A 113,769-nucleotide genomic window follows, 5' to 3' on the forward strand; every position below is an offset into this window, starting at 1 on the left:
ACGCCCCGGAAGGGGTGGAGGGGGCCGCGCCCCGGAGGAGTGCGGGGCAGCGCCCCGGAAGGGTGCGGTGAACCGCGCGGCCACGCGACGGCGGACCCCCGCCCGGCGGGATGCGGGCACCGCCGGCGGCGCGCCCCCGCGAAAAACGGGCCGCACCCCTCAGGGTGCGGCCCGTACATCCCGCTGAACCCGCGGAGCGTCTAGCGGACTTCCGTGATCTCCGGTCCCCGCTGGAGCTGTCCCATGCCGCCGGAGAAGCGCGAGCCCTCCTCCTGCTGGACGCCCTCGGGGACCATCTGCGCGTCGTTCGGCAGCTTGAGGACGATCGGGTCGCGCGGGGCCATCGGGCCCTCGCCGCGCACCACGACCGTCTCGCGGAAGATCTGCTCCAGCAGGCCGGCGGCCTGCGGCTGCACCGCGCCCTGGCCGGAGATCACTCCGCGCAGGAACCAGCGCGGGCCGTCCACGCCGACGAAGCGGACCACCTGGAAGCCGCCGGTGCCGTCCGGCAGCTGCACCGGCACCTGGGCGCGCAGCTCCCAGCCGAGCGGGCCCTCGACCTCGTCGATGATGCCACCCTGCTGGGTGATGCCGGACGCGATCTCCTCGCGTACCTCACCCCAGATGCCCTCGCGCTTGGGCGCGGCGAACGCCTGGAGCTGGATGGCGCTGTCGCGCAGTACGACCGTCGCGGCGACGATCGCGTCCCCGGCGACCTCCACGCGCAGTTCCATGCCGTCGACGCCCGGCACGAACAGACCACCGAGGTCGACGCGGCCCTCGGCCGGGTCGCGGACCTCGCTGCTGTCCCACGGCCCGTCCGGCCGCGGCCCGGGCTCCAGCCGGACGCGCTCGCGCTCGGCCTCCTCCGTCTCGTCCGCCTCGGTGTCGACGCTGTCGACGACCTGCTCGGCCTCGCCGGCCGCGTCCTCGGCGGCACCCTTCTTCTTGCGACGTCCGAACACGTCACTGTCCTTCCCGGTCGGATACGACCGAAGCGTATCGATTCCCACCCGTCGGACCGCCCTCGGCGGCCTGACCGCTTGTGCCGCTCTCGCCGCCCACCGCGGCATGGCCACCGGTGGACCCGAAGCCCCCTTCGGCCCGCGCCGAGCCGGGAAGTTCCGCGACCTCCCGGAAGCGGACCCTCTCGACTTGCTGGACGACCAGTTGGGCAATCCGGTCGAAGCGCTCGAACCGCACGCTCGCGCGCGGATCGAGATTCACCACGATCACCTTGATCTCCCCACGGTACCCGGCGTCAACCGTCCCGGGGGCATTCACGAGGGCGACGCCGCAGCGGGCGGCGAGGCCGGAACGCGGATGCACGAACGCCGCGTACCCCTCCGGGAGGGCGATCGACACACCCGTGGGCAGAACGGCCCGCTCGCCCGGCGCCAGCTCGCACGGCTCGGTGGTGCGCAGGTCGGCACCGGCGTCGCCCGGGTGCTCGTACGCCGGCAGCGGGACGTCGGGGTCGACCCGCCGGATCTGTACGTCGAGAGGGCCTCGGCTCACGGGTTCACCTCGAAGGCTCGGGCACGACGCAACTGGTCCGGGTCGTTCATGGCGGCCTGGATCTCCTCGCCGCGGCCGTGGTCGATGAAGTGGTCCACCTTCACCTCGACGAAGAGGGCGTCGGCGCGGACGGCGACCGGTCCGCCGGGGCCGCCGATGCGCCCGGTGGCGGTGGAGTAGATCTTGCGGCCGGCGACGGCGGTGACCCGGGCCTCCAGGTACAGCGTGGTGCCGACGGGCACGGGCCGTACGAAGTCGGTCTCCAGCCGTCCCGTCACGGCGATGGTCCGCAGCAGCCAGTTCAGCGCGCCCAGGGCCTCGTCCAGGGCCGTGGCGAGCACGCCGCCGTGCGCGAGGCCGGGGGCGCCCTGATGGGCGGGGCGCACGGTGAACTCGGCGGTCAGCGAGACGCCCTCGCCGGCCCGGGCCGCCAGGTGCAGTCCGTGGGACTGTCCGGGGCCGCAGCCGAAACAGTGGGCGTAATGGGCGCCGAGGAGTTCCCCGGGCGCGGGCGCGTCGGGGTGCCGTACCGGCTCCGCCGCGTCGGCGGGAGGCTGAAGAGCTGCGGAACTACCACTCACAGGCGCAGACCTTACCCGGCCTCCCCCCACACGCCACCGCCCTGTTCGACACCGCTCCGCGCCGGCCCCGACCCCTTCCCGTCACCCGCCACGGCCCTTCACGACACCGCCCGGCGCCGGCTCCCCGGCATCGGTGCGCTGCGGATCCCGTGCCAAGCTAGGTTCCATGCAGCTCTCCGCCACCCCCTACGAAGAACGTCTGACGGCTCCCCGCTCGTGGTGGGTGATCAGCCTCCTGGTGGGCGTCTCCTGTGCCCTGATCCTGCTGCCGTTCGGCACCCTGCCGCTGCTCGGCGGTCTGGTCGGCGGTACGGCGGCCGCGGCGGTGGTGGCGAGCGCGTACGGCTCCCCGCGCATCCGGGTGGTGGGGGACTCGCTGATCGCGGGCGAGGCGAAGATCCCGGTGGCGGCGCTGGGCGCGGCCGAGGTCCTGGACGCCGAGGAGGCCCGCGCCTGGCGGACGTACAAGGCCGACACCCGTGCGTTCCTGCTGCTGCGCGCCTACATCCCGACGGCGCTGCGCGTGGAGGTCACGGACCCCGCGGACCCGACGCCGTACCTGTACCTGTCGACGCGGGAGCCGGAGAAGCTGGCCGCGGCGATCGACGCGGCGCGGACGGCGAACGCCTAGCCCTCCGCTATCGGTCCCCGGGCGGCTCGGGCAGGTCCAGCGGATCCGCCGGCTCCTCCAGCGGCGGCAGCTCGCGCAGCTCCTCCCACGGCACCTGGGTCTTGCGCAGGTCGGCCCGGACGCGGGCCGCCAGCTTCTTGGTGTCCCGGCGGTTCACGACCGCGCCGACCGCGGCGCCGACCATGAACGGCATCAGGTGGGGCAGGTCGCGGACCATCCTCTTCATGATCTGCTGGCGCAGTCCGCGCTTCATCCGGCCGCCGAGGGCGGTGTCGTACGTCGACGGTTTCAACACGTCGATGCCGCGGTCCCCCGACCAGGAGGACAGATACGCGGCGCTGCGGGTCTTGCGGCCGCCCGGCGGGCGTGCGCCGTAGACCTCGTGCAGTTCGGCGATCAGCTTCAGTTCGATCGCGGCGACGCCGGTGATCTCCGCGGCCAGTTCGGTCGGCATGGCCGGGGGCACCGGCAGCATCGCCGCCGCCCCGATGCCGGCTCCGACCGTCGAGGTGCCGGCCGCCGCGCCCGCCACCAGCTTGTCGGCCAGTTCCTCGGGCCCTAGGCCGGGGAACTGCCGGCGCAGGGTCGCGAGGTCGCGTACGGGGATACGCGGGGCGATCTCGATGAGGCGGTCCGCGAGGTACGACAGGCCCGCGCGGGCGCGGCTGCCGCCCTTGCGGGCCCCTTCCCGGGCCATCTCCCGGGCCTTGTCCCCGACCACCTTCGCCCGGCGACGGGCGAGAGGCGCGGGGTGGTGCACCGGCGCCGGCAGACCGTCCTGGTCCGCCGCCGGTCCGGGCCGGGCTCCCGCTCCGGGAGAGCCCCGCCCGTCGTCACGCGTGCCGTGCGGGCCGCCGATCGGCCCTTGGTCCGCTTTCCGCAGGGAGAAGCGGCGCTTCCGGGGAGGGGTCGAGCCAGTCACGGCCGACCCGTCCTCAGTCGCAGTCGCGGCAGATCGGCTGGCCGTTCTTCTCCCGGGCCAGCTGGCTGCGGTGGTGCACCAGGAAGCAGCTCATGCAGGTGAACTCGTCCTGCTGCTTGGGCAGCACCCGGACGGCCAGCTCCTCGTTCGAGAGGTCGGCTCCGGGCAGTTCGAGGCCCTCGGCGGCCTCGAACTCGTCGACGTCCACCGACGAGGTGGACTTGTCGTTCCGCCGCGCCTTCAGCTCTTCAAGGCTGTCCGAGTCGACGTCGTCGTCGGTCTTGCGTGGAGTGTCGTAATCGGTTGCCATATCGCTCTCCCCCTCTGGGTGTCTGCGGTGTCTCCAGCGCACGTAACGCGTGAGAGGCCGGACTTGTGCCCGACCTGAGGCGGAGATTTTGCCTCACATCAAGGTCTGTTACTCAATCGACACCCAACCCGACCCCTCAGGAGTGATCGGCTTGGATGGCGGTGTGGACCGTACACGGTTCTGATGCCGCACCTCAAAGGCGCCTCCACGTGTACTTCCCGTGATCAGGAGCCCCGAAAACCCGGACTTTCCCGGCTTTCCACCTTCTCTCATGATCACCCTGCGTACATGACCGGAAATCTGTTCATGTGATCGATCACACAGGGAGACGTCCGTTCGGCGGCTGGAAAATTCCGCGTAGAGCGAACACGGTCCGCGTGTGTCCCGCGCTCGCTCACATCGGCAGTGTGACCCGCATCTCCAGGCCACCTCCCTCACGGGGCCGGGCCTGGATGTGCCCGCCGTGCGCCCGGGCCACCGACCGCACGATGGAGAGGCCGAGGCCCACGCCCTTGTCGCTGCCCGTGCGCTCGGTGCGCAGCCGCCGGAAGGGCTCGAAGAGGTTGTCGATCTCGTACGCCGGCACCACCGGTCCGGTGTTGGTGACCGTGAGCACCGCCTGTCCGTGCCGGACATCGGTGTCCACCTGGACCCAGCCGTCCTCGGACACGTTATAGCGCACCGCGTTCTGGACGAGGTTCAGCGCGATCCGCTCCAGCAGGACGCCGTTGCCCTGCACCACCGCCGGCCGGCGCTCGCCCCGGACGGTCACGCCCTTGGCCTCCGCCTCGGCGTGCACCTGGTCGATGGCCTGGGTGGCGACCTCGGCCAGGTCGACCGGTTTGCGCTCGACGATCTGGTTGTCGCTGCGGGCCAGCAGCAGCAGACCCTCGACCAGTTGTTCGCTGCGCTCGTTGGTGGCGAGCAGCGTCTTGCCGAGCTGCTGGAGCTCCACCGGAGCGTTCGGGTCCGACAGGTGCACCTCCAGGAGGGTGCGGTTGATCGCGAGCGGGGTGCGCAGTTCGTGCGAGGCGTTCCCGACGAAGCGCTGCTGGGCGGTGAAGGCGCGCTGCAGCCGCTCCAGCATGTCGTCGAAGGTGTCCGCCAGCTCCTTCAGCTCGTCGTCCGGGCCGTCCAGCTCGATCCGGCGGGACAGGTCCGAGCCGGCCACCTGACGGGCGGTGCGGGTGATCCGGCCGAGCGGGGACAGCACACGGCCGGCCATCGCGTACCCGAACGCGAAGGCGATCACGGCGAGGCCCAGCAGTGCCAGCAGGGAGCGGCTGAGCAGGTTGTCCAGGGCCGTCTGGCGCTGCTGGTCCACGCAGTGGGCGATCATGTCGTTGAAGTCCGACAGCGGCAGGCTGGTGGTGTTGATCGCGGTGATCGCCGGGCAGTTGTCGCTGGTGACCCGGATCGCCGTACCGCTCACGATCTTGAACAGCGGCTGGTTGCCGGTGCTGATCGCCTGCGCGGCGAGCAGGTAGATGATCGACAGCAGCAGGATGCCGGCGATCAGGAACATGCCGCCGTACAGCAGCGTCAGCCGTATGCGGATGGTCGGACGCAGCCACGGGAAGGGCGGCTGCGGCCTCCTGGGGTCCCAGGTGGGCTTCGGCGGCGCCTGGGGCGGCGCGGGTGTCGCGGCCACGGCGATCAGATCCGGTAGCCGGAGCCGGGGACGGTGACGATGACGGGCGGTTCGCCCAGCTTGCGGCGCAGCGTCATCACCGTCACGCGCACCACGTTGGTGAACGGGTCGGTGTTCTCGTCCCAGGCCTTCTCCAGCAGCTGCTCCGCCGAGACCACGGCGCCCTCGCTGCGCATCAGCACTTCCAGCACCGCGAACTCCTTGGGCGCGAGCTGGACCTCCTTGCCGTCGCGGAAGACCTCGCGGCGGTTGGGGTCCAGCTTGATGCCGGCGCGCTCCAGGACCGGCGGCAGCGGCACGCTGGTGCGCCGGCCGAGGGCGCGGACGCGGGCGATCAGCTCGCTGAAGGCGAACGGCTTGGGCAGGTAGTCGTCGGCGCCGATCTCCAGGCCCTCGACCCGGTCGCTGACGTCGCCGGAGGCGGTGAGCATCAGCACGCGCGTGGGCATGCCCAGCTCGACGATCCTGCGGCAGACGTCGTCGCCGTGCACGAGCGGGAGGTCGCGGTCGAGGACGACCACGTCGTAGTCGTTGACGCCGATGCGCTCCAGGGCGGCCGCACCGTCGTACACGACGTCGACGGCCATGGCCTCCCGGCGCAGTCCGGTGGCCACCGCATCGGCGAGCAGCTGCTCGTCCTCGACGACGAGTACGCGCACGTCGCTTGTCCTTCCTGTGTCCACCCGCGTAGCGCGCCGTGGGCGCGTGCGGGCAGGGGGCTGCGTTGGGGTGTGGCCCCCATCCTGCCCTTTTCGGCCATAAGTCGGCTGTAAGGCGGGGTCGGGGCCGGAGGGATCAAGGTCCGCGGCGGGGAATACGCGAATTTCTCCTCCAGTTGAGGTTTCCGCGAAGGGGAGCGGGGGGAGGACGGCTGTACACCCCGCGATCACGCTCTGCATGTGCCGCGGCACCATGCGGTACCCCGGCATCGGCTTCGCAGAACGGGCGTGGGTGTCCGGCACCGTCGCCGCCCGGCCGGGCAGCGCTGGGCACCCGCGACAGAAGTGATCGCCCCTTCCATACGGCACACCCCCGTGCCACCCGACCCACGACCCAGGACGAGGGGGCGCAGCATGGACGCTTTCACCGCAGGACTTCTGCAGCGCATACAGACGACCGAGTCCGATCTGTCGCGGGCGCGTGACGACGGCGACGACTTCCTCGTCGAGGTGGAGCAGGCGGAGCTGGACGACCTGCGCCGCCTCGCCGCCGAACACGGTGTGGAGGTCGGCGTGTCACACGTCTGATCGACAGCGCACGCGGAGGGGCCCCGGCGAATCCAGCGCCGGGGCCCCTTCGCGCGCGGCCGGGGGTGACCCGGCGCGACCGGGGTCAGTCGTGCCAGGCGCCGAAGTCCTCCAGCAGCCGCTGGAGCGGCTCGAAGACGCCCGGCGTGCCCGCGACCGCCAGCTCCCGCGACGGCCGCTCACCGGGCCGTCCACCGGTCAGCGCGCCCGCCTCCCGGGCGATGAGGTCGCCGGCCGCGTAGTCCCACGCGTGCAGGCCCCGCTCGTAATACCCGTCGAGCCGGCCGCAGGCCACGTCGCACAGGTCGACGGCGGCCGAGCCGCCGCGCCGGATGTCCCGCAGCAGCGGGATCAGCCGGGCGGCCACCCCGGCCTGGTGGCCGCGGACCTCGGTGACGTAGTTGAAACCGGTGGAGACCAGCGCCTGGTCCAGCGGGGGCGCGGGCCGGCAGGCGAGCGCCCGCTCGCCCTCCCAGGCGCCGGTGGCCCACGCGCCGCCGCCCCGCACGGCGTGGTACGTCTCGCCGCGCATCGGTGCCGCGACGACCCCGACGACGGTCTCGCCGTCCTGTTCGGCCGCGATGGACACCGCCCAGGTCGGCAGCCCGTACAGGTAGTTCACGGTGCCGTCCAGCGGGTCGATCACCCAGCGGACGCCGCTCGTGCCCTCGGCCGAGGCCCCCTCCTCGCCGAGGAAGCCGTCGTCGGGGCGGCGGCCGGAGATCAGGCCGGTGATCAGCTTCTCGGCCGCGATGTCCATCTCGGTGACGACGTCGATGGGGCTGGACTTGGTCCGGGCCACGGCCAGGTCGGCGGGGCGGCCGTCACGCAGCAGCTCGCCGGCGCGGGAGGCGGCCTCCCGGGCGAGTGCCAGCAGGTCCCGGTGCAGGGCGTCGGTCACGGGTCTCCTCACGCGTAGGGGCTGTCGGCGCCCGCGGCGGCGGGGCGGGGCGTGCGGGCCGGGCAGCAGCCGACCGGGCACACGTCGTGGCTCGGGCCGAGCGCGCCCAGGGCGCATGGGGTGACCCGCTGGCCGCGCTCGGCGGCGGCCCGCTCCAGGATCAGTTCGCGGACGGCCGCGGCGAACCGCGGGTCGGCGCCCACGGTGGCCGAGCGGCGCACCGGCAGGCCCAGCTCCTCGGCCTTGGCCCTGGCCTCGGTGTCGAGGTCGTACAGGACCTCCATGTGGTCGGAGACGAAGCCGATCGGGGCCATCACCACGGCCGGGACGCCGGCCGCGTGCCGCTCCTCGAGGTGGTCGCAGATGTCGGGCTCCAGCCACGGGATGTGCGGGGCACCGGAGCGGGACTGGTAGACGAGCTGCCAGGGGTGGTCGACGCCGGTGCGCTCGCGGACGGCGTCGGCGATCAGCCGGGCCACGTCCAGGTGCTGCGCGACGTAGGCGCCACCGTCGCCGTGGGCCTCCGCGGGGCCGGAGGTGTCGGCGGCGGAGGTCGGGATGGAGTGGGTGGTGAAGGCGATGTGGGCGCCCGCGCGGACGTCCTCGGGGAGGTCCGCCAGGGAGCGGAGCACACCGTCGATCATGGGCTCGACGAAGCCGGGGTGGTTGAAGTAGTGCCGCAGCTTGTCGGTCCTCGGCGGCTCCAGGCCCTCGGCCTCCAGGGCGGCCAGCGCGTCCGCCAGGTTCTCCCGGTACTGCCGGCAGCCCGAGTAGGAGGCGTAGGCGCTGGTGGCGAGGACCAGGATGCGGCGGTGGCCGTCGGCGGCCATCTTCCGCAGGGTGTCCGTCAGGTACGGCGCCCAGTTCCGGTTGCCCCAGTAGACCGGCAGGTCCAGGCCGTGGGCGGCGAAGTCCTCGCGCAGGGCCTCCAGCAGGGCGCGGTTCTGGTCGTTGATGGGGCTGACCCCGCCGAAGAGGAAGTAGTGCTGTCCGACTTCCTTGAGGCGTTCCTTGGGGATGCCGCGCCCGCGGGTGACGTTCTCCAGGAACGGGACCACGTCGTCCGGGCCTTCGGGGCCGCCGAAGGAGAGCAGGAGCAGGGCGTCGTACGGGGTGGCATCGAGCGCGTCTGGCATGTCTCGATCCTGCCACCCGGCTCGGACAGCGGGAAAACGGCGGGGCCGCCCGGGAGCTATTAGGGTTGCCTAACTTGTAAGCTGTATCAGCCGTACTCGCGCCTTACCGAGCCGCTTACCGGAGATCCCGTGCCCAGCCCCTACAGAGCCCTGTTCGCCGCGCCCGGCACCAAGGCCTTCTCCGCCGCGGGTTTCCTCGGCCGGATGCCGCTGTCGATGATGGGCGTCGGCGTGGTCACGATGGTCTCCCGGATCACCGGGCGGTACGGCCTCGCGGGCGCCCTGTCGGCCACCCTCGCGCTGTCCGCCGCCGCGATCGGGCCGCGGATCTCCCGGCTGGTGGACCGGCACGGGCAGCGCCGGGTGCTGCGCCCCGCGACCCTGGTGGCGCTGACCGCGGCGACCGGGCTGCTGCTCGCGGCCCGGTTCCGGTGGCCGGACTGGGTGCTGTTCGTCTGCGCCGCCGGGACCGGCTCGGTGCCGAGCCTGGGCGCGATGATCCGGGCCCGCTGGGCGGTGCTGTACCGGGGCACGCCGAAGCTGCACACCGCCTACTCGTTCGAGTCGGTGGTGGACGAGGTCTGCTTCATCTTCGGGCCGATCATCTCCATCGGCCTGTCCACGGCCTGGTTCCCGGAGGCGGGCCCGCTGCTGGCCGCCTGCTTCCTGGCGGCCGGCGTCCTCTGGCTGACCGCCCAGCGCGCCACCGAGCCGGTGGTGGACCCGGGCGAGCGGCACGGCGGCGGCAGCGCCCTGCGCTCGGTGGGGCTCCGGGTGCTGGTGGCCACCTTCGTGGCGACCGGCGCGATCTTCGGCGCCGTCGACGTGGTCACCGTCGCCTTCGCCGACGAGCGCGGCCACCAGGGCGCCGCGAGCCTGGTCCTGGCGCTGTACGCGGCCGGCTCCTGCGCGGCCGGCGTGGTCTTCGGGCTGCTGCGCCTCGGCGGTTCCCCGGAGCGCCGCTGGCTGCTGGGCGTGGCGGCGATGGGCGTGAGTATGATCCCCCTCCTACTGGTCGGAAACCTGCCGCTTCTGGCCGTGGCGCTGTTCGTTGCGGGACTGTCCATCGCGCCGACGATGATCACCACGATGTCCCTCGTCGAAGAGCACGTACCTCGCGCACGGCTCACCGAGGGCATGACCTGGGTGAGCACCGGCCTCGCGGTCGGCGTCGCGCTCGGCTCCTCCGCGGCCGGCTGGGTGATCGACGCGGCCGGGGCACGGGCCGGGTACGGGGTTCCGGTGGTGTCCGGGGCCGTCGCGGTCGTGGTCGGTTTCCTCGGGTACCGCCGGCTGCGCAGGCCGGCCGCGGGGCGGGGAGGCACCGTTGAGCAGCACGGCGAACGGGAAGAGCGGCACCTGGCGTAACTGGGGCGGCAACGTCTCCGCCCGGCCCGCCCGGCAGGTCGCGCCGGCCTCCGTCGAGGAACTGGCCGCGGCGGTGCGCCGGGCGCGGGAGGACGGCCTGAAGGTGAAGGCGGTCGGGACCGGGCACTCCTTCACCTCGATAGCCGCCACCGACGGCGTATTGATACGCCCTCAACTGTTGACCGGGATACGCGGCATCGACCGGGAATCCATGACGGTCACGGTGGAGGCGGGCACCCCGCTCAAGAGACTCAATGCCGCGCTCGCCCGCGAGGGTCTGTCGCTCACCAACATGGGCGACATCATGGAGCAGACCGTCTCCGGGGCCACCAGCACCGGCACGCACGGCACGGGCCGCACCTCCGCCTCGATCGCCGCGCAGGTCAAGGGCCTGGAACTCGTCACGGCCGACGGTTCGGTCCTCACCTGTTCCGCGCGGGAGAACCCCGACGTCTTCGCCGCGGCCCGGATCGGGCTCGGCGCGCTCGGCGTCGTCACCGCGCTCACCTTCGCCGTGGAACCCCTCTTCCTGCTCACCGCGCGCGAGGAGCCGATGCCCCTCGACCGGGTCCTCGCCGAGTTCGACCGGCTGTGGGCCGAGAACGAGCACTTCGAGTTCTACTGGTTCCCGCACACCGGCAACACCACCACCAAGCGCAACAACCGCAGCGCCGGCCCCGAGCGGCCGGTGGGCCGGCTGGCCGGCTGGTTCGAGGACGAGTTCCTCTCCAACGGGGTGTTCCAGGCGGTCCAGTGGGCCGGCCGCGCCCTCCCGGCCGCGATCCCCGCCATCGCGCGGGCCTCCAGCACGGCCCTGTCCGCGCGGACGTACACCGACATCCCCTACAAGGTGTTCACCTCGCCGCGCCGGGTGCGCTTCGTGGAGATGGAGTACGCCGTCCCGCGCGCGGCGCTGGTGGAGACCCTGCGCGAACTGCGGACCGTGATCGAGCGCTCCGGGCTGCGGATCAGCTTCCCGGTCGAGGTGCGCACCGCCCCGGCCGACGACATCACCCTGTCCACCGCCTCGGGCCGGGACAGCGCCTACATCGCCGTGCACATGTTCCGCGGCACGCCGTACCAGGCGTACTTCACCGCCGCCGAGCGCGTCTTCACCGCGCACGGGGGACGGCCGCACTGGGGCAAGGTGCACACGCGCGACGCGGAGTACCTCTCCCGGGTGTACCCGCGTTTCGGCGAGTTCACCGCGCTGCGGGACCGTCTGGACCCGGAACGCCTGTTCCAGAACGACTACTTGCGGAGGGTTCTGGGAGCGTAGGCGCCGGGACGGGCGTACCGGGCGCGCTGGGCGTGGGGACGGGAGTGGCCGGGGTGGCCGGGCTGCCGCTCGGGGTCCCGGACGACGGTTCCCCGTCCGGCTCCTCCTCCGGCTGCCCGGACGGGGAGCCGCCGGGCGTCGGGGAGTCACCGGAAGCCGTGCCGCCGGGGGCCGGGGTGTGCTCCGGCGACGGGGTGCCGGCGGGAGCGGGGGTCTCGCCGGTCTTCGGTCCGGACGGGTCCCGGCCGGTGACGGCGTGGCCGACCGTCGTGCCCGTACCGCCGCTGAAGCTGTTGCCGGACGCCAGCTCGTACACCGTGATACCCGCCATGGTGACCCCGAAGACCAGGGCGGCGGCGACCAGCGGGCGGCGCCGGCCGCGCGCCCGCGCGCGGTAGACCGTGCCCGCGGTGAACTCGCCCGAGGGTGGCGGGGGTGCCTGGTCCCGCGGCCGGACCGGCACCGTCGTCCTCTCCCGCAACTGCTCCCCGGTGCGCTTGAAGAAGTGCTGGAAGACCGTGCCGCCGCAGGTGGCGACGGCGCTGACGACACCGGCGCCCAGGATCGTGCCGTACACCCCGAAGTACGAAGCCAGTTTGGCCGCCACGACCGCCGCCAGGGCGCTGCCCGCGACCTGGGGGACGCTCAGATCGATCCGCTTGCGCACCGTATCGGGTGTTTCACGCATACCCGGAACTTGCCTGCCTTTCCCGTACTTGATCGACATTGACCGGCCGACTGCACGAGAAGGGGACGTACGGACGAAACCATTAGTTCCGTTTCTGGCGATTGCGTGAACTTCGCCACGTTCATGATCCGCAAAAGCGGTTGCGGACGGTCAAGTCACACGCCTTGCCGCAAGTTGAGCAGCGCGCCCATCCACGCACGTGGTCCGAATGGAGTACTGTTGCCAGCCCTGGGTCCGGTCTCCCGTCAGGGTGCCCGCGACCTTGCCGGACCGCCGGGAGGGGGCTAGTTGCACAGGGTGACCAAGTTGGTCACTCAGCGTTGCCAACAGGTAACCGTGCCATAACGGCGGTTCCGGGCCCGCGCCCGACACGCCGGGCAACTCGGCAAGGTTGTGGCAGGCTGCACCCGGGCAGGCCACACTCGACTAGCGGAAGCAGCGACGCACGTGACGTCGGCAGGCACCACCCGGGAGGTCCCCATGCCCGAACTGCGTGTCGTGGCCGTCTCGAATGACGGCACACGGCTGGTGCTGAAGGCTGCCGACTCCACGGAGTACACACTTCCGATCGACGAGCGGCTGCGCGCCGCCGTGCGCGGCGACCGGCCACGCCTCGGCCAGATCGAGATCGAGGTCGAGAGCCATCTGCGCCCGCGTGACATCCAGGCGCGGATACGTGCCGGTGCCACCGCGGAAGAGGTCGCCCAGCTCGCCGGCATCCCCGTCGACCGGGTGCGGCGCTTCGAGGGGCCCGTGCTGGCCGAGCGCGCCTTCATGGCCGAGCGCGCCCGCAAGACCCCGGTCCGCCGCCCCGGCGAGAACTCCGGGCCGCCGCTCGGCGAGGCCGTGCAGGAGCGGCTGCTGCTGCGTGGCGCCGAGAAGGACACCGTGCAGTGGGACTCCTGGCGCCGTGACGACGGCACCTGGGAGGTGCTGCTGGTCTACCGGGTCGCGGGCGAACCGCACTCGGCGAGCTGGACGTACGACCCGCCCCGGCGGCTCGTCCAGGCCGTCGACGACGAGGCGCGCTCGCTGATCGGGGAGTCCGACGACCTCGCGGTGCCCGAGCCCAGCTTCCCGTTCGTCCCGCGCATCGCCCGGCTGCCGCGCGAGCGTTCGATGGACCGCGCGCTCGAACGGCTGGATCGGGACCGGCCCGGCCTGCCCGCGGCGTCCGCCGAACCGGCCGAGGAGGGCGCGGGCGAGCGCGACTCGCTGACCAGCCTGCTGGAGGCCGTGCCCAGCTTCCGGGGCGACCTGGTGGTCCCGGAGCGCTCGTCGGAGCCGGCGGAGGAGACCGACGACGAGCCCGCCGCCGAGGAGCCGCCGGCGCCCGCCGCCTCGGCCGGCTCCGCCTACGCGGACGTCCTCATGCCGCGCTCCGTGGGCAGCCACCGCGACCGGCTGGTCGGCGCGACCGACCGGCAGGCCGAGGCCGACGGCGTCCGTCCCGGCCGCCGCGCCGCCGTCCCGAGCTGGGACGAGATCGTGTTCGGCACCCGTCGCAAGAAGCAGGAGTAGGCCCTCGCGGCAGCCGGAGAGGGGCACGCGCGCGTGCCCCTCTCCGGCTGTCCCGTCACCCGCGCCCGTCCTTCCGGTCCGGTGCGTTACCGCGGGTCCGCGCCCGTCGCCACCGGCCGGGACGGGTCCGCGGACCACTCCGACCAGGAACCGACGTACAGGGCCGCCGGGATGCCCGCCACGGCCAGCGCGAGCACCTCGTGGGCGGCGGAGACGCCCGAGCCGCAGTACACGCCGACCTCCGTGTCCCCGGACACCCCGAGGGCCTCGAAGCGGTCCTTCAGCTCCGCCGCGGGCAGGAAGCGGCCGTCGGGACCCACGTTCTCCGTCGTCGGCGCCGACACCGCGCCCGGGATGTGCCCGCCGACCCGGTCGACAGGCTCCACCTCGCCGCGGTACCGCTCCCCCGCGCGGGCGTCCAGCAGCACGCCCGTGCGGGCCAGCGCCGCCGCCCCGTCCGCGTCCAGCAGCCCCGCCTCCCGCGGCGCCGGCACGAAGTCGCCCTCCGCCGGGACGGGTGCCTCGGTGGACAGTTCGCCGGTCCAGGACGGCAACCCGCCGTCGAGCACCCGCACGTCCGGGTGACCCGTCCAGCGCAGCAGCCACCAGGCGCGCGCGGCCGCCCAGCCCTGTCCGCCGTCGTACACGACGACCGGGCGGGTGGCCGACACGCCGGCGCGGCGCATCGCGGCGCCGAACTCGGCGAGGTCCGGCAGCGGATGGCGGCCCCGTGCGCCCGGCGCGGCGGCCAGTTCCCGGTCCAGGTCGACGAAGACGGCGCCGGGCAGGTGCCCGGCCGCGTACTCCGCCCGGCCGTCGAAGGCCGGCGCGCCCGCCGCCTTGGCCAGGCTGAGCTGCCAGCGCACGTCCAGCAGCACGGGCGGGTGGCCGCCGGTCAGCTCGGGTGCGAGTTCGGATGCGGTGATGATGGCTGTCATGGCGTCCATCCATACGCCAGGGGTGGCCGCGGCGTCCAGGGACGGCTACTCTGCTCGGCCGGACACGCTCGATCACTACGCGTACCGGATCGAGCACGTGCCGTACAACCGGCGGACATCCGTCGGCCATCGTCAGGAAGCGGTGAAAGACGGCGGATCGGGCATCCTCTCCGGGTACGGCCGGGCGGCGCGGTAACGCCGCGCGGCTCCGCGGGGGGTGCGCGCGCACCGGTACGGGCGCGCGCGCCAGCGCTCTGGACACCCCTTCCGGGCAGCGGAAGCGACACGGCCACCGCGAGGGGCCGGGGAGAGAGTGATCGATGACCGAAGCACGGGATTCAGCCGGTCCGCACGCGCGGCGGGTGCCCGGCGCACCCTGCTGGGTGAGCCTGATGGCGCACGGGCTGGATGCCACGGAGGAGTTCTACGGCGAGCTGTTCGGCTGGCGGTTCCGGCCGGGCCCGCAGCAGCTCGGGCCGTACGTGCGGGCGCTGCTGGACGGGCGCGAGGTGGCGGGCATGGGCCGGCTGCCGTCGGACCGCCGGCTGCCGGTCGCCTGGACGCCGTACCTCGCCACGGACGACGTGGACCGGACCGCCGACGCGATCCGGCTGTGCGGCGGCACGGTGGCCGTCGGCCCGCTGGACGCCGCCGAGGCCGGCCGGATGGCGATCGCCTCCGACCCCGCCGGTGCGGTGTTCGGGATCTGGCAGGGCGTCAGGCACCCCGGCACGGCGCTCGGCGGCACGCCCGGCACGCCCGTCTGGTACGAACTGCGGACCTACGAGACGGAGAGCGTCACGAAGTTCTACAAGAGCCTGTTCCCCTACGAGGAGGAGCCGGCGGCCGGTTCCGGCCGGACGACGCTGCTTCTGGACGGCCGTCCGGTGGCCGGGCTGCACGGCATGGGCCAGGATCTGCCCCGGGAGCGGGGGCCGCACTGGCAGACGTACTTCGAGGTCGCCGACCTGGGCGACACACTGCGCCAGGTGGTGGCGCTGGGCGGCCGGATCCTCGCGCCGGCCCAGGACGGCCCGCACGGGCGGGTGGCGACGGTGGCGGACCCGGAGGGTGCCGAGTTCTCGGTGGTCCAGGACCCGCGCTGAGCCTCCGCGAGGGCGGCTGCGCCCCCCGGGCCGGTCCGGCGGGGTCAGGAGGACGAGACGGGCAGCACGTCCGGGGACAGGGCCGCCGCGCGGGCCGACGCGGCGGTCATCCGGCGCCGGTGGTGGCGGCGGCACAGCACCTCGTAGCCGACCTCGCCCGCGGACTGGTTGACGTCCCCGACGACCACCTGGGCGCCCTCGACCACCATCGCGCCGCCTACCGTGCGGGCGTTGTGCGTGGCGCGGGCGCCGCACCAGCACAGCGCCTCCACCTGGAGCACCTCGATCCGGTCGGCCAGCTCCACCAGCCGCTGCGAGCCCGGGAACAGCTTGGAGCGGAAGTCGGTGGTGATGCCGAACGCGAACACGTCCAGACCGAGATCGTCCACCACGCGCGCGAGCTGGTCGATCTGTTCGGGCGCGAGGAACTGCGCCTCGTCGGCGATCACATAGTCGGCCCGGCCGCCCTGCGAGAGATGGTCCACGAGGTACGCGTACAGATCCTGGCCGTCCGCCACCTCCACCGCGTTGGTGACCAGGCCCAGCCGGGAGGACAGCTTGCCCTCGCCCGCACGGTCGTCCCGGGTGAAGATCATGCCGGCCAGGCCGCGCGCGGAACGGTTGTGCTCGATCTGCAGAGCCAGCGTCGACTTCCCGCAGTCCATCGTTCCGGAGAAGAACACCAGCTCGGGCATGAGGGGTTGAGCACCTTTCGGCAAGGGAGGGCAGGAGGACGGGTCAGGAGCGTACTTCGAGCAGCGGGACGAGCTGCTCCGCCGGGGTCATCGAGCCGTGGTTGCCGGTCAGCGCCGACTCCTTGGGCTCCCGCTCGGAGGCGATGACCAGCACGTCGTCGTGGGCGGCGGCGACCACGTCCCCGATCCGCGGGTAGACGCGCTCGTCGCATGCGCCGGGCGGCCCGAACCAGCCGGCCGCGATCGCCTCGTCCCGGGAGGCCACCCAGAACTGCTCGCCGAGCACCTCGCGCCACACGGTCAGCACGTCGTTCGCGGCGCCCGGGACCGCGTACACGTGCCGGGCCCGGCCCTCGCCGCCCAGCAGGGCCACGCCGGCGCGCAGCTCCCAGTCCTCGTCGAAGTCGATCCGGTGCTGCTCGTCGAACGGGATGTCCACCATGCCGTGATCGGCGGTGACGTAGAGGGCGCTGCGCGGGGGCAGTTGTTCGGCCAGCCGCTGGGCGAGCCGGTCGACGTGCATGAGCTGGCCGCGCCAGGTGTCGGAGGCGACGCCGTAGCGGTGTCCGGAGCCGTCCAGCTCGGCGTAGTACGTGTACACCAGCGCGCGGTCGCCGGCGGCCAGTTGGGCGGCCGCGAGGTCCATGCGGTCCTCGCCGCTGAGCCGCCCGTGGAAGCGGCCGCCGCTGAGCGCGATCTTGGTGAGCGGGGTGTGCTCGAAGGTGGGCGAGGAGACCTGGGCCGCGTGCACCCCGGCCGCGTGGGCCAGCTGGAAGACGGTGGGGTACGGCTGCCAGGCGCGCGGTTCGGTGTACGGCTGCCAGCGGAGCTGGTTCATCAGCTCGCCGGTGGCCGGGTTGCGTACGGTGTACCCGGGCAGGCCGTGGGCGCCGGGCGGCAGGCCGGTGCCTACGGAGGCGAGGGAGGCGGCGGTGGTCGCCGGGTAGCCGGCGGTGAGCGGGCGGCCGGTGCCGCCGCGGGAGCTGCCGAGCAGGGAGGTCAGGAAGGGCGCCTCGTCCGGGTGGGCCTTGAGCTGCTCCCAGCCGAGTCCGTCGACCAGGAAGACGCAGACCCGGTCGGCCGGGGTCAGTTCCCCGATCGTGGCGGTCAGCCCGGGTACGCCCATGCCCGCGGCCAGCGTGGGCAGCAGGTCGGCCAGGGAGCCGGTGCCGTACTCGGGCAGCGGCGCGGTGGCCGGGGAGAGGGGTTCCGGGTGGTCCCAGGCGGAGAGCTGGGACATCAGCGGGTGAGGTCCGCGGTCGCCTCGGAGATGGCCTGCGCGAAGGCGAGCGCCTGGCGCACCGTCTCCGGGCCGTCCCCGGCCTCGCTGACGCGCAGGCTCAGGTCGTCCGCCGTGGAGCTGCCCGTGTAGCCGTGGTCGGCGTCGCAGTTGGGATCGCCGCAGGCGGCGGGCTCCAGGTCGATGCGGTTGACCGCGCCCCAGCCGATGGTCAGCACGACCTCGCGGGGCAGGGTGCCCGGCGTGTACTGCTCCGGGTTCGCGACCACCCGGCTCACCACGACCGACGAGACCCGGTCCAGCTTCACGGACTCGGTGGAGGTGGTGGCGTACGGCGTCGGCGACGTGGTGTCGGCGGCCTGCTCGTCGGTGTGGCTGACGATGAAGCGGTTGCCGGTGAGGACGAGCACGGTGACGTGCCGGCGGACCTCGTTCTGGTCGAACGTCGTCTCCTGGTGGACCAGGTACGACCGGATGGGCTCGCCGCCCACAGCGGCCTCCACCGCCTCGGCCACGAGGGCCGGGTAGTAGCCGCTGCGCTCGATCGCCGCGCGCAGCCCCTGGGTCGTCGTACTGGTCTTGGCCATGACGTCCATCCTAATCCGTGGGCAAGAGCGCTCCGGGCCAGTCGCACGGACGGGGGCGGCGGGTACGCCTTGGCGCGGGGGGCCGCGCAGGGGGCCGGGACGCGCCGCGGGCCGGCGGCGGCGGGCCGGCTGCGGGCCGGCACGGGCCGCCGTGCCGCCGTCGCCTCGACGGCCGGGGGGCCAGCTTCGGTCGGCCGGTGTCCGGCTCCGGGCCCGGTGGCCGTACCGTCCGGCCGGCCGGCCGGGACCCGATCGACAGGCACGCCGTCGGATCACGACGGCCGGGCGCCCGGCGCCGGGCACAGTGGCCGGTACCGCTCGGCTGGCCGGGACCCGCCCACGGTCATGACGGCCGACGCCCCAGCGACGGGCACGCCGTGTTCGACGCCCTCGGATCACGACGGCCGGGGCCCGGCTCCAGGCCCGGTGGCCGCCATCCGCACCGGCGGCCGGGCCCGACTACGGTCGGCCGGGGCCCGACTACGGGCAAGGTGGCCAGTGCCGCCCGGACGGCCGGAGCCCGGCCGCCGTCATGGCGGTCGGCGCCCGATCGACGCCTTTCGGATCGCGACGGCCGGGGCCCGGCTCCGGGCACCGTGTCCGGGGTCCGGCTTCCGTTACGACGGTCCGTGCCGCTCTGGTGGTCGGTGGCCGGCCGCCAGGGCGGCACGGCCGGTGGCCGCACCGGGCGCGGGTTTTCCTGGGCGGAGCGTCGTAGGCGGCGGGCGGTGGTGGCCGCGCGTCCCGCTCCCCCGTTCAGTAGACCGGCATCGTGCGTGGGCCGAGGTCGTCGCGGGCCGGCGGGGGTGCGAGCCGTACCGAGGCGCCGAGGACGCTCACGCCGTGCGGCGCGACGACGACCGGCTCCAGGGTGACCGCGACCACCTCCGGGTGGTCGTCGACCAGCCGGGACACCCGCAGCAGCAGCTCCTCCAGGGCCGGGGTGTCGACGGGTGTGGAGCCGCGCCAGCCGAACAGCAGCGGGGCGGTGCGGATCGAGCGCACCAGCGAGGTCGCCTCCCGGTCGGTGACCGGGATCAGCCGGTGGGCCATGTCGCCGAGCAGTTGGGAGGCCGCACCGGCCAGGCCGAAGGACAGCACCGCACCGGCGGCCGGATCGATCACCGCGCGCACGACGGTGTCGACGCCCCGGGGCGCCATCGCCTGCACCACCGGCCGTACCTCCTCGGGCTGCCCGAACAGCTCGGTCAGCTCGGCGTACGCCCGCAGCAGTTGCTCCTCGTCGGCGAGGTCCAGGCGGACGCCGCCCAGGTCGGCGCGGTGTCTGAGGTGCGGGGCGGTGGCCTTGAGGGCCACCGGGTAGCCGAGCGCGCGGGCGGCTTCGGCGGCGGTGTCCGGGGTGGGCGCGGGCAGTGCGCGGCGCACCGGGATGCCGTAGGCGCCGAGCAGCCGGCCGGTCTGCGCGGCCGAGAGGGTGAGCCCCTGTCCGCGCGCGAGCAGCTCGCCGATCAGCCGGGCGGCGCCCTTCTCGTCGATGTCGTCGAACTCCGGCACCCGGCCGGGATCGGCCGCCTCCCGCCGCCACTGCGCGTACTTCACGGCTTCGGAGAGCGCCCGGACGGCGCGTTCGGCGGCGGGGTAGGCCGGGATGAGGTGGGTGCCCTCGGGCGGGGAGCCGTGAGACGGCCGTACCGCGCCGGTGCCCGCCCCGGTGGCGGGCCGGTCGGGTAGCGCGGTGGACGGCCGGGCGGCGGGCCGGTCAGGCAGCGCGGTGGACGGCCGGGCGGCGGGGCGGAACGGCGGGGTGCCGCTCCCGGTGCCGGGCGCCTTGTCGGCGGCCCCCGGTGCCGTGCTCGTCGCGGCCGACAGCGCTTCCGCCAGCCCGCCCAGCTCCACGTGCACCACCAGCACCGGCTTGCCCGGGACCGCGGCCGCGGCCGACCGCAGCGCCTCCGCCAGCTCCGCGTCCCCCGGCGACCCTTCGCCGATCGCGGGTATCGCCGTCACCACGACGGAGTCGCACGTGTCGTCGGCCAGCGCCGCGGCGAGCGCCCGGTGGAAGTCCTCCGGCGTCGCCCCGGTGGTCAGGTCCACCGGCCGCGCCGGCCGCAGGCCCTCGGCCAGACACCGGTCGTACGTCAGCACGCCCAGCGACTCCGAGTTGCCGAGGATGGCCACCCGCGGCCCCGCCGGCAGCGGCTGCCTGGCGAGCAGCAGGCCCGCGTCGACCAGCTCGGTGATGGTGTCGACCCGGATCACGCCGGCCTGCCGCAGCAGCGCGGACACCGTCGCGTGCGGCAGCCGGGTGGCGCGCACCGCGTGGCCCGGCGGGGCGGTGCCGGTGCCCTGGACGACGACGAGCGGCTTGGCGGCGGCCGTGCGCCGGGCGAGCCGGGTGAACTTGCGGGGGTTGCCGATGGATTCCAGGTACATGAGGACGACGTCGGTGTCCGGGTCGTCGTACCAGTACTGGAGGACGTCGTTGCCGGAGACGTCGGCGCGGTTGCCGGCGGACACGAACGTGGAGACGCCCGTGACCCCGGTCACGCCGCCGCCGCGCCGGTGCAGCCGGGACAGCAGGGCGATGCCGATGGCGCCGGACTGGGCGAAGAGCCCGATGCGGCCGGGCCGGGGCGGCTCGGGGGCGAGCGAGGCGTTCAGCCGGACGCCGGGGGCGGTGTTGATGATCCCGAAGGCGTTCGGGCCGATGATGCGCATGCCGTACGCGCGCGCGGCCCGGACCAGGGCCCGCTGCCGTTCGCGGCCCTCGGGCCCGCTCTCGGCGTACCCGGCGGAGAGCACGACCAGTCCCTGGACGCCGCTCTCGCCGCACTCGGCGACCGCGGCGGGCACGTGCTCGGCCGGTACGGCGACGACGGCGAGGTCCACGTGCCCGTCGATGTCGCGCACCGAGCGGTACGCGGGCACCCCGTCGATCTCTTTGAGGTCCGCGGGGAACGCCTTGTTCACGGCGTGCAGCGGCCCCGGGTAGCCGGCCGCGCGGAGGTTGCCGAGCAGGCTGCGGCCCACGCCGCCCGGGGCGCGGCCGACGCCGACGACCGCGACCGAGCCGGGCGCGAGCAGCCGGCGCACCGAGCGGGCCTCGGCGCGCTGTTCCCGGGCGTGCTGCACGGCGACGGAGCGGTCGGTGGGTTCGAGGTCGAACTCCAGGCGGACGACGCCGTCCTCGAAGCTGCGCTGCTGCGTGTAGCCGGCGTCCGTGAACACCTTGATCATCTTGGTGTTGGCGGGCAGCACCTCGGCGGCGAAGCGGCGGATGCCGCGCTCGCGCGCGACGGCCGCGATGTGCTCCAGGAGGGCGGAGGCGACCCCGCGGCCCTGGTGGGCGTCCTGCACCAGGAAGGCGACCTCGGCCTCGTCGGCGGGCGCCGGGGCGGGCAGGCCGGCGGCGCCGATGCGGTCGTAGCGTACGGTGGCGATGAACTCGCCGCCGATGGTGGCCGCGAGCCCCACCCGGTCCACGAAGTCGTGGTGCGTGAAGCGGTGGACGTCCTTGGCGGAGAGCCGCGGGTACGGCGCGAAGAAGCGGTAGTACTTCGACTCGTCCGAGACCTGCTCGTAGAAGCTGACCAGACGGTCGGCGTCATCGACGGTGATGGGCCTGATGCGCGCGGTGCCGCCGTCGCGCAGCACCACGTCCGCCTCCCAGTGGGCGGGGTAGTGGTGCCGGTCCTGCCGGTCCGCCGAGGTCTGCATGGGCCCCAGAGTACGGCTCGTGTACGACAATGGCGCGAGGCAGTCCGTGGGGGCGGAACGCCGGACCGAGGCCGCGGTCCGGAGCCGCGCCGGGGCGGGACACGGGTCCCCTCCGGGCATGCTTCACGATATGGGAAACTGGTCTAGACAACCTGAACACCGAAGGGCAGCAACACATGGCTGAGCGCCGCGTCAACGTCGGCTGGGCCGAGGGCCTTCACGCCCGCCCCGCCTCCATCTTCGTCCGAGCCGCCACGGCCACAGGCGTCCCGGTGACGATCGCCAAGGCCGGGGGCAACCCCGTCAACGCGGCCTCCATGCTGGCCGTCCTGGGTCTGGGCGCCCAGGGTGGCGAGGAGATCGTCCTGGCCTCCGACGCCGAGGGCGCGGACGCCGCCCTGGACCGTCTGGCCAAGCTGGTCGCCGAGGGCCTGGACGAGCTGCCCGAGACGGTCTGACCGTCCGCGCACCGAGGCCGAGCAATACCGGAAGCCGTGCCGTCCGCACCGGATGGCGCGGCTTCCGCGTTTTCCCGGCCGCATTTCCGCCCGGCGCCCGGACGGCCGGTGCCGAGTAATTCCCGGCACCGGGAAAATGGCAGCGGAAAACAGCCGCCACCGAATAACTCCTCTTTGTATACGGTGCCCGTGTTAAAGCCGCAGACCCGATACGTTTACGGCATGTTGCGAAGTCCTCACCCGGTCCCCGGCACGGGTGGAACGCAGCCGGTGCGCGCCCGTGGCCCGCTCGGCGTGCAGCGCCGTCAGCGCCCGCGCGCGCTCGCCGTCCCCGCGCGCCACGGCGTCCACGATCGCACCGTGCTCCGCCCAGGTCTCCGCCGGGCTCACCGGGGGCTCCACCGTGTACATCCACGCGATCTTGTGCCGCAGCTGGGTCAGCACCGCGGTCAGCGACGGGCTGCCGGACGCCTGCGCCAGGGTCTCGTGGAACCAGCCGCCCAGCGCGCGCAGATCCTCGCTGTGGCCCCTCCTGGCCCGCTCCTGGCCCAGCCGGACCAGGCCTCGTAGCACTTTCAGATGGGCCTCAGTGCGCCGCTGGGCGGCCCGCGCGGCGCCCAGTGGCTCCAACAGCGTCCGCATCTCCAGCACGTCGGCGGCCTCCTGCTCGGTCGGCTCGGCCACGCACGCGCCCGCGTGCCGGCGCGTCACCACGAAGCCCTCGGCCTCCAGGGTGCGCAGCGCCTCGCGGACGGGGACGCGGGAGACGCCGTAGCGGCGGGCCAGGACTTCCTCGGTGAGGCGGCTGCCGCGCTCGTAGACACCGGCGACGATATCGTCCCGGACAGCGGTGCACACCGAGTGCGCCGGAATACGCATGACCGACCTCCGCCTTAATCCCCGTGAAACGCCGACGATGGACGCGTGTTCCGTGACTCTATGACAATGAGCCGGAATTTCCGACGGCGGGTCGTAATTCATGGATATTTTTTGGTCAGCGGGGGTGGCGGACACCACGGAATACGGCGAAAGCCCCGGCTCGGTGAGCCGGGGCTGGGAAGGACCGCGCGGGACGCGTCAGATGTGCACGCCGTGGCCGCGGAGGTAGGCGACGGGGTCGACGTCGGAGCCGTACTCGGGGGTGGTGCGCGCCTCGAAGTGCAGGTGCGGCCCGGTGACGTTGCCGGTGGCGCCGGACAGGCCGATCTGCTGGCCCGGGACGACCTGCTGGCCCACGGTGACGCCGATGGACGACAGGTGCCCGTACTGCGTGTACATGCCGTCGGCCATCCGGATCACGATCTGGTTGCCGTACGCGCCGCCCCAGCCCGTGGAGACGACCGTGCCGGAGCCCACCGCGTGGACGGCCGTGCCGCTGGCCGCGTGGAAGTCGATGCCGGTGTGCGAACCGGAGGACCACAGGGAGCTGCTGGCCCGGTAGGCCGTGGAGACGTAGGAGTGCGCGATGGGGGCGACGAAGGTGTTCAGCCGCTTGCGCTCGGCCTCGCGGGCGGCACGGGCCCTGGCCTGGCGCAGCTCCTCGGCCCGCTTGGCGGCGGCCTTCGCGGCGGCCTCCTCGGCCGCCTTCCGCTCGGCGGCCTGCTGCTGCGCGGTGGCCTGGGCGTCGATCAGGCCGGCGACGTCCTCGGTCGCGGCGAGGACCGGGGTGAGACCGGTCTGGTCCGCGGGGTTACCGGCGGCGACCGCCGGGGAGGCGGCGAGGGAGCCGAGCACGCCCGTGGTGGTCAGGGCCGCGACGCCGGCCGCCTGCGCGGTGGTCCGCTTGACCCGGCCGGGCTTGCGGTGCTTGCCGGTGGCGCACATGAACGCCATGTGGTGGCTGGTCCTTTCCTTCCCTCTCGCCTACCGGGTTAGCTGACGGGTTCGGAGCAGGAAGGTCTCCTACGGGCCCCCTCGCGGGCGCCCGATTCACCCCAGGGACGTGGGTCCCCGGCTCCCCTGGCTCGCGCCGTACGGGGACTCGGCGATGACTGTCCGGTGCCGCGGGTGCGGCGCACTGCCTGACGAACAGCCCAGGTGACGCTACGGCGGCCCGCTTTCCCACCTCAAACGAATCCGGCTTTTTGTAGCGCATCCCACAGGGCAGACAGGCAACCTCCGCCCCAAATCGGGCACCTGAGGGAGCGAGTGGAACAGTGGAGGCCCTGACGGCCGGTGCACCGTCAGGGCCCCCAGGCGCGCGTGCCGTGCCCGCCGCGTACGCCGCGTACGCCGCGTACGCCGTGCGGGGCGCTACTCGGCCGACACCACCGTCACTTCACCGATGCCGAGCGCCTCGACCGGTGCCTTGATCTGGGCGGCGTCGCCGACCAGGACGGTCACCAGCCGGTCCACCGGGAAGGCGTTCACGACGGCCGCGGTGGCCTCCACCGTGCCCGTGGCGGCCAACTGCCGGTACAGCGTCGCCTGGAAGTCGTCGGGCAGGTGCTGCTCGACCTGGTCGGCCAGCGTGCTCGCGACGGCCGCCGCGGTCTCGTACTTCAGCGGCGCCACCCCGACCAGGTTCTGTACGGCGACGTCCCGCTCGGCGTCGGTCAGGCCCTCCGCCGCGAGGGTGCGCAGCACCTTCCACAGGTCGTCCAGCGCGGGACCGGTGTTCGGCGTGTCCACGGAGCCGCTGATGGCGAGCATCGCGGCGCCCGTGCCGTCCGGCGCCGAGCGCAGGACCTGGCCGAAGGAGCGCACGCCGTAGGTGTAGCCCTTCTCCTCGCGCAGGACGCGGTCCAGGCGGGAGGTGAGGGTGCCGCCCAGGCAGTACGTGCCGAGCACCTGCGCGGGCCACACCCGGTCGTGCCGGTCGGGGCCGATCCGGCCGATGAGCAGTTGCGTCTGCACGGCGCCGGGCCGGTCCACGATGACCACGCGCCCGGTGTCGTCGGCGGTCACCGGCGGCACCGGCCGGGGCTCGCCCGGCGTGCCGGTCCAGGTGCCGAGGGTGTCGTCGAGCAGTGCGTCCAGGTCGATGCCGGTCAGGTCGCCGACGACCACCACGGTGCCCGTGGCGGGCCGCACATGCCGGTCGTAGAAGGCGCGTACGGCCCCGGCGTCGATCTTCGCGACCGTCTCCTCGGTGCCCTGGCGCGGCCGGGACATCCGGGAAGTCGCCGGGAACAGCTCCCTGGAGAGCTCCTTGGCGGCCCGGCGGGAGGGGTTGGCCAGCTCGTGCGGGATCTCGTCCAGGCGGTTGCGGACGAGACGCTCGACCTCGCTCTCGGCGAACGCGGGCGCGCGCAGGGCGTCGGCGAGCAGTCCGAGGCCCTTGGCCAGGCGGGAGGCCGGGACCTCCAGGCTGATCCGCACTCCGGGGTGGTCGGCGTGCGCGTCCAGGGTGGCGCCCGCGCGCTCCAGCTCCGCCGCGAAGTCCTCGGCGGAGTGCTTGTCGGTGCCCTCGGAGAAGGCCCGCGCCATGATCGTGGCGACGCCGTCCAGGCCGGCCGGCTCGGCCTCCAGCGGCGCGTCCAGCAGCACCTCCACGGCGACGACCTGCTGGCCGGGGCGGTGGCAGCGCAGCACGGTCAGGCCGTTGCCGAGCGCGGCGCGCTCGGGGGCCGGGAACGCCCAGGGCCTGGCGTCACCGGGCTGTGGCTGGGGGTGGAACTCCATGGTGGCGAGTTCGGTCACTGGGCCGTCTCCTCGTTCTCGGTCTCGTCGCGGGCCGCCTCTACGGTCGCTTCCTGCTCCGGGTCCTCGGGGATCCCGGTGTCCTCGACGGCCTCCGGGGACTTCGGCTCGTAGACGAGGACGGCGCGGTTGTCGGGCCGCAGGCGGGCCTTGGCGACCTCCTGGACCTCCTCCGGGGTCACCTCCAGGACGCGCTGGACGGCGGTCAGGGCGAGCTGGGGGTCGCCGAACAGGACGGCGAACCGGCACAGTTCGTCGGCGCGGCCGGCGACCGTGCCGAGCCGGTCCAGCCACTCGCGCTCCAGCTGGGCCTGGGCGCGCTCCATCTCCTCGGGCGTCGGGCCCTCGGCGGCGAACCGGGCCAGCTCCTCGTCGATGGCGGCCTCGATCACCGGCACCTCGACGTCACCGGAGGTCTTCACGTCCAGCCAGCCCATGGAGGGCGCGCCGGCCAGCCGCAGCAGGCCGAAGCCGGCGGCGACGGCCGTACGGTCGCGGCGCACCAGGCGGTTGTACAGGCGGGAGGACTCGCCGCCGCCGAGGACGGTCAGGGCGAGGTCGGCCGCGTCGCACGCGCGCGTGCCGTCGTGCGGGAGCCGGTAGGCGGCCATCAGGGCGCGCGCCGGCACCTCCTCCACGACGACCTCGCGCAGCTGCTCGCCGATGACGTCCGGCAGGGAGCCGTCGCGGGGCGCGGGCTTGCCGTCGTGGGACGCGATGGAGCCGAAGTACTTCTCGACCCAGGCGAGGGTCTGCTCGGGGTCGATGTCGCCGACCACGGAGAGCACCGCGTTGTTCGGCGCGTAGTAGGTGCGGAAGAACTGGCGGGCGTCCTCCAGGGTGGCCGCGTCCAGGTCCGCCATGGACCCGATCGGCGTGTGGTGGTACGGGTGGCCCTCCGGGTACGAGGCCGCGGTCAGCCTCTCGAAGGCGGTGCCGTAGGGCACGTTGTCGTAGCGCTGGCGGCGCTCGTTCTTGACGACGTCCCGCTGGTTCTCCATGGACTCCTCGTCCAGGGCGGCCAGCAGCGAGCCCATGCGGTCGGCCTCCAGCCAGAGCGCCAGCTCCAGCTGGTGGGCGGGCATGGTCTCGAAGTAGTTGGTGCGTTCGAAGCTGGTGGTGCCGTTCAGCGAGCCGCCGGCGCCCTGCACCAGCTCGAAGTGGCCGTTGCCCTTGACCTGCGCGGAGCCCTGGAACATCAGGTGCTCGAAGAGGTGGGCCAGGCCGGTGCGTCCCTTGACTTCGTGACGGGAGCCGACGTCGTACCAGAGGCAGACCGCCGCCACGGGGGTCAGGTGGTCCTCGGAGAGCACCACGCGCAGACCGTTGGCCAGGCGGTGCTCGGTCGCTGTCAGGCCCCCGGAGCCTGCCTCGGCTGTGGTCGTGTGACCCATGGGCATGTACGTCCCTTCGCGAGCGGAGGCGGTCGAAAGAAACCGCGGTGTTCCTGCCGTTCCTGCCACTGTATGCAAAGCGTGCGGGGCCCCGGCGAAGTTCCCGCGGCACGTACGCCGACAGCGGATCGCGCGCTTCCCGCCGGACGTGCGCGGCGGCGGATCGCGTAGCCTGCCTCGGACCCCGCCCCGGACGGTCTCCCGCCGCCAGGGCCGGGCCGCTTCCCGGAGCGGCCCGGGCCCCCGCACCGGGTCGTGGCACGGCTTGTCAGTGCCTCGGTCCACAATGGTCGGCGTCAGATCCGTCCCACGCTTCAGCAAGGAGCCAGGCAGCGATGGCCCGCCGCAGCACCAAGACCCCGCCGCCCGACGATTCGTTCGAGGAGAGGATCCTCGACATCGACGTCGTGGACGAGATGCGTGGCTCCTACCTTGAATACGCCTATTCGGTCATCTACTCACGCGCCCTGCCGGACGCCCGTGACGGCCTCAAGCCGGTGCACCGCCGGATCGTCTACCAGATGAACGAGATGGGCCTGCGCCCCGAGCGCGGCTATGTGAAGTGCGCCCGGGTCGTCGGCGAGGTCATGGGCAAGCTGCACCCGCACGGCGACGCGTCGATCTACGACGCGCTGGTGCGCATGGCGCAGCCCTTCTCCATGCGCGTGCCGCTCGTCGACGGCCACGGCAACTTCGGCTCCCTGGGCAACGACGACCCGCCGGCCGCCATGCGGTACACCGAGTGCCGGATGGCCGAGGCGACGGGCCTGATGACCGAGTCGATCGACGAGGACACGGTCGACTTCGCACCGAACTACGACGGCCAGGAGCAGGAGCCGGTAGCGCTGCCCGCCGCCTTCCCGAACCTGCTGGTCAACGGCGCCTCGGGCATCGCGGTCGGTATGGCCACGAACATGCCGCCGCACAACCTGCGCGAGGTCGTCGCCGCCGCCCGGCACCTGATCCGGCAGCCGAACGCCGACCTGGACGCGCTGATGAAGCACGTCCCGGGCCCCGACCTGCCCACCGGCGGCCGGATCGTCGGCCTGGACGGCATCCGGGACGCGTACGCGACCGGCCGCGGCACCTTCAAGATGCGCGCCACCGTCTCCATCGAGGACGTCACCGCCCGCCGCAAGGGCCTGGTCGTCACGGAACTGCCGTTCACGGTCGGCCCCGAGAAGGTCATCGCGAAGATCAAGGACCTGGTCAACGCGAAGAAGGTCCAGGGCATCGCCGACGTCAAGGACCTCACCGACCGCGAGCACGGCCTGCGCCTGGTCATCGAGATCAAGAACGGCTTCGTGCCGGAGGCGATCCTGGAGCAGTTGTACAAGCTGACCCCGATGGAGGAGTCCTTCGGCATCAACAACGTCGCCCTGGTCGACGGCCAGCCGCTGACCCTGGGGCTGAAGGAGCTGCTGGAGGTCTATCTGGACCACCGCTTCACCGTGGTCCGGCGCCGCAGTGAGTTCCGCCGCGGCAAGCGGCGCGACCGGCTGCACCTGGTCGAGGGCCTGCTGACCGCGCTGGTCGACATCGACGAGGTCATCCGGATCATCCGGTCCAGCGAGAACTCCGCGCAGGCCAAGGAGCGCCTGATCGAGCGCTTCTCGCTGAGCGACGTGCAGACGCAGTACATCCTCGACACGCCGCTGCGCCGGCTCACCAAGTACGACCGGATCGAGCTGGAGGCGGAGAAGGAGAGGCTCACCGCGGAGATCGCGGAGCTGACCCGGATCCTGGAGTCGGACGCGGAGCTGCGCAAGCTGGTCTCCGCGGAACTGGCCGCCGTCGCGAAGAAGTTCGGCACCGACCGGCGCACGGTCCTGCTGGAGTCCGGGGCCGCTCCGGTGGCCGCCGTCCCGCTCCAGGTGGCCGACGACCCGTGCCGGGTGCTGCTGTCCTCCACCGGGCTGCTGGCCCGTACGGCGACCGACGAGCCGTTGCCGCGGGCGGGCGCCAAGCGGGTCAAGCACGATGTGATCGTGTCGGGGGTGCCGGCGACCGCGCGCGGGGTGATCGGCGCGGTGACCTCGGCGGGCCGGCTGCTGCGGATCAACGTGGTCGACCTGCCGCGGCTGCCCGAGCCGGTGACCGTGCCGAACCTCTCCGGAGGAGCCCCGCTCGCGGAGTTCGTCTCCCTGGACGACGACGAGACGGTGGTCTGCCTGACCACGCTGGACGAGTCGTCCCCGGGTCTGGCGCTCGGCACCGAGCAGGGTGTCGTCAAGCGGGTGGTGCCCGACTATCCGTCCAACAAGGACGAGTTGGAGGTCATCACGCTCAAGGAGGGCGACCGGATCGTCGGCGCGGTGGAGCTGCGCACCGGCGAGGAGGACCTGGTGTTCATCACGGACGACGCGCAGTTGCTGCGCTTCCAGGCGTCGATCGTCCGTGCCCAGGGCCGTCCGGCGGGCGGTATCGCGGGCATCAAGCTGACCGAGGGCGCGAAGGTGATCTCGTTCACGGCGGTCGACCCGGCCGCCGACGCGGTGGTGTTCACGGTGGCGGGCTCGCGCGGCACGCTGGACGACTCGGTGCAGACGACGGCCAAGCTGACCCCGTTCGACCAGTACCCGCGCAAGGGCCGGGCCACGGGTGGCGTGCGCTGCCAGCGGTTCCTGAAGGGCGAGGACTGCCTGTCGCTGGGCTGGGCGGGCCCGGCGCCCGCGCGGGCGGCGCAGAAGAACGGCACTCCCGCGGAGCTGCCGGAACCGGACCCGCGCCGGGACGGCTCGGGCACGTCGCTCCCGAAGACGGTATCGGTGGTGGCGGGCCCGGTGCTGTGAGCACGGCCTGTGCTGTGAGCGGGCCGATCCTCTAGGGACGGCCGGTTGTCTGAGCGCGGCCGGGCTTTGGGGGTGGCCGGTGCTGGGGGGCGACCGGGGCTCTGGGGCGGCCGGGGCTCCGAGCCCCGGCCGCCTTCTGGGCCGGGGCGCCCGAGCGGGGTCGCGGCGGCTCCGGGCGGGCTAGACGGGCGGGTCCGGGTCCTCCAGGTCGGGTTCCGTCTCCTCCGAGCCCTGTACGTAGCGCAGGACGCCCCACATGCCGTGCTCGTCGGCGTGCGCGGTGTCGTTCTCGCACGCCTGGAGCTCCTTGCGGAGGGCGTCCGCGTCGATACCGGAGCCGATCAGCACGAGCTGGGTGAGCCGGTCGTCGCCGGCCGGCCAGGGCTCCGGGTAGAAGCGCAGGAACCGGCCGACGGCATGCACGGCGTAGCGGTGGAGCGGGTCGTACGGCCCGAAGCCGATGTACCCCTTGATCCGGTACAGCCCCTCCGGCCGGCTGTCCAGGAACCGCATGAGCCGGCGCGGTTCCAGGGGCACGGCGGAGGTGTAGGACAGGCTGTCGTAGCCGGAGTGCATATGGCCGGCCCGGTCGTGGCCTCCGCCTTCGTCCTCCTCCTCGTGGTCGTGCAGGTCGTCGAAGGACAGCTGCCCGACGCGCTCCTCGCTCGGCCGGCAGTCGAAGAGCAGCTCGGGATCGATCCGGCCGTAGGTGGCGGGGACGACGGCGGCGCGGTCGGCGAAGGAGCCGACGAGCCGCAGGATGCGGCCGGGGTCGTCGGCACGGTCCAGCTTGTTGACGACGACCAGGTCCGCGAGGGCGAGGTGCCGGTCGATCTCGGGATGCTTCGCGCGCGTGTCGTCGAACTCGGCGGCGTCGACCACCTCGACCAGACCGCCGTAGACGATCCCGGGATGCTCGCTGGCGAGGACCATGCGCACGAGTTCCCCCGGCTCGGCCAGCCCGCTGGCCTCGATGACGATGACGTCGACGCCGGTGGCGGGCGCGGCCAACCGGTCCAGGTAGAGGTCGAGTTCGCTCGTGTCCACGGCACAGCACAGGCAGCCGTTGCCGAGCGAGACGGTGGAGTCGCCGAGGGCGCCCGCGACGGCCATCGCGTCGATCTCGATGGCGCCGAAGTCGTTCACGATCGCCCCGATGCGGCTGCCTCCGCTGCGGTGCAGCAGATGGTTGAGCAGCGTGGTCTTCCCGGAGCCCAGGAAACCGGCGAGCACGACGACCGGGATCTGCCGTGTGACGACCGGGATCTGCCGTGTGCTGCCGCTGTCTTCCGGACCGCTTTCCCAGCTGTTCCCCAACGGGCGACCTCTCTGACGTGACCAACGCGCACCGGCTCGCGTCCCGGCGCGCGGACGGGCAGGGCCGGCGCGTCCAGGATACGAGCGGCCGGACACCCGCTCTCGTGCCCGCCGGGGCGTCCGTCACTCGGGCAGGGGCACCGCCGCGTGCGGTTCCGGGCCCACGTAACGCGCCACCGGCCGGATGATCTTCGAGTCGGCCGCCTGCTCCAGGATGTTGGCGCTCCACCCCACCACCCGGGCCGCGGCGAAGGTGGGAGTGAACATCTCCCGGGGCAGACCGCACAGTTCCATGACCAGACCGGCGTAGAACTCGACGTTGGTGTGCAGTTCGCGGCCGGGCTTCAGCTCGGCGAGGATCGCCTCCACCCGGCGCTCGACCTCCACCGCGAAGCGCACCCGTGGCCCGCCGAAGCCGAGGGCGATCTCCCGCAGCATGCGGGAACGGGGGTCCTCGGTGCGGTAGACGGCGTGTCCGAAGCCCATGATCCGGTCGCCGGCGAGGACCCGTTCGCGGATCCAGGTGTCGATCCGGTCGGGGGTGCCTATCGCGTCCAGAGTGTCCAGGGCCCGGCTGGGCGCGCCTCCGTGCAGGGGTCCGGAGAGGGCGCCCACGGCGCCGGTCAGACAGGCCGCCACGTCCGCGCCGGTGGAGGCGATCACGCGCGCGGTGAAGGTGGACGCGTTGAATCCATGGTCAATGGTGGAGATCAGGTATTGCTCGACCGCACGGGCCCGCTCCGGATCCGGTTCCGAACCGGTCAACATGTACAGGTAGTTGGCCGCGTACGGGAGGTCTTCGCGCGGTTCCACCGGCTCCAGGCCCCGGCCGAGCCGGTACAGCGCGGTGAGCAGGGTGGGTACGGCCGCGCAGGCGGCCACGGTGTCGGCGCGCCGCTGGTCCGGGCCGAGGTCGTACACCGGCCGGAAGCCCCGCGCGGCGCCCAGCAGGGACAGGGCCGTGCGGAGTCCGGCCAGCGGTCCGGAGCGGTGCCCGGCCCCGGCGATCGCGGGCAGGGCCGCACGGACGCCGTCGGGCAGGCGGCGCAGAGCGGCGGTCTCGGCGGTGAAGGCGGCGCGCCGCCGGGTGCCGGGGAGCGTGCCGTGGACCAGCAGGTGCCAGACGTCCTCGAAGCCGCGGGTGCGGGCGAGGCTGACGGCCGGGTACTGGCGGTAGTGGTAGAAGCCCTCCCTGCCGCGGACGTCACCGACCTCGGTCTCGGTGACGACGACGCCCGCGAGACCGCGCGGGGCGTCGATGAGCGGAGTGGCGGCGTTGTTGACGGTCATGGTCGTCCTCCCTTGAACCTTGATCCGACTGTCCTTGCTTGACTGACTTCCTGTCAACGTTGATTGAATCAATGTGTAGCCGTCAATGTGTGCAGAGACGGCTACGGTGGCCCCCATGCGCGATGACGACACCGCTCCCCACCGCCCCGGGCGCCGGCTGACCACGAAGGAGACCGCGGAACTGCTCGGTGTGAAGCCCGAGACGGTCTACGCGTACGTGAGCCGCGGCCTGCTCGGCAGCAGACGCGAGCCCGGCGGCCGGGCCAGCACCTTCGAGGCCGGGGAGGTGGAGGCGCTCGCCCGCCGCAACCGGCGCGAGGCCGCCGGCACTCCGGGCACCGGCGGCGACCTGTCCGTGCGCACCCGGATCACGCTGATCGAGCGCGACCGGTACTACTTCCGCGGCGTCGACGCCGTCGAACTGGCCGCCCGGCACTCCTACGAGGAGGTCGCGGAGTGGCTGTGGACCGGCCGGCTGATCCCGGGGGTGACGTTCACCGCGCCCGAGGCCACCGTCCAGGTCGCCCGCCGCGCGGTGGACGCCCTGTCCGAGCACGCCTCCCCGGTCGACCGGCTGCGGGTGGCGGCGATCGCCGCGGCGGCGGAGGACCCGCTGCGTTTCGACCTGTCCGAGGAGGCCGTGCTGCACACGGCGCGCCTGCTCGTCCCCACCCTCGTCGCCGCGCTGCCGCCGGCCCTGCACACCCACCGGGACGAGGGTCCGCTGGCCCACCGCCTGTGGGGCCGGCTGACCGGCCGCCCGGCCGACGAGGCGTCGTTGCGCGTCCTGGACACCGCGCTGGCCCTGCTGGCCGACCACGACCTGGCCGCGTCCACGCTCGCCGTCCGGGTCGCCGCCTCCGCCCGGGCGCACGTGTACGCGGCCGTCTCGGCCGGGCTCGGCGTGCTGGAGGGCCCGCTGCACGGCGCGGCCAGCGGCCTGGCCCACCGGATGCTGCTGGACGTGCTCGACCAGGGCACCGCGGTCCCGGTGATCGCCGAGGAACTGCGCGCCGGCCGCCGCGTCCCCGGTCTCGGCCACCGGCTGTACGCGGGCGAGGATCCGCGCGCCCGGGCGCTGTTCGGCCTGCTGGAGCAGCTCCCTCGCGCGGAGTCCGCGCTGCTCGCCGCGCGTGACGTGGTCGCCACGGCCGCCCGGCACACCCCGCTGCACGCGAACGTGGACCTGGCCCTGGCGGTGTTCACCGCGTCCTGCGGCATGCCCGCCGCGGCCGGCGAGACGATCTTCGCCGTCGCCCGGACGGCGGGCTGGATCGCCCACGCCCTGGAGGAGTACGGCGAACGCCCGCTGCGCATGCGCCCCAGCGGCCACTACGTCGGTCCGCGCCCGCCGCAGCCCCTCCCTGACCAGGGACTCGCGCCGGACTCGGCCGCCACCGGGCCGGCCTGACCGCACGAGAGGGCCGGGACACGGCCGGGGCCGGAAGTCACCGCACGGGGAGTCAGGTTAGGCTCACCTCTGTGAGTAGGTGTGCGACGGTCTCCCGGAGCCTCGACGAGCCGGTTTCCGGTACGGCTGCCACGGCGGCGACGTGGCTGCTGCTGGAACAGCCCGGCCCCTGGGGCGACAAGGCCCTCACGTCCAGTCACCTCGACCCCGCGCTGGGCCGGGCGCTGGAGGCCGCCGCCGACGGGACCGGCGTACGGATCGCGCTGATCCGGCGTCCCGGCCGCCATGCCGACCCCGGCCCGCCCCCGGTCCGGCAGGTGTACGCCGCGCACACCGTGCCCGGGCGGGTGTGGCTGCACAGCGCCGCCACCCGCGATCCGCGGCGCCTGCTCGACCTGGACTTCGCCGGCCTCGGGGCGGGCGACCACCGGTCCTTCGGCGCGGCGCTCGGCGGGCGGCCCCATCAGGGTGACCCGCTGGCGCTCGTGTGCACCAACGGCAAGCGCGACCGCTGCTGCGCGCTCCTCGGCCGTCCCCTCGCCACCGAGCTGGTCGCCTCCGGTGTGCGCGGTGTCTGGGAGGTCACCCATCTGGGTGGACATCGCTTCGCGCCCACGGTGCTCGTCCTGCCGTACGGCTATGCCTACGGCCGCGCCGAGGCGCACACCGTGAAGGAGGCCCTGCACGGTGTGCAGCAGGGGCGTGTGGTGGTCGAGGGCTGCCGGGGGTGTTCGGCGTGGGAGCGGCCCGGCCAGGCGGCGGAACTGGCCGTCCGGACGGCCGCGGGCGAGTACCGGGCGGGTGTGCTGAGCGTCGTACGGACCGAGGGGACGGCCGCGCGCCGGGAGGTCACCGTCGCGCACGCCGACGGCCGCCGGTGGCGGGTCACCGTGGCGCAGGGCGCGTCACTGCCGCCCCGCGCGGAGAGCTGCGGCGCGGCGGTGCTCGGTTCGCCCGCGCGGATGGACGTGGTCGACGTGCGCGAGCTGCGGACGACGGCACTGGCGAGCTGACCCGGCACCGCCGCGCGTCAACATTGATCAACACTCGATCAAGAGATCCACTCCGCACCGGCTGGGGCGCTTCCGGCCGGTCCACGTACCGTCGTGGGTATGAGCCCCACTCCCCCCGTACGCCGTCTGCGCCTCGGTCTGCCCCGGCGGATGTTCTCGCAGGTGCTGCTGATGCAGGTGGCGATCGCCGCGGGGGTCGCGGTGCTCGCGACCGGGCTCTTCCTGGCCCCGCTGAGCAAGCAGCTCGACCAGGAGGCGATGCGCCGGGCGCTGGCCATCGCCGAGACCACCGCGCAGGACCCGCAGATCGCCCAGGGCGTGCGCGCCACCCGGCCGGACCGGAACGGTCCCGTGCAGCGGGAGGCGGAGCGGATCCGGCGGGCCACGCACGCCGAGTACATCGTGGTGCTGGACCGCGGCTGGGTGCGCTGGTCGCACCCCACTCCTGCGCAGATCGGCCGGCGGGTCTCCACCGACCCCTCCGACGCGCTCGCCGGCAAGGAGGTCATGGAGATCGACAACGGCACCCTGGGCCGCTCGGCACGCGGCAAGGTGCCGCTGTACGACGACGGCCACCGCATCGTCGGCGCCGTCTCGGTCGGCATCGCCTACGACAGTGTGCGGGCACGGCTGATCAGCGCCATCCCGGGACTGTTCGCGTACGCCGGCGGCGCGCTCGCGGTGGGCGCGCTGGCGGCCTGGCTGATCTCCCGCCGGGTCCAGCGGCAGACCCGGGACCTGGCCTTCTCCGACATCTCGGCGCTGCTCGCGGAGCGCGAGGCGATGCTGCACGGGATCCGGGAGGCGGTGGTGGCGCTGGACCGGGGCGGCCGCATCCGCCTGCTCAACGACGAGGCACGGCGCCTGCTGGGCGTCGGCGACGAGGCCGTGGGGCGGACCCCGGACGAGGCGCTCGGCGCGGGCCGTACGACGGATGTGCTGGCCGGCCGGGTCAGCGGCACCGATCTGCTCACCGTGCGCGGCCAGCGCGTGCTGGTCGCCAACCGCATGCCCACCGGTGACGGCGGTGCCGTGGCCACCCTGCGCGACCGCACCGAACTGGAGCAGCTGGGGCGCGAACTGGACTCCACGCGCGGCCTGATCGACGCGCTGCGCGCCCAGGACCACGAGCACGCCAACCGCATGCACACCCTGCTGGGGCTGCTGGAGCTGGAGATGTACGACGACGCCGTGGAGTTCGTCGGCGAGGTGGTCGGCGACCACCGGGCCACCGCCGAGCAGGTCACGGAGAAGATCCAGGACCCGCTGCTGGCCGCGCTGCTGGTCGGCAAGGCGACCGTGGCGGCCGAGCGCGGGGTCGCCCTGTGGGTCTCGGACCGTACCCGGCTCCCCGACCGGCTGGTCGATCCGCGGGGGCTGGTCACGATCGTGGGCAACCTCGTGGACAACGCCCTCGACGCGGCCGCGGGCACCCCGCACGCGCGCGTGGAGGCGGAGTTGCGCGCGCGGGGCCGCGCCGTCGTGCTCAGGGTGCGCGACTCGGGTCCCGGGGTCCCGGAGGACCGACGGGAGCTGATCTTCACGGAGGGCTGGTCCACCAAGAAGCCGCCCGCGCACGGCCGGCGGGGCATCGGGCTCTCCCTGGTGCGCCGGCTCGCCGAACGGCAGGGCGGGAGCGCGGCCGTGGGCTCCGCGGCGGGCGGCGGCGCGGAGTTCACCGTGATCCTGCCGGAGGCGCTGACCGAGCCGGAACCGGAACCGGCGGTGCCCGGGCAGGCGCCCGGCGCCGCCCGCGGCGCCGTGGAGGAGGCCCGATGATCGAGGTCCTGATCGTGGACGACGACACCCGCGTCGCCCGCGTCAACGCCGCCTACGTGGCGAAGGTGCCCGGCTTCCACGTGGCCGGCGAGGCGCACAGCGCGGCCGAGGCCCTGCACCAGGTGGAGGCCCTGCCGCGGCTCGATCTCGTCCTGCTGGACCACTACCTGCCCGACGACACGGGTCTCGCGGTGGTCCGGGAGATGCGCCGGCGCGGCCACCAGGCCGACGTGATCATGGTGACGGCGGCGCGGGACGTGTCGACGGTGCAGGCGGCCATGCGGCAGGGCGCGTTGCAGTATCTGGTGAAGCCATTCGCCTTCGCCGGTCTGCGGGCGAAGCTGGAGGCGTACGCCGAGCTGCGGCGCACCCTGGACGGCGGCGGCCAGGCGGAGCAGGCGGAGGTGGACCGGATCTTCGGCGCACTGTCCGCACCCTCGGAGCCCGGACTCCCCAAGGGGCACTCCCCCACGACGGCCGAACTGGTCCGCCAGGCGCTGCTGAACGCGGACCGCCCCCTGTCCGCCCAGGAGATCGCCGAGCGGACGGGGGTGAGCCGCCAGACCGCCCAGCGTTATCTGAAGCTGCTGGAGCGCACCGGCCGGGCCCGGCTGTCCCTCAAGTACGGCGACGCGGGCCGCCCGGAACACCGTTACGAGTGGGCGACCTGATCCCGGCCTTGCCAGGGGATGGTCAGGGAGGGTCCTAGGCGGCCCCGGCTCCGGTCAGCGCGCGCACTTCCGCCTCGGCGTACCTGGCCTCGTCCGCGGGCTCGTCCGAGGTCACCGTGCCCAGCCAGCCGGCGAGGAAGCCGAGCGGGATGGAGACGATGCCCGGGTTCTCCAGCGGGAAGTACTGGAAGTCGACCCCCGGGAACAGCGACTCCGGGCTGCCGGACACCACCGGGGACAGCAGGACGAGCGTGACCGCCGGCAGCAGCCCGCCGTAGACGGCCCACACCGCACCCCGCGTGGTGAACCCACGCCAGAACAGCGAGTACAGCAGCACCGGCAGATTCGCCGACGCGGCGACCGCGAAGGCGAGGCCCACGAGGAAGGCGACATTGAGATCGCGGGCCAGCAGACCGAGCGCGATCGCCACGGCACCGACGCCGACCGCCGCACACCGCGCCACCGCCACCTCACTGGGCGGGGCCCTGCCGCCGGAGCGACGCAGCGTCGCGTACAGGTCATGGGCCACCGAGGCGGAGGAGGCGAGCGTGATGCCCGCGACCACGGCGAGGATCGTGGCGAACGCCACGGCGACGACCACCGTGAACAGGACGGTGCCGCCCGTGGAGCCCGGTCCGCCGCCCAGGTCGAGAGCGAGGAGGGGCACCGCGGTGTTTCCCGCCGCCTGGGACGCGCGTACGGCCCCCGGCCCCACCAGCGCCGCCGCGCCGAATCCGAGGACCATCGTCATCAGGGAGAACCCGCCGATCAGACCGATGGACCACACCACGGAGCGACGCGCGGCCCGCGCGGTCGGCACGGTGTGGAAACGGGACAGGATGTGCGGCAGGCCAGCCGTGCCCAGCACCAGCGCGAGACCCAGGCTGATGAAGTCCAGCCGGGCGGTCCAGGTCCCGCCGGACTTCAGCCCCGGCGCCAGGAACGCCCTCCCGTGGCCGCTGCGCTCCGCCGCGGTGATCAGCAGCCGGTCCACGTCGCCGTGGAAGCGCAGCAGCACCAGCACGGTCAGCAGGACCGTCCCGCCGAGCAGCAGGACCGCCTTGACGATCTGGACCCAGGTGGTGGCCCGCATCCCTCCCCACGACACATAGACCACCATGAGCGCGCCGACGCCCGTGACCGCCCAGACCTGGACCGCGCCGCTCGTCCGCCCCAGCAGCAGCGCCACCAGGCTGCCCGCGCCGACCATCTGCGCCACCAGATACAGCACCGACACCACGACCGAGGAGGCCCCCGCGGCGACCCGCACCGGACGCGCGCTCAGCCGCGCGGCCACCACGTCGGCCAACGTGAACCGCCCGCAGTTGCGCACCAGTTCGGCGACCAGGAACAGGACGACCAGCCACCCGACGAGGAAGCCCACCCCGTACAGCAGCCCGTCGTACCCGTACAGCGCGACGAGTCCGGCGATGCCGAGGAAGGAGGCGGCCGACATGTAGTCGCCCGCGATGGCAAAACCATTCTCTATCGGAGTGAACAGCCGCCCGCCGGTGTAGAACTCCTCCGCCGAACCGTGCCGCCTGCGGCTCACCCGGACCGTGATCCCCAGGGTGAGCGCCACGAACCCGCCGCACAGCAGCAGGACCAGAACCTGATGGTCGCCGGTCACCGGGCACACCTCCGCGCTCCGCGGGTCAGTTCCTGGGTGGTCCAGCGCAGCTCCAGCGCGGCCCGGTCCCGCTGCCGCGCATGCCGGGCGTAGGCCCAGGTGAGCAGGAACGTGGTGAGGAACTGCCCGAGCCCCGCGACCAACGCCACGTTCACCGCCCCCACCACGGGCCGGGCCATGAACCCGGGTGCGGCCGTCGCGGCGATCACATATCCCACGTACCAGGTCAGGAAGCCCGTGACTCCCGGCACCACGAACCGCCGGTACCTGCCGCGCACCTCCTGGAACGCCGCGCTGCGCTGCACCTCGACATACACGTCATCGACGCTCATCGCCGTCGCGACGGACCCGCGGCGCGCGGGCGGCACGTCCGGCGCCGGTCCGCCGGCCCCGTCCGGTGTGCCCCAGCCCGTGGTCGGTTCGTCGTGCCACGGGTCCCGGCACGACCCGTGGCAGGAGTGCCCGTCGTGCTCCGCGTGCTCTTCCTGAGTCCCGTCCGCACTCTCGGGACCGTCTCCGGTGTGGTGGAGACGACCGTTGCTTGACTGCATGCCCAAGGATGGACAGAACGGGAAGATCTCTGACTTCTCTTCCTCGCGCTCTTCACCCCATCAGGTGATTCACCAGGTGGGCGGCCGCACCAGCCCCTTGCTATAGGCGTACCGCACGGCCTGCGCGCGGTCCTTGAGGCCCGCCTTGGCGAAGAGGTTGTTGATGTGCGTCTTCACGGTGGCCGTCGACACATGCAGCCGGTGGGCGATCTCCTGGTTGCTGAGCCCCTCGGCGATCAGCACCAGGACCTCGGTCTCCCGTGTGGTCAGCCCGTCGGGCGGCCGGCCGGCCACCGGTGCGGGCTCGGGCTCCGGCTGTGACAGCCGCTCCAGCAGCCGGCGCTGGACACTCGGTGACAGTCCCGCCTCTCCCGACAGCACGCTGTGCACGGCACGCACGATCTCGTCACCGCCCGCGTCCTTGGTCAGGTATCCCCGGGCGCCGGCCCGCAGCGCGGGGAACAGCGACTCGTCGTCCGCGTAGGTGGTGAGCACCACGACCTGGGTTCCGGGATAGCGGGTCCGGATCCGCCGGGTGGCCTCCACGCCATCGCAGCGCGGCATCCGGAGATCCATCAGGACGACGTCCGGCGCGAGTTCACCGGCCAGCCGCACCGCCTCCTCGCCGTCGCCCGCGGCCCCCACGACCTCCACGCCGGGCAGCAGTCCGAGCAGCATCACGATGCCCTCACGGACCACGGTCTGGTCGTCGGCGACGACCACCCGCGCGGTCTTCGCCACCCTCTCCGGCTCCGTCATAGCGGCACCTTCAGCGTCACCATGAACCCTCCCTCGTCCGGTCCCGCGTCCAGCGAACCGCCCAGCAGTTCGGCGCGCTCCCGCATGCCCAGCAGACCGTACCCGCCACCGGATCCGTCGAGTTCGCCCGGCCGCCCGCCCGAGTCCCGCACGTCCAGCGTCACTTCCTGCTCCCCGTAGTCGAGCCGCACCTCCACTCTGGCGCCGTGGGCGTGCTTGCGGACGTTCGTCAGCGCCTCCTGTGCGACCCGCCGCACGGCCTGGGACGCTTCGGCCGGCAGCCGTCTGCGTTCACCTGTGACGGTGACCTCGGCTCCGTCGGCCGTGCTGACGAGTTCGCTCAGGAAGTCCTCCAGGGGAGTCAGCTCGCCCCGCAACGCGGACAGCGCCTGCCGGGTCTCGGCCAGGCCGTCACGGGCCATGCCCCGGGCGGCCACCACCCGCTCCAGGATGCGCCCCCGGTCCGCGCCCCTCTCGATCAGCAGCCGGGCCGCCTCCAGGTGCACGAGCTGCGCCGAGAGGCTGTGCGCCAGCACGTCGTGGATCTCCCGTGCGATGCGCGCCCGCTCGGCCAGCGCCGCGGACTCGGCCTCGGCGGCACGTGCGGCACGCTCCTGGGCGAGCAGCCGCTGCGCGCTGCCCCGGGCTTCCGCGTCCAGCCGCAGCACGTACCCCGCGAGGGCCATGCCGGCTACGGTGGCGGCCGTGGTCAGCCAGACGTCGTTGGTGAACGCGGAGTACGAAGCCAGCGCCACCGACGCGACGGGGAGCGCGGCACCGAGCGGCAGCCGCTCCAGCGCGCCGACTCCGCAGCCGCACCAGATGACCAGGGCCGGCCCTCTGAATCCCGTCGCCTCGGCGGCGACCGCGATGCCCAGGAGCACCCCCATGAGCGCCAGGGACGGCACCAGGCGGTGCCCGTAGGTCGTCCGGAAGAAGGCCCAGGAGACGAGAGCCGCGAGGACGACTCCCCCGGCCGCGCCGAGCGCTTCCCAGAGGCCGACGTGCCGCTGGCTGAAAGCGGCCCACAGCAGCATGGCCAGCACGAGCAGGCGGACCACCCAGGCGAGCAGGCGCCGGGACCGGCTGATGCCCAGAGGGCCGAGCGCTTCGCGTGACGGCCAGCGTGTCCAGGCGTTCTCCGTCACACGGACTCCTTCCAGGTCGGCCGGCTGCCGGCACCGTACGCCGGGGCGGGACCGCTCTCGCTGCCGAAGGCCTGGGCCCGCCAGGACAGAACCGCACCACGCACCAGCAGCGTGCCGGCGAGGCCGAGCAGCAGTGCCGAGCTGTCCTGGTGCACACCGCGTAGGGCGCCGAGGGCGAAGACTCCGGCGCGCAGGGCTATGCCCACGATCCATACGGCGATGCTCGCCTTGGTGCTCTTGGCCCACACGGCGCCGTCCGGTGCCGTCCAGACCCGGGTGGTCCAGCCCCAGCCGGCGCCTGTGAGCAGGCCGATGAGCAGTTCGACCGCGAGCAGGACGGCGGATTCCACGCGGTGGTGGGCGTCGAGGATTCCGGGCTCGCGCAGCGCGACGACGGCGAGGACGACGGGCGGCAGCCACCAGCGCCGGTCGGCGTCGACCGCGTGGGCGCGGAACTGCCGCGTGATCACTAGGGCGACGACGGCCACGATCACCAGCGCGTTGACGAGCCCGGACATCGCAGCCTCCGTGAGCGGAAAAGTGAGGCCGGAGCGGGTGCTGCCGGCACCTTCGAAGCTACGGGGATCCGCAGGTCAGCGAATCGGATCCAGGGTGGATCACGGGTGGATCCGCGGAGCGGCCCGCCTCCACCCGCAGGTGGAGAGACGGTAGGGGGTGGATGAGGGGCTGAGCGAGGGGCGCGGGGTGGGGGCGCGTGGGGCGTGGGGCGCTGTTGCGGCGAGGGCGGTGCTGGGGCTGAGGCGGAGGCGGGCGCTCAGGCGGTGACGGGGGCAGGGCCGTGGGCGGTGGCAGTGGGGCGGTGACGGGGCCAGGGCAGTGGGGCGGGCGGTGGCAGTGGGGCGGGCGGTGGCAGTGTCGGCGGCGGTCTCGGGGCGGCCACACGTTCACCGTCAGCGGGTGCCTTCGGAGTCGGTGCGGCCGCACGCTCGCCGTCAGCGGGTGCCCGCCTTCCGCGTCAGCCGCTCGGCAGGCCCGAGGGCCCTGCTGGCGGCAGGCGGAGGGCCCTGCTGGATATCCAGCAGGGCCCCGTCCTTCCCGCCTCGCCGGCGATGCCCGGCGCGGCGGCTACGCGTCGATGCGGGAGCGGTCCAGCGTCGCCGCCGAGCTGGAGATGAACTCCTTGCGGGGAGCCACGTCGTTGCCCATCAGCAGGTCGAAGACCTGCTCGGCGGCCTCCAGGTCGGAGAGGTTGATGCGGCGCAGGGTGCGGTGGCGCGGGTCCATCGTGGTCTCGGCCAGCTGGTCGGCGTCCATCTCGCCGAGGCCCTTGTAACGCTGGATGGAGTCCTTGTACCGGATGCCCTTGCTCTGGAACTCCATGAGCTTGTCGCGCAGCTCCCGGTCGGAGTACGTGTAGACGTACTTCTCCTGGCCCTTCTTCGGCTGGACCAGCTCGAGGCGGTGCAGTGGCGGCACGGCGGCGAAGACGCGGCCGGCCTCGACCATGGGCCGCATGTAGCGCTGGAACAGCGTGAGCAGCAGGCAGCGGATGTGGGAGCCGTCGACATCGGCGTCGGTCATCATGATGATCTTGCCGTACCGGGCCTGGTCGATGTCGAAGGTGCGGCCCGAGCCCGCTCCTATGACCTGGATGATCGCCCCGCATTCGGCGTTCTTGAGCATGTCGGTCACCGACGACCGCTGCACGTTGAGGATCTTGCCGCGGATCGGCAGCAGGGCCTGGAACTCGGAGTTCCGCGCCAGCTTGGCCGTGCCGAGCGCGGAGTCGCCCTCGACGATGAACAGCTCGCTGCGGTCGACGTCGTCGCTGCGGCAGTCGGCCAGCTTGGCCGGCAGGGACGAGGACTCCAGGGCGGTCTTCCGGCGCTGGGCGTCCTTGTGCTGGCGGGCGGCGACCCGGGTACGGGCGGCGGCGACCACCTTCTCCATGACCACCCGGGCCTGGGCCGCGGCGTCACGCTTCGTGGCCGTCAGGAACGCCTTCAGCTCGCTGGTGACCACGTTGTTCACGATGCGACGGGCCGCCGAGGTGCCGAGGACCTCCTTGGTCTGTCCCTCGAACTGCGGTTCGGCCAGCCGGACCGTGACGACGGCGGTGAGGCCCTCCAGGGCGTCGTCCTTGACGATGTTGTCCTCGGCCACGCGCAGCATCTTCTTGGCGCGCAGCACATCGTTCAGCGTCTGGGTGAGGGCCTGCTCGAAGCCGCTGACATGGGTGCCGCCCTTGGGGGTGGCGATGATGTTGACGAACGACCTGACCGTCGCGTCGTACCCGGTCCCCCAGCGCAGCGCGATGTCGACGCCCAGCTCGCGGGTGACCTCGGTCGGGGTCATCTGACCGTGATCGTCCAGGACCGGGACGGTCTCCTTGAACGTGCCCTTGCCGGAGAAGCGGAGGACATCGCAGAGCGCCTTGTCGCGCGCCAGGTACTCGCAGAACTCGCTGATACCGCCGTCGAAGCGGAAGGACTCCTCGCCCTTGCTGCCGCCCTCGCCGAGGCCGAACTCGTCGCGGACGACGATGGTCAGGCCGGGCACCAGGAACGCGGTCTGCCGGGCGCGCTGGTGCAGCGTCTCCAGGGAGAGCTTGGCGTCCTTGAGGAAGATCTGCCGGTCGGCCCAGTACCGCACGCGCGTGCCGGTGCGCGTCTTGGGGATCTTCTTGGTCTTGCGCAGGCCGCTCTTGGCCTCGAACGTGGCGTCGGCGCCGCCGGCGGCGAAGGCGCCGGGCACACCGCGCCGGAAGCTGATGGCGTGCGTGTGGCCGCTGCGGTCCACTTCGACGTCGAGACGGGCGGAGAGGGCGTTGACCACGGAGGCGCCGACGCCGTGCAGACCGCCGGAGGCGGCGTAGGAGCCGCCGCCGAACTTGCCGCCCGCGTGCAGCTTGGTCATGACGACCTCGACGCCGGACAGGCCGGTCTTCGGCTCCACGTCGACGGGGATGCCGCGGCCGTTGTCGCGCACCTCCACCGAGCCGTCGTCGTGGAGGATCACCTCGATGTAGTCGCAGTAACCGCCGAGGGCCTCGTCGACCGAGTTGTCGATGATCTCCCACAGGCAGTGCATCAGGCCACGGCTGTCGGTCGAGCCGATGTACATGCCCGGGCGCTTGCGCACGGCCTCCAGGCCCTCGAGGACGAGCAGGTGCCGCGCGGTGTAGTTGGAACCGTCGCGGTCTGCTCCTGCCAGCAGCGCTGTGGACGGCACGGACGTATCGGCGGTCACGCGGTTCGCTCCTCGCTGAATTTCAGGTGGCCCCCTTTTGGGTAAGGGGGCGGCTTCGGTCGCCGCTCAGAGGGTACCGAGCCCTGGTAGAGCCGGTGTAACGCCACCCTCGGCGACACCTCACCCTAGTCCAGGCTCGTATGAGTGTTCGATCCCTCGATGGAGTGAAGCACATATCACGTTCCCTTTGGGGCATGAACCATTTAGGCTCCGGGCACGTCCTCATGAACAACCGGCAACCCGGCCGGGAGGACGAGACAGCAAGACAGCGCGAACCCGTAGGCATACAAGAGACGCAATACGGCACATTCGCCGCCAACCGGCAGCAGACAGCCGGCTCGGAAGATTTTTTTCGAGAAAGGGCCAGGAGCGGGAACGTTTTCGGCCTGGTTGGATGTTGTCCCTGGTACGACAGCTCGTCGAGCTAGAGAAGAGGCGACGTGACTACTGTTCTGACCCCCGCGAGCCCGCTGACGGCCGCCGATCGCTGCGACCGCTGCGGCGCCCAGGCATACCTGCGCGTGGTCCTGCTCAGCGGCGGAGAACTGCTCTTCTGCGCCCACCACGGTCGCAAGTTCGAGCCGGAACTCAAGAAGATCGCCGCTGAGATACAGGACGAGACGGAACGGCTGACCTCCGTTCCGGACACCGCTTCCACCGAAGAGCGCTGATTCTCGCACCCACGACGAGCCAGCCCCGGCACAGGCCGGTGATCGGGCGGCCCCTCCCCACCAGGAGTGGCCGCCCGTGCTCATATCCGCGCGTACGCCCTCACGAGCCCCCTCGGGACGCCTGCGGGGCCCCGGCGGGCTCCAGCGCCCGTACGACCTCCGAGACGCGCGTGTAGACACCGGGGAGCCCCGGCCGGCCGCAGCCGCTCCCCCAGGAGACGAGGCCGATCAGCCGTCCTCCGGCCACCAGAGGACCACCGCTGTCCCCCTGGCAGCCGTCGGGACCTCCGGTGATCTCACCGGCGCACAGCATGGTGCCGGCCCGGTAGGTGCCCTCGGGACCGCCCGGGAAGGCGCGGGCGCACACGTCGTCGGACAGGACGTGCACCTGGGCGGCGCGCAGCCGCCGCGCGTAGGCTCCTTCACCGGTCGTGTCGCCCCACCCGGACACCAGCGCCTTGGTGCCGGGCCGGTAGCCCGGGTCGCCCGCGCGCGCCATGGCGATGACCGCGCTCTGCGGCAGCGGTGCGGCGAGCGTGAGCACCGCGAAGTCGCCGGAGTTCGTCCTGACGTCGTACCGGGGGTTGAGGCGGATCTCCCGTACGGCGATCTCCTCGCCCCGCGCCGACAGCAGGTCCGTGCGGCCCGCGATGACCTTGAGGTCGCGCACCCGGTTCGGCGGGGCTCCGAGGGCCTCCTCGCCCAGGCAGTGGGCCGCGGTGAGGACCGTGCTGCGCCCGACGGCCACAGCGCCGCAGAACTGGCCCGCCCGGGTTCCGCCGAACCGGTCACGGCTGGCCAGTGCGACCGTCCAGGGGGCCTGCGAGACATCGATCGGGAATCCTCCGACGACCACGCCGCCGGCGCCCGCGGGGGCGGCGGTCACCAGGGGTATCGCGACCATGGCGGCCAGCAGGGACAGCGGCCGGACCAGCGCCCGGACAATGGAACGGCGCATGCGTGCTCCTCACTCTGGGGACGCCCTGGGGCACCCAGAGTGATCCACGGAGCGGAATCCCGCAGCACGAAGGCCCGGCTCCCGCGATCGGGAACCGGGCCTTCGCCGTCGTACGACCTTGACCTAGTCGAGGTAGTCGCGCAGCACCTGGGAGCGCGAGGGGTGGCGCAGCTTCGACATGGTCTTGGACTCGATCTGGCGGATGCGCTCACGCGTCACGCCGTAGACCTTGCCGATCTCGTCGAGGGTCTTCGGCTGACCGTCGGTGAGACCGAAGCGCATGGAGACCACGCCGGCCTCACGCTCGGACAGGGTGTCCAGCACGGAGTGCAGCTGTTCCTGCAGGAGCGTGAAGCTGACCGCGTCGGCCGGGACGACGGCTTCGGAGTCCTCGATGAGGTCGCCGAACTCGCTGTCGCCGTCCTCACCCAGCGGGGTGTGCAGCGAGATGGGCTCACGGCCGTACTTCTGGACCTCGATGACCTTCTCGGGGGTCATGTCGAGTTCCTTGGCCAGCTCCTCCGGGGTGGGCTCACGGCCCAGGTCCTGGAGCATCTGGCGCTGCACGCGCGCCAGCTTGTTGATGACCTCGACCATGTGCACCGGGATGCGGATGGTGCGGGCCTGGTCGGCCATGGCGCGGGTGATCGCCTGCCGGATCCACCAGGTGGCGTACGTGGAGAACTTGTAGCCCTTGGTGTAGTCGAACTTCTCGACGGCGCGGATCAGACCGAGGTTGCCCTCCTGGATGAGGTCCAGGAAGAGCATGCCGCGGCCGGTGTAGCGCTTGGCCAGGGAGACCACCAGACGGAGGTTGGCCTCCAGCAGGTGGTTCTTGGCGCGGCGGCCGTCCTCGGCGATGATCTCCAGCTCGCGCTTGAGCTTCGGGGCCAGCTTGTCGGAGTTGGCCAGCTTGTCCTCGGCGAACAGACCCGCCTCGATGCGCTTGGCCAGCTCGACTTCCTGCTCGGCGTTGAGCAGGGGGACCTTGCCGATCTGCTTCAGGTAGTCCTTGACCGGGTCGGCGGTGGCGCCGGCCGCGGCGACCTGCTGGGCGGGCGCGTCGTCCTCGTCCTCGTCGGACAGGACGAAGCCGGCGCTCTCGGCGCCCTCGGGCTCGTCGGCGACCTTGGTGTCCTCGAGCACCTCTTCTTCGAGGAGCTCGGCGTCGTCCTTCTTGGCCGTGGTCTTCTTGGCGGCCGTCTTCTTCGCGACCGTCTTCTTGGCGGCCGTCTTCTTGGCGGGCGCCGCCTTCTTCGCGGCAGCCTTCTTGGCGGGTGCGGCTTCCTCGACCGAGTCACCGGTGACCGCGGCGGTGGGTGCCGCGGGGGCGGCCGTGGTGGCGGTGGCCTTACGGGTGGTCACCGCCTTGGCCGCGACCGTCTTGGTGGCGGTGCGCTTGGCCGGGCTCTTCGCTGCGACGCTCTTGCGGGTGCGCTTGGGCTCTGCGGCACTGACCATCAGCGTCACACCCTCTTCCTCAAGAATCTGGTTGAGGCTGCGCAGTACGTTCTTCCACTGAGTGGCCGGAATCTGGTCAGCTTCGAAGGCCCGACGCACATCGTCGCCGGCGATCTGCCCCTCAGCCTTTCCCCGCTCAATGAGCGCCATGACAGAGACGGACTCGGCGATCTCCGGCGGGAGCGTACGGGATGTGCTGGCCGACACGAACAACCTCTCGGAACGTTGGAAAACGGCTTCCGGCACCGTCCACTGCGGACAGGAGCCGACCACCGGCCTGGGGACGGGCCGACGGCGCGGGCGGGGCCGGGGAAGATGCACAGCGCCATGCACGGCGTCCGTATTCCCTCCGCGGCTATCACCTCTTAGGTCATCGCGCTGTCTCCACGAGCGTTACGCCCATTCTGCGTGGCCCGAGTCACACCCCGTAAGTATCCAAAAGCGGTCAGATAAGCACATAAGACGTCATCAATGGCCGCATCCCGGCCGCACCCCTGCACCGGAGGCCCCGTCGCACCGTCGGACCCCGCCGGACAGCAATCCGGCGAAGTCCGACGGCGGCCGGTACCCGCGCCCGAGTCCGCCGCGAACACCGGCGGGACGCCGCACACCGGCGACCGCACCGCGCCCCTCGCGGGATCAGTGCTCGCGCGGCGCGGGCACCACGCGTTCCACCTCCGGGTGGACCGTCAGCAGCTGGCGCATGGCCGTCTCCGCCGCCGTGGCGTCACCGGCGCCGAGCGCGTCCACGATCCGCGCGTGCTGCGCGAGGGACGTCTCGTTCGGGCGGTCACAGGCGGTGACCGGGCCGCCGGAGACCTGGAGTGCCGCCGAGACGATGCCGGAGAGGTGCTCCAGCATGCGGTTGCCCGCGATCTGGATCAGCATCGAGTGGAACTCGGTGTCCGCACGCGCGTAGGTGAGCGCGTCGCCCTGCGCCATGGCGTGGCTCATGATCTCGACCATGTCGCAGAAGCGCTGCTGCACCTCCTCGCGTCCATGCCCGGCGGCGAGACGGGCGGCGAGCGGCTCGATCGTCCAGCGCAGCTCGCTCAGCTCCCGGCGCTGGTCGTCACGCTGCGGCCCGAAGGCCCGCCACTCGATGATGTCCGGATCCAGCAGGTTCCAGTCACTGACGGGACGCACGCGCGTGCCCACGTTCGGCCGGGCGCTGACCAGGCCCTTGGCCTCCAGGACGCGGAGCGACTCGCGGACGACGGTGCGGGAGACCTCGAAACGCTGGCCGATCTCCTCGGGCACCAGCGGGCGGTCCGAGCCCAGGTCTCCGGAGACGATCATCTGTCCGAGCTGCTGGACGAGTTGGCCGTGCAGCCCGCGTCCGCGGCTGCCCGCGGCCCGCCGGCCGACACGGCCCAGTTCGGGCTCCCCGCCGTCCCAGGAAGGCGTGCCGACCCGGTCGGCCACCGGGGCTTCGGCGTAGGGGTAGCGGTCGAGTTCGCCCGGGCCGGCCAGACCGGAGTCTGTGGAGCGGGCGGCGGTCATCATGGTGTGCGCAAGGGTACTCACGCATCCTTTGTCGGCGTCGCTTCCAACTCCCTTGAGGTCTTTGGTGAAAAGCACACGAAAGGGTGATCGCTCACCCCGTCGCAATTGACGCCTTATCGGAAAGAAATGGGCGTTCTGCGGGGAGTTGTGGGCAGGGCAGGACCTCAAGTGCGCGCACAGCGGTCAGCGCAGTCTGGTGCGCAGCACCGTGCACAGGTACGCGGCGAGCAGCCCGACAAGCGACAACGCCAGTGACCCGCCCACGGGTTGGGCGAGCACCCGTGCCACGGCGAGCAGATACCGGTCCCCTCCGAAGGGCCACTGCAACAGGTAGACCTCCCGCATCCGCACCGGGAAGTCGGCCGCCAGCCGCGCGGCCGGTCCCTGGAGCGCCTTGTGCGCGAGGGGCACGACGAGGACGGGTACGGCGAGGACGGCGGCCAGTCCGGCCGTCGTGGACCGGAACACGCCGGCCGCCAGCACACCGGCCCAGGCGCAGCCGACGACCAGCCCGAACCAACCGGCCGTGAGCGAGAGCCAGTCCGCGGGAACTTCCGTCAGCTCCCGTCCGTAGACGACGTAGAGCACTTCGGCGTCGCAGCCCACGGTGAGGAAGGCGAGCAGCGCCGCGGTGGCTCCGGAGACGAGCAGTTTCGCGGTGAGCAGCCCGAGCCGGCGGGGGACGGTGCCGCGGTCCGCCGCCAGGGCGGGGTGGCGGAACTCGTCGCCGAAGGCCAGCGCGCCGAGCAGTCCTGCCGCGAGCGCCGCGGGCGGCAGCGGCAGCTGACGCGGCCAGGCTCCGAACAGCCGCGCCTGCGGGGTGTGCCCAATCCGCGCCAGGAGTACGGCGATGAGCGCGGAGACGGCGAGCGCGACTCCGCAGGTGACGAAGCCGGTGCCGATGCCTGCGGCGCGGCGGATCTCGTAGCGCAGGGGCCTGAGGGGGCTCGGTGCCGGGCGGACAAAGATGGGGGGCGGGAGAGGCGAGGAGGCGGCGCGGACGCCTTCGGTGCGGGCGGCATGTCCGGGCTGTGGCTGCCGGGCGCCGGGATTCCTGGCTCCAGGCAGGAGGGTGCGGGTGCCGGTGAGGGCCTTCGCCGGGGCGCTCGCGTCGCCGGGCCGCGGTTCGCGGGTCGGTGTCCCTTGGCCGGGGGCGGTCCGTGCTGCGGCCGTCGAGTCGGTGGACCGGCCGTCACCGCCTCGGGCCTGGCCCCTGCCGGCCGGGTTCTGTGCGCCGGAAGCGGCGGCGTCGTGCGCCGTGCCGGCGGCCGGCGAGGCGTCGCGGGCGCCGGAGACGGCCATGCGGCGATCGGGTCCGGTCCGCTGGTCGACGGCTTGCGTTCGCCGGCCGTCCGCGTCGCCCGCCCATGCCGGCAGTCCGCGCCCGGACGCGGACTGCCGGTCTCCCGGGGGCTGGTCCTCCACTGCCGGCACCGCATCCGGTGACGGCGGTGCGGCCCCAGTGCGCTGCTGTCGCTGCTCCCGTTGTCCGGCCGGGTGCCCGTTGGCCGTGCCGGCACCGGACGAGAACTCCTGTGCCGGGCGGTACGGGTCCGGTGCGGTCCGGTCAACGGCCGCCGAGTGATGTCCGGCTGCCGCCGGGCCCGGCCCCGTGACGCCCGATGCCGCCGGTTCGGCGGGGCGCGGTTCCGACACCGGGTAGCCGGTCCCGGCATCCCGGGACACGGCGGGTCCCGCGTGTTCCGGCTTCGCCGACGCCTCGGCCATGTCCCGGTCACGGTCTGCGGGTGAGCCGACGAGCCCGGCCCGGCCGGCCTCCGGTGCGGGTTCCCGTGTCGTGCGGCCGGGCGCCGTAGGTCCGTGGCCCGTCCGCACCCGGCCCGCCGGGGCGTGCTCCCGGTCCTCCCGCGGGGTGCCGGACGCCGCCGTGCCCCGTTCCGCCGGGCCGCGTTCCGGCTGGGCCCACCGGTCGGCCCGGGGTGAGCCGGGGACGGACGGCCGCGGTTCCCCGTCGACGCCCTCGGCCCCGGCTCCGGGCCCCATGTCTCCTACTTCATCGGCCAGTTGATGGACCAGGATGCCGTGACGGAACGCGATCTCGCCGACGTCGGCGGTCGTGCTGCCGTACACCGAGAGGCGGTTGCCGTCCTCGCGTACGACTTCGACGGAGCGGCGGCTCGTACGGGCGTCCTTGGCGACCAGGGCCGCCAGGCGTGCGGCATGGGGGCTGCGGACGGCCACCCGCGGACGCAGCCGGGTACGGGCGAAGGCGCTGGCCTCCTGGTCGGCGACGAGCCTGCCGCCGTCGAGCGTGACGACCCGGTCGGCGGTGCGGGCCGCTTCCTTGGGTTCGGCCGTGGTGAACAGCACCGTGCCGCCCTGGGTGGCGTGGGCCCGCAGCATGCCGTGCAACCACTGCGCCTCACGGACGGAGAGGCCGTCGGCGGGTTCGTCCACGACGAGCGTGTGCGGGTCGGACAGCAGGGCGCAGGCGAGACCGAGTCTGCGGTCCATGCCGCGTGACAGGGTGCCGAGGCGTTCCTCACGGAGGCTGACGAGGCCGACCACTTCGAGCACCTCGTCGGCTCGCCGCGCGGCAACTCCCGTCGCGGCGCACAGCATGCGCAGATGACCACGGACCGAACGGGCCGGATGGCCCGGCACGTCACCGAGGAGCACGCCGACTTCCCGCGCCGGATGGGCGATCCGGTGCAGGGGGCGGCCCCTGAAGTAGGTGATGCCGCGCCCCGGTTGGAGCTCAAGCATGAGTTTGAGCGTCGTCGTCTTGCCCGCGCCGGCGCGCCCGAGGAGCGCGGTGACTTGCCCGGCGCGCGCTTCGAAGGAGACGTCGTCGACGGCGGGCGGATGCGCCTTGCGGGGATTGCTGGTCAGTCCGAAGGCCTGGATCACCTGCAGCAAGATAGCGCGCTATGTCCTGTTTTCCGGGTATACAACGATTTGCGGGAAGGCGCCATGTGGCCTGACCCCGTCGGTGTGCTCCGTTCGAAGGAACCGGCACCCGGCACGGGAGGTCCGGCGGTCCGGTCGTTCGCGGTGCCGCCGGCCCGTCCCTCAGACCTCGGGACCCGAGGGGCCCGAACCGTCCCTCAGACCTCGGGGCGCAGCATCGGCGGGTTGAGCAGCGTGGCGCCGCCGGCCCGGAAGAGCTGGGCCGGCCGTCCGCCCTGGCGCGTGGTGGTTCCTCCGGTGGGGACGAGGAACCCGGGCGTACCGGTGACCTTGCGGTGGAAGTTGCGCGGGTCGAGCGCCACGCCCCACACCGCCTCGTACACCCGGCGCAGCTCGCCGACGGTGAACTCGGGCGGGCAGAAGGCGGTCGCCAGTGACGAGTACTCGATCTTCGAGCGGGCGCGTTCCACACCGTCGGAGAGGATCTGGGCGTGATCGAAGGCGAGCGGCGCCACCGGTTCGCCGTCACGGCCGTAACCACCCTGCTGGAGCAGTTCCTCGACCGGGGCCCAGCGCGCGTTGCTGGCGTCCCCGCCGGCACGCGGCGCGGGCAGGTCGGGCGCGAGCGCGAGATGCGCGACGCTGACCACGCGCATGCGCGGGTCCCGCTTGGGGTCGCCGTAGGTGGCGAGCTGCTCCAGATGCGCTCCGTTGTCCGGGACCGGCACGGAGGCGTCGTGGGCGCACAGCCCGGTCTCCTCCGCCAGCTCGCGCGCCGCCGCCTGGGACAGGTCCTCGTCGGCCCGCACGAAGCCCCCGGGCAGCGCCCAGCGCCCCTGGAAAGGAGGCTCGCCCCGGCGGACCGTCAGCGCGCACAAGGCATGGCGGCGCACGGTCAGCACGACCAGGTCCACGGTGACGGCGAAGGGCGGGAAGGCTGACGGGTCGTAGGGCATGCCGCGATCATAGTCGTCTGCCTGACGATAAACACTCCCTCTACGGTGGCTTCGGTGGTGGTTCCGCTTGTTCCGGCCTGGCGCGCGGGACCGGCCCCCGCGCACCCGCAACCGGTGGCGTCGCACGAGGACGTCGTCCTCCTCTTGTGAGGTCAGGCGCCCAGTCGCAGGCCGTCCGCAGCCTCCTCCACCATCGCCAGTCCCAGTCGGCTGACACGTACGGCGAAGGGCGCGCCCGCGACACGCAGCCCGCTGAGGCCCAGTTCGCCGAGGGGCGCGCTCCGCACGGGGCGCAGGGTGACCGTGCGGCCCGGGGTGTCGGGGCGGATACCGGCGAGGGCGGTGAGCAGAAGGACCACGGAGGCCGCGGCGGTGGCCGCCGGACGGCAGGCCGCGGGGTGCGGGAGGGGCACGGAGCCGGCGGTGCGCTGTTCGCCCGCGAACATCTCGGGCAGTCGGTGGCCGAAGTGCTCCGCCGCGTCCAGCAGCCCGGTCAGCAGGCCGGTCGCTTCCTTGTCGTAGCCGGCCGCCGTCAGTCCGGCGACCGCCAGGGCGGTCTCCTGGACCCGCACGGCCCCGGTGCGGTGGCCGAACGGGTTGTATCCCGCCTCCTTGGCGCCGAGGCCCCGCAGTCCCCAGCCCGTGTCCATAGCGGGGCCGCCGAGGAGCCGGGCGACGTATTCGGTGCGCGCCTTGTCCAGCAGGCCCGGGGCGAACCGGCCGGCGCCGAGCAGGCCGGTGTCCAGGAGGTGGACCGCGGTGGCGGTCAGGTGGGGCACGGGGCGGCCGTCCGGTGCCAGGGCCGCGGCCGGGCGCCCGCCGCCGCGGTCCTCCACCCAGAACTCGGCGTGGAAAGCCGCTCTGAGTGCCTGCGCCCACTGGCGCAACTCCGCGGCGCCGGGTCTGCCGTAGGCGTCGAGGAGATCCGCGCCGAGCTGGGCCGCGCGGTGCGCGTGGGCCTGGGTCTCGCAGCGGGCCGGGCCGGCGGGATACGGGTCGGTGAGGTAGGTGCCGTCGCCGACGGTGGTCCGCAACCAGGTCAGACAGCGCTCGGCCGCGGGCAGCAGATCCCGGGTCTCCTCCTCGGGCAGCCCCCAGCGGCGGGCCTCGGCGAGCAGGACCGGGAAGAGCAGCGTGGCTTCCATGCCTGTGCAGCTCGGCGGGAAACGCGGGCCCGTGTCGCGTCGTGGGCCGGGGATCAGACCGGCCCGGGGGCCAGGGCCCGCGAGCTGGGTGCGGGCCAGGGTGCGCAGGGTGCCCGCGGCGAGACGGGTCCCCAAGGGAAGCGTCATGCGGGCGGCGGCAAGGGCTTCGGCCGGGGCCATTCCGCAGCGCCAGGGGGCACCCGCCGCGAGGTGGGTGTCGGCGGGATGCGCGGGGTCGCGCAGGAGCAGTGCCTGAAGGTCGGCGATGGCCGAGCGCAGCAGCGGGGCCAGCCGGGGGTCGTCGCCCTCCGCCCGGGCGGGAGCGAGAGGTGCGGTAGCGGTGTGCCCCGCGGCCCGCAGAGGGGCCGGGCCGTCGGGCCGCACCCTCAGTTCGACGGCTGCCGTTCCGCCGGGTGGCAGTGCCAGTTCCCAGCGCAGCAGTCCGGCGGACGCCAGGGCGTCGGTGGGTGGCGGGTCGGCGGTGACGCAGGCGGCGGCGTCGGCCGTGGCCCAGCGCAGGCCCGAGCCGTGGACGCTGGCCGGCAGTTCGGGTCCTGCGGTGCCGGCGGCGACGGCGCCGAGTTCCGCCAGGTCCGTGCCGAGGCTGACCTCGAGCGGCAGGCGCAGCGGACGCAGGGCGGCGTTGCGGAGTGTGATCCGCTCGGTTCCGTCGGCGTGGCGTGTCCGTTCGACGACGACTTCGGGGTCGGGGCCGATGGCCGGGGAAGCGCGCAGTGTCGCCACGAAACGGGCGCTGTCGGCTCCGGTCATCCTGGCCTGCACGGGCAGCGGTTCCCGGCCCGCCACGCGCACCTGGCACCGGGAGAGCAGCCGTCGGCCACCACGGTAGAAGCCGTCCAGTCCCTGTCCGGCGAGCTGCCCCGGCTCACCGGAGATGGCGAGACCGGGCAGGGCCACACAGATCAGCGCGGTGTGCGTGGGCGGCAGCTCGGGCGCGGGGCGGCCGCCCGGGGCCGGGTGCGGCGAGGAAGCCGAACCGGGTGGCGGCGCGGAGAGAGGCGGGGCCGAGGGAGGTGATGTGGCCGCGGGCGGTTGTGTGGCCGTGCGTGGCGAGGAAGCCGAACGGGGTGGCGGCGCCGAGAGAGGCGGGGTCGAGGGAAGCGATGTGGCCGTGGAGGGTTGTGTGGCCGTACGGAGTGACGGGGCCGTCTGTGGTGGGCTCGCGTCGGGTGGGGCCGGGGTGTGGGACGGTCGGCTGTTCTGGGGCGCGAGGGCCCGGTGACGTGGGTCCGTGGGTGGGGCGAGGGGCGGGCTGGAGGGTGGTGTGCCGGGGCCGGCACCGTCCGTCGCGAACGGCTCGTGCGTTCCCCCGGGCGGACCTTCACCGGTGGCGTGGGGCGGAGTCGGCTGCTGGTGCATGGGGTGGCTTCTTCTGTGCTCGGTGCGCCTCGTGGGTGCCGGGCGGCCGGTGGGTCGCCCCGGGTGACAGGGGACGTACGACGGCACCACCCGTACCGGGGTTCCGCCACTCAGGTGAACGGCGGGAGACTCGTCCGGGTCACGGCCGGCGGCGGGGAAGCCCACCGAATGGCGCTGTGGTCCCCTGCGCTGCGCCGGCTCCCTCCGCACCACCGGCTGGATCGCCGGCCGAGTCCGCGCCACGGCGGCCGGCCGACGGGGACGGCCGCGGAGTACGGCCGACCGGATGTGCTCCGCCAGCCGGTGGCGGCCCCGCGCCAGGGGTCCGCGGCGGCACGGAAGGACTTTCCTGATTCCGGTCTCCGCAGGTGGCCCGGCCTTTCCGGCAGAGGCAACCGCCCGCCTGCGCCCGCATCGGACGGCGATCACCCCACTCCGCCGGACCGCGTCCCACCGCGGCTCCCGGACCGTGCTCATCCGTCGTCTCCCGGTCGCGGGCGGCCGCCGTCCGACGGGGCATCGCCGGTCGCGGTGTCGCCGGGGCCGGTCACACGCGTGCGCGTGGTGCTCACGCCCCGGCCGCCGGGCCGGGTGGCCTCGGTGGCCGACGACCGGGGGCGGGAGTCGGCCGGTCCGCGCCGGCCCGTCTTCACCCGGGCCGTGGGGCGTCCGTCACCGCTGCCCGCGGATCGGACTCGGCGCCTCCGCCGCCCGCCCGCACGGGAGTCACGGCTCTCGTCGTCCGCCGGGTCCGAGGGACCGTTGGGCTCGGCGCGCACGTGTGAGGCCGCGGGGACGCCCTGTGCCGCGACCTGCCGCCGCGCGCTCACTTCTCCCGTGGCCCCTGGGCACGTGGTCACTTCTCCCGTGCCCCCTTGGCGCGTGGTCTCCTCTTCTGTGATGCGTTGCGGCGTGCTCTCCTCCCCCGCGGCCCCTTCCCGAAGGGTCTGCCGACGCGTGGCCGGCTCCGGCGTGCTCCGCGCCGGTGTGCGCTCCTCGCGCTCCGCGCGCAGGCAGCGGCGGACCGCCTCCGGGTCGAGCCCCTCGTTGCACGCCTGGTGCAGCAGGCGGGCGAAGAGGTAGTCGGGATCCGCGCCCAGTGCCATGGCCAGTGCCTCGCGTGCCTCCAGTTCGTCGCCCGTGGACCAGGCGACCCAGCCCGCGAGGGTCAGCGGCGCGGCGGCGTGCTCGCCGTAGGGGCCGACGCAGCGGCGGGCCAGGGCGCGCCAGAGCCGCAGAGCCGGGCCCGCCTCCTCTCCCTCCATCCAGGCAGCGGCCTTGTCGCGGGTCGTGCGGTCCTGGAGCCCGAGGATCAGGGCCGCGGCCTCGTCGGCTGCGAGGAGGCCGTCGTCGCGTACGTCCGCCGGGCGCGTGCCGGGGACCGGTGCGGCCGCGGCGAAGCGGTGGATGACGCGCTCGGCGAGGACGAGGGTCTCCTCCGCCACTTGCTGGCGGCTCGTCTCATCGAGGATGCGGGGCAGCAGGCTCATGCCCGCCGCGTCGAGGGCGATCTGCTGGGGCAGCGCCGCGGCGGACTCCCAGGGCTGCAGCCTGGCGCGCAGCTCCTTCAGCGTGCCGCGCACCTGGAGGCCGGCGTAGGTGGCCGCCGCGGCGATCACGGAGGTGCCGGGCAGGCCCATCGGTGAGCCGTCCTCGGGGCAGCAACTGCCGGCCGGGCAGCAGTACGACCAGAAGCGCCCGTCGGAGACGCACAGGGCCTCGATGACCGGCACGTCCAGGCTGCCGCACTCGGTGCGCATCAGCTGGGCCAGCCTCTCCAGCCGTCGTTTGACGTCCCGGCCGGACTCTCCGGGGCCCGGTTCCTGGCAGACGTAGGCCACCATCGCCTCGGGCCGGGTGCCGCGCCGCTCGCTGCCGGTCACCAGTCCGCGGGCCAGTTGCCGGGCCGCGGCCTCCCAGTCCTCCCCGTTCGCCGGGATGCCGAGCCGGGCCCGGCCCCCGAACCTGCCGCGGCCCCCGCGGTCGTGCAGGGCGACGAGGACCATGCTGTCCTCCGGGCGGTACCCGAGCAGGTAGGGCAGGGCGTCGGCCAGCTCGGCCGGGGTGCGCAGGGTGACCTGCGCGACGTGGTCCGCCGGTCCGGCCGACGGGGCGTGCGCGGAGATGCCGTCGTTCTCGGAGGGTCCGGCGGTTTCGCTGTGATTCGTCATGCGGCGACCATCTCGCGGATTCCGAAATTCCGCTTAAGGGCCTGTGGATAAGTCGAATCAGGGACACGACAAGACGATCGCTTGTCCACAGCCGCGCCCGGAGACCCGCCCGGTTGTCGGTCCCGTCCTGTTGTATGGAACCCATGGAGCACACGAGCAACGCGGATCTCCGGGCAGCGGCCGATGCCGTTCTCGCCCGGCTCGTCGGGGACGCCACGGGCGCCGCCCGGCTGCGCGAGGACCAGTGGCGGGCGATCGAGGCGCTGGTCGCCGACCGGCGCCGGGCCCTGGTCGTGCAGCGCACGGGCTGGGGCAAGTCCGCGGTGTACTTCGTCGCGACCTCGCTGCTGCGGGCCGCGGGAAGCGGTCCGACGGTGATCGTCTCGCCGCTGCTCGCGCTCATGCGCAACCAGGTGGAGGCGGCGAAGCGGGCGGGCATCCACGCCCGGACCATCAACTCGGCCAACACCGAGGAATGGGAGGCCGTCCAGGCCGAGATCGCGGCGGGCGACGTCGACGTGCTGCTCGTCTCGCCGGAACGGCTGAACAACCCCGACTTCCGCGACCAGGTCCTGCCCAAACTGTCCGCGGCCACCGGCCTGCTGGTCGTGGACGAGGCCCACTGCATCTCCGACTGGGGCCACGACTTCCGTCCCGACTACCGCAGGCTGCGCACCATGCTCGGCGACCTCCCGCCGGGCGTCCCCGTGCTCGCCACCACCGCCACGGCCAACGCGCGGGTGACCGCGGACGTCGCCGAGCAGCTCGGCACGGGCGGCACATCCGACGCGCTGGTGCTGCGCGGGCCGCTGGACCGGGAGAGCCTGAGCCTCGGCGTGCTGCGGCTGCCGGACGCCGCGCACCGGATGGCCTGGCTCGCCGACCACCTCGACGACCTGCCGGGGTCCGGGATCATCTACACGCTCACGGTCGCCGCCGCGGAGGAGGTCACCGCCTTCCTGCGGCAGCGCGGGCACGCGGTCAGCTCGTACACGGGCAAGACGGAGAACGCCGACCGGCAGCAGGCGGAGGACGACCTGCTCGCCAACCGGGTCAAGGCCCTGGTGGCCACCTCCGCGCTCGGCATGGGCTTCGACAAGCCGGATCTCGGTTTCGTGGTCCATCTCGGCTCGCCCTCCTCCCCCATCGCCTACTACCAGCAGGTCGGCAGGGCCGGCCGCGGCGTCGCCCACGCCGAGGTACTGCTGCTGCCGGGCAAGGAGGACGAGGCGATCTGGGAGTACTTCGCGTCGCTGGCCTTCCCTTCCGAGGACCTGGTCCGGCGCACCCTCGACGTCCTCGCCCGGGCGGACAGACCCCTGTCGCTGCCCGCGCTGGAACCCCTGGTCGAACTGCGCCGTTCCCGGCTGGAGACCATGCTGAAGGTCCTCGACGTGGACGGGGCGGTGCACCGGGTCAAGGGCGGCTGGACGGCCACCGGGCAGCCGTGGTCGTACGACACCGAGCGCTATGCGTGGGTGGCCCGGCAGCGCGCGGCCGAGCAGCAGGCGATGCGCGAGTACGCGAGCACCACCGAGTGCCGGATGGAGTTCCTCCAGCGTCAGCTGGACGACGAGGGCGCCAAACCGTGCGGACGCTGCGACAACTGCGCGGGACCGCGCTTCACCGCGGACCTGTCCCCGGACGTCCTGGACGCCGCGCGCAGCGACTTGGACCGGGCCGGGGTGGAGGTGGAGCCCCGGCGCATGTGGCCGACCGGGCTCCCGGCCATCGGCATCGACCTCAAGGGACGCATCCCGGCCGGCGAACAGGCCTCGCCGGGGCGGGCCCTGGGGCGCCTGTCGGACATCGGCTGGGGCAACCGGCTGCGTCCGCTGCTCGCCCCGCAGGCACCGGACGCGGCGGTGCCGGACGACGTGGCGCGAGCCGTGGTCGGCGTCCTGGCCGACTGGGCCCGCGGTCCGGGCGGCTGGGCCTCCGGTGCCCCCGATGCCACACCCCGGCCGGTGGGCGTGGTCACCATGGCCTCGCACACCCGGCCCCGGCTGATCCACTCACTGGGTGCCCGCATCGGCGAGATCGGCAGGCTCCCGGTGCTCGGCTCGGTGGAATACGCCGGGGAGGTGCCCCGGATGACACGCAGCAACAGCGCACAGCGGCTGAAGGCCCTCGCCGGAGCGTTGACGGTGCCGCCGGCTCTGGCGTCGGCGCTCGCCGAGGCCGGCGGTCCGGTGCTGCTGGTCGACGACTTCACGGAGACGGGCTGGACCCTGGCGGTCGCGGCGCGCCTGCTCCGGCGGTCGGGGGCGGGCGGCGTACTGCCGCTGGTCCTCGCCGTCCAGGGATGAGCACGGCGTTGCCGCTGGTCCGCGCCGTCCGGGCGTGCCCGCCCGGTCGTCCGCGGAGAGGTGGCCGGACCGCGGGCGGAGCTGGCAGGCGTCATCGGCCTGCCGTTTGGGTAGGGGATATAAGCCACGCACCACCAGATAACAGCCGGTGGCCCCAATTGCTCGTTGCCGCAACCAAGTTCGACAGGAAGAATCGAGATCCGCTACCCGTGCTGCTCGACCGTGACCGGTTGGGCTCCGCCGCGGTGCGCTCCCCTGAATCCGACCCCGCCCGCAGTGTGGGCGCGTAGCCGAAGGGAGGAACGTGACCTTCGGATTCGCATCGTCCTCGGCCGCCTCCTTGTCGACGTCCGCGTCCGCCGCTTCCGCCGGTCGCCTGCTTGAGCCGGCGGAGTGGGCCGCCGCCGGAATCCCCCTGCTGCGCAATCCCCGTGAGGTCGTCAGCGGGCTGCATACCCGGCACCGTCCGAAGCCGCTCACAGCGGTCGTGGCGGTGCTCGACCCGGACGAGCGGGTGCGGGCGAGCGCCTCGTTCACGCGCCGCGCGGACCCCGCAGACGGCTGGATGTTCCGCAACGTCCTGCTGGCCCAGCTGCGCCGGGTGATTCCGCACGACCTGCGACGGCGTACCCCGGTGCGCACGGCCGTCCTGCTCTACTGCCGTGAGGGCGACGCGCAGTGGACCGAGGAGGACGGCGCCTGGATGTGGGGGCTGCGCGACGCCTGCACCCTGCACGGGCTGCGCTGTGGCGCGTACATCACGCTGACGCACGACGGCTGGCAGGTCCTCGGCGAGGGCCGCGGCGGACGCCGGCCGAACGCGCACTCGGAGCCGGAGCCGTTCGCCACGGCGGAGGGCCCGCCGCTCGTGCCGCGCACGGGTGGTCCGGTCTCCGAGGTGCTGCGCCGCGCGGCGGCTCGCTGACTCGCTGAACAGCGCGGTGCGACGGTACGACCCTGTGTGCCGTCTCCGGGGACAAGTGGCCGCGGGCTCGGACGAGGCGCGCGCGGTGCGGCTGACCGGGCACCGGCCGCGCTCCGCCGCTGCGGCGCACCAACCGGGCTACGCCACGATCAAGCCACCGCGCCGGACCAGACTGACCCGACCGCCCCGGCCCCAGCACCAGCCTTTGCGCCCCGCCCCCGGGGTGATCCGCGACGACGCACCGGTGGGCGTTCATGGCCGCTTCGGCGGGATGGGCCGCGGGGCGGGCAGGCATCGCCGTGGCGGGGACCGCCGTACCCTCCCGGCGCGTAGCCGCTGCCCGCGCCTCCCGGCGGCGCCTCAGGAGCCGCTCCGCCGGCGGCGCGGCGACGGCCCGTCGTCCGGGCACGCCAAAAGCCGCACCGTGCGGATCGCGCCGGAGCGGCTTCTACGGCACCCCGGTGTCCCGGGGTGCCGGACGCCGCTCAGACGCCGACGCCCAGCACCGAGTTGATCTGCTGCGGGTCGCCGCAGACGATCAGCAGCGCACCGGCACGGGCACGGGCCAGCGGCAGGGCGGTGGCGGCGACGGAGGCGGGACCTCCGTTGACGGCCACGACGACCACCGCGCGGGACGCGGCGCGGGAGACCGCGGCGGCGTCCGCGTAGAAGACGTCGTCACCGGCGTCGTGCTGCGCCCAGTAGGACGCTTCGCCGAAGGACAACTCGTGCTCCGCCCACGGGTGCTGGGCGCCCGTGGTGATCACGAGCACGTCACCGGGGGCACGGCCCGAGTCCAGGAGCAGGTCCACCGCCTCCTCGGCGGCGTCGAGCGCACCCTCGGCCGAAGCCGGGATCAACTGGATCTGCGGGCTCGCCGCGGCGGCGGGAGCGGCCGGACCGGAAGGGCCGGGCTTGACCGGAGCCACGTCACGCTGCGTGCGCTGCACCGGCGGCGTGGGCCGCAGAGGGCCGGGACGACCGGGGCGGGACGGAGCCGCGGGGCGGGGGCCGGGTACGGGGCGAGGGGTCGGCGCGGTACGGCCACTGGCCGGGGTGGCGCGGGGACCCTGGGCACTCTCGTGAATCTGAGGCTCCTCGGGAATGAGAGGCATGAGCTGATATTTATCAAACGTTGGTGCGGCGCGGATGGCCGGGTGGCACATCAGTGCGAGCGGAACCGTCAGAAATCGAAGCCGAGCTGGCCCTCGATTACCGGAACGTTTCCGTCCGCCCAGCTGCGGACCTTCTTGAGGTGCCGCCACTGAGGCAACGCATCAAGATACGCCCACGACAAACGGTGGTGCGGGGTGGGTCCCCGTTCCGCCAGTGCGGCCTTGTGCACGGGCGACGGATACCCGGCGTTGTCCGCGAATCCGAAGTCTGCATGGTCGATACCCAGTTCGGCCATCATTTTGTCGCGCTGAACCTTGGCGATCACCGACGCCGCCGCCACGGCCACACACGAGCGATCGCCCTTGATCACCGTGCGGACCTTCCAGGGAGCGCCGAGGTAGTCGTGCTTCCCGTCGAGGATCACGGCGTCGGGGCGGGCCGGCAGGGCGTCCAGGGCACGGACCGCGGCGAGCCGCAGCGCGGCCGTCATCCCCAGGTCGTCGATCTCCTCGGGGGAAGCATGCCCCAGCGCGTAGGCCGTCACCCATGACCGCAGAGTCTCGGCGAGTTCCGTGCGCCGCCGGACCGTGAGCAGCTTGGAGTCGGTCAGTCCCTCGGGCGGGCGGCGCAGTCCGGTGATGGCCGCGCAGACGGTGACGGGACCGGCCCAGGCGCCGCGCCCCACCTCGTCGACACCGGCAATGACCTTCGCTCCGGTCGTGGCGCGCAGGGAGCGCTCGACGGTGTGAGTAGGTGGTTCGTACGGCATGGCGCCCTTAGCGTACGCCGCCGGGATCGTCGCGCGACACCCCGGTCACCGGACCGGCGCCGAGGACGGCGGCGCGGGCCGTCAGGCTCCGTAGGGCCGCAGCAGCGGGAGCATGAGCCGGTCGACCATCTCTTCGAGGTCCTGATCTTTCCATTCGCTTGCGCACATCTTCGAGCGGTACATCATCATGGCGGGGACGGCGTCGAGGACATATCCGTTGGCGGCGTCCGCGCGGACCTCTCCTCGCTCTATTCCACGGGTGATGACCTCGCGAAGCAGGGTGATGGTCGGCTCGACGACGTTCCCGACGATCACTCCCTGGAAACGCCCCGCTTGCCCGTCATCACATTCGTGAATGACCGAGCGCAGCGCGACACCAGGGCGGGAGTACATGACCTGCCGCACCTGCCGGCACAGGGCGAGCAGGTCCGCGCGCACGCTGCCGAGGTCCGGGGCCTTGTCCACCTGGGGCAGTCCGGACACGAGGGCGTCCGCGACCAAGTCCTCCTTGGAGGACCAGCGGCGGTAGACGGCCGCCTTGCCGGTCTGGGCGCCGGCCGCGACGCCCTCCATGGTCAGCCCCTTCCAGCCGACCGTGCCGAGCTGCTCCAGGGTGGCGTCGAGGATGGCGCGCTCCAGCACGGCACCGCGCCGACGAGGGGAGGCCGTCCGGGCGGACGGGGCCGACCAGCACGAGGTAACCATCTGTGTTTCTCCAGCGAACCAGGGGAAGCGGGGATTCCGGGGCGGTGGCGCCGCGCTGCAGCAACGGGGGACGCGAGACGCGGCGCAGGATGAGGTGAACGCTTGCGTTCACTGTCGGGAACTCGCTACGGCGGGCGCGAGCGTTCACTCATGCCGGCACCGGGGACCCGGAGTGACAACCCCTCAGCTCCTCAAGGACGTTCGGCAACCGAGCGTGGCCCACCGGGCGAGGCGTACCGGCATCGCACTCACCGCCCTCCGGCCCACCACCTCATGGTGGTACCCGACGCGACGATTGTGAAGATCGCGCTCGCGCACATCCAACGGCCTGGCCCAGGAGCCCTGGCACCTGCCGGCCGCGGCACGGCCGCCGGCGCACACGACAGGGCCACGAGCAAAGCGCCACGAGCAAAGCCGTGATCATGGCTGGAAACAGAGCCACCGCTCGCGCCTGGCGCTGCTTCGGCGGCAGCAACCGGCCGAGGGCCATCGCTTGTCCCTCCGTCGGACTCCCGCGACGACGGAACCCCTCAGACGCCCGTGGGCACCCAGTCCGGCAGGGCCTCGGTGCGCTTTACCCATTCGGCGGGCGGGGCCCCCGCCTCGCTCGCGGCGAGCACACCCCCGACGATCGCGCAGGTCGTGTCGATGTCCCCGCCGACCTGGGCCGTGGTCCAGAACGCCGACGCGTAATCACCGAGGGACCGCGCGGCGGACCAGAGCGCGAAGGGGACGGTGTCATGGGCGGTCGTACGGCGTCCGCAGCCCAGGACGGCCGCGACGGTGGCCGCGTCGCCGTAGTCCAGCATGTCCCGGGCGCGGCGCAGGCCCTGGCCGACCGCGCTCTTCGGCACGAGGGCGACGACCCCGTCCAGGAGCGCCTCGGGGGCGGGCGGACCGTCCGGCGAGCCGGCCAGTGCCGCCGCCGCGGCCACGGCCATGGCGCCGACCACGGCTTCCCGGTGCTGGTGCGTGGTGTACGCCGAGATCTCCGCCTGGTGGGTCGCCTGCTCCGGGTCGTCCGCGTACCAGGCGCCCAGCGGCGCGATCCGCATCGCCGCGCCGTTGCCCCAGGACCCCAGGCCGTTGAAGAGTCCGGCCGCCAGCGGGCGCCAGTCCTCACCCGCACGGACCAGGCGGAGCAGCTCGCTGACCGCCGGGCCGTAACCCCGGTCGACGTCGTGGTGCTCGGCGAAGGAACGGGCCAGCGCGTCCTGGTCGATCCGGTGGTGGGCGGCGAGAACGGCGACCACGGAGCAGGCCATCTCGGTGTCGTCCGTCCACTGCCAGGGGCCCGCGGGCAGCTCGCGGCGCTTGAGCAGGGGGTGGTGCGCGGGCACGAAGAACTGGGAGCCCAGCGCGTCCCCCACCGCCAGCCCGCGCAGGCTCGTCAGCGCACGCGCCAGGCGCCCGGAGGATGAGGAGTCAGCGGTCATCGCCCTGCCACTTTATCCGGTGACCCAGTACGGCACCGGTTCGCGCCACCGCTCGAAGGGCCGGTCGAGTGTGTACTTGCCGTCCTCTCCGAGAACGAGCATCCGCATCTCGGCGTTCCCGGGATTGGACAGCGACTCGAATTCCGCGACCGTCCAGTGGAACCAGCGCATGCAGAACAGCCGCATGGCGAGCCCGTGGGTCACCAGGAGGACGTTCGGCGGGTGGTCGGGGGCCTCGAAGCTGCGGAACAGGCTCTCCAGGAAGCCGCCGACCCGGTCGTACACGTCGGCGCCCGACTCGCCCTGCGGGAACCTGAAGAAGAAGTGGCCGTAGGCGTCGCGGTAGGCCTTCTGCAGCCGTACGTCGTCGCGGTCCTGCCAGTTGCCCCAGTCCTGCTCGCGCAGTCTGGGCTCCTCCCGGACACGTATCAGCCCGGGGTCGAGGCGGAAGCCGTCGAGCGTCTCGTGGGTGCGGCGGTACGGGGAGACGTACACGCTCACCTGCTCCCGGCCGAACAGCTCCCGGAGCCATTTCCCGGTCTCCTCGGCCTGCTGGCGGCCGCGCTCGGTCAGCGCGAGGGCGTGGTCGGGCTCCCGCTCGTACACGGAGTCGTCGACGTTGCCCATGGACTCGCCGTGCCGGACAAGGACGATGCGCCGTGGTCGTGCCATGCCAAAACCCTAGATCGAACGACGGGGAGCCGAGCACCCGCACCGGCTCCATACGGCGTAGGTCACAGGATATACGGCGTAGGTCACACGTTCCCGGGTGTCGAAACAACTCAGCGTCATCGCGAGACTACCCGGGCGGTACCGGTGAACACCGGTACGGCCGTCGGCTCAGACCGTCCAGGAGGGCTCCAGGTCCACGAGGTCACCGGAGAGCGCCGCGATGTCCGCCTCCGTCTGGGCGCGCAGGGCGAGGCGCTCCACACGCTCCGTCCGGTACTTCCCGTGCTCGGCCGCCGACCGCCACATCGACAGGACCAGGAACTCCTGCTCGGGCGCCTCCCCGAACATGCCGCGGATCATGCCGGGCGAGCCGGCCATCGCGGGGTTCCAGACCTTCTCCTGCATGAGGGTGAAGTGCTCGACACGCTCCTCGCGGACCCGGCACAGGGCCACGCGGACCAGATCGGCGTCGGTGAAGCGCGGCTCGAAGCCCGTCTTCACGTCGAAGCGGTACTCGAACAGCTTGGCCTGGGCGTCCTTGAACGTGCCGGACTGGGCGGCGGCCAGGCGGTCGTGGGAGCGGGCCATGAAGGAGTCGTAGAAGGCCCGGCTCTCCCAGAAGGCGAAGGTGTGCGCCACTCCCGGCCGCTGCCGGCTCCAGCCCCCGCCCTGTCCCCGGAAACCCGGCTCCCCCAGAAGCCCCGCCCATTTCCGCTGCCCCCGCTCGAACCCGCGGCGGTCCACCACGGTGCAGCGAATCCACTTGACCAGCACCGCGCCATCGTAAGGCCACGGACGTGGCGCCGGTCACGCTCCTCGGAGATCGCCCGCACGCGCGCCCCCTCGTGCATGGCACGATGGACAAGCAATCCCCGCTGCACGGGAGTTGGGGTCGAGCGAGCCACAGGGGGAAGGGGAAGCCCAGTGACCGGCTTCAATAAGGGAATCAGCAAGGTCGAGGTCTCGCTCAAGTGGGACCCCAGTCCTGCGGGCCGTCCGCCGACCGATCTCGACATCGTCGCCGCGACCTTCGAGTCGGGTGACGCGTACGGGAATCCGGCCTATCTGGTGCACTTCGACAGCCGCTCGCCGGACGGCACGATCACCCTCAACCGTGACAGCACGGACGGCAAGGGGTTCGGCTGGGACGAGGTGATGACGCTCGAACTGGAACGGCTCGACGGCCGCTACACGCGCGTGGTGGTGGGTGTCGTCATCCAGCAGCGGTACGGACAGCGGTCCTTCACCGGGGTGCTGAACCCGGCCATGCGCATCCGTGAGGGCTACACCGTGCTCGCCGAGGACGACTTCGCCGCGGTGCCCGCCGCGACGGCCGCCACGATCGCCGAGTTCGTCCGGGACGGCTCCGGGGAGTGGACCTTCCGCCCCGGCGTGCACGGCTTCGACGACTCGGCGACCTTCACCCAGGTCATGGGCCGGGCACACCGGCCCTGACCTGGGCGCGATCCGTACGGGTAAGGGGCGCCGGCCATGGCCGGCGCCCCTTACTTCACGGACGGCGTGTCATCAGCTGCAGCCGCTGGTGGAGCCGCAGCCCTCGCAGATGTAGCAGGAACCGGCCCGCTGCATCTTCGTGCCGCAGGAGAAGCACAGCGGGGCGTCGGCCTGGATGCCCAGCTGCATCTCGACCAGCTCGGCGCTGGTGTGGGCCTGCTTCGGGGCGGGCTTGGCCGCCTCGGTCTCCGCCTTCGGCGTGGCGACCGCCTTCAGCTCCTGGGCCCGCGGGGCGGACTGGGCCAGGCCCTCGACGTCGACCTCGTCGTCGGCCGGCTCGTAGGAACCGGTCTCCAGGTGGCGCTGACGCTCCTCGGCGGAGTGGATGCCGAGCGCGGAGCGGGTCTCGAAGGGCAGGAAGTCCAGCGCCAGGCGGCGGAAGATGTAGTCGACGATCGACTGGGCCATCCGCACGTCCGGGTCGTCCGTCATACCGGCCGGCTCGAAGCGCATGTTGGTGAACTTCGAGACGTACGTCTCCAGCGGAACGCCGTACTGGAGGCCGACGGAGACGGCGATGGAGAAGGCGTCCATCATGCCCGCGAGGGTGGATCCCTGCTTGGACATCTTCAGGAAGACCTCGCCGAGACCGTCGTCGGGGTAGGAGTTGGCGGTCATGTAGCCCTCGGCGCCACCGACCGTGAAGGACGTGGTGATCCCCGGGCGGCCCTTGGGGAGGCGCTTGCGGACCGGGCGGTACTCGACGACCTTCTCGACCTTGGTCTCGACGGCCGCGGGCTCCTCGGGCTTCTTCTCGTCCGCCGTGTCCTTCTTCTTGGCGGAGAGCGGCTGGCCCACCTTGCAGTTGTCGCGGTAGATCGCCAGCGCCTTGACGCCCAGCTTCCACGCCTCGAAGTAGATCTCCTCGACCTCTTCGACGGTCGCCGTCTCCGGCATGTTGACCGTCTTGGAGATGGCGCCGGAGATCCACGGCTGGATCGCGGCCATCATGCGGACGTGGCCCATCGGGGAGATGGCGCGCTCGCCCATGGCGCAGTCGAACACCTCGTAGTGCTCCTGCTTGAGGCCGGGAGCGTCGATCACGTTGCCGTGCTCGGCGATGTGGGCGACGATCGCCTCGATCTGCTCCTCCTGGTAGCCCAGGCGGCGCAGGGCCTGCGGGACGGTGCCGTTGACGATCTGCATCGAGCCGCCGCCGACCAGCTTCTTGAACTTCACCAGCGCGAGGTCGGGCTCGACACCGGTGGTGTCGCAGGACATCGCGAGACCGATGGTGCCGGTCGGCGCCAGGACGGACGCCTGGGAGTTACGGAAACCGTTCTTCTCGCCGAGACGCAGGACGTCCTGCCAGGCCTCCGTGGCGGCGGCCCAGACCGGGTTGTCCAGGTCGTCCATGCGGACGGCCGTGCCGTTGGCGTCGGCGTGCTGCTTCATGACGCGCTGGTGGGCGTCGGCGTTGCGGGCGTAGCCGTCGTAGGTGCCGACGACCTCGGCCAGCTCGGCGGAGCGGCGGTAGGCCGTACCCGTCATCAGGGAGGTGATGGCGCCGGCCAGGGCGCGGCCGCCGTCGGAGTCGTAGGCGTGGCCGGTGGCCATCAGCAGGGCGCCGAGGTTGGCGTAGCCGATGCCGAGCTGGCGGAACGCGCGGGTGTTCTCGCCGATCTTCTGGGTCGGGAAGTCCGCGAAGCAGATCGAGATGTCCATCGCGGTGATGACCAGCTCGACGACCTTCTGGAAGCGCTCCGTCTGGAAGGACTGGTTGCCCTTGCCGTCGTCCTTCAGGAACTTCATCAGGTTCAGCGAGGCCAGGTTGCAGGACGTGTTGTCCAGGTGCATGTACTCGCTGCACGGGTTCGACGCGGTGATCCGGCCGGACTCGGGGCAGGTGTGCCAGTTGTTGATCGTGTCGTCGTACTGGATGCCCGGGTCGGCGCAGGCCCAGGCGGCCTCGGCGATCTTGCGGAAGAGCGCCTTGGCGTCGACCTCCTCGATGACCTCGCCGGTCATCCGGGCCCGCAGACCGAACTTGTCGCCCGCCTCGACCGCCGTCATGAACTCGTCGTTCACGCGGACCGAGTTGTTGGCGTTCTGGTACTGGACGGAGGCGATGTCGTCGCCGCCCAGGTCCATGTCGTAGCCCGCGTCGCGCAGGACGCGGATCTTCTCCTCCTCCTTGACCTTGGTCTCGATGAAGTCCTCGATGTCGGGGTGGTCGACGTCGAGCACGACCATCTTGGCGGCGCGGCGGGTGGCACCACCGGACTTGATGGTGCCGGCGGAGGCGTCGGCGCCGCGCATGAAGGAGACCGGGCCGGAGGCGTTGCCGCCGGAGGAGAGCAGCTCCTTGGAGGAGCGGATGCGGGAGAGGTTCAGGCCGGCCCCGGAGCCGCCCTTGAAGATCATGCCCTCTTCCTTGTACCAGTCGAGGATCGACTCCATGGAGTCGTCGACGGACAGGATGAAGCAGGCGGAGACCTGCTGGGGCTGCTTGGTGCCGACGTTGAACCAGACGGGGCTGTTGAAGCTGAAGATCTGGTGCAGGAGCGCGTACGCCAGCTCGTGCTCGAAGATCTCGGCGTCGGCGGGGGAAGCGAAGTACTTGTAGTCCTCACCGGCCTTCCGGTACGTCTTCACGATGCGGTCGATCAGCTGCCTCAGGCTGGTCTCGCGCTGCGGGGTGCCGACGGCACCGCGGAAGTACTTGCTGGTGACGATGTTGACCGCGTTCACCGACCAGAAGTCGGGGAACTCGACGCCACGCTGCTCGAAGTTGACCGAGCCGTCGCGCCAGTTGGTCATGACGACGTCACGGCGCTCCCACGTCACCTCGTCATACGGGTGCACTCCGGGCGTGGTGTGGATGCGCTCGATACGCAGTCCCTTGGTGGCCTTGGTGCCCTTGGCTCGGGAACCTCGTGCCGGACCGCTCGCCGTCTCTGTCATGCCGCCTCCCTGTACGGGCGAAAACGCCCTGAAGTGCCCATTTGTTCCTATGGACACGTGTTTCCGTCTTGCGTCGCGGGCACCCTCAGCCGCCGCCCGCAACAGGTCTTTGTTCGCCGCCGCACGACCGGAACCGGGATCCGTGCCCGGGTTCCGGCCCGCCGGTCAGTCGGCGGCGCGCGCGGGCGCGGGGACCTCGGTGGTCCCGCCGGGCCCGCGATCGTCTTCCTGGCTCCCCGTTCCCGCGTCCTGCCCGTCCACGCCGGGGCCTCGCGTCGCCTGCCTCAGCTCCGCGATGGCGGCCTCGAAGTCCTCGAGCGAGTCGAACGCCCGGTAGACCGAGGCGAACCGCAGAAAGGCGACGAGGTCCAGCTCCTGAAGCGGACCGAGTATGGCCAGCCCCACGTCGTGGGTGGTCAGCTCGGCGCTTCCGGTCGCGCGCACCGCCTCTTCGACCCGCTGCCCGAGCTGGGCGAGCGCGTCCTCGGTGACAGGCCGCCCCTGGCACGCCTTGCGCACGCCGTTGATGACCTTGGTGCGGCTGAACGGCTCGGTGACTCCGGACCGCTTCACCACCATGAGCGAGCACGTCTCCACGGTCGTGAAACGACGGGAGCAGTCAGGGCACTGGCGGCGCCTGCGGATGGACGTGCCGTCGTCGGTCGTACGACTGTCGACCACGCGGCTGTCGGGGTGCCTGCAGAAGGGGCAGTGCATGTTCTCCAACCCTCCTCACAGCAGACTCGTCAGCCTCGCTGGACCCATGGGCCTCGCGAAGCAGCCCTAAGCATAGGCGATCGTCGAGCCGGTTCCGACCGGGGGGACCACAACTTGTGGGCTGCTGTAGCCATCCAACCACTAGATGTGGGGATCGGCCGATACGTGGAGGCAGAGACGCGTGTCGCGCCGGACCGGCACCCCGGGCGCCGGCGGGGGCCCGCGGAAACACGCGGGCGCACAGCCGCGGCGCCGTGGCGCTCGCGGGGATACGGTGGGCGCCACAGGGAGAAGGCGTGGCGCTCCCGCAGAGAACGGGCCCCGGCCCCCGGACCGCGGGATTCCGGATGGCAGACTGAGGACACCGCCCATGAGGCGACCGGCCTCGGTGGTGAAGAGTACACAATGGGCGCTTTTGTCCGGCAAGTGTCGCGTGACCCATACACCCAGACACACGATCACGACAGGTGAATCGGACTTTTTCACTCGAACGTGTGTTTGGCGCAACCTTTCGAAAGCAACTACCGTTGTGCAGCAGGGAGACCATCGAGAGGGGCCGACGTGACCACCACCGCAGACAGTGCCGCCATCACCGCCCAGGACCGCTCCCAGGGCCGGGTCGAGCCGGTACACGCGATGAACGAAGCCACGAATCCCGAGGGACACAAGCGCTCCCTGCCGGGCCGACCTCCAGGCATCCGGGCGGACAGCTCCGGACTCACCGACCGGCAGCGCCGGGTGATCGAGGTCATCAGGGACTCGGTGCAGCGGCGGGGCTACCCGCCGTCCATGCGGGAGATCGGCCAGGCCGTCGGTCTCTCCAGCACGTCCTCGGTCGCCCATCAGCTGATGGCGCTGGAGCGCAAGGGCTTCCTGCGCCGCGACCCGCACCGCCCGCGCGCCTACGAGGTCCGCGGGTCGGACCAGACGGTCACCGTGCAGCCCACGGACACCGCCGGCAAGCCCGCCGCGTCGTACGTCCCCCTGGTCGGCCGGATCGCCGCCGGCGGCCCCATCCTCGCGGAGGAGTCCGTCGAGGACGTCTTCCCCCTCCCCCGCCAGCTCGTCGGCGACGGTGAACTCTTCGTCCTCAAGGTCGTCGGCGACTCCATGATCGAGGCCGCGATCTGTGACGGCGACTGGGTCACCGTGCGCCGCCAGCCGGTCGCCGAGAACGGCGACATCGTGGCCGCCATGCTCGACGGCGAGGCCACCGTCAAGCGCTTCAAGCGCGAGGACGGCCACGTCTGGCTCCTCCCCCACAACGCGGCCTACGAGCCGATCCCCGGCGACGACGCCACCATCCTGGGCAAGGTCGTCGCCGTACTGCGGCGCGTCTGACCGCTGTGGCGGGCGAGCCCTGCTCGCCCGCACTCCCTGACCGGGCCCCGGGACCCCTGCGCCGGTTCCGGGGCCCTGCTCGCCTCCGAGGCGGCCCGGCGAGGCCGAGTCGACCGAGGGGTGGCCGATCCGGCCACCCCTCGCTCAGCTACGGTCCGCCCTCGGCCGGGTCACTTCCCGTCCGCCGTCGCCGCCGCGTCGATCGCGGCGAGGGACCTGCGGACCTGATTACGGTCCGTGGTGTACCAGAAGTCCGGAAGTGACGCCTTGAGATAAGCGCCGTAGCGCGCGGTCGCCAGCCGCTGGTCGAGCACGGCGACCACACCGCGGTCACCGGACGCCCGGACGAGACGGCCGGCCCCCTGCGCCATGAGCAGGGCGGCGTGGGTGGCGGCCACCGCCATGAAGCCGTTGCCGCCGGCGTCCTCGACCGCCTTCTGGCGCGCGCTCATCAAGGGGTCGTCGGGACGCGGGAACGGGATCTTGTCCATGACGACCAGCTGACAACTGGGGCCCGGGACGTCGACGCCCTGCCAGAGCGACAGCGTGCCGAAGAGACACGTCTTCGGGTCGGCGGCGAAGTTCTTGATCAGTTCGCCGAGCGTCTCCTCGCCCTGGAGGAGGATCGGGAACTCCGGGATCCGCGAGCGCAGCTCCTCCGCGGCGAGCTGGGCGGCCCGCATGGAGGAGAACAGCCCGAGCGTGCGCCCGCCGGCCGCCTGGATCAGCTCGGTCAGCTCGTCCAGCATGTCGGCGCGGTCACCGTCGCGCGCCGGACGCGCCAGGTGCTTGGCGACGTACAGGATGCCCTGCCGGGGGTAGTCGAAGGGCGAGCCGACGTCGACGCCCTTCCACTTCGGCAGGTCCTCGCCCTCCGCGCCCTCCGGGCCGAGCCCCAGGGAGGCGCCGACCCCGTTGAAGTCGCCGCCCAGCTTCAGCGTGGCCGAGGTGAGGACCACGGACCGGTCGGCGAAGAGCTTCTCCCGGAGCAGGCCGGAGACCGACATGGGAGCGACCCGGAGGGACGCGCCGAAGCGGTCGTGCCGTTCGTACCAGACGACGTCCCACTCCGAGCCGTTCACGACCCGCTCCGCCACGTCGTGCACCGACTCCACCGAGGCGAGCGCCTGCTTGCGGACCGCGTCCTCGTCCTGGACGGACTTGTCGCGGGTCGCGCCGATCGCGGAGATCACCGTACGGGCGGCGTCCCGCAGGGCCGTCAGGGCATAGCCGAGGTCTTCCGGGATCTCCTCCAGGCGGCCGGGCAGCGCGAGTTCCATGAGCCGCTCGAAGCCCTCGGCGGCGGTCTGGAGCTGGTCGGCGGCCTTCTCGTTGACCAGTTTGGCGGCTCGGCGGACCGCTCGGTTGACCTGGCCGGGAGTGAGTTCGCCGGTGGCGACGCCGGTGACGCGGGAGACGAGTTCGTGTGCCTCGTCCACGATCAGCACCTCGTGCTGCGGCAGCACCGGGGCGCCTTCGATGGCGTCGATGGCCAGCAGGGCGTGGTTCGTGACCACGACCTCGGCCAGCTTGGCCCGCTCCCGGGCCATCTCCGCGAAGCACTCCGCGCCGTACGCGCACTTCGACGCGCCCAGGCACTCCCGCGACGACACCGACACCTGCGCCCAGGCGCGGTCGGAGACACCGGGGGTGAGGTCGTCCCGGTCGCCGTTCTCGGTCTCGTCCGCCCAGTCCCGCAGCCGCAGCAGGTCCTGGCCCAGCTTGCTGGTGGGCGCGGCGGCCTCGAACTGGTCGAAGAGGCCCTCCTCCTCGTCCTGCGGCATGCCCTCGTGCAGGCGGTGCAGGCACAGGTAGTTCGACCGGCCCTTGAGCATGGCGAAGTCGGGGCGGCGGCGCAGCAGCGGGTGCAGGGCGTCCACCGTGCGCGGCAGGTCCCGCTCCACGAGCTGGCGCTGCAGGGCGAGGGTGGCCGTCGCCACGATCACCCTGTCTCCGTGCGCGAGCGCGGGCACGAGATAACCCAGCGACTTACCGGTGCCGGTGCCGGCCTGGACCAGCAGGTGGGATCCGTCGTCGATCGCCTCGGCGACCGCTTCGGCCATGGTCACCTGGCCGGGGCGCTCCGTGCCGCCGACGGCGGAGACGGCGGCATGCAGGAGTTCGGAGAGGGAGGGCTTCGTCATAGCCCGACCACCCTACGGCCCTGCACTGACAAACGGGGGGTCGTGGCGGGGGCGGGGGGCTGGATCACGGCCGGGGCTCCTGGGTGGTGGCGGGTCGGTGGGGGGTGACTGGGCGAGGGCGGCTCGGGGGCTCACGGGAGGAGGGTGGCTCGGAGGCTCACTGGAGGAGGGTGCCTCGGATGGTCAGCTATCCGAGGGGCGCCTCGGAGGCTCGGCCTCGGGGCTCGGCTCTCCGCTCTCGGCTCTCGGCGGGCGTGGACGCGCGCCGAATTTTTTCTCCCGCCCGGGAACACCGCGGCACCGCCGTTCGTCTCTCATGGTGAGCACCCGTGCACGGTGCGCTACAGCACATCGCGCAGGACCCGGTCCCGGATCATGAGGGCGGCCTGCTTGCCGGGCAGGTCGACCTCGGCCTCGAACCGGAAACCGGCGTTCAGGAACGCGGCGACGGAAGGAGTGTTGCGAAGATCGGGTTCCGCCACCACCCGGGTGCAGGCGGGGCGCCTATCGAGGATCAGGTCGGCCACGGCACGCAGCAGGACGGACCCCAGCCCTCGGGCCCGGTTCGCGGCGTCGCCGACGAGGAGATGGATCCCGGCGTCGTGCGGACGGGCCGGGTAGCGGCGGGCCAGTGGATCCAGGTCCGCCCGGTAGACCTCCCAGTAGCTCATCGGGGTGCCGTCCAGCACGCCGAGACACGGGACGCAGCGCCCGTCGCCGTGGAACTGGGCCCGCACGTGGTCCTCGGTCCGCCGCCGGGGCCCGGCGAGTTCCCAGAAGTCGGCGACGGCCGGGTCGTTCATCCACCGGTGGATGAGCGGCACGTCCTGGTCTACGCGTACGGGCACGAGCCGGAAGGCGCCGGCCGGGGTCGTGACCGGGCCCCAGGCGGCGAGCCGGCCGAGGGGTCCGGCCGTCGTCCCGGCCCGCAGGGCGAGGAACTCGGCGGGCAGCTCCAGGTTCAGCGTGTCCTCGCCGTCCGGGTCGTCGTCCTCGACGGTGAGCCGGCCGAACGGGGAGGTCCGGGGGCCAGCGGTGGACTCCCGTGGACCGGCGCTGTTCAGGTGGGCGAAGGCGGGGCCGGTCCCGGCGATCACTTCGGTGGGAGGCACGGGTGCTCTCCTCTCAGGAGACGAGGTGGGTCAGGGTCCTCGGAGGTCCGGCAAGGCGGCGCGCGGTGGGCGCGGTCCGCTCAGGCGGTGCGCGGAGGGGTGCTGCTCAGGAATGAAGGGGGTTGGCGATGGTGACGTAGACGGACTGGGTGTCGACCGGGCCGGCGAGTTCGTCGAGTCCGCGCAGCCGGGTCAGCAGGTTGGCCTTGCAGCGCAAGCCGGGCGAGTCGAGCAGGAGGCCGGGCAGGGAGGAGCGCAGCGGTGCCGGCCCCGAGGCCAGGGCGGCGAGGAACCGGCGGAAGGCCGCGAGGAGCAGTCGCTCGTCGGCGAGGTGCTGGGAGCCGAGGGCACCGATCAGGCCGAAGACGTTGTTCACGGCGAGGTAGTAGGCGAAGCGTTCGTCGGCTACCTCGTCCGGGACGAAGGTGTCGCTGTGCTCGCCGATGCCGGGCAGCCGGGAGGCCAGTTCGGCCCGCCGGGACGCGCGGAAGTAGTACCCCTGGTTGTCGCGGTACCGGCCGCCGGCGGGCCAGCCGTCGCCGTCCAGCAGGAGCAGCGTGTTCTGCTGGTGCGCTTCGAGGGCGATGCCGGCCTCGCCGTCCAGCCAGAGGACGGGCCGGACGACCTGCTCCAGGTAGCGCAGGAACCACTCCGCCGCCACGGCGCCGAGGGGCCGGCCGGTGCGTACGGCGAGCCGTGTGAGGAGGTGGGCCAGGCGTGACCGCACGGGCCAGGTGGCCGGCCTCGGTGCGGTGTCGGCGGGCGGTACGGCGAAGGGGCGGGGTGAGAGGAGTCCGGCGACGCAGCCGATGTCGTCGGCCGGGGTGAACGGGTTGTGCCGGATCATCACGTCGAGTCCCGGCAGGGGCAGTCCGTCCGGGTCGTCGACGGCGAGCCAGGCCGGGTCGCGGACGATGTCGAAGGCGGGGTGCGCCGTCCGCCACCGCTCGGCGAGCCCGGTGCGCAGCAGCCGGTGGACCTCGACTCCGCGGTGGAGTTCCTTGCGCAGGTTCTCCCGCCGGGAGTTGGTGATGCGCAAGGCCAGCGAGAGCTTGAGCATCGCGGGGGCGCCGGGCCGGTGGACGGTGCGTACGGAGGAGGTGGGGTGCCAGTGGGTGCCGAGCGGTCCTAGGTCGCGGAGGAGGCCGGAGTCGAGGAGTGCGGCGACGGCCGGGCGGTGCCGTACCTCGCGTGCCTGCCAGGGGTGCAGGGGCAGGGCGGTGTAGCCGTCGGGCAGCGGCAGGCCGGGGCCGGCGAGGCGGCGGACGAGATCACCGGCGGGAACGGGATGGCCGCGCTCGGTCCAGGCCGAGTCGGTGGCGAGGAGGGAGGGGGCGACAGCGAACCAGTGCAGGGGGAAGGAGCCGTGCGTCTCGGGTGAGTAGCGGCCGGCTTCCGCCTCGGTCAGGCCTTCCCGGCTCTTCGGGGCCGGGTGCAGCGGGTGCCCGAGGAGGAGGGCCTGTTCGGCGCTGAGGAAGAGGTCGGGGGCGTCGGCCGGGTGGTCACGCCGGTGCCGGATGAACTCCGCGGTACGGCGGACGGAGTCGGCGACCCTGGCCACGAGGTCGCCGTCGTCGTCGGGACCGTGGCCGGTGGCCGGGTCAGGTGCGGGGTCCTCGGCTGGGGCGGGGTGGGAGCCGCTGCCTGGAGGGGTGCCGGGGCCGGCACCCGGTCGAGTGCCGGTGCCGCCTGCGGGTCCGGGGATGGTGCCGGTGCTGCCGCCGGGAGGCGTACCGGGGCCGTCGAGGAGGAGTGGTCGGGCCCCGTCATCCGGGGTGTGCGGCGTGGTCGCCTGGGTGCCGGGTGACTCCCTGGACAGCAGGGCCGCGAGGGTGACGGCGTCGACGGGTGGCGCGGTGTCGGGCGCGTAGGCGAGGCGGGGCGGGCCGAAGCGGTGCCATCCGGTCGCGGACCAGTAGCGGACCGGCGCGATCAGGGCGGTGCCGCTGGCGGGCAGCGGGATGCGCAGGCTCGCGGTGGCGGGGGCGGCGAGGCCGGTCTCCCGTACCCAGCACCGCAGGAGGTTCTCGGCGGTGGCGGCCTGGGCCGCACCGCGGGGATCGGGGTCCTCCAGCGGGTCGGGGCCGGGCACCGTCCGGCGCGCGGGGTCCACCTGGCGCTTCTTCTGCTGGGGGACGGCGTCGGTGAGGGGTACGGCGGGCTGGGCGGCGGGGTCTCCCTGGTCGTCGGGGGCGCCGGAGCGGCCGTCGGGGGTGGGGGTGGCGTTCATGACGGCTCCTCTGGGCTGAAGTGGGGTGGCGCGGCCTGCCTCCGGCACCCGCTCGGCCGTCCCGGACCGGTGACCGGCGGCTGCCTGGGCGGCGTGCGGCCGGGAGCCGGGCGGACGGGGAGAGCGGGTGGGTCGAGGGGCTGTGAGGTGGTGGCCGGCGGTCGGTGCCGGCCGGGGTGCCCGGAAGGGGGCGGAGTGCGGAAGGGATGCGGGGAGGGCCGTAAGGCCCGGGCCGGCGACGGTGGCCGGGTGGGGCGTGTCCGCGGGTCAGCCGGTGGGCTGGGCGGAGTCCGGGCGGCGTTGCCGGTGCGGGCCGTGGGTCGGGCCATGGGTCGTCTGGTGCCGGACGGCTGCCGCGATCGCGTCGGTCAGGCGGTCGAGTACGGCCGTCACCTGTTCGTCGCTGATCGTCAGCGGCGGAAGCAGCCGGACCACGGACGCGTGCCGGCCGCCGAGTTCCACGATGAGTCCGCGGCGCAGACACTCGCGCTGGACCGCCGCGGCGAGTTCGGGCGCGGCCGGGTACGGAACACGGCGGGGAACCGGTCGGGTCGGTGCCGCGGTCGGGCCGCCGGGGATACCTGGGGCAGCCCAGGCACCGGAACCGGGACCGGGACCGTCGAGGATGGTGGGGGCGCCCGTCGCGCCGGGGTGGCCGGCGACGGGGCCGTCGGGGATGCCGGTTGCTTGGGGACGACCGGTACCGGGGTCGTCGGGGATGCCGGGCGCGCCGGCGGGGCTGCGCTCTGCCGGGGTCGTCCGGTCCGGCTCCGGGTTCACCAGTTCGATGCCGATCATCAGTCCGCGGCCCCGTACGTCTCCCACCCAGGCGTACTCCCGGGTGAGGTCCGCGAGCTGCGTCAGCATGCGGGAGCCGAGGGTGGCGGCTCGTTCGGCGAGGGCGTTCTCGCGGACGTAGGCGAGGGTGGCGGTGCCCGCCGCCATGGCGAGCTGGTTGCCGCGGAAGGTGCCGGCGTGGGCGCCGGGCTGCCAGGTGTCGAGATCGTCGCGGTAGACGATGACGGCCAGCGGGAGGCTGCCGCCGATGGCCTTGGACAGGACCATGACGTCGGGCGTGATGCCGCTGTGGTCGACGGCCCAGAAGGCGCCGGTGCGGCCGACTCCGGTCTGGACCTCGTCGGCGATCAGCGGGATGGAGCGGTCCGCCGTGAGCCGGCGCATACGGCGCAGCCAGTCGTCCGGCGCGGGGATCACTCCGCCCTCGCCCTGGACGGGTTCGAGGATTATCCCGGCCGGCAGGGGTACGCCGGACTTGGGATCGTCCAGGAGGGTCTCGGTCCAGCGGGCGGCGAGTTCGGCGCCGGACGGGCCGCCGAGACCGAACGGGCAGCGGTAGTCCTGCGGATAGGGCAGGCGGGTCACCCGGACGTCCTGGGCACCGCCGGAGGCGGCCAGGGCGCCGGCGGTCATGCCGTGGTAGGCGCCGGTGAAGGCGAGGACGCCGCTGCGGCCGGTCGCGGTGCGGACCAGTTTGAGGGCGGCCTCGACGGCGTCGGTGCCGGCCGGTCCGCAGAACTGGACGCGGGCATGGGCGGCGAGTCCGGGCGGGAGGGTGCTGAACAGCTCGGTGACGAAGGCGTCCTTGACCGGGGTGGCGAGGTCCAGGACGGAGAGGGGCGCTCCGGAGTCGAGGACCCCGCGGATGGCCTCCAGGACGACCGGGTGGTTGTGGCCGAGGGCGAGGGTGCCGGCACCGGAGAGGCAGTCCAGGTAACGGCGGCCGTCGGCGCCCTCGATGGTGAGCCCGCGCGCCCGCACGGGAACGATGGGCAGGGCGCGGGCGTAGGTGCGTGCCGAGGACTCCCGCGCCGACTGGCGTCTGAGGATCCCCTCCTGCACGGCCCGCGCTTCCCCGGGTGTGCCTCCAGCCATCGACTCCGTTACGGCCACGGCGCGTTGTCCTCCCGGCTGCTCACAGGCGAGTTGGTCTACGGGTACCGGCCCGGACGCCGGGCCACACCGGCTACAACCGCCGACCGTTCGGGCGGTTACGGGGTCGCGGTGAGAACCTTGGCCGGACGGCGTGGCTGTCGTGACCCGCCGTCTCGCCGACCGGCGCCCGGACGGCGGCCGTTGGGGTCGCCGGGCAGCGCGGGCGCCGGAGCCGTCGGACCGCGCGGGCGCCGGGGCGTGGGCGTCGGGCCGCGCGCGCCGGGTCGTCAGGCCGGTGCGCGCGGGGGTCGTCGGGCCGGAGGGCGCCGGGCGTTCGTCAGGCCGCGCGCGTGCCGTCAACGGCGGCCGGGGCGCGGCCGAGTCGGGTCGCGCTCCGTCCGGGCGGTGCGCGCGGAGCCGGTTCGTTCCCTGCTCAGGCAGCCTGTGACGGAACCGTTGCCCTCCCGGCAGAACTCCCCCACAGCGACCGCATAGTGTGTGTTGCCGTTCCCAGAAGGCCGCGGGACCGGCAGGAACCGTCCATGGTTCGCCGCCGGTTCCGGGGCCGTAGCGCCGAGTTCCTTTCACAGCAGGGGGAGTCACGAACATGCGATCCATACGGCCGTCGTTCACCGCTCGGCGAGGAAGGGGTGGTCGCCGCACCTCCGCCTCGCTGACGGCGGTCGCCCTCGTCTCGGCGCTGGCGCTGACCGCCACCGCCTGTAACGGCGACGGTGACGACCATGCCGACGGCAACCCGTCCGCGACCGCCGCGGGCACCGGCGACGGAAAGATCAGGATCCCGGAGGACCTCAAGCAGAGGCTCAAGGAGCACGGGATCGACATCGACAAGTGGAAGAACGGCGCCTGGAAGAACTGGAACAAGGACGACTGGCTGCGCGAGGCCAACGACTTCATCAACCCGGTCATCAAGGGCCTGTGGGACCCGGACCGGATGCGCGGCGCCGACGATCCGGACCGGGGCGTCGACGGCAACGACCTCTCGGGTGACCAGGGCGTGACGGACCCGACGCCGACGCCGGTGCAGGCGCAGGCGGTCGCGCCGCCGTACCACTCCAGCGCGGCCACGTCCGGCAAGCTGCTCTTCGACTCCCCCGAGGGCACCATGGTCTGCTCGGCGACGGTCGTGCAGGACCCGGCGCACCCGGGCAAGTCGAACCTCGTCTGGACGGCCGGTCACTGTGTGCACGCGGGCAAGAAGGGCGGCTGGTACCGCAACATCGCCTTCGTGCCGTCGTACAACGACCAGGGCATGTCGGCGGCCGGGCTGGAGCACGCGACCCGGGCCGAGGTCGCGCCGTACGGCGTGTGGTGGGCCGACGCGGCGAAGACCTCGCAGCAGTGGATCAGCGAGGGCGGCCAGACGGGCGGCAACGGTGCCTCGTACGACTTCGCCGTCATCCATGTGGCGCCGGAGCAGGGCGGCAACGGCAAGTCGCTGGAGGAGACGGTCGGCGGGGCGCTGCCGGTCGACTTCGACGCGCCGGCCGTGCCGAAGGTGGACAACATCACCGCGACCGGTTACCCGGCGGCGGCGCCGTACGACGGCCGGCTGCTGTACCAGTGCCAGGACAAGCCGGGGCGGCTCTCCATCGAGCAGTCCGACCCGACGATGTACCGCATCGGCTGCTCGATGACCGGTGGGTCCTCCGGCGGCGGCTGGGTGGAGACGGGCGCCGACGGCAAGCCGGCGCTGGTGTCGAACACGTCCATCGGCCCGGTGAGCGCGGGCTGGCTGGCCGGTCCCCGGCTGGGCGAGGTGGCCAAGAAGCTGTACGACTCGGTGAGCGAGCAGTTCGCCGGGCGATGAGACGAGCCGGGCGGCGCGGTCGGTGTGCCGACGCGGTGAACCCGGCGAGGCCCCGCCGCCCACCCGCGCGCTGAACACGGCGAAGGCCCGCCGCCCCTGGAGGGGGCGGCGGGCCTTCGTGGTGCCGTGTGGCGTGGTGCCGTGTGCCGTGGGTCAGGCTGCGGAGACCGGTGTGTACGGGGTCAGGTCCGCCGCCAGTTCCTCGTGCACCCGGACCTTGAGCAGGGTGCCCTCCGCGGTGTGCTCCTCGGAGAGCACCTCGCCCTCGGTGTGGGCGCGGGCGACCAGCTTGCCGTGGGTGTAGGGCACGAGCGCTTCGATCTCGACCGCGGGGCGGGGCAGCTCGTCGTCGATCAGGGCGAGCAGCTCCGCGATGCCCTGGCCGGTGCGCGCCGAGACGGCGATCGAGCGCTTCTCGACCCGCAGCAGCCGCTGGAGGACCAGCGGGTCGGCCGCGTCCGCCTTGTTGATCACGACGATCTCGGGCACGCCGGTGGCGCCGACGTCCCGGATCACCTCGCGCACGGCGGCGAGCTGCTCCTCCGGGGTGGGGTGCGAGCCGTCCACCACGTGCAGGATGAGGTCGGAGTCGCCGACCTCCTCCATGGTGGAGCGGAACGCCTCGACCAGGTGGTGCGGCAGGTGCCGGACGAAGCCGACGGTGTCGGTCAGCGTGTACAGCCGGCCGCCCGGGGTCTCGGCCCGGCGGACGGTCGGGTCCAGGGTCGCGAACAGGGCGTTCTCGACCAGGACACCGGCGCCCGTGAGGCGGTTGAGCAGGGAGGACTTGCCGGCGTTGGTGTAGCCCGCGATGGCCACGGACGGCACCTTGTGGCGCCGGCGCTCCTGGCGCTTGATCTCGCGGCCGGTCTTCATCTCCGCGATCTCCCGGCGCATCTTCGCCATCTTCTCGCGGATCCGGCGCCGGTCCGTCTCGATCTTGGTCTCACCGGGGCCACGCGTGGCGAGGCCGCCGCGACCGCCACCCATCTGCCGGGACAGCGACTGACCCCAGCCGCGCAGCCGCGGCAGCATGTACTGCATCTGCGCGAGCGCGACCTGCGCCTTGCCCTCGCGGGACTTGGCGTGCTGGGCGAAGATGTCCAGGATCAGGGCCGTACGGTCGATGACCTTGACCTTGGCCACGTCCTCGAGCTGGATCAGCTGGCCGGGGCTCAGCTCACCGTCGCAGATGACGGTGTCCGCGCCCGTTTCGAGGACGATGTCCCGCAGCTCGGCGGCCTTGCCGGAGCCGATGTAGGTGGCCGGGTCGGGCTTGTCGCGGCGCTGGATGACGCCGTCGAGCACGAGCGCGCCCGCCGTCTCCGCGAGGGCGGCCAGCTCCGCGAGGGAGTTCTCGGCGTCCTGTGCGGTGCCGGTGGTCCATACGCCGACGAGCACGACCCGCTCCAGACGGAGCTGGCGGTACTCGACCTCGGTGACGTCCTCCAGCTCGGTGGAGAGGCCGACGACGCGGCGCAGGGCCGCGCGCTCGGAGCGGTCGAACTGTTCTCCGTCCCGCTCGCCGTCGATCTCGTGGCTCCAGGCGACGTCCTCTTCCATCAGGGCATCGGCCCGAAGACCCTCGGGATAGGTGTGCGCGAGGCGCTTGGTGTCCTGGGGAGAGGAAGAAGAGGAGGTCATTGGATCCTTACGTCGATAGGGTTGCCGTTGCGGCATCGGTGCGGCGATCACGAGGACCGCTCGTCTTGTTCAACGCACGGGTACCCCGGGAGATTCCCGTGTCCCCTGCGTGCGCCGACCCGTAGATGGTCGCACGGGACGGCGCGTCTCGTCACGGGGTTATCGCCGGGTGTGGGGCGGGGCTCCCTTGGCCGCCGCGGTCGGCTTCCAGTCCGGGTGGCCGGGCATGGGCGGGGTCTTCTCGCCGTACAGCCAGGGCCTGAGGAAGTCGCCCAGGTCGCGGCCGGCGACGGCGGAGGCCAGCCGGACGAAGTCGGCGGTGGTGGCGTTGGCGTCCTGGTGCTCGTCGACCCAGATCCGCTCCAGCCGCTCGAAGGCCGGCCGGCCGATCTCCTGCCGCAGGGCGTAGAGGACGAGGGCGGCGCCGTCGTAGACGTTGGGCCGGAAGATGCCGATCTTCTGGCCGGGGGCGGGCGGCTTGGGCCGGGCGGGCGGGCCGCCGGCCTCGCGCCAGCGGTCGGAGGCGCCGTAGGCGGCCTTCATCCGGTCGGCCAGCGGCCGGTGCGCGGTCTCCTCGGAGTACAGCGCCTCGTACCAGGTGGCGTGGCCCTCGTTCAGCCAGACGTCGGACCAGGCGCGCGGGGTGACGCTGTCGCCGAACCACTGGTGGGACAGTTCGTGGACGAGGATCGACTCCAGGTACCACTGCGGGTAGTCACCCTCGGTGAACAGCTTCTTCTCGAAGAGCGAGAGGGTCTGGGTCTCCAGTTCGAAGCCGGTGGAGGCCCCGGCCATGAGGACGCCGTAGGTCTCGAACGGGTACCGGCCGACCTTGCTCTCCATCCAGGCGATCTGGTCGGGTGTCTTCGCGAGCCAGGGTTCGAGGGCCTTGCGGTCGGCGGCGGGCACGACGTCGCGCAGGGGCAGTCCGTGCGGTCCCTCGCGGCGTACGACGGCGGAGCGGCCGATGGACACCTGGGCGAGTTCGGTGGCCATGGGGTGCTGGGTGCGGTAGGTCCAGGTGGTGGTGGGGCCGACCCGCTCGGCGCCGGCGGGCAGGCCGCCCGCGACGACCGTGTAGTCCTTCGGCGCGGTGATCCGGAAGGTGAACATCGCCTTGTCGGACGGGTGGTCGTTGCACGGGAACACCAGGTGGGCGGCGTCGGCCTGGTTCGCCATGGCGAGGCCGTCCGCGGTGCGCACCCAGCCGCCCTGCTGGTCCGCGCCGTAGACGGGGTCGCTGGTGTGCCGGACGGTGATGCGGGTCCAGTCGCCCTCGGCCAGCGGGTGCGGCGGGGTGACGACGAGGTCCTCGCCGGCGCCGGTGAACTCGGCGGGGCGTCCGTCGACCTCGACGGAGCGCACGGTGCCGTGCGCGAAGTCCAGGTTGAGCTGCTCCAGGTCGGCGGTGGTCCAGGCGTCGATGGTGGTGACGGCCTCCAGCGGCTTGTCGTTGCTGCCGGAGTAGGTGAGGGAGATGTCGTACGAGGCGACGTCGTAGCCGGGGTTGCCGAGGTAGGGGTAGAGCCGGTCGCCGACGCCGAGGGGTTCGGCCGGGGCCGCGGCGGCGACGAGGCAGACGCAGACCGCGGAGGCGAGCAGGGCCGCCGCGCGGTGCCGCGAGATCGGGGAGCGGGTCCGGTGCGGCAAGGGCGTGGGGCGGGGCCGGCGCCCGGGGGTCTCGGGCCGGGTCCGGGCGCGGGAGCGGGGGGTGAGCAGCATGGACCACCGCTACCAGGGCCGGTCCGCCCGGCGGCGGCGACGCGCGCCCGGCCCACTCGATCGGGTAGCCGGACGCCCGCGTCAGGAGGGCGGTGTCTGGTGCTGGGCGCGGCCGACGTCGTACACCCCGGGCACGTCCCGCATGGCGCGCATCAGGGCCGGGAGCCGGGCGGCGTCGGGGAGCTGGAGGGTGTAGGTGTGCCGGACCCGCTGCTGGCTGGGCGGTTCGACGGTGGCGGAGACGATCTCGGCGCCTTCCAGGGCGATGGCCTCGGTCAGGTCGGCGAGCAGATGGGGGCGGCCGAACGATTCGGCGACCAGGGTGACCCGGCATCCGGCGGTGTCGCCCCAGCGCACGCCGGTCTCCGCGCGCCCCACGCTCTTCATGTGCGCCACCACGGCGCACTCCACGCGGTGCACGGTCACCACTCCGCCGCGCACCGGGAACCCGGTGATCTCGTCCGGCGGTACGGGCGTGCAGCACCCGGCGAGCCGTACGACGGCGCCGGGCCGGTCCGCGAGGACGTCGGCGGGCCGGGGCCACGGGGCGGGTCCGGCGCCGTCGGAGGCCGCGTCCGGGTGGGTGGCGGAGGCGGTCGTCGCCGCGGTGCCCGGTGCGGCGGTGGTCCCGGCGGGCGTGTCCCGGGTGCCGCGCGGTCCGGCGCCGTCGTCCGGGTCGGCGCCGCCGCCGGGGTGGGTGGCCAGCCAGCGCTGGATGGCGATGCGGGCGGCCGGTGTGTGGGCGTGCTCCAGCCATTCGCGCGACGGCTCGGAGGCCGGGTCCTGGCCCATCAGGAGCTGGACGGTGTCGCCGTCGCGCAGGACCGTGCTGAGGGTGGCGAGGCGGCCGTTGACGCGGGCGCCGATGCAGGCGTGCGCGTCCTCGCCGTACTGCGCGTAGGCGGCGTCCACGCAGGTGGCGCCCTCGGGCAGGCCGAGGGTGCCGCCGTCGGGGCGGAAGACGGTGATCTCGCGGTCCTGGGCGAGGTCCTCGCGCAGGGTGGACCAGAAGGTGTCCGGGTCGGGCGCGGCCTCCTGCCAGTCGAGGAGGCGGGAGAGCCAGCCGGGCCGGGTCGGGTCGGCGCGTTCGCCGTCGGCGGGGGCGCCGGGCGCTGCCGGGTCGGCCGCGGTGGTGTCGGCGGCGGGCGCGTACGGGTTGCCGAGGGCGACGACGCCGGCCTCGGCGACCTTGTGCATCTGGTGGGTGCGGATGAGGACTTCGACGACCTGGGCGGCGGCGGGGGTCCCCCCGCGCGGGGCGGTGCGCGGCTGGGGCTGGGCGACGGCGGTGTGCAGGGACTGGTAGAGGTTGAACTTCGGTACGGCGATGAAGTCCTTGAACTCCGAGACGACCGGCGTCATACAGGTGTGCAGTTCACCGAGGACGGCGTAACAGTCCGCGTCCTCGTTCACCAGCACCAGCAGCCGGCCGAAGTCGGTGCCGCGCAGCCGGCCGCGTTTGCGGGCCACGCGGTGGACGGAGACGAAGTGCCGGGGACGGATGAGGACTTCGGCGGGGATGCCGGCCTCGCGCAGCACCGCGCGCACCTCCTCGGCGACCTCGGCGAGCGGGTCGGCGGGGCGGGCGGCGTTCTCCGCGACGAGGCCGCGGGTGTGCTCGTACTCCTCGGGGTGGAGGATGGCGAAGACCAGGTCCTCCAGTTCGGTCTTGAGGGCCTGCACGCCGAGGCGTTCGGCGAGCGGGATGAGGACGTCCCGGGTGACCTTGGCGATCCGCGCCTGTTTCTCGGGGCGCATCACGCCGAGGGTGCGCATGTTGTGCAGCCGGTCGGCGAGTTTGATCGACATCACGCGTACGTCGTTGCCGGTGGCGACGAGCATCTTGCGGAAGGTCTCGGGCTCGGCGGCGGCGCCGTAGTCGACCTTCTCCAGTTTGGTGACGCCGTCGACCAGATACCGCACCTCCGCGCCGAACTGCTCGCCCACCTGATCCAGCGTCACCTCGGTGTCCTCGACGGTGTCGTGGAGCAGGGAGGCCGTCAACGTCGTGGTCTCGGCGCCGAGTTCGGCGAGGATCAGGGTCACGGCGAGCGGGTGCGTGATGTACGGCTCGCCGCTCTTGCGCATCTGGCCGCGGTGCGAGGACTCGGCCAGGACGTACGCGCGGCGCAGCGGTTCGAGGTCGGCGTCGGGGTGGTGGGCGCGGTGCGCCTCCACGACGTGGCCGATCGCGTCGGGCAGCCTGTCGCGGGCGGCGGGGCCGAGCAGCGCGGCGCGGCCGAGCCGGCGCAGGTCGAGCCGGGGCCGGGCCTTCCGGCGCGGCGCGTCGGGCGGCGCGGACGCGGTGAGCGCCTGCGCCACCGCCGGGGCCCGCACCACTGGTGGCGCCGCCGGTCCAGGGGTCGCAGGGTTCGTGGCCTCCGCACTCATGGGCACCTCCGGCTCGTGGACCGGCGGACGGAGCCCCAGGGCGCACATGGCTCAGGGATGGCGACGTTCCCCCCGTCCGTGCCGGTGCTTGATGCTACCGACCCCACCACGTGCGACCGACCGCCTCTCGCCGAGCGTGAAACGGATCACCCATTCGAGCGACGGAATCGAGGTTTAGGTTTCCGGGTCAGCCGAACGCCTGGGCCAGCCACTCCGCGTCGAACGTCCCCTCGGCGACGATCACGGCGGGGCCGGTCATCTCGATCTCGCCGTCGGGCCGCTCGGTGATGACCAGGCGCCCGCCGGGCACGTCCACGGTGTACGTCGCCGGGGTGCCGGTGACGGCCGGGTCGGCGCCGTCGCGGCGGGCGGCGGCCACGGCGACGGCGCACGCGCCCGTGCCGCACGAGCGGGTCTCGCCGGAGCCGCGCTCGTGCACGCGCAGGGCGACGTGCCGGGGGCCGCGGTCGACGACGAACTCGACGTTCACACCGTCCGGGTAGGCGGCCGCCGGGCTGACCGGGGGCGCGCTGTGCAGATCGCCGGCCTGCGCCAGGTCGTCGACGAAGGCCACCGCGTGCGGGTTGCCCATGTTGACGTTGCGCGCGGGCCAACTGTGCGCGCCGACGCTCACCGTGACGTCCCCCTCGGGGAGGCGGGCGCGGCCCATGCCGACGGTGACGTCGCCGTTCTTCGCGATGTGGACCGTCTTCACGCCCCCGCGCGTGGCGATGGCGTGGTCGCCTTCGGCGAGCTGACCGGCGTGCTGGAGGTAGCGCGCGAACACCCGCACGCCGTTGCCGCACATCTCGGCGACCGAGCCGTCGCCGTTGCGGTAGTCCATGAACCACTCGGCCTCGCCGGCCATCGCCCGGGCCTCCGGGTGCGCCGCGGACCGTACGACGTGCAGCACGCCGTCCCCGCCGAGGCCCGCCCGGCGGTCGCACAGCGCGGCCACGGCGGCCGGGGACAGGTCGAGGGCGTTGTCCGGGTCCGGCAGGATCACGAAGTCGTTCTCGGTGCCGTGACCCTTGAGGAAGGCGATCCGTGTGCTCATTCCTCGATCGTACGGGAGCGGACCGCACGCCCCTTCCGGGGACGTTCCGGCCGTTCCGGCACGCTCCGGGGACGCGTCAGCGCAGTCTGGCCACCCGCCACACGGCGAGGATCACCACCAGGGCGACCAGCAGGACGTAGCCGAGTACGACGCGCCAGTCGGGGCGGCGGCCGGAGCCGCGCGGGGGCAGGCCGGGCCAGGTGTGGCCGACGCGGCGGGCGGCCATCATGCCCCAGCCGGCCGCGCAGGAGCAGATCAGCAGGCCGAGCATGGCGATGACGGCGCCGCTGTCGCCGAAGTCGAAGGCCAGCGGGAAGGCGAACATCAGGGAGCCGACCGCGGAGAGGCCCACGATGGGCGCGAGCTGCCAGATGCGCAGCCGGCGCTGCGGGCGCAGCTCGACCTCGACCTCCGGGCCGCCCGGATACATCTCCTCGGGCGCCGGTCCGTCGGCGGTGACGCCGCCCGCGGTCTCGTCGGGCCCGTCGTCGGCCAGCCGGTCCCCGGGCAGGCCGTCGTCGGCGAGGCGGTTCTCGGGGGGCCGGGCTTCGGAGAGGCCCACGTCGGGGAGGCCGATTTCGAGGAGGTGGTCGCCGGGCAGGCCGGTGCCGGGGAGGTGGTCCCCGGGTGGGCCGTCGTCGGCGAGGCCGCCGTCTTCGTCCCGGCCGCGGCCGTCACCCTCGGTGGTGACGTGCTCGGCACTGCGTGCGGTGTCGCGAGGGCCGGCCTCCATCGCCACGCGCCCTCCCAACTAGGCTCCACTTGGTCGATCGAAGCTCGATGATGGCACGGCGCCACAGGCCGCGATGACCGGCGGCGCATCCCGATGCCATGACGTGATCAGGCTGTAACCGGTCGTTCGACCAACGCCAGGGCCTGCTGCGGAAGTTCCCCGCGGTCCGCGACGGCCCCACTCAACCAGTGCACCCGGGGATCACGCCTGAACCAGGAATCCTGGCGGCGCGCGAAGCGCTTGGTGGCTCGCACGGTCTCGTCCCGCGCTTCCGTTTCGGTGCACTCCCCGGCCAGCGCCGCCAGTATCTGCTGGTAGCCGAGCGCGCGCGACGCCGTGCGCCCCTCGCGCAGGCCCTGCGCCTCCAGCGCGCGCACCTCGTCCACGAGGCCCGCCTCCCACATGCGGTCCACGCGCCGCGCGATGCGGTCGTCCAGTTCCGGCCGCCCGACGTCGACGCCGATCTGGACGGTGTCGTAGACGGAGTCGTGGCCGGGCAGGTTCGCCGTGAAGGGCCGGCCGGTGATCTCGATCACCTCCAGCGCCCGGACGATACGGCGCCCGTTGCCCGGCAGGATCGCGCGGCCGGCGTCGGGGTCGGCGGCGGCCAGCCGGGCGTGCAGGGCGCCCGGGCCGCGCAGCGCCAGCTCCTCCTCCAGCCGGGCCCGGACCTCCGGGTCGGTGCCGGGGAACTCCAGGTTGTCGACGGCTCCGCGGACGTACAGACCGGAGCCGCCGACCAGGACGGGCCAGCGGCCCTCGGCGAGCAGGGCGTCGATCCGGGCGCGGGCCAGCTTCTGGTACTCGGCGACGGAGGCGGTGACCGTCACGTCCCAGATGTCCAGCAGGTGGTGCGGGACGCCGCCGCGCTCCTCGGGCGTCAGCTTGGCGGTACCGATGTCCATCCCCCGGTACAACTGCATGGAGTCGGCGTTGACGACCTCGCCGCCGAGCTGCTGGGCCAGGAAGACGCCGAGATCGGACTTTCCGGCCGCGGTGGGTCCGACGACGGCGATGACGCGCGGGGCGACGAGTGCACTGCTCACCGCACCAGTCTCGCAAACCTCCCGGCGGGCTCTCGAACGAGTTACGTGACAGGGCGCTTCCCGGGTTCGTTGCCCGGGGCGAGACGCCGCCCGCCGGGCTGCCGGGGGCGGAAACCCGGGCGGCGCAACCGTACGCACCGGGTGACGCGGGATTTCGCCCGCACGAGTACCGTATGGAGTGGATATGGGCGTGTTTGCACGGCTTCTCGGCAGGTCGAAGACGGCTCCGGAGGTGTCGGACGCGGCGGCCCGGACCGGTCTGGAGCCGGACGGGGCCGAGGCGGAGCCGGCGGGCCGGGCGTTGGCGGCGTGGACCGGCGGAGCGGACCCGGAAGGAGCGGACGCCGAAGGAGCGGACGCGACCGGAGCCGGGGCCGTCGTGGCGGAGGCGAGGGATGGCTGGGAGGCGGACGCGGTGGCCGCGACCGGTGTGGTGACCGCGGCGGACGCGGGCGAAGCGGCTGGGGACAGGCGCGAGGCCGTGACCGCGCGGGCGGACACCGGCCGGGACGGCGGGTCCGAGGGCGGCATCCCCCGGCAGCAGTCCGCCGGGCAGGTCGCCGACAGCGCGGCCGGCGAGGGCGCCCGCAGGTAACGGCCCGCGAGGAAGGTGGACCATGGGTCTGATGGACAGCATGAAGGCCAGGCTGGGCCCGGCCAAGGACAAGGTCTCGGACCTCGCCCGGCAGCACGGGGACAAGGTCCAGCACGGGCTCGACAAGGCCGCGAAGGCCGTCGACGAGCGGACCAAGGGCAAGTACAGCGACAAGATCCAGGCGGGCACGGGCAAGGCCAAGGAGGCCGTGGACCGCCTCGCGCAGCAGAGCGGCCCGACGGCGTCACCGACCGGCACGACGGAGTCGACCGGACCGGCGGCTTCGACCGGTACGGCTACTAGCGGTACGTCTTCGACCGGTACGAGGACACCGCCGCCCGACCCGATGACGCCGACCCGCCCGGAGGGATCACCCCCGGAGGGGCCACCGCCGGTTTCCTGAGCCTCGGCCGTGGGCACGGCCTGCGCGGCGGACGGCCGTGGAGCGACACGGCTCCCGGCCCTCCGCCGCCGCTCCTGCCCTCCCGGCCTCAGGACCAGGCCGCGACCAGATACCCCACGCCGTACGGCGCACCCTCGTACAGCAGGGCGCCGGTGAGGCCGGCGTCCTGAGCCGCGCCGGCGAGGATCTGCCAGGGAGCGCGGCCGGCGGCCTGCAGTTCACGGGCGAGTCCGGGGTCCAGCGCGCGCAGGGCCGCCAGGTCCGCCGCGCCGAGCGCCCGCGCGACCTCCGCGTCGAAGGGCGCCGCCCGTTCGTCCAGGTAGCCCGGTGCCTTCAGCGTGCGGCAGGCGCTGGCGTCGCCCAGGACCAGCAGCGCCACCCGCGCGGCCCGGCCGGCGAGTGCGCGGCCGGTCTCGGCGCACCGCTCCGGTTCCAGCGTGTCGGCGACGCCGAGTCCCTCGATCGGGGCGTCGGCCCAGCCGGTCCGCTCCAGCAGCCAGGCACCGACGGCCAGCGAGGCCGGCAGCTCGCGCTCGGGGACGGGCCCGGTGGCGGCTCCCAGGCGTACGTCGACGTCGACCCCGAAACCGCGGAAGGTGCCCGGGGCGCCCTGGGGGAACGTGCCGAGCCCGTCCGGACCGGCGGTGCCGACGACGACCAGCAGGTCGGGGCGGGCGGCGGCGAGCACGCCGAGCGCGTCGGAGCAGGCCGCGCGAGCGGCGTCCAGTTCCGGAGCGGCGCCCGCGGCGACCTCGGGCACGAACAGTGGCGGACAGGGACAGACTGCGGCGGCGACAAGCATGATCGGCAGGGTAGCCCCACGGGCGGCCGGCCGCTGTCGATCCCCGGCCGGACCGCCTATTCCTCTACGTCAGCCCCCGGCCGGACCGCTCAGCACCGGCTCACCGCCCGTACCGCTTTCGGGCCCCCGCGTCGCCGTCGTACCGCGTCCGCGCCGCCCGTGTCACCGCCGTACCACGCCCGCGACCCAGTGTCACCGTCGTACCGCGCCCGCACCGCACGGCGCCGGCTCGCCGCCCGTGCCGCGTCCGCGGCCCGGGGTCAGTCGCAGCCGCAGCCGCTTCCCGCGGCCACCGGCAGCGGCTGCGGGGCGCCAATCTTCGGCAGGCCCAGCATCACGCCCGCCGGCTTCGCGGCCTGAGCCGCGTTCCGCTTCTCCCAGGCGTCGCCCGCGCGCGTGCGGCGCACGGCGAGGACGGGGCCCTCGGCGAGGAGGTGGTGCGGGGCGGCGTAGGTGATGTCGACGGTGACGACGTCGCCGGGGCGGACCTCCTCGTCCGGCTTGGTGAAGTGGACCAGGCGGTTGTCGGGGGCGCGGCCGGAGAGGCGGTGGGTCGCGCCGTCCTTGCGGCCCTCGCCCTCGGCGACCATCAGCTCCAGGGTGCGGCCGACCTGCTTCTTGTTCTCCTCCCAGGAGATCTCCTCCTGGAGGGCGACGAGCCGCTCGTACCGCGCCTGCACGACCTCCTTGGGGATCTGGTCCTCCATGGTCGCGGCGGGCGTGCCGGGCCGCTTGGAGTACTGGAAGGTGAAGGCCTGGGCGAACCGGGCCTCACGGACGACGTGCAGCGTCTGCTCGAAGTCCTCCTCGGTCTCGCCGGGGAAGCCCACGATGATGTCGGTGGTGATCGCCGCGTGCGGGATGGCGGCCCGCACCTTCTCGATGATGCCGAGGTACCGCTCCTGGCGGTAGGAGCGGCGCATCGCCTTCAGGACCGTGTCCGAGCCGGACTGGAGCGGCATGTGCAGCTGGGGCATGACGTTCGGGGTCTCGGCCATGGCCGCGATCACGTCGTCCGTGAAGTCCCGGGGGTGCGGGGAGGTGAAGCGGACCCGCTCCAGGCCCTCGATGTTCCCGCAGGCGCGCAGCAGCTTGCTGAAGGCCTCGGGGTCGCCGATGTCGGAGCCGTAGGCGTTGACGTTCTGGCCGAGCAGCGTGATCTCCGAGACGCCCTCGCCGACCAGGGTCTCGATCTCGGCGAGGATGTCGCCGGGCCGGCGGTCCTTCTCCTTGCCGCGCAGGGCGGGCACGATGCAGAAGGTGCAGGTGTTGTTGCAGCCCACGGAGATGGACACCCAGGCCGCGTACGCGCTCTCGCGGCGGGTGGGCAGCGTGGAGGGGAACGTCTCCAGGGACTCGGCGATCTCCACCTGCGCCTCTTCCTGGACGCGGGCGCGCTCCAGCAGCACGGGCAGCTTGCCGATGTTGTGCGTGCCGAAGACGACGTCCACCCAGGGCGCCTTCTTCACGATGGTGTCGCGGTCCTTCTGCGCGAGACAGCCGCCGACCGCGATCTGCATGCCGGGGCGCGAGGCCTTCCGCGGCGCGAGCCGGCCCAGGTTGCCGTACAGCCGGTTGTCGGCGTTCTCCCGGACCGCGCAGGTGTTGAAGACGACGACGTCCGCGTCGCCGTCCGCCCCCTCGGGGGCCCGCACGTATCCGGCCTCTTCCAGCAGCCCGGCCAATCGCTCGGAGTCGTGGACGTTCATCTGGCACCCGTAGGTGCGGATCTCGTAACTCTTGGGGGCGGGAACGTCCACTGCCGGGCTCCGGTCGCTGCTGCTGGTCATGGGTTCCAGGGTAGGCGGTCCGCGCCGGGCGGTGTCCCGGAGTCCCGCGGCCCGGCCCGGCGGTCCGCCGTGCCGGGCGAGGGCGGCGGAACGTACGGTTCCCGGTGCCGTGACGGCAGTCACAACAGTCCCGTCGGCACCGTCCGCTGCCCCTGCGGGCAACGGGCACCGCCCGCGCCGGGCAGGAGACGTTTTCCGCCAAAGGGCGTCCGAAAGCCCGAACAGACGTGTTCAAGAGGGCGGGCGACCTGCTTAGGTGGATCGGTGAGACGCCACAGGGAGTTCGCCGCCGCCCCCGGCGCAGCAGAGACGGGGAGACGTTCCAGCCGTTCCGGCCGGTGAGAACAGCGAACGGGGGTGACACCACGGATGAGGAGAACGAACGAGCACGCCGCGCTCCAGCGCCGGTGCGCCGCGATCCTGCGTGACCTCGGGGTGGAGCGGTCGCTCTCCCTGGAGGCGGTCCGCGCGCGGGTGGAGGAACTCAGGGGCCGCCCGCTGGTGCTCAGGGAACTGCCCGAGCAGGCCGCGGCCATCGGCGCGTGCGGGCTGTGGCTGGGCACCGACGACGCCGACTACGTCTTCTACGAGCCCCGGACCGCGCCGCTGCACCAAGAGCACATCATCCTGCACGAGATCGGCCATGTGCTGTGCGACCACCACCGGAGCGTCACGGACGACGGCGGTCCGCCGGCCGGACCGCTGCTGGGCCCTCCGCAGCCCCAACTGGTCAGACGGCTGATGGCCAGAACCAGTTACACGACCACCGAGGAGCAGGAGGCCGAGATGATCGCCAGCCTGATCCAGTGCGCCGGGAAGACCGGCCGGGTGGGCGGGCCCCTGGGACGCCTCGGCGCCTTCCTGGGCGTGACGGCGGACGCCGGTGACTGAGCTGGCGGCCCGGGTCGGACTCGCCGGCGTCATCGCCCTGTGGTGCGCGCTGGTCTGGCGGGCGCGGCCCGCGCTGCGCCGGCCGCGGCTGCGGGGTCTGTGGGTCACCGTGCTGGCGGCGGCCACCGCCATCACGCTGTTCCAACCCCGGGTCGTCACCGGGCTCACGTCCGCCGGTGTCGGCGTCCACACGGTCTCCCTGGTCCGCAATCTGATCGGCGTGCTCAGCGCGGGACTGGTCCTGCTCTTCGTGATCGACTCCGGCCGCTCCCCGCGGCTGCGCCGCTCCGTGGCGGTCGGGCTGACGGCGGCGCTGGTGTCGCTGCTCGTCCTGGACCTGCTGTGGGCCGGGCGGACGTCCGCGGGAACGGCGTCCGCGCAGCGGCCCGCGTCCGCCGAGACCGCCTACTGGCTGATCCTCATCGCCGCCCACCTCGCCGGGGACGCGGTCGCCCTGGTGGTCTGCTGGCGGTACAGCCTGCGCACGGACGAGCGCGATCTCGTCTGGTCGCTGCGGCTGTTCGCGGTGGGCAGCGTCCTCGCCCTGGTCTTCTGGTCCGGTTACCTCTGCCACCTCTACGGCCTCGCGCCCGGCCTGCTGCCCTGGCTGAGCGTCGTCATGGCGGCCCACGGCCTCCTGCGGGCGGCCTCGCTGCTGGTGCCCACCGCAACCGCGCTGGCCCGGTCGGCGACCGCGCTGCGGACCACCTGGCAACTGTGGCCGCTGTGGCGGGACCTGGTCACCGCGGTGCCCCACGTGGCCCTCGCCAGCCCCCGGCGGACCCGGGTCCAGGAAGTGCTCCGCCTGCGCTATCCGCTGGCGCTCCAGGCACACCGGCAGACCATCGAGACGTACGACGCGCTGCTGACGCTCCAGCAGTACGTGCGGCCGGACGCCTACGAGAAGGCGCACCGGCACGCCCGGCGGGCCGGGGTGCGGCACGACCGGCTGGCCTCCGCCGCGCTCGCCGGTGTCGTCGGCCAGGCCCGCCGCGCCGTACTCGGCGGGGTGCCGCCGGCCGACCCGCACCCGCTGCCCGGGGTGACGCACGGCAGCCCCGAGACGCTGCTGCTGATCGCCCGCATGTGGCCCGCGATGACCGACGCGCTGCCCTGCCACACCCGGCCCGCCCGGACCACCGGCGCCTGCGAGTCCCCCTGAACCACGGCGCGTAGGCCGCCGGGCGCCGCGAGGCAGCCTGAAGGGGGAACCGCCCCCTGGCCTTGTGGGTCCCCTCGGCTACGGCGTGCCGGCCGGGGCCCGGTGGGCTCAGGAGGTGGCGCCGTCGCGGGGGGTGATGCGGTAGTCGAACGCGAGGGTGCCGGGGTCGATGGCGGTCGCTCCGCCGTCGACGGTGAGCACCGCTCCGTTGACGTACGACGCGGCCGGCGACAGCAGCCAGGCGATGGCCTCCGCGACCTCGCGCGGCTCGCCCGGGCGGCCCTGGGGCAGCAGCCTGGTGGCCTCCGCGTACGCGGCCTCCTTGTCGCCGCCCGGCAGGTCCGCCTCCTCGGCGAAGCGCGTCATGCGCCGGTCGGCCATCTCGGTCCGCACCCATCCCGGGCACACGGTGTTGGCCCGCACGCCCTGCCGCCCGTAGTCGACGGCGACGGACCGGCACAACTGGAGCAGGGCCGCCTTGGAGGTGGCGTACGGGGCGTTGCTCGTGCCGTTGCGCAGGGCGGACACCGAGGCCACGGCGACCACCGCGCCACGGGACTCCAGCAGGTGCGGGATCGCGGCGCGCAGCAGGAGCAGCGGCCCGGTGACGTTGATGCGCATCACCTCGTCCCAGTCCTTGAGTGACATGTCCCCGACGGCGCCGCCGCGCCCGATGCCCGCGTTCAGCACCACACCGTCGAGCCGGCCGTAGGCATCCAGGGCCGCCTGGACGAGTCCCTCGGCCGCGTCGGGGTCACCGACGTCGGAGGGGTGCGCCAGCGCGCCGGTCTCCCGCGCGAGGCGCTCCAGCGGCTCGGGCCGCCGCCCGGAGACGACCACGTGGTGCCCCGCCTCGCCGAGCAGCCGGGCGGTGGCCTGGCCGATGCCCGAACCTCCGCCGGTCACGACGACAACCCGCTTGTCCTCCACCAGTTCAGGCCCCTTCATCCGGATCGACCAGATCCACGAGATCGCCGAGATCGACGAGTTCACCAGCAAGCGGGTCCGAGCTTAGATCCCGCCGATCTTGCGGTGACGACTTCCGGCCAGCGCCCGGCCGGCCCCGGGACGAACCGGTCCGGCCGTCCGCACGGGGTCCGGACCCGGCGCGGTCCGTCCCGGCCGGGTCCCGGGACGGACCGCGCCGGCCCTCCCGCGCCGCCACCGGCCCGTGCCCCGGTGCACCGGGCGGCCGCACCGGCGCACCCGGCGGCCTCGGCGCCCGCGACACCAGGGCGCGGTCGCGGCCCGCCGGCCGTGCCGGGGTGCCCGTCGGCCACGGCGGACCGGTGGGCGGACCGGTTCCCGTGGTCGGTCTCCGGCCGTCGTCCACAAGAAGCCGTGTGCGCGGCGGCCCCGGAATCGTAAGATCGGGGATCTCTTGGGGGGAGGTGTCCATGGGCAGGCGGCGCCCTGACACACCGACGCTGGAGGAGGTGGCCGCCCGCGCAGGAGTGGGCCGGGGCACGGTCTCCCGCGTCGTCAACAACGCGGCCGGCGTGAAGGATTCGACGCGCCAGGCCGTACAGCAGGCCATCGCCGAGCTGGGGTACGTGCCCAATCTCGCGGCCCGGTCCCTGGCCGGACGGCGTGCCGACGCCGTCGCGCTCGTCATGACGGAGCCGGACTGGCGGATGTTCGCCGAGCCGTTCTTCTCCGAGATCGTCAGCTCGCTCGGCGACGCGCTGGCCGACACCGGGATGCAGCTGCTGCTGACCCTGGTCCGCTCGGACGCCGAACGGCGGCGCTTCCTGGAGTACGCCCGCGGCGGCCGGGTCGACGGCGTGCTGATGATGTCCGTGCACGCCGACGACCCGCTGCCCGACATGCTGGCCGAGGCCCGGCTGCCGACCGTGCTGCTGGGCCGCCGCTCGGGGGACGAGCGGGTCAGTTACGTCGACGCGGACAACACCGGCGGCGCCCGTACGGCGGTCTCCCATCTGCTGGCCACGGGCCGCAGGGCGATCGCCACGATCACCGGGCCGCTCGACATGTACGCCGCCCAGTGCCGGCTGCGCGGCTACCGCGAGGCACTGGTCTCGGCCGGGCTGGGGACGGACGGGTCCTGGATCGCCGAGGGCGACTTCACGGAGGAGAGCGGTCAGCGCGCCATGGCCCGGCTGCTGGCCCGGCACCCGGAGATCGACGGTGTGCTCGCCGCGTCGGACACCACGGCGGCCGGTGCGCTCAGGGAACTGCGCGCCGCGGGCCGCCGGGTTCCGCAGGACGTCGCCGTCATCGGGTTCGACGACTTCCCGCTGGCCGAGCGGACCCAGCCCCGGCTGACCACGGTCCGTCAGCCGGTGGCGGAGATCGGCCGGGCCATGATCCGGCTCCTGCTGGAGGAACTGGACGAGCTGGACGAACCGTCGGTGGCCTGGCGCCACGTCATCCTCCGCACGGAACTGGTCCTGCGCGACTCGGCCTGACGACCACGGCCCGACCGCAACAGGGCCCGGACCGACCCCCGCCGCAACCCGGCCGACTCCCGCCTCAACCCGACCCTGGGCGGCGCGATCCGGCCCAGGGGCCGACCCCCGCCGGAACCCGGCCCGGGGCCGGCCCCCGCCGGGCGCGTGCACCGGGCAAACCCCCGGCCGGGCGCGCACCGGTTCTTTCCGCCGACCCGGCCACGTGGGGCTCCGGCTCACGCCCCGAAGCAGGGCACCGACGGCCCGGCAACGTGGCTCGCCCGAGGGCGTATGGGGCGGGGGCGGATGCGTGTGGGGGGCGCTGCGGCGGGGCCTACTGGAGGGCACGTGCGGGGCGGGCTGAGGGAGCCAGGAGTGCCCACAACCATCCCCGGGAGCGCTCCCATCACCCCCACCCCTCCACCTCCCACCCCTCCCACCTGCACCGTCGAAACCTCTTCGACACAGTCCGCGCGCACCACCTTGTCAGGGACATGGACTCTCCTTACAGTCCCCCCAACGGAGGTAATGGGAGCGCTCCCACCTTCCCCCGCCTTGGAGCGCTCCCGCCACCCGACCGTCCCCGAGAGGACCCGCATGCGACCGTCAAAGCACTCTGCACGTGGAGCGAGTGGCCTGTTCGGCGCGCTCCTCGCCGCACTCGCCGCACTGGCGGCCGTGCTCACCACGGCCCCCGCGGCACACGCCGACACCGCGATCTGCGAACAGTACGGCTCGACGACGATCCAGGGACGTTACGTCGTCCAGAACAACCGCTGGGGCACCAGCCAGCCCCAGTGCATCAACGTCACGGACACCGGATTCCGGATCACCCAGGCCGACGGTTCGGTGCCGACGAACGGCGGCCCGAAGTCGTACCCGTCCGTCTTCAACGGCTGCCACTACACCAACTGCTCGCCCGGCACCAGCCTGCCGGCCCGGCTCAGCGCCATCTCCAGCGCGCCGACCAGCATCTCGTACGGCTATGTGAGCAACGCGGTGTACGACGCCGCGTACGACATCTGGCTCGACCCCACGCCCCGTACCGACGGCGTGAACCGGACCGAGATCATGGTCTGGTACAACAAGGTCGGCTCGATCCAGCCCGTGGGCTCGCAGGTCGGCACCGCGACCGTGGCCGGACGCCAGTGGCAGGTGTGGTCCGGCAACAACGGCTCCAACGACGTGCTGTCCTTCGTCGCCCCGTCGGCGATCCAGAGCTGGGGCTTCGACGTCATGGACTTCGCACGACAGGCCGTCTCCCGCGGACTGGCGCAGAACGACTGGTACCTGACGAGCGTCCAGGCCGGCTTCGAGCCCTGGCAGAACGGCGCCGGGCTCGCCGTGAACTCCTTCTCCTCCACCGTCAACACCGGCGGCGGCTCCCCGGGCGGCCCCGGCACTCCGGCCGCCTGCGCGGTGACCTACGCGACGAACGTCTGGCCGGGCGGCTTCTCCGCCGACGTCACCGTCGCCAACACCGCCGCCACCCCGGTCGACGGCTGGCGGCTCGGCTTCACCCTGCCCGCCGGACAGCGCGTCACCAGCGCCTGGAACGCCGCCGTCTCGCCGTCCTCCGGCGCGGTCACGGCGACGAACCTCGCGCACAACGGCCAGATCGCGCCCGGCGCCCGGGTGAGCTTCGGCTTCCAGGGCACGTACGGCGGGACGTTCGCCGCGCCCGCCGGTTTCAGCCTGAACGGAACCGCCTGCACCACCGCATGACAGGTCCGCGCGTCCACGCATCCGGCAGGAGGAGCGCACATGAGTCAACCACCGGACGACAACCACCCGGGGCGTACCGCCCGTCCGATCCAGCGGAAGGAGAGAACGATGGCCCGACGCGGCAGGCTCCTGTCGGTCGCGGCGGCCTTGTCGACCCTGCTGATGGCGCTCGGCCTGGCCCTGTTGGGGCAGGGCAGTGCCAAGGCGCACGGGGTCGCGATGCTGCCCGGATCCCGTACCTATCTGTGTTACCTGGACGGCCGCACGGCGACCGGCGGGCTGAACCCGACCAACCCGGCGTGCAAGGACGCGCTGGCCAAGAGCGGCGCCAACGCGCTGTACAACTGGTTCGCGGTCCTGGACTCCAACGCCGGCGGGCGCGGTGCCGGTTACGTCCCGGACGGCACCCTGTGCAGCGCCGGCGACCGGTCGCCGTACGACTTCTCCGCCTACAACGCGGCCCGCTCGGACTGGCCGCGGACCCATCTGACCAGCGGGGCGACGATCCAGGCGCAGTACAGCAACTGGGCGGCGCACCCGGGTGACTTCCGGGTGTACGTCACCAAGCCCGGCTGGTCGTCCGCCTCCGCGCTGCGCTGGGCCGACCTCGACCTGATCCAGACGGTCACCAACCCGCCCCAGCAGGGCTCGCCGGGCACCGACGGCGGCCACTACTACTGGGACCTGAAGCTGCCCTCCGGCCGCTCCGGTGACGCCCTGATCTTCATCCAGTGGGTGCGCTCGGACAGCCAGGAGAACTTCTTCTCCTGCTCCGACGTCGTCTTCGACGGCGGCCACGGCGAGGTGACGGGCATCGGCGGCTCCACCGGCACGCCCACCCCGACACCCACCCCGACCCCGACTCCGACGCCCACCCCGACCCCGACGCCAACCCCGACGCCGACCCCCACGGACCCGCACACCGGTTCCTGCATGGCCACCTACTCCGTGGTCAGCTCCTGGAGCGGCGGCTTCCAGGCGACCGTCGAGGTCATGAACCACGGCACCGCCCCGCTCGACGGCTGGGCCGTGACCTGGAAGCCCGGCACCGGGACCAAGATCAGCAGCGTGTGGAACGGGACGTCGGCCACCGCCTCCGACGGTACGGTCACGGTCCGCAACGCGGACTACAACCGGGTGGTACCCGCCGACGGCACCACCACCTTCGGCTTCACCGCCACCTCCACCGGCAACAACCTCCCCGCCGGATCGATCGGCTGCGCCACGGCGCAGAGCGCCTCCTAGCGCACCGCACGCCGCGCACCGCCTCCCCCGCCCGCACCCGGGGAGGCGGTGCGTTCCGCTTCCCGGACCGCCCCGGCGCCCGGCCCCGGGGACGGCAACCGCGGCAAACCCGGTGGAGGTTGCGGCGTCCCGGTGCCTACAGTCGCGCCATGACCACACGGACCTTCCGCATCATCGTCCGCGGCACCTTCGACGGCCTCACCGAGGCCCAGCGTGCCGCCCTGCTCGCCGACGCCGCCGACCACGACGTCCTGCGCGCCGCCTTCACCGCCGAGGGCACCCTCACCTACGACATCGCCGCCCGGCCCGCCTTCGCCTTCCGCTTCTCCGCCACGGGCGAGAAGGAGGACGACATCCTGGCGGCGACGGAACGGGCGGAGAAGACGGCCGCGTCCTGGCTGGCCGAGCGCGGCTACGGCTTCAAGCACCTGCGGAGCACCGCCGAGGACCTGTCCCAGGCCCCGCTGGGCAAACGGCAGCGCCGCGCCGCCCGGACGGCCGGCTCGTGAACCGCGGCCCTAAACTTGAGTAGTCAAGGAGTCGGCAAGGGAATCGGGGAGGCGGGCGCGATGAGCGAGCCCCTGGACGCGGCGCTGCGGCTGGTACGGGCGCAGGCGACGGTCGTACGGCGCTTCGACGCGCGGCTCGGCGGGCTGCACGGCGTCAGCCTCGCCGACTTCACCCTGCTGCTCCGGCTGGGCCAGGCCCCCGGTGCCCGGATGCGCCGGGTGGACCTGGCCGAGGCGCTGGGGCTGACCGCCTCCGGGGTGACCCGGGGGCTGGCCCCGCTGGAGCGGATCGGGCTGGTGACCCGGGAACCGGACGCCCGGGACGCGCGGGTGGCGTACGCGGCGCTGACCGCGACGGGCCGGCGCCGGCTGGCGGAGATGCGGGTGACGGCCGAGGAGACCGCCGCCGAGCTGTTCGCCGGCCCGTCCTGGCCGGCCACGGACCTCGCACACCTCGCGACCCTGCTGACCCGCCTGGGCGGCACGGGCCTGCGGGACCACTGAGCACCGGAGCACCACCCTGGACCCGGCTCCCCGCTCCCCCGTGCAGCCCCGCGACCGTCAGGCCGCGCCGCCCGGTATCCAGCCCTGGCGGCGCAGTACGGCCGACACGTCCGGGGCCTCGTAGTGATCGCCCTTGAGCACCTTGCCGTCGGCGCGGCGGGCGATCCGGCCGTCGGGGCCGATCTTGCTCATGTTGGCGCGGTGCACCTCGGCGATCACCTCGTCGAGGTCGATGCCGTGCACCAGGGCCGTGCCGTAGGCGACGTACACCACGTCGGCCAGCTCGTGCGCGAGCCGGTCCAGTGGTCCGTCCACCGCGACCTCGGCCACCTCTGCGGCCTCCTCCGCGAGCAGGTCGCCGCGGTGGGCGGCCAGTTCCGGGTCCACCTCCGTCGGCGTGCCGCGGACGTCGAGACCGAAGGCGCGGTGGAACTCCTGGACGAGGCGGGCGGGCGAAGTACTCATACGGCGACTGTAACGGCCGCCACCGACAACGCCCCGGCCGTGACCGCTGTGCTCGCGGCCCTGGTCAGCGTCGTGCGCCGGCTGGCAGGATCGCCGCATGTCCAAGATGTTCGCCCGGGCCGGCGGGCGCAGAGCGCTGTGGGTCCCGGCCGTCGGTGCCGTGGCCCTCGGGCTGCTGCTGTGGTGGCTGCTGCCGCTGGGCGAGGAACCGCCGAGCGGGACGATCGTGTTCAGCACCGGTACGCCCCGCGGCGTCTACCAGGAGTACGGCGAGCGGCTGCGCGCCGAGATGGGCAAGGACATGCCGGGAGTGCGGGTGAAGCTGCTCAACAGCGCCGGCTCCCAGGAGAACGTCGAGCGGGTGGCGACCGGGCAGGCCGACTTCACCATCGCGGCGGCCGACGCGGTGGCGACGTACGAGCTGGGGCACGGCAGCGGCGCCGGACGGCTGCGCGGTGTGGCCCGGCTCTACGACGACTACGTGCACCTCATCGTGCCCCGCGGCTCGGACATCCGGAGCGTCGCGGACCTGCGGCACCGGCGGGTGGCGACCGGGCTGCCCCACTCGGGGGTGCGGCTGATAGCCGACCGGGTGCTGGAGGCCGCCGGCATCGACCCGCGCGAGGACATCACGCCGTCGGCGGACGGCATCGACACCGGGCCCGCGCGGCTGCGGGAGGGGAAGATCGACGCCTTCTTCTGGTCCGGCGGGCTGCCCACGAAGGGGCTGTCCGGGCTGGCGCAGGAGGGTGCCTTCCGGTTCGTGCCGATCGGCGACGACCTCGTGGCCCGGCTGCACGCCCAGGGTGCGGCGGCGCGCTACTACCGGTCCACGAACATCCCCGAGTCGGCCTATCCGCGCATACAGCAGGGCACGCAGGTGCCGACGATCGCCGTGTCCAACGTGCTGATGACCCGTACGGACGTCGATCCCCGGCTGACCGAGTGGCTGACCCGCACGGTGATCAAGAGCCGGGACGGCATCGGCGCCCACGTCCACTCCGCGCAGCTCGTCGATCTGCGCACCGCCATCTACACCGATCCGCTGCCGCTCCAGGAGGGCGCCCGGCGCTACTACCGGTCGGTCAAGCCGTAGCGCGCACGGCGGGCACCGGCCCGGCAGCCCGGCGGCCCCGCAGCCCGGTGTCGGCGGACGCCCGGTGTCAATGGACGCCCGGTGTCAGCGGGCGTCCGTGGTGCCCCGGGCGTGTTCCGCGTACCGGGGCACCCTGACGGTCACCCGCAGCCCGCACGGCTCGTGGTGGGCGTAGTCGATCGAGCCGCCGCCCGCCGCGAGCAGGGCGCGGGTGACGGACAGGCCGAGGCCCGAGCCGTTGACGTTCTGGTGCCGGCCGCTGCGCCAGAACCGGTCGCCCACGCGCGCGAGTTCCTCGTCGGTCAGGCCGGGGCCGGTGTCCGTGACGACGACCGAGGTGGTGCCGCCGTCGGCGAAGACCGTGATCCGCACCGTGCCGCCCTCGGGCGTGAACTTCACGGCGTTGTCGACCACCGCGTCCAGGGCGCTGGACAGGGCGATCGGGTCCGCCCAGCCGGTGACGGGCGGGCAGTCACCGGTCAGCAGGACGCCTCTGGCGCGGGCGGCCGGCGCCCACGCGGCCAGCCGTTCCCCGGCCAGCGCGCCGATGTCGGTCAGCCGGAGGTCGGCCTCGGCGTGCTCGGCCAGCGCCAGGTCGAGCAGGCCGTCCAGGACCTGCGCGAGGCGCTTGCCCTCGGTGCGGACCGAGGCGATCTCCGCGTTGTCCTCGGGCAGTTCCAGGGCGAGCAGTTCGATGCGCAGCAGCAGCGCCGCGAGCGGGTTGCGCAGTTGGTGCGAGGCGTCGGCGACGAAGGCGCGCTGCTGCTCCAGCACGGCCTCGACGTTGTCCGCCATCTCGTTGAACGAACGGGCCAGCCGTCTGAGTTCCGGCGGGCCGCCCGCGACCGCGACCCGGGACTTCAGCCGCCCGGTGGCGATGTCGTGGGTGGTGGCGTCCAGGACCCGGACCGGCCGCAGCACCCAGCCGGTCAGCCTGAGCGCCGCGCCGACGGCGAGCAGCATGGCCGCGATCTCGCCGGCGCCGATGAACAGCCAGCCGCGCAGGATCCGGGAACGGAGCTGCCCGGTGGGCGAGTCGGTGACCACGACCGCGACGACGTCGCCGTCCCGGATCACCGGCGAGGCGACGACGAGCCGGCTGCGCTGCCAGGGCCACGCCTGCGGCGGGTCGTGGCTGCGCCGGCTCAGCAGCGCCTCGTCGAACGCCCTGCGCACCTCGCCGGTGCCCGGTACGGCCCAGTTGCCGGGCGCGTTGGCCATCGCCTGGCGGCCGTTGCGGTAGAAGACGCCCGCGCGGATGCCGTAGACGCCGTAGTAGCTCTCCAGTTCGCTGCGCAGGCTCTCCAGGCGTTCGTCCGTGGTGGTGCGGCGGGAGCCGCCGGGCGCGTCGGTGACGAACTGGGCGAGCGAGGCGAACCGGGCCGTGTCGTCGATCCGGTCGACGACGACCCGCTGCTGCTGTGCGGCGGCCACGCTGGCGGCGAGCGGCAGGCCGAGCGCGAGCAGGACGGCCGCCAGCAGGACGATGAGCAGCGGCAGCAGCCGGGTGCGCACCCGTCCCCGCTAGGCGGCCGGGGCGACGAGCCGGTACCCGACGCCGCGTACGGTCTCGATCAGCGCGGGCATGCGGAGTTTGCCGCGCAGGGAGGCGACGTGCACCTCCAGGGTGCGGCCGGTGCCCTCCCAACTGGTGCGCCAGACCTCGCTGATGATCTGCTCCCGCCGGAAGACCACCCCGGGCCGCTGCGCGAGCAGGGCGAGCAGGTCGAACTCCTTGCGGGTCAGCTGGATCACCACGCCGTCCACGCTGACCTGGCGGGTGGGCAGTTCGATGCGGACCGGGCCGAGCAGCAGGGCGCTCCCGCCGCCGGTGGCGGGGTCCTCGTGGGCGGTGCGCCGGCTGACGGCGTGGATCCGGGCGAGCAGTTCCCCGGTGTCGTACGGCTTCACGACGTAGTCGTCGGCGCCCATGTTGAGCCCGTGGATGCGGGAGCGGACGTCGGCGCGGGCGGTGACCATGATGACCGGGGTGGTGGTGCGCTTGCGTATCTTGCCGCAGACCTCGTAGCCGTCCTGGTCGGGCAGGCCGAGGTCGAGCAGGACGACGCCGAAGCCGTCGCCCTCGGGGACGAGTGCCTGGAGGGCCTCCTCGCCGCTGCGCGCGTGGGTGACCTGGAAGCCGTGCCGTGCGAGGACGGCCGACAGGGCCGCGGCGACGTGGTTGTCGTCCTCGACGAGCAGCAGTCTCATCCCGGCCCCCTCCGGTTCAGCGGTCGTTCGGTCTCGGTCCCGTCCGTCGTGCACGGCGGCGGATCACCGGCACGCGCGCGTGCACCATGGCAGTGACGCCGATGGAACAGGACGGCGTCAAGAGGGTTCAGGTTGCCCGTCCCTTCCGTTATCCGGCCGATACGCGCACCGGCCCCCTGTACTACGACACGTGTCCGATTGCTATCGGATCGTGATGCTCAGATCTCCCTCAGATGTGATGACGCAGGTCACGCGGCTCACTACTGTCCTCGGAAACCCGAGGAGGACGGAGCCCGAGAGCGATGACCAAAGTACCGGTGGCCAAGGAAGACGTGGCCACGTCCGACGAACTGGTCGTCCTGAAGAGCGTCAACAAGCACTTCGGCGCGTTGCACGTGCTCCAGGACATCGACCTGACGATCGCCCGCGGCGAGGTCGTCGTGGTCATCGGGCCCTCCGGGTCCGGGAAGTCGACGCTGTGCCGCACCATCAACCGTCTGGAGACGATCGACTCGGGCACCATCACGATCGACGGCAAGCCGCTGCCGCACGAGGGCCGGGAGCTGGCCCGGCTGCGGGCGGACGTCGGGATGGTCTTCCAGTCGTTCAACCTCTTCGCGCACAAGACCGTGCTCGAGAACGTGATGCTGGGTCAGGTCAAGGTCCGCAAGGCCGACAAGAAGCAGGCCGAGGAGAAGGCCCGCGCCCTGCTGGACCGGGTCGGCGTGGGCACCCAGGCGGACAAGTACCCCGCCCAGCTCTCCGGCGGCCAGCAGCAGCGCGTGGCGATCGCGCGGGCGCTGGCGATGGGCCCGAAGGTCATGCTGTTCGACGAGCCGACCTCCGCCCTCGACCCCGAGATGATCAACGAGGTGCTGGAGGTCATGCAGCAGCTCGCGCGTGAGGGCATGACGATGATCGTCGTCACGCACGAGATGGGCTTCGCGCGTTCGGCCGCGAACCGGGTCGTCTTCATGGCGGACGGCCGGATCGTCGAACAGGCCACGCCCGACCAGTTCTTCAGCAACCCGCGCAGCGACCGGGCCAAGGACTTCCTGTCCAAGATCCTGCACCACTGACCGGCGCGGCCCGCACCGCACATGCCCCAGGGACTCGTTCCTCACCACTCAGAAGGATGTTCAGCATGAAGCTCCGCAAGGTCACCGCCGCCTCGGCCGTCCTCCTCGCCCTGTCCGTGACCGCCACCGCGTGCGGCGGCGACAGCGACGACAAGGGTTCCGGCGGCAAGAAGATCTCCATCGGCATCAAGTACGACCAGCCGGGCATCGGCCAGAAGACGCCGCAGGGGTACGCGGGCTTCGACGTGGACGTGGCCACCTACGTCGCCGAGAAGCTGGGGTACAAGGAGGACCAGATCGAGTGGAAGGAGTCGAAGAGCGCCGACCGCGAGACCATGCTGAAGCGCGGTGACGTCGACTTCATCGCCGCCTCGTACTCGATCACGCCGGAGCGCCAGAAGCTGGTCGACTTCGCCGGCCCGTACCTGCTGGCCCACCAGGACGTGCTGGTCCGCGCGGACGACGCCTCGATCAAGTCGGCCGCAGACCTCAACAAGGCGCGGCTGTGCTCGGTCACCGGCTCCACCTCGGCGCAGAACGTCAAGGACAAGCTGGCCCCCAAGGCGCAGCTCCAGAAGTACCCGACGTACTCCGCCTGTCTGACCGGTCTGCAGAACAAGGCGATCGACGCCCTCACCACGGACGACTCGATCCTCGCCGGCTACGCCGCCCAGTCGCAGTTCAAGGGCAAGTTCAAGCTGGGCGGCCTGAAGCTGACCAACGAGAACTACGGCATCGGCGTCAAGAAGGGCAGCGACCTCAAGGCCAAGATCAACAAGGCCCTGGAGGAGATGGTCTCCGACGGTTCCTGGCAGAAGGCCGTGGACAAGAACCTCGGCCCGGCCGGCTACAAGAACGAGCCCGCCCCGAAGATCGGCGAGATCAAGAGCTGAGGCAACGCCCGAGGGGTGCGCCGTCCGCGCGGGCGGCGCACCCGGGCATCCCTACACGCGGAAGCGCGGGAGATCGTGTTCGACTTTCTTGACGGTTACGACGTACTGGGCGCCTTCTGGACGACCGTGCAGCTGACGCTGCTGGCCGCCGCGGGCTCCCTGGTCTGGGGCACCCTGCTGGCCGCCATGCGGGTGGGTCCGGTGCCGCTGATGCGCGGTTTCGGCACCGCCTACGTGAACATCGTGCGGAACATCCCCCTCACGGTGATCATCCTGTTCTCGTCGCTGGGCCTGTACCAGACCCTGCGGATCACCCTCGGTGCCGGTGACGACGTGGACACGGCCAACTTCCGGCTGGCGGTGCTCGGACTGGTCGTCTACACGTCGGCCTTCGTGTGCGAGGCGATCCGCTCCGGCATCAACACGGTGCCGGTCGGCCAGGCGGAGGCCGCGCGCGCCATCGGACTCAGCTTTACCCAGGGGCTGTTCCTGATCGTGCTGCCGCAGGCGTTCCGGGCGGCCGTCGGCCCGCTGACCAACGTGCTGATCGCGCTGACGAAGAACACGACGGTGGCGGCCGCGATCGGCGTCGCCGAGGCGGCGCTGCTGATGAAGGACATGGTCGAGAAGGAGGCGCAGTTGCTGCTGATCTCCGCGATCATCGCGTTCGGCTTCTGCTGCCTGACCCTGCCGACCGGCCTGATCCTCGGCTGGGTGGGCAAGAAGGTGGCGGTGAAGCGATGACCTCGGTCCTGTACGACGCCCAGGGACCGCGCGCCAAGCGGCGCAGCGCCCTCTGCACGGTGCTCTTCCTCGTCGCGCTCGCGGCCCTCCTGTGGTGGCTGTACTCGTCCCTGGACGCCAAGGGCCAGCTCGCCTGGGCCCTGTGGAAGCCCTACCTCGGCGGCGGCGCCGAGGCCTACTCGACCTACATATGGCCGGGCCTGCAGAACACGCTGAAGGCGGCGGCGCTGTCGATGGTCATCGCGCTGCCGCTGGGCGCCGTCCTCGGTATCGCGCGGCTCTCGGACCACGTGTGGGTACGGGTGCCCGCGTCGGTCGTGGTGGAGTTCTTCCGCGCGATCCCCGTACTGGTGCTGATGATCTTCGGGCTGGCGCTCTTCGCCCAGTACACCGACGTGAACTCGGACGACCGCCCGCTCTACGCCGTCGTCACCGGCCTGGTGCTGTACAACGCGTCGGTGCTCGCGGAGATCGTCCGCGCGGGCATCCTCGCGCTGCCGAAGGGCCAGTCCGAGGCAGCCATGGCGATCGGCCTGCGCAAGGGCCAGGTGATGCGGCTCATCCTGCTGCCGCAGGCCGTGACCACGATGCTTCCGGCCATCGTCAGCCAGCTCGTGGTCATCGTGAAGGACACCGCGCTCGGCGGCGCCGTCCTCACCTTCCCCGAACTGCTCGCCTCGGCGAACACCATGAGCGGCTACTACGGCGCCAACACCATCGCGTCCTTCACGGTGGTGGCCGTCATCTACGTGATCATCAACTTCTCGCTGACCTCGTTCGCGAGCTGGCTGGAGGGCCGGCTGCGGCGGCGCAAGAAGTCGACCGGCGTGGTGCTGAGCGCCGAGAAGACGGCGGACGTCCAGGGCGCCGCGGGGACCGGAACCTCCGCCTGACGCCAGGTCAGACCCGAATGCACCACCCGGAGGCAGTGGCCTGATCGCCACTGCCTCCGGTCGCTTGACGCAAACTCTGCCAATGGGTTGCATACGCTTTGTGATCGTGCACCCCGCTCCGCCTTCCTGTTCACTTGTCTCCGTCAGGGCATCGTCACGGGCAGGGGGCGGCGCGTCATGGACCCGGTGATCATCGTCGGAGCGGGGCCGGTCGGACTGACGCTCGCCCTGCTGCTGACCCGTCAGCGCGTGCCCGTCGTCGTGCTGGACGAGGGCCCCGGCAAGGACGAACCCCGCCCCGCGCGCACCGTCGTCCTGCACGAGGACACGGCCGATCTGCTGGAACGGCTGACCGGAGCGGCGCTCGGCGCGCACGGCGTGCGCTGGGCCGGGTGGCGGTCGCTCCGGCGCAAGCAGGTGCTCACCGAGATCGCCTTCGCCGAGGACGATCCCGCCGCCCCGCTGCACATCGCCCAGCACGTCGTGACGGACGCCCTGCGCGCGGCCCTCGCCGGCGAACCGCTGGCCAAGGTGGCCGTCGACAGCCGCCTGGACGCGGTCGAGCAGGAGCGGGCCGGCGTCACCGCGCACACCCGCGGCCCCAAGGCCACCTGGTGGCGCGGCAGTTACCTGGTCGGCTGCGACGGTCCGCGCTCCACCGTGCGCAAGCTGCAGGACATCCGCTTCCCGGGCCGTACGGCGGTGGAGCGGCACGCGGTCGCCGCACTGCGGACCGAACTCCCCTGGGAGGCACACGCGGTGCTCCACCGGATGCCGCCGTGGCGGTCGTCCGGACCTGCGGTCACGGAGGTGACCGCCCGCCCCCTGCCGGACGGCGCCTGGCGCCTGGACTGGCTGCTGCCGCCGGGCAAGGACCTGGTCACGCCCGAGATGCTGGTGAGCCGCATCCGGGAGACCCTCACGGGCTGGACGGGCAGCGCCGCACCGGCGTACGACCTGCTCGACACCGGAGTCCACACGGTGCACCACCGGCTGGCCCGCCGCTGGCGCGCCGGCCGGGTCTTCCTCGCCGGGGACGCGGCCCACCTGCTCGGCGCGGCCGGCACCCAGGGGCTCGACGAGGGCCTGCGGGACGCCGGCAACCTCGCCTGGAAGCTGGCCGCCGCCTGGCACCACGGCCCGCACGAGGCCCTGCTGGACAGCTACCAGACCGAGCGGCGCGCGGTGGTCGCCGCCCGGCTGCGCGCCGCCGACCAGGCGCTGCCGGGACTGCGGGGCGGCGGCGGGCTGCGCGGCATCGTGCCGGGCGCCGCCCGGGGCCATGACGCGCTGCTCACCGACGGCCACCTGGGCCGCGGCCCGCTGGGCGCGTCCGGTACGTACGCCGGCTCGCCGCTCATGCCGGGCCGGCTGGAGGCGGCCATCTCCGTGGACACCCCGCCGGGCGCGCCGGTCGCCGACGTCCGGGTCACGGCGGAGGACGGGTCCTTCGTCCCGCTGCGCGACCGGCTCGGGCGCGGCGCGCTGCTGGTCGTGCTGATCGCGCCCGGCACGGGTGTGTGGGACCGCAAGCACTGGGTGTCCGCCGGGGTGATGCCCCGGCTCGCGGCGGCCGTGACCGCGCTGCCGCACCCCGCCGAGCTGCTGGTCGCCGAGAGCTACCCGGGCGCGCCGGCCCACAGTGTGCTGCTCGTACGGCCCGACGGCCACCTGGTCACCGCGCTGAGCGGGGTCCGCCCGGCCGACCTGTACACGGCGGCGGAAGCCGCGCTGGGCGGCGCGGCCCCGGCGGAGGGCCCGGCGGAGCGGGAACAGGAACCGGCGACGGCGGAGGCGGCGTCCGGCGCGCGGTGAGGGGCGGCGGGGGTGCGCGCCGTGGGTGCGTGCGGTGAGTGCGCGTGCGGCGGGTGCGTGCGGTGGATGCGTGCGGTAGGTGCGCGGGGGCGGGTGCACACGCTGAGTGCGCGCGGTGGGGAGGCGTGCGGTGTAGGGGCGTGCTGTGGGGGCGTGCGCGGCGGGTGCGCGCTGAGTGCGTGCGGTGGGAGCGTGCGGTAGGTGCGCGGGGGCGGGTGCACACGCTGAGTGCGCGCGCTGAGTACGTGCGGTGTAGGGGCGTGCTGTGGGGGCGTGCGCGGCGGGTGCGCGCTGAGTGCGTGCGGTGGGAGCGTGCGATTGCGCGGGGCCGGGTGGCGGTCCGCGCCGGGGTCCGCGCCGGGGTGCGTGTCGGGGAAGTGCGCAGGTCCCGATGTGCGCCGGTGGCGTGCGCGGGCCCGGACCCGGTGCGCGCCGGGCGTACCCCCTGGCCTTCCGTCCACGAGGTGACACCCGGTTGACCGGGATACGCCGGCATGCTGTACTCCGGATCGTGACCGACACCTACGTGCGCCTGTGGCGGAGGGTCCATATGGACCTCGTCCGCTACGCGGGCTGCGTCTGTCACCCGTCCTGCTGAATTCGCGCCCCCTCCCTCACCGGGCGCCCCCGCGCGCCCGTTTCCGCGAACGCCCCACAGGACGGTTCCCGTGTCTGCCCCCTTCTCCTCCCCCCTGCCCTCGGCCGTGTCCCCCCGCTCCGCGCCCACGCAGGCGGACCTCCTCGGCTTCGTCCGGCGTGCGGCGGCCGACGCCGAGCTGATCGCCTCCCTCCCGCTCGACCCGGAGGGCCGCACCTGGGTGCGGCTCCAGGGACCGCGCGGCAGCGAGGCCTGGCTGATCGGCTGGCCGCCCGGCACCGGCACCGGCTGGCACGACCACGCCGACTCGGTCGGCGCGTTCCTCACCGCCTCGGGCGCCCTCACCGAGAACTCCCTCGCCACCCGGCTGCCCACCGACGGCTGGAAGACCCTCGAACTCAACGACGGCGTGGACCGCGTACGCCGGCTGCCCGCCGGACAGGGCCGCGCCTTCGGCCGCCACCATGTGCACGAGGTGCTCAACGAGTCCCGTGACCGGCACGCGATCTCCGTCCACGCCTACTACCCGCCGCTCCCCCACATGCGTCGGTACAGCCGCACCGGCCAGGTGCTGCGCCTGGAGCAGGTCGAGCGCGCGGAGGACTGGCAGTGAGCGGCGCGGGCGAGCGGCCGGTGACGAGCGGCGGGCCGGACGGACGGCCGCCCGGCATCGACGAACTGCTGGACCGGGTACGGGCCGGCTACCGGCGGATCGAGGCACGCGAGGCGCACGAGGCCGCGCGCGCCGGTGACGCCCTGCTGGTCGACATCCGGTACGCGGCGCTGCGCGAGCGGGACGGACTCATCCCGGGTGCCGTCGTGGTCGAGCGCAACGAACTGGAGTGGCGCCTCGACCCGCAGGGCAGCCACCGCCTCCCCGAGGCCACCGGACACGACCTGCGGATCGTGGTCGTCTGCAACGAGGGCTACGCCTCCAGTCTCGCCGCCGCCTCCCTCCACCAGCTCGGCCTGCACCGGGCGACCGACCTGGTGGGCGGTTTCCAGGCGTGGCGGGCGGAGGGCCTGCCGGTGGAACCGGCCACGGCCTGACCGCACCCGGCGGACCGCCGAACGCGCCGACGGGCCGTGGACACCCTGCCTCGGCGGGTGGTGTCCACGAACCACCGGCGCTTCGGCGTTCCCCTCCCGGCCTCGCCGGCGCCGGCTACTCCCCGGCCGTCGCCACCGTCACCGCCCGCACCCGGAGCGCCACGCGTCCCGGTACGGCACTGGCCACGAGCGCGAGGACACCGGCGGTCCCGACGACGCAGACGCAGACGGGCGGGCGGGCGGAGCACTGCGGTGATCCGGTGTCCTGACGGAGGGGCACCCCACCCGTGCGCGGCGGGGGTTAACCCCACCCTCACCTCGCCCCGGCGCCGGTCCGCACCGGCCGGTCCGGCCCGCCCGTGCCGCGGGTCCCGTCAGATGTCCCCGTCCCCGAGGAAGTCCGTGTCCTCGCCCTCCTCCTCCAGGGCCTGGCGGACGACGCGGAGGGCCATGCCCTCGGGATAGCCCTTGCGGGCGAGCATGCCCGCGAGCCGG

96 protein-coding genes and 1 riboswitch (1 of these 97 running past the window's edge) are annotated in these 113,769 nt (G+C 73.1%); of the genes, 37 read left to right on the forward strand and 59 right to left on the reverse strand.

Annotated features, from left to right (window positions below):
- Positions 1-200: 200 nt before the first annotated feature.
- The 3 genes from ACZ4SV_RS13230 to ACZ4SV_RS13240 are packed head-to-tail and all read right to left on the reverse strand — an operon-like array spanning position 201 to position 2,099.
- Complete coding sequence (locus ACZ4SV_RS13230; protein ID WP_365871400.1) at positions 201-965, reverse strand: DUF3710 domain-containing protein; 765 nt, start codon at positions 963-965, stop codon at positions 201-203.
- A gap of 1 nt (position 966) precedes the next feature.
- On the reverse strand, positions 967-1,518 hold the full coding sequence (dut, locus tag ACZ4SV_RS13235; RefSeq protein ID WP_365871402.1) for a dUTP diphosphatase: 552 nt from the start codon (positions 1,516-1,518) through the stop codon (positions 967-969).
- Entirely contained in the window at positions 1,515-2,099 is a 585-nt protein-coding gene (locus ACZ4SV_RS13240) for a PaaI family thioesterase (protein ID WP_397938974.1), read from the reverse strand. Before ACZ4SV_RS13240 ends, dut begins: the two co-directional genes overlap by 4 nt.
- Positions 2,100-2,265: 166 nt before the next feature.
- Here ACZ4SV_RS13240 and ACZ4SV_RS13245 point away from each other — a divergent pair, with 166 nt between their 5' ends.
- Positions 2,266-2,730 (forward strand): DUF3093 domain-containing protein, encoded by a 465-nt coding sequence (locus ACZ4SV_RS13245; RefSeq protein ID WP_365871406.1) that lies wholly within the window; start codon positions 2,266-2,268, stop codon positions 2,728-2,730.
- Between the two features lie 7 nt (positions 2,731-2,737).
- On the opposite strand, the gene ACZ4SV_RS13250 is transcribed toward ACZ4SV_RS13245, so the two are convergent.
- The 4 genes from ACZ4SV_RS13250 to ACZ4SV_RS13265 form a co-directional block, all read right to left on the reverse strand.
- Positions 2,738-3,652, reverse strand: coding sequence for a hypothetical protein (locus ACZ4SV_RS13250; protein WP_468003996.1), 915 nt, complete (start codon positions 3,650-3,652; stop codon positions 2,738-2,740).
- 13 nt (positions 3,653-3,665) lie between these two features.
- Entirely contained in the window at positions 3,666-3,962 is a 297-nt protein-coding gene (locus ACZ4SV_RS13255; RefSeq protein ID WP_003997302.1) for a DUF4193 domain-containing protein, read from the reverse strand.
- A gap of 394 nt (positions 3,963-4,356) precedes the next feature.
- Positions 4,357-5,613: a sensor histidine kinase gene (locus ACZ4SV_RS13260; RefSeq protein ID WP_468003998.1), complete on the reverse strand. Its 1,257-nt coding sequence runs from the start codon at positions 5,611-5,613 to the stop codon at positions 4,357-4,359.
- A gap of 5 nt (positions 5,614-5,618) precedes the next feature.
- Complete coding sequence (locus tag ACZ4SV_RS13265; protein ID WP_007387794.1) at positions 5,619-6,272, reverse strand: response regulator transcription factor; 654 nt, start codon at positions 6,270-6,272, stop codon at positions 5,619-5,621.
- Between the two features lie 414 nt (positions 6,273-6,686).
- Here ACZ4SV_RS13265 and ACZ4SV_RS13270 point away from each other — a divergent pair, with 414 nt between their 5' ends.
- Positions 6,687-6,860: a hypothetical protein gene (locus tag ACZ4SV_RS13270; RefSeq protein WP_365871412.1), complete on the forward strand. Its 174-nt coding sequence runs from the start codon at positions 6,687-6,689 to the stop codon at positions 6,858-6,860.
- A gap of 85 nt (positions 6,861-6,945) precedes the next feature.
- On the opposite strand, the gene ACZ4SV_RS13275 is transcribed toward ACZ4SV_RS13270, so the two are convergent.
- Together ACZ4SV_RS13275 and ACZ4SV_RS13280 are read right to left on the reverse strand one after the other, a co-directional pair.
- Positions 6,946-7,761, reverse strand: coding sequence for an inositol monophosphatase family protein (locus ACZ4SV_RS13275; RefSeq protein ID WP_397938967.1), 816 nt, complete (start codon positions 7,759-7,761; stop codon positions 6,946-6,948).
- Positions 7,762-7,769: 8 nt separating this feature from the next.
- Positions 7,770-8,897, reverse strand: a complete 1,128-nt coding sequence (locus ACZ4SV_RS13280; RefSeq protein ID WP_365871416.1) for a ferrochelatase — start codon at positions 8,895-8,897, stop codon at positions 7,770-7,772.
- Positions 8,898-9,026: 129 nt separating this feature from the next.
- Here ACZ4SV_RS13280 and ACZ4SV_RS13285 point away from each other — a divergent pair, with 129 nt between their 5' ends.
- Complete coding sequence (locus ACZ4SV_RS13285) at positions 9,027-10,265, forward strand: MFS transporter (RefSeq protein ID WP_468004001.1); 1,239 nt, start codon at positions 9,027-9,029, stop codon at positions 10,263-10,265.
- On the forward strand, positions 10,225-11,544 hold the full coding sequence (locus ACZ4SV_RS13290; RefSeq protein ID WP_468004003.1) for a D-arabinono-1,4-lactone oxidase: 1,320 nt from the start codon (positions 10,225-10,227) through the stop codon (positions 11,542-11,544). The genes ACZ4SV_RS13285 and ACZ4SV_RS13290 overlap by 41 nt, the downstream gene beginning before the upstream one ends.
- Here the strand turns inward: ACZ4SV_RS13290 and ACZ4SV_RS13295 are convergent.
- Positions 11,468-12,232 (reverse strand): hypothetical protein, encoded by a 765-nt coding sequence (locus ACZ4SV_RS13295; protein WP_468004005.1) that lies wholly within the window; start codon positions 12,230-12,232, stop codon positions 11,468-11,470. The genes ACZ4SV_RS13290 and ACZ4SV_RS13295 overlap by 77 nt on opposite strands.
- 480 nt (positions 12,233-12,712) lie before the next feature.
- On the opposite strand from ACZ4SV_RS13295, the gene sepH reads away from it, so the two are divergent.
- Positions 12,713-13,753, forward strand: a complete 1,041-nt coding sequence (gene sepH / locus ACZ4SV_RS13300; RefSeq protein ID WP_365871424.1) for a septation protein SepH — start codon at positions 12,713-12,715, stop codon at positions 13,751-13,753.
- Positions 13,754-13,839: 86 nt separating this feature from the next.
- Here sepH and ACZ4SV_RS13305 read toward each other — a convergent pair whose 3' ends face one another.
- Positions 13,840-14,691: a sulfurtransferase gene (locus ACZ4SV_RS13305; RefSeq protein WP_468004007.1), complete on the reverse strand. Its 852-nt coding sequence runs from the start codon at positions 14,689-14,691 to the stop codon at positions 13,840-13,842.
- Here ACZ4SV_RS13305 and ACZ4SV_RS13310 point away from each other — a divergent pair.
- On the forward strand, positions 14,690-14,887 hold the full coding sequence (locus ACZ4SV_RS13310; protein WP_365883702.1) for a hypothetical protein: 198 nt from the start codon (positions 14,690-14,692) through the stop codon (positions 14,885-14,887). The two genes, ACZ4SV_RS13305 and ACZ4SV_RS13310, sit on opposite strands and share 2 nt — an antisense overlap.
- Positions 14,888-15,011: 124 nt before the next feature.
- Positions 15,012-15,797: a VOC family protein gene (locus ACZ4SV_RS13315; RefSeq protein ID WP_365883703.1), complete on the forward strand. Its 786-nt coding sequence runs from the start codon at positions 15,012-15,014 to the stop codon at positions 15,795-15,797.
- A gap of 44 nt (positions 15,798-15,841) precedes the next feature.
- On the opposite strand, the gene ACZ4SV_RS13320 is transcribed toward ACZ4SV_RS13315, so the two are convergent.
- From ACZ4SV_RS13320 to ACZ4SV_RS13335, 4 genes are all read right to left on the reverse strand, one after another.
- On the reverse strand, positions 15,842-16,492 hold the full coding sequence (locus ACZ4SV_RS13320) for a thymidine kinase (protein ID WP_365883704.1): 651 nt from the start codon (positions 16,490-16,492) through the stop codon (positions 15,842-15,844).
- A 43-nt stretch (positions 16,493-16,535) separates the two neighbouring features.
- Positions 16,536-17,732, reverse strand: coding sequence for an alkaline phosphatase family protein (locus ACZ4SV_RS13325; protein WP_365883705.1), 1,197 nt, complete (start codon positions 17,730-17,732; stop codon positions 16,536-16,538).
- Entirely contained in the window at positions 17,732-18,328 is a 597-nt protein-coding gene (locus ACZ4SV_RS13330) for a DUF5998 family protein (RefSeq protein ID WP_365883706.1), read from the reverse strand. The genes ACZ4SV_RS13325 and ACZ4SV_RS13330 overlap by 1 nt, the downstream gene beginning before the upstream one ends.
- 747 nt (positions 18,329-19,075) lie before the next feature.
- The gene (locus ACZ4SV_RS13335; RefSeq protein ID WP_468004011.1) at positions 19,076-21,997 is read right to left on the reverse strand and encodes a bifunctional acetate--CoA ligase family protein/GNAT family N-acetyltransferase; all 2,922 of its coding nucleotides are present in this window, start codon (positions 21,995-21,997) and stop codon (positions 19,076-19,078) included.
- 176 nt (positions 21,998-22,173) lie between these two features.
- Here ACZ4SV_RS13335 and ACZ4SV_RS13340 point away from each other — a divergent pair, with 176 nt between their 5' ends.
- The gene (locus ACZ4SV_RS13340) at positions 22,174-22,455 is read left to right on the forward strand and encodes an HPr family phosphocarrier protein (protein WP_365874012.1); all 282 of its coding nucleotides are present in this window, start codon (positions 22,174-22,176) and stop codon (positions 22,453-22,455) included.
- Positions 22,456-22,647: 192 nt separating this feature from the next.
- Here ACZ4SV_RS13340 and ACZ4SV_RS13345 read toward each other — a convergent pair whose 3' ends face one another.
- The 4 genes from ACZ4SV_RS13345 to ACZ4SV_RS13360 all read right to left on the reverse strand — a co-directional run bounded on the left by ACZ4SV_RS13345 (position 22,648) and on the right by ACZ4SV_RS13360 (position 27,497).
- Positions 22,648-23,334 (reverse strand): GntR family transcriptional regulator, encoded by a 687-nt coding sequence (locus ACZ4SV_RS13345; protein ID WP_365874014.1) that lies wholly within the window; start codon positions 23,332-23,334, stop codon positions 22,648-22,650.
- A gap of 198 nt (positions 23,335-23,532) precedes the next feature.
- Positions 23,533-24,288, reverse strand: a complete 756-nt coding sequence (locus ACZ4SV_RS13350) for a M23 family metallopeptidase (RefSeq protein WP_468004014.1) — start codon at positions 24,286-24,288, stop codon at positions 23,533-23,535.
- A gap of 12 nt (positions 24,289-24,300) precedes the next feature.
- A riboswitch (cyclic di-AMP (ydaO/yuaA leader) is annotated at positions 24,301-24,452 on the reverse strand.
- A gap of 256 nt (positions 24,453-24,708) precedes the next feature.
- Positions 24,709-26,097 (reverse strand): M16 family metallopeptidase, encoded by a 1,389-nt coding sequence (locus tag ACZ4SV_RS13355; RefSeq protein ID WP_365874018.1) that lies wholly within the window; start codon positions 26,095-26,097, stop codon positions 24,709-24,711.
- Positions 26,094-27,497 carry a M16 family metallopeptidase gene (locus tag ACZ4SV_RS13360; RefSeq protein ID WP_365874020.1) on the reverse strand — a complete coding sequence of 468 codons (1,404 nt, stop codon included), beginning with the start codon at positions 27,495-27,497 and terminating at the stop codon, positions 26,094-26,096. Before ACZ4SV_RS13360 ends, ACZ4SV_RS13355 begins: the two co-directional genes overlap by 4 nt.
- A 329-nt stretch (positions 27,498-27,826) precedes the next feature.
- Between ACZ4SV_RS13360 and ACZ4SV_RS13365 the strand changes: the two genes are divergently transcribed.
- Positions 27,827-30,283 (forward strand): DNA gyrase/topoisomerase IV subunit A, encoded by a 2,457-nt coding sequence (locus ACZ4SV_RS13365; protein ID WP_365874022.1) that lies wholly within the window; start codon positions 27,827-27,829, stop codon positions 30,281-30,283.
- 180 nt (positions 30,284-30,463) lie between these two features.
- Here the strand turns inward: ACZ4SV_RS13365 and ACZ4SV_RS13370 are convergent, their stop codons facing one another.
- Both ACZ4SV_RS13370 and ACZ4SV_RS13375 read right to left on the reverse strand, forming a co-directional pair.
- Entirely contained in the window at positions 30,464-31,549 is a 1,086-nt protein-coding gene (locus ACZ4SV_RS13370; protein WP_468004148.1) for a CobW family GTP-binding protein, read from the reverse strand.
- A 174-nt stretch (positions 31,550-31,723) separates the two neighbouring features.
- Entirely contained in the window at positions 31,724-32,890 is a 1,167-nt protein-coding gene (locus tag ACZ4SV_RS13375) for a citrate synthase (RefSeq protein WP_468004017.1), read from the reverse strand.
- Positions 32,891-33,005: 115 nt separating this feature from the next.
- On the opposite strand from ACZ4SV_RS13375, the gene ACZ4SV_RS13380 reads away from it, so the two are divergent.
- From ACZ4SV_RS13380 to ACZ4SV_RS13395, 4 genes are all read left to right on the forward strand, one after another.
- Entirely contained in the window at positions 33,006-34,301 is a 1,296-nt protein-coding gene (locus tag ACZ4SV_RS13380) for a citrate/2-methylcitrate synthase (RefSeq protein WP_397980236.1), read from the forward strand.
- 71 nt (positions 34,302-34,372) lie between these two features.
- Positions 34,373-35,314: a sucrase ferredoxin gene (locus ACZ4SV_RS13385; RefSeq protein ID WP_468004019.1), complete on the forward strand. Its 942-nt coding sequence runs from the start codon at positions 34,373-34,375 to the stop codon at positions 35,312-35,314.
- Between the two features lie 99 nt (positions 35,315-35,413).
- Complete coding sequence (locus ACZ4SV_RS13390) at positions 35,414-37,093, forward strand: ATP-binding protein (RefSeq protein WP_468004021.1); 1,680 nt, start codon at positions 35,414-35,416, stop codon at positions 37,091-37,093.
- Positions 37,090-37,764 (forward strand): response regulator, encoded by a 675-nt coding sequence (locus tag ACZ4SV_RS13395; RefSeq protein WP_468004023.1) that lies wholly within the window; start codon positions 37,090-37,092, stop codon positions 37,762-37,764. The genes ACZ4SV_RS13390 and ACZ4SV_RS13395 overlap by 4 nt, the downstream gene beginning before the upstream one ends.
- Before the next feature lie 34 nt (positions 37,765-37,798).
- On the opposite strand, the gene ACZ4SV_RS13400 is transcribed toward ACZ4SV_RS13395, so the two are convergent.
- The 6 genes from ACZ4SV_RS13400 to ACZ4SV_RS13425 all read right to left on the reverse strand — a co-directional run bounded on the left by ACZ4SV_RS13400 (position 37,799) and on the right by ACZ4SV_RS13425 (position 45,062).
- Positions 37,799-39,394: a solute symporter family protein gene (locus ACZ4SV_RS13400; protein ID WP_468004025.1), complete on the reverse strand. Its 1,596-nt coding sequence runs from the start codon at positions 39,392-39,394 to the stop codon at positions 37,799-37,801.
- Positions 39,391-39,945, reverse strand: a complete 555-nt coding sequence (locus tag ACZ4SV_RS13405; RefSeq protein ID WP_468004027.1) for a DUF485 domain-containing protein — start codon at positions 39,943-39,945, stop codon at positions 39,391-39,393. The genes ACZ4SV_RS13400 and ACZ4SV_RS13405 overlap by 4 nt, the downstream gene beginning before the upstream one ends.
- Before the next feature lie 69 nt (positions 39,946-40,014).
- On the reverse strand, positions 40,015-40,704 hold the full coding sequence (locus ACZ4SV_RS13410; RefSeq protein WP_468004029.1) for a response regulator transcription factor: 690 nt from the start codon (positions 40,702-40,704) through the stop codon (positions 40,015-40,017).
- Entirely contained in the window at positions 40,701-41,852 is a 1,152-nt protein-coding gene (locus ACZ4SV_RS13415) for a sensor histidine kinase (RefSeq protein WP_397943282.1), read from the reverse strand. The genes ACZ4SV_RS13410 and ACZ4SV_RS13415 overlap by 4 nt, the downstream gene beginning before the upstream one ends.
- Positions 41,849-42,370, reverse strand: a complete 522-nt coding sequence (locus tag ACZ4SV_RS13420) for a DUF1453 domain-containing protein (RefSeq protein ID WP_468004031.1) — start codon at positions 42,368-42,370, stop codon at positions 41,849-41,851. Before ACZ4SV_RS13420 ends, ACZ4SV_RS13415 begins: the two co-directional genes overlap by 4 nt.
- 568 nt (positions 42,371-42,938) lie before the next feature.
- Entirely contained in the window at positions 42,939-45,062 is a 2,124-nt protein-coding gene (locus tag ACZ4SV_RS13425) for a DNA gyrase/topoisomerase IV subunit B (RefSeq protein WP_365874044.1), read from the reverse strand.
- 440 nt (positions 45,063-45,502) lie between these two features.
- On the opposite strand from ACZ4SV_RS13425, the gene ACZ4SV_RS13430 reads away from it, so the two are divergent.
- Positions 45,503-45,733 carry a DUF7455 domain-containing protein gene (locus tag ACZ4SV_RS13430; RefSeq protein WP_365874046.1) on the forward strand — a complete coding sequence of 77 codons (231 nt, stop codon included), beginning with the start codon at positions 45,503-45,505 and terminating at the stop codon, positions 45,731-45,733.
- Between the two features lie 100 nt (positions 45,734-45,833).
- Here ACZ4SV_RS13430 and ACZ4SV_RS13435 read toward each other — a convergent pair whose 3' ends face one another.
- The 7 genes from ACZ4SV_RS13435 to ACZ4SV_RS13465 all read right to left on the reverse strand — a co-directional run bounded on the left by ACZ4SV_RS13435 (position 45,834) and on the right by ACZ4SV_RS13465 (position 58,181).
- Entirely contained in the window at positions 45,834-46,691 is an 858-nt protein-coding gene (locus tag ACZ4SV_RS13435; RefSeq protein ID WP_397943278.1) for a serine protease, read from the reverse strand.
- A 123-nt stretch (positions 46,692-46,814) separates the two neighbouring features.
- Positions 46,815-48,359 (reverse strand): RNA polymerase sigma factor, encoded by a 1,545-nt coding sequence (locus ACZ4SV_RS13440; RefSeq protein WP_365874050.1) that lies wholly within the window; start codon positions 48,357-48,359, stop codon positions 46,815-46,817.
- A gap of 432 nt (positions 48,360-48,791) precedes the next feature.
- Positions 48,792-49,679, reverse strand: coding sequence for a FadR/GntR family transcriptional regulator (locus ACZ4SV_RS13445; RefSeq protein ID WP_365874052.1), 888 nt, complete (start codon positions 49,677-49,679; stop codon positions 48,792-48,794).
- Between the two features lie 162 nt (positions 49,680-49,841).
- Entirely contained in the window at positions 49,842-52,529 is a 2,688-nt protein-coding gene (locus ACZ4SV_RS13450) for an ABC transporter ATP-binding protein (RefSeq protein ID WP_468004035.1), read from the reverse strand.
- 197 nt (positions 52,530-52,726) lie between these two features.
- Positions 52,727-53,485, reverse strand: coding sequence for an NUDIX hydrolase (locus tag ACZ4SV_RS13455; protein WP_365874883.1), 759 nt, complete (start codon positions 53,483-53,485; stop codon positions 52,727-52,729).
- 152 nt (positions 53,486-53,637) lie between these two features.
- Positions 53,638-55,554 carry a glycogen debranching N-terminal domain-containing protein gene (locus tag ACZ4SV_RS13460; protein ID WP_468004150.1) on the reverse strand — a complete coding sequence of 639 codons (1,917 nt, stop codon included), beginning with the start codon at positions 55,552-55,554 and terminating at the stop codon, positions 53,638-53,640.
- Between the two features lie 929 nt (positions 55,555-56,483).
- Positions 56,484-58,181 carry a DUF4192 domain-containing protein gene (locus ACZ4SV_RS13465; protein WP_468004038.1) on the reverse strand — a complete coding sequence of 566 codons (1,698 nt, stop codon included), beginning with the start codon at positions 58,179-58,181 and terminating at the stop codon, positions 56,484-56,486.
- A 143-nt stretch (positions 58,182-58,324) separates the two neighbouring features.
- Here ACZ4SV_RS13465 and ACZ4SV_RS13470 point away from each other — a divergent pair, with 143 nt between their 5' ends.
- Positions 58,325-60,490 (forward strand): RecQ family ATP-dependent DNA helicase, encoded by a 2,166-nt coding sequence (locus ACZ4SV_RS13470; protein WP_468004040.1) that lies wholly within the window; start codon positions 58,325-58,327, stop codon positions 60,488-60,490.
- A 304-nt stretch (positions 60,491-60,794) separates the two neighbouring features.
- A complete protein-coding gene (locus ACZ4SV_RS13475; RefSeq protein ID WP_365874891.1) occupies positions 60,795-61,415 on the forward strand; it encodes a hypothetical protein in 621 nt (206 codons plus the stop codon).
- A 485-nt stretch (positions 61,416-61,900) separates the two neighbouring features.
- Here the strand turns inward: ACZ4SV_RS13475 and ACZ4SV_RS13480 are convergent, their stop codons facing one another.
- The 6 genes from ACZ4SV_RS13480 to ACZ4SV_RS13505 form a co-directional block, all read right to left on the reverse strand.
- Positions 61,901-62,530 (reverse strand): hypothetical protein, encoded by a 630-nt coding sequence (locus ACZ4SV_RS13480; RefSeq protein ID WP_468004042.1) that lies wholly within the window; start codon positions 62,528-62,530, stop codon positions 61,901-61,903.
- Positions 62,531-62,598: 68 nt separating this feature from the next.
- On the reverse strand, positions 62,599-63,300 hold the full coding sequence (locus tag ACZ4SV_RS13485) for a ribonuclease HII (protein ID WP_365874895.1): 702 nt from the start codon (positions 63,298-63,300) through the stop codon (positions 62,599-62,601).
- 81 nt (positions 63,301-63,381) lie between these two features.
- Entirely contained in the window at positions 63,382-64,005 is a 624-nt protein-coding gene (locus ACZ4SV_RS13490; protein ID WP_468004045.1) for a TetR/AcrR family transcriptional regulator, read from the reverse strand.
- A 530-nt stretch (positions 64,006-64,535) separates the two neighbouring features.
- Entirely contained in the window at positions 64,536-65,441 is a 906-nt protein-coding gene (locus ACZ4SV_RS13495; protein ID WP_468004047.1) for an ADP-ribosylglycohydrolase family protein, read from the reverse strand.
- Between the two features lie 12 nt (positions 65,442-65,453).
- Positions 65,454-66,113 (reverse strand): histidine phosphatase family protein, encoded by a 660-nt coding sequence (locus tag ACZ4SV_RS13500; protein WP_468004049.1) that lies wholly within the window; start codon positions 66,111-66,113, stop codon positions 65,454-65,456.
- 168 nt (positions 66,114-66,281) lie between these two features.
- Positions 66,282-66,887: a YdbC family protein gene (locus tag ACZ4SV_RS13505; RefSeq protein ID WP_365874903.1), complete on the reverse strand. Its 606-nt coding sequence runs from the start codon at positions 66,885-66,887 to the stop codon at positions 66,282-66,284.
- Positions 66,888-67,037: 150 nt separating this feature from the next.
- Here ACZ4SV_RS13505 and ACZ4SV_RS13510 point away from each other — a divergent pair, with 150 nt between their 5' ends.
- On the forward strand, positions 67,038-67,568 hold the full coding sequence (locus ACZ4SV_RS13510; RefSeq protein ID WP_468004051.1) for a TerD family protein: 531 nt from the start codon (positions 67,038-67,040) through the stop codon (positions 67,566-67,568).
- Positions 67,569-67,640: 72 nt separating this feature from the next.
- Here the strand turns inward: ACZ4SV_RS13510 and ACZ4SV_RS13515 are convergent, their stop codons facing one another.
- Together ACZ4SV_RS13515 and nrdR are read right to left on the reverse strand one after the other, a co-directional pair.
- Positions 67,641-70,532: a vitamin B12-dependent ribonucleotide reductase gene (locus ACZ4SV_RS13515; RefSeq protein WP_468004053.1), complete on the reverse strand. Its 2,892-nt coding sequence runs from the start codon at positions 70,530-70,532 to the stop codon at positions 67,641-67,643.
- Between the two features lie 165 nt (positions 70,533-70,697).
- On the reverse strand, positions 70,698-71,249 hold the full coding sequence (gene nrdR / locus ACZ4SV_RS13520) for a transcriptional regulator NrdR (RefSeq protein ID WP_468004055.1): 552 nt from the start codon (positions 71,247-71,249) through the stop codon (positions 70,698-70,700).
- 561 nt (positions 71,250-71,810) lie between these two features.
- Between nrdR and lexA the strand changes: the two genes are divergently transcribed.
- Positions 71,811-72,590 (forward strand): transcriptional repressor LexA, encoded by a 780-nt coding sequence (gene lexA / locus ACZ4SV_RS13525; RefSeq protein ID WP_365874911.1) that lies wholly within the window; start codon positions 71,811-71,813, stop codon positions 72,588-72,590.
- A gap of 170 nt (positions 72,591-72,760) precedes the next feature.
- Here the strand turns inward: lexA and ACZ4SV_RS13530 are convergent, their stop codons facing one another.
- From ACZ4SV_RS13530 to ACZ4SV_RS13545, 4 genes are all read right to left on the reverse strand, one after another.
- Positions 72,761-74,734, reverse strand: coding sequence for an ATP-dependent DNA helicase (locus ACZ4SV_RS13530; protein ID WP_397943263.1), 1,974 nt, complete (start codon positions 74,732-74,734; stop codon positions 72,761-72,763).
- A gap of 341 nt (positions 74,735-75,075) precedes the next feature.
- Positions 75,076-75,846: a GNAT family N-acetyltransferase gene (locus ACZ4SV_RS13535; RefSeq protein WP_468004058.1), complete on the reverse strand. Its 771-nt coding sequence runs from the start codon at positions 75,844-75,846 to the stop codon at positions 75,076-75,078.
- Positions 75,847-75,952: 106 nt separating this feature from the next.
- Entirely contained in the window at positions 75,953-78,076 is a 2,124-nt protein-coding gene (locus tag ACZ4SV_RS13540) for an IucA/IucC family protein (RefSeq protein WP_468004060.1), read from the reverse strand.
- 267 nt (positions 78,077-78,343) lie between these two features.
- Positions 78,344-79,969: a diaminobutyrate--2-oxoglutarate transaminase family protein gene (locus tag ACZ4SV_RS13545; protein ID WP_468004062.1), complete on the reverse strand. Its 1,626-nt coding sequence runs from the start codon at positions 79,967-79,969 to the stop codon at positions 78,344-78,346.
- Between the two features lie 607 nt (positions 79,970-80,576).
- Here ACZ4SV_RS13545 and ACZ4SV_RS13550 point away from each other — a divergent pair.
- Positions 80,577-81,800: a trypsin-like serine peptidase gene (locus tag ACZ4SV_RS13550; RefSeq protein WP_468004064.1), complete on the forward strand. Its 1,224-nt coding sequence runs from the start codon at positions 80,577-80,579 to the stop codon at positions 81,798-81,800.
- A gap of 153 nt (positions 81,801-81,953) precedes the next feature.
- On the opposite strand, the gene hflX is transcribed toward ACZ4SV_RS13550, so the two are convergent.
- The 6 genes from hflX to miaA form a co-directional block, all read right to left on the reverse strand.
- Positions 81,954-83,444: a GTPase HflX gene (gene hflX, locus ACZ4SV_RS13555; RefSeq protein ID WP_365877034.1), complete on the reverse strand. Its 1,491-nt coding sequence runs from the start codon at positions 83,442-83,444 to the stop codon at positions 81,954-81,956.
- A gap of 159 nt (positions 83,445-83,603) precedes the next feature.
- Positions 83,604-85,166, reverse strand: coding sequence for a M1 family metallopeptidase (locus tag ACZ4SV_RS13560; RefSeq protein ID WP_468004066.1), 1,563 nt, complete (start codon positions 85,164-85,166; stop codon positions 83,604-83,606).
- 81 nt (positions 85,167-85,247) lie between these two features.
- Positions 85,248-87,557 carry a RelA/SpoT family protein gene (locus ACZ4SV_RS13565; RefSeq protein ID WP_468004068.1) on the reverse strand — a complete coding sequence of 770 codons (2,310 nt, stop codon included), beginning with the start codon at positions 87,555-87,557 and terminating at the stop codon, positions 85,248-85,250.
- Positions 87,558-87,744: 187 nt separating this feature from the next.
- The gene (dapF, locus tag ACZ4SV_RS13570) at positions 87,745-88,614 is read right to left on the reverse strand and encodes a diaminopimelate epimerase (RefSeq protein ID WP_468004070.1); all 870 of its coding nucleotides are present in this window, start codon (positions 88,612-88,614) and stop codon (positions 87,745-87,747) included.
- A 76-nt stretch (positions 88,615-88,690) separates the two neighbouring features.
- A complete protein-coding gene (locus ACZ4SV_RS13575) occupies positions 88,691-89,125 on the reverse strand; it encodes a hypothetical protein (RefSeq protein WP_365877042.1) in 435 nt (144 codons plus the stop codon).
- A 329-nt stretch (positions 89,126-89,454) separates the two neighbouring features.
- Complete coding sequence (gene miaA / locus ACZ4SV_RS13580; RefSeq protein WP_397943250.1) at positions 89,455-90,393, reverse strand: tRNA (adenosine(37)-N6)-dimethylallyltransferase MiaA; 939 nt, start codon at positions 90,391-90,393, stop codon at positions 89,455-89,457.
- A 184-nt stretch (positions 90,394-90,577) separates the two neighbouring features.
- Between miaA and ACZ4SV_RS13585 the strand changes: the two genes are divergently transcribed.
- Positions 90,578-90,988 (forward strand): hypothetical protein, encoded by a 411-nt coding sequence (locus ACZ4SV_RS13585; RefSeq protein WP_468004072.1) that lies wholly within the window; start codon positions 90,578-90,580, stop codon positions 90,986-90,988.
- Positions 90,989-91,019: 31 nt separating this feature from the next.
- Entirely contained in the window at positions 91,020-91,391 is a 372-nt protein-coding gene (locus tag ACZ4SV_RS13590) for an antitoxin (protein ID WP_468004074.1), read from the forward strand.
- A gap of 88 nt (positions 91,392-91,479) precedes the next feature.
- On the opposite strand, the gene ACZ4SV_RS13595 is transcribed toward ACZ4SV_RS13590, so the two are convergent.
- Positions 91,480-92,193, reverse strand: coding sequence for a class III extradiol dioxygenase subunit B-like domain-containing protein (locus ACZ4SV_RS13595; RefSeq protein ID WP_468004076.1), 714 nt, complete (start codon positions 92,191-92,193; stop codon positions 91,480-91,482).
- Positions 92,194-92,453: 260 nt separating this feature from the next.
- The gene (miaB, locus tag ACZ4SV_RS13600) at positions 92,454-93,983 is read right to left on the reverse strand and encodes a tRNA (N6-isopentenyl adenosine(37)-C2)-methylthiotransferase MiaB (protein WP_468004078.1); all 1,530 of its coding nucleotides are present in this window, start codon (positions 93,981-93,983) and stop codon (positions 92,454-92,456) included.
- Between the two features lie 369 nt (positions 93,984-94,352).
- Here miaB and ACZ4SV_RS13605 point away from each other — a divergent pair, with 369 nt between their 5' ends.
- Positions 94,353-94,874: a regulator component gene (locus ACZ4SV_RS13605; RefSeq protein ID WP_365877016.1), complete on the forward strand. Its 522-nt coding sequence runs from the start codon at positions 94,353-94,355 to the stop codon at positions 94,872-94,874.
- Complete coding sequence (locus ACZ4SV_RS13610) at positions 94,867-96,036, forward strand: MAB_1171c family putative transporter (RefSeq protein WP_468004081.1); 1,170 nt, start codon at positions 94,867-94,869, stop codon at positions 96,034-96,036. Before ACZ4SV_RS13605 ends, ACZ4SV_RS13610 begins: the two co-directional genes overlap by 8 nt.
- Before the next feature lie 108 nt (positions 96,037-96,144).
- On the opposite strand, the gene ACZ4SV_RS13615 is transcribed toward ACZ4SV_RS13610, so the two are convergent.
- Positions 96,145-96,966: an SDR family NAD(P)-dependent oxidoreductase gene (locus tag ACZ4SV_RS13615; RefSeq protein WP_365877012.1), complete on the reverse strand. Its 822-nt coding sequence runs from the start codon at positions 96,964-96,966 to the stop codon at positions 96,145-96,147.
- 467 nt (positions 96,967-97,433) lie between these two features.
- Between ACZ4SV_RS13615 and ACZ4SV_RS13620 the strand changes: the two genes are divergently transcribed.
- The 5 genes from ACZ4SV_RS13620 to ACZ4SV_RS13640 all read left to right on the forward strand — a co-directional run bounded on the left by ACZ4SV_RS13620 (position 97,434) and on the right by ACZ4SV_RS13640 (position 102,430).
- Positions 97,434-98,465, forward strand: coding sequence for a LacI family DNA-binding transcriptional regulator (locus tag ACZ4SV_RS13620; RefSeq protein WP_365877544.1), 1,032 nt, complete (start codon positions 97,434-97,436; stop codon positions 98,463-98,465).
- A gap of 579 nt (positions 98,466-99,044) precedes the next feature.
- Positions 99,045-100,172, forward strand: coding sequence for a glycoside hydrolase family 12 protein (locus tag ACZ4SV_RS13625; protein ID WP_468004083.1), 1,128 nt, complete (start codon positions 99,045-99,047; stop codon positions 100,170-100,172).
- Between the two features lie 108 nt (positions 100,173-100,280).
- Positions 100,281-101,417: a lytic polysaccharide monooxygenase auxiliary activity family 9 protein gene (locus tag ACZ4SV_RS13630; protein ID WP_468004085.1), complete on the forward strand. Its 1,137-nt coding sequence runs from the start codon at positions 100,281-100,283 to the stop codon at positions 101,415-101,417.
- 149 nt (positions 101,418-101,566) lie between these two features.
- Positions 101,567-101,926, forward strand: coding sequence for a DUF6204 family protein (locus ACZ4SV_RS13635; protein ID WP_365877538.1), 360 nt, complete (start codon positions 101,567-101,569; stop codon positions 101,924-101,926).
- Positions 101,927-101,986: 60 nt separating this feature from the next.
- On the forward strand, positions 101,987-102,430 hold the full coding sequence (locus ACZ4SV_RS13640; RefSeq protein WP_468004088.1) for a MarR family winged helix-turn-helix transcriptional regulator: 444 nt from the start codon (positions 101,987-101,989) through the stop codon (positions 102,428-102,430).
- A 57-nt stretch (positions 102,431-102,487) separates the two neighbouring features.
- Here ACZ4SV_RS13640 and ACZ4SV_RS13645 read toward each other — a convergent pair whose 3' ends face one another.
- The gene (locus tag ACZ4SV_RS13645) at positions 102,488-102,895 is read right to left on the reverse strand and encodes a pyrophosphohydrolase domain-containing protein (RefSeq protein WP_365877534.1); all 408 of its coding nucleotides are present in this window, start codon (positions 102,893-102,895) and stop codon (positions 102,488-102,490) included.
- Between the two features lie 97 nt (positions 102,896-102,992).
- Here ACZ4SV_RS13645 and ACZ4SV_RS13650 point away from each other — a divergent pair, with 97 nt between their 5' ends.
- Complete coding sequence (locus ACZ4SV_RS13650; RefSeq protein WP_468004090.1) at positions 102,993-103,991, forward strand: TAXI family TRAP transporter solute-binding subunit; 999 nt, start codon at positions 102,993-102,995, stop codon at positions 103,989-103,991.
- Between the two features lie 84 nt (positions 103,992-104,075).
- Here ACZ4SV_RS13650 and ACZ4SV_RS13655 read toward each other — a convergent pair whose 3' ends face one another.
- Positions 104,076-105,506 (reverse strand): sensor histidine kinase, encoded by a 1,431-nt coding sequence (locus ACZ4SV_RS13655; RefSeq protein ID WP_468004092.1) that lies wholly within the window; start codon positions 105,504-105,506, stop codon positions 104,076-104,078.
- 9 nt (positions 105,507-105,515) lie between these two features.
- Positions 105,516-106,202: a response regulator transcription factor gene (locus tag ACZ4SV_RS13660; RefSeq protein WP_397943230.1), complete on the reverse strand. Its 687-nt coding sequence runs from the start codon at positions 106,200-106,202 to the stop codon at positions 105,516-105,518.
- A gap of 302 nt (positions 106,203-106,504) precedes the next feature.
- On the opposite strand from ACZ4SV_RS13660, the gene ACZ4SV_RS13665 reads away from it, so the two are divergent.
- From ACZ4SV_RS13665 to ACZ4SV_RS13700, 8 genes are all read left to right on the forward strand, one after another.
- The gene (locus ACZ4SV_RS13665) at positions 106,505-107,281 is read left to right on the forward strand and encodes an amino acid ABC transporter ATP-binding protein (protein ID WP_365877525.1); all 777 of its coding nucleotides are present in this window, start codon (positions 106,505-106,507) and stop codon (positions 107,279-107,281) included.
- Between the two features lie 65 nt (positions 107,282-107,346).
- Positions 107,347-108,174 (forward strand): glutamate ABC transporter substrate-binding protein, encoded by an 828-nt coding sequence (locus tag ACZ4SV_RS13670; RefSeq protein ID WP_365877523.1) that lies wholly within the window; start codon positions 107,347-107,349, stop codon positions 108,172-108,174.
- Between the two features lie 75 nt (positions 108,175-108,249).
- Positions 108,250-108,918: an amino acid ABC transporter permease gene (locus tag ACZ4SV_RS13675; protein WP_358694101.1), complete on the forward strand. Its 669-nt coding sequence runs from the start codon at positions 108,250-108,252 to the stop codon at positions 108,916-108,918.
- Positions 108,915-109,811: an amino acid ABC transporter permease gene (locus tag ACZ4SV_RS13680; protein WP_468004096.1), complete on the forward strand. Its 897-nt coding sequence runs from the start codon at positions 108,915-108,917 to the stop codon at positions 109,809-109,811. The genes ACZ4SV_RS13675 and ACZ4SV_RS13680 overlap by 4 nt, the downstream gene beginning before the upstream one ends.
- Before the next feature lie 177 nt (positions 109,812-109,988).
- Entirely contained in the window at positions 109,989-111,626 is a 1,638-nt protein-coding gene (locus ACZ4SV_RS13685; protein WP_468004098.1) for an FAD-dependent monooxygenase, read from the forward strand.
- A 391-nt stretch (positions 111,627-112,017) separates the two neighbouring features.
- Positions 112,018-112,224 carry a putative leader peptide gene (locus ACZ4SV_RS13690; protein ID WP_468004100.1) on the forward strand — a complete coding sequence of 69 codons (207 nt, stop codon included), beginning with the start codon at positions 112,018-112,020 and terminating at the stop codon, positions 112,222-112,224.
- Positions 112,225-112,294: 70 nt separating this feature from the next.
- Complete coding sequence (locus tag ACZ4SV_RS13695) at positions 112,295-112,837, forward strand: cupin domain-containing protein (RefSeq protein ID WP_365877514.1); 543 nt, start codon at positions 112,295-112,297, stop codon at positions 112,835-112,837.
- Positions 112,834-113,274 carry a rhodanese-like domain-containing protein gene (locus ACZ4SV_RS13700; RefSeq protein ID WP_468004102.1) on the forward strand — a complete coding sequence of 147 codons (441 nt, stop codon included), beginning with the start codon at positions 112,834-112,836 and terminating at the stop codon, positions 113,272-113,274. The genes ACZ4SV_RS13695 and ACZ4SV_RS13700 overlap by 4 nt, the downstream gene beginning before the upstream one ends.
- 374 nt (positions 113,275-113,648) lie before the next feature.
- Here the strand turns inward: ACZ4SV_RS13700 and recX are convergent, their stop codons facing one another.
- A protein-coding gene (gene recX, locus ACZ4SV_RS13705; protein WP_468004104.1) for a recombination regulator RecX crosses the window boundary here: on the reverse strand, positions 113,649-113,769 show its 3' portion. 701 nt of this gene lie beyond the right edge of the window; the window shows 121 of its 822 coding nt (coding positions 702-822); its start codon lies off the right edge, out of view — the gene reads right to left on this strand; the stop codon is at positions 113,649-113,651.

Source organism: Streptomyces sp. NPDC027672 (assembly GCF_055566335.1).

Bases quoted from the DNA above. Each gene is read 5' to 3' on its own strand.
- ACZ4SV_RS13245 (WP_365871406.1), top strand. From the start codon at position 2,266: ATGCAGCTCTCCGCCACCCCCTACGAAGAACGTCTGACGGCTCCCCGC.
- ACZ4SV_RS13255 (WP_003997302.1), bottom strand. From the start codon at position 3,962: ATGGCAACCGATTACGACACTCCACGCAAGACCGACGACGACGTCGAC.
- ACZ4SV_RS13270 (WP_365871412.1), top strand. From the start codon at position 6,687: ATGGACGCTTTCACCGCAGGACTTCTGCAGCGCATACAGACGACCGAG.
- ACZ4SV_RS13280 (WP_365871416.1), bottom strand. From the start codon at position 8,897: ATGCCAGACGCGCTCGATGCCACCCCGTACGACGCCCTGCTCCTGCTC.
- ACZ4SV_RS13295 (WP_468004005.1), bottom strand. From the start codon at position 12,232: ATGCGTGAAACACCCGATACGGTGCGCAAGCGGATCGATCTGAGCGTC.
- sepH (WP_365871424.1), top strand. From the start codon at position 12,713: ATGCCCGAACTGCGTGTCGTGGCCGTCTCGAATGACGGCACACGGCTG.
- ACZ4SV_RS13310 (WP_365883702.1), top strand. From the start codon at position 14,690: ATGGCGTCCATCCATACGCCAGGGGTGGCCGCGGCGTCCAGGGACGGC.
- ACZ4SV_RS13305 (WP_468004007.1), bottom strand. From the start codon at position 14,691: ATGACAGCCATCATCACCGCATCCGAACTCGCACCCGAGCTGACCGGC.
- ACZ4SV_RS13315 (WP_365883703.1), top strand. From the start codon at position 15,012: ATGACCGAAGCACGGGATTCAGCCGGTCCGCACGCGCGGCGGGTGCCC.
- ACZ4SV_RS13320 (WP_365883704.1), bottom strand. From the start codon at position 16,492: ATGCCCGAGCTGGTGTTCTTCTCCGGAACGATGGACTGCGGGAAGTCG.
- ACZ4SV_RS13325 (WP_365883705.1), bottom strand. From the start codon at position 17,732: ATGTCCCAGCTCTCCGCCTGGGACCACCCGGAACCCCTCTCCCCGGCC.
- ACZ4SV_RS13330 (WP_365883706.1), bottom strand. From the start codon at position 18,328: ATGGACGTCATGGCCAAGACCAGTACGACGACCCAGGGGCTGCGCGCG.
- ACZ4SV_RS13335 (WP_468004011.1), bottom strand. From the start codon at position 21,997: ATGCAGACCTCGGCGGACCGGCAGGACCGGCACCACTACCCCGCCCAC.
- ACZ4SV_RS13340 (WP_365874012.1), top strand. From the start codon at position 22,174: ATGGCTGAGCGCCGCGTCAACGTCGGCTGGGCCGAGGGCCTTCACGCC.
- ACZ4SV_RS13345 (WP_365874014.1), bottom strand. From the start codon at position 23,334: ATGCGTATTCCGGCGCACTCGGTGTGCACCGCTGTCCGGGACGATATC.
- ACZ4SV_RS13350 (WP_468004014.1), bottom strand. From the start codon at position 24,288: ATGGCGTTCATGTGCGCCACCGGCAAGCACCGCAAGCCCGGCCGGGTC.
- ACZ4SV_RS13360 (WP_365874020.1), bottom strand. From the start codon at position 27,497: ATGCCCATGGGTCACACGACCACAGCCGAGGCAGGCTCCGGGGGCCTG.
- ACZ4SV_RS13365 (WP_365874022.1), top strand. From the start codon at position 27,827: ATGGCCCGCCGCAGCACCAAGACCCCGCCGCCCGACGATTCGTTCGAG.
- ACZ4SV_RS13375 (WP_468004017.1), bottom strand. From the start codon at position 32,890: ATGACCGTCAACAACGCCGCCACTCCGCTCATCGACGCCCCGCGCGGT.
- ACZ4SV_RS13380 (WP_397980236.1), top strand. From the start codon at position 33,006: ATGCGCGATGACGACACCGCTCCCCACCGCCCCGGGCGCCGGCTGACC.
- ACZ4SV_RS13390 (WP_468004021.1), top strand. From the start codon at position 35,414: ATGAGCCCCACTCCCCCCGTACGCCGTCTGCGCCTCGGTCTGCCCCGG.
- ACZ4SV_RS13395 (WP_468004023.1), top strand. From the start codon at position 37,090: ATGATCGAGGTCCTGATCGTGGACGACGACACCCGCGTCGCCCGCGTC.
- ACZ4SV_RS13405 (WP_468004027.1), bottom strand. From the start codon at position 39,945: ATGCAGTCAAGCAACGGTCGTCTCCACCACACCGGAGACGGTCCCGAG.
- ACZ4SV_RS13410 (WP_468004029.1), bottom strand. From the start codon at position 40,704: ATGACGGAGCCGGAGAGGGTGGCGAAGACCGCGCGGGTGGTCGTCGCC.
- ACZ4SV_RS13420 (WP_468004031.1), bottom strand. From the start codon at position 42,370: ATGTCCGGGCTCGTCAACGCGCTGGTGATCGTGGCCGTCGTCGCCCTA.
- ACZ4SV_RS13435 (WP_397943278.1), bottom strand. From the start codon at position 46,691: ATGCGCCGTTCCATTGTCCGGGCGCTGGTCCGGCCGCTGTCCCTGCTG.
- ACZ4SV_RS13455 (WP_365874883.1), bottom strand. From the start codon at position 53,485: ATGCCCTACGACCCGTCAGCCTTCCCGCCCTTCGCCGTCACCGTGGAC.
- ACZ4SV_RS13465 (WP_468004038.1), bottom strand. From the start codon at position 58,181: ATGACGAATCACAGCGAAACCGCCGGACCCTCCGAGAACGACGGCATC.
- ACZ4SV_RS13470 (WP_468004040.1), top strand. From the start codon at position 58,325: ATGGAGCACACGAGCAACGCGGATCTCCGGGCAGCGGCCGATGCCGTT.
- ACZ4SV_RS13480 (WP_468004042.1), bottom strand. From the start codon at position 62,530: ATGCCTCTCATTCCCGAGGAGCCTCAGATTCACGAGAGTGCCCAGGGT.
- ACZ4SV_RS13485 (WP_365874895.1), bottom strand. From the start codon at position 63,300: ATGCCGTACGAACCACCTACTCACACCGTCGAGCGCTCCCTGCGCGCC.
- ACZ4SV_RS13490 (WP_468004045.1), bottom strand. From the start codon at position 64,005: ATGGTTACCTCGTGCTGGTCGGCCCCGTCCGCCCGGACGGCCTCCCCT.
- ACZ4SV_RS13495 (WP_468004047.1), bottom strand. From the start codon at position 65,441: ATGACCGCTGACTCCTCATCCTCCGGGCGCCTGGCGCGTGCGCTGACG.
- ACZ4SV_RS13500 (WP_468004049.1), bottom strand. From the start codon at position 66,113: ATGGCACGACCACGGCGCATCGTCCTTGTCCGGCACGGCGAGTCCATG.
- ACZ4SV_RS13515 (WP_468004053.1), bottom strand. From the start codon at position 70,532: ATGACAGAGACGGCGAGCGGTCCGGCACGAGGTTCCCGAGCCAAGGGC.
- nrdR (WP_468004055.1), bottom strand. From the start codon at position 71,249: ATGCACTGCCCCTTCTGCAGGCACCCCGACAGCCGCGTGGTCGACAGT.
- ACZ4SV_RS13530 (WP_397943263.1), bottom strand. From the start codon at position 74,734: ATGACGAAGCCCTCCCTCTCCGAACTCCTGCATGCCGCCGTCTCCGCC.
- ACZ4SV_RS13540 (WP_468004060.1), bottom strand. From the start codon at position 78,076: ATGAACGCCACCCCCACCCCCGACGGCCGCTCCGGCGCCCCCGACGAC.
- ACZ4SV_RS13545 (WP_468004062.1), bottom strand. From the start codon at position 79,969: ATGGCTGGAGGCACACCCGGGGAAGCGCGGGCCGTGCAGGAGGGGATC.
- ACZ4SV_RS13550 (WP_468004064.1), top strand. From the start codon at position 80,577: ATGCGATCCATACGGCCGTCGTTCACCGCTCGGCGAGGAAGGGGTGGT.
- hflX (WP_365877034.1), bottom strand. From the start codon at position 83,444: ATGACCTCCTCTTCTTCCTCTCCCCAGGACACCAAGCGCCTCGCGCAC.
- ACZ4SV_RS13560 (WP_468004066.1), bottom strand. From the start codon at position 85,166: ATGCTGCTCACCCCCCGCTCCCGCGCCCGGACCCGGCCCGAGACCCCC.
- ACZ4SV_RS13565 (WP_468004068.1), bottom strand. From the start codon at position 87,557: ATGAGTGCGGAGGCCACGAACCCTGCGACCCCTGGACCGGCGGCGCCA.
- dapF (WP_468004070.1), bottom strand. From the start codon at position 88,614: ATGAGCACACGGATCGCCTTCCTCAAGGGTCACGGCACCGAGAACGAC.
- ACZ4SV_RS13585 (WP_468004072.1), top strand. From the start codon at position 90,578: ATGGGCGTGTTTGCACGGCTTCTCGGCAGGTCGAAGACGGCTCCGGAG.
- ACZ4SV_RS13590 (WP_468004074.1), top strand. From the start codon at position 91,020: ATGGACAGCATGAAGGCCAGGCTGGGCCCGGCCAAGGACAAGGTCTCG.
- ACZ4SV_RS13595 (WP_468004076.1), bottom strand. From the start codon at position 92,193: ATGCTTGTCGCCGCCGCAGTCTGTCCCTGTCCGCCACTGTTCGTGCCC.
- miaB (WP_468004078.1), bottom strand. From the start codon at position 93,983: ATGACCAGCAGCAGCGACCGGAGCCCGGCAGTGGACGTTCCCGCCCCC.
- ACZ4SV_RS13605 (WP_365877016.1), top strand. From the start codon at position 94,353: ATGAGGAGAACGAACGAGCACGCCGCGCTCCAGCGCCGGTGCGCCGCG.
- ACZ4SV_RS13620 (WP_365877544.1), top strand. From the start codon at position 97,434: ATGGGCAGGCGGCGCCCTGACACACCGACGCTGGAGGAGGTGGCCGCC.
- ACZ4SV_RS13625 (WP_468004083.1), top strand. From the start codon at position 99,045: ATGCGACCGTCAAAGCACTCTGCACGTGGAGCGAGTGGCCTGTTCGGC.
- ACZ4SV_RS13630 (WP_468004085.1), top strand. From the start codon at position 100,281: ATGGCCCGACGCGGCAGGCTCCTGTCGGTCGCGGCGGCCTTGTCGACC.
- ACZ4SV_RS13635 (WP_365877538.1), top strand. From the start codon at position 101,567: ATGACCACACGGACCTTCCGCATCATCGTCCGCGGCACCTTCGACGGC.
- ACZ4SV_RS13640 (WP_468004088.1), top strand. From the start codon at position 101,987: ATGAGCGAGCCCCTGGACGCGGCGCTGCGGCTGGTACGGGCGCAGGCG.
- ACZ4SV_RS13645 (WP_365877534.1), bottom strand. From the start codon at position 102,895: ATGAGTACTTCGCCCGCCCGCCTCGTCCAGGAGTTCCACCGCGCCTTC.
- ACZ4SV_RS13650 (WP_468004090.1), top strand. From the start codon at position 102,993: ATGTCCAAGATGTTCGCCCGGGCCGGCGGGCGCAGAGCGCTGTGGGTC.
- ACZ4SV_RS13660 (WP_397943230.1), bottom strand. From the start codon at position 106,202: ATGAGACTGCTGCTCGTCGAGGACGACAACCACGTCGCCGCGGCCCTG.
- ACZ4SV_RS13665 (WP_365877525.1), top strand. From the start codon at position 106,505: ATGACCAAAGTACCGGTGGCCAAGGAAGACGTGGCCACGTCCGACGAA.
- ACZ4SV_RS13670 (WP_365877523.1), top strand. From the start codon at position 107,347: ATGAAGCTCCGCAAGGTCACCGCCGCCTCGGCCGTCCTCCTCGCCCTG.
- ACZ4SV_RS13680 (WP_468004096.1), top strand. From the start codon at position 108,915: ATGACCTCGGTCCTGTACGACGCCCAGGGACCGCGCGCCAAGCGGCGC.
- ACZ4SV_RS13685 (WP_468004098.1), top strand. From the start codon at position 109,989: ATGGACCCGGTGATCATCGTCGGAGCGGGGCCGGTCGGACTGACGCTC.
- ACZ4SV_RS13690 (WP_468004100.1), top strand. From the start codon at position 112,018: ATGTGCGCCGGTGGCGTGCGCGGGCCCGGACCCGGTGCGCGCCGGGCG.